The following is a 99,403-nucleotide window of genomic DNA, read 5'->3' on the forward strand; positions in this document are numbered from 1 at the left end:
CGAAGCGCAGCGCGACGCCGCGAAGAAGGAAGCCGAAGCCGAAGCCGCGCGCGGTGGCGCGGAGGCGGCCGAGGAGCGCCAGAAGGCCAACCAGTAATACTGGCCGTCAACGATGGGCCCGGTCCGTGCAAACGGCCGGGCCCATCGCCGTTCCACAAGGCCGAGGTGGGGCGCGGCCCGAGTTTGCATAGTTTTCAGCTGGACGGGTATCCGTGCCTAGCGCTGTATGACATCTCCGAAGAGGTGCCTACGGACCCGGGGGGGAAGCCGGGACGTCATGAGGTTTGGAGATGTCGTTGCACGTGGTGGTACTCACCGATGAGGATGACTTCGAATCGGCCCTTCCGGATTTGGCCACTGTCGCGCGGCCGGTGCGCCACGTCACCCTGACGGCCGACACCGACGGGCACTGCGCCACGGCCGACATCGCGATCATTGATGCGCGCAGCGACATGGCGTCGGCTCAGAGCGTCGGCCATCGACTCAAGGTCGACAACCCCGGTACCGCCGTGGTGGCCCTGGTAACACCGGCGGACGGGGTGACGGTCGACGGGGACGGCAGTTTTGATGACGTCATGGTGCCCGGCACCGGCGCGGAAGAGTTGCAGGCGCGGCTGCGCCTCGCGATCAGCCGACGTCGTAGCGCGGTCGACGGCACGCTGAAGTTCGGCGACCTGCTACTGCATCCGCCCAGTTTCACCGCAACGCTGGACGGCCACGACCTGAGCCTGACACACACCGAGTTCAGATTGCTGAATTTCCTTGTGCAGCATGCCGGTCAGGCATTCACCCGCACCCGGCTGATGCAAGAGGCGTGGGGCTATGACGCGACCGGCAAGGTGCGTACCGTCGACGTTCACATCCGGCGACTGCGCGCCAAGCTCGGCACCCGGCACCAATTCATGGTCGACACCGTCCGGGGAGTCGGCTACCGGGCCGCGACACCGCCACAGCCGGAATGGGTCGTCACCGGCTCGACGCTGACCCCGATCTGGACGTCGCCCACGACGTCGGGCCCGGGCCAGCAGAATGCGGAGACGTCGGAATCCTAACACCTTCAGGCACAACGCTTTTGGCGGGCGGTCAGCCGAAGAGAGGGAAAGCGCGTTTGCGCGCCAGCGCATTCATCCCATCCTGGATGGCATGTTGCACCTCGTGATATTTGCGGTCCACGTATTGGTCGTCGTCGGCCCGTGCGGGATCGTTGTCGAGCTCCACCGGAGGCATGAACCGGGTTCTGATCTTGGCCGGCAGGGGCAGCTGCGGAAGCGCCGCCGGCGCGATACCCCACGGCAACGAGACGGCCAGCGGGAACACCTTGAGCCGCAAGACCCGGTCCAGGCGCAGAGCTTTCGACAGGCGGTCGCCGCGGATCAGCACCGGCATCGCGTCCGCACCGCCGACCGTGGCGATGGGCACGATCGGCACACCGGCGCGAATCGCCATCTTGACGAAGCCGGTCCGTCCGGCCAGGTTGGCCCGATCGCGCTCGGTCCACGGGCGCAGCGAGTCCACTTCCCCACCGGGCCACAGCGCCACGTCGCGCCCTTCCGCCAATGCGGTGGCGATCGCGTCGGGGGCGGCCGGCAGCACCCCCATCGACCGGAAGTAGCGCCCGAACACGGGAATTGCCATCAACGCATCATGCGCCGTGCCGTGCAAGGTGCGATCCTGGCCGAACCGTCGCCACCATTGCAGACCGACGGTCCACGCATCCCAGACGAACGGCGCGCCGGAGTGAATCCCGATCAACAGCGCCGGCGGTGATTCCGGGATGTTCTCCCAGCCGTCGATTTCCATGCGAAACCAATAGTCCACCAGCACATTCCACAGATACTTCTGACGCTGCAGCGCGCTCTCGTCCTGACCCGAGAGATCCCATCTCGCCGCGCGTTCGGCCACCCAGCCGCTCAGCCCGCCACTTTGACGATTGCGTCGTTCTTCCATCGCCTCGCGGGCTTCTTCGGCCTGCCGCTGCGCCTGCGCGCGCACCGGTGCCGGCCTGTGATCCGGGTTACTCATGCTCTGTGGCATACCCGCTTCGGACGCGCACGATTCCCCCTGACGCAATTCTCCCCGCGCCACCGAGCGTGGCGCGGGGAGAATTCGACAACTCCGATCAGGCGTGCGTCGCCGGCGCACCTGGCGCCGGGCTGTTCGGCGCAGGCGGAGCACCCGGCGCCGGGCTGTTCGGCGCGCCAGGCGCCGAGCCCTCCGGCACGTTGGACGTCCACATCAGGACGTCTTGCATTCCGTCGTTGTAGACGACGCCGTTCGGCGGCGCGCCTGTCACGTCGAAGTAGAGCGTGCCCGTCGACTCGTTGCCTTGAGCGATGGGAGCCGGGTTGAGCCCGTTGGGCACCCCGACTTTGTCGATCACCCGGTAGTTCTGGCCGTTCGGGCCGCGGGCGATGAAGTCATTCACCATCGGAGTGACGAGCCCGCCGTCCGACCTGGCGGTTACGTCCGCCTGGTAGAGCGTTCCCTTGGGCGTGTAGCCGGGGATGGCGACGTTGCTGGGCTGCAGGTTGCTGACGGTGTAATCGGTGACGAGCGCCCCGTCCACGAGCTTTTCGCTGGTACCGAACCCCTGGATGTTGGGCGCGGCCAGAGCAGGCGTCGCCGCGAAAACGCTGGCCGCCGCTATACCCCCGGCAGCGGCAGCTGTCGCAGCAATCTTGGTGACCTTCACTGTTCATTTCCTTTCGTGTACAACATTTGCCCCCCGAAAGGGCATGCGCATATGTGCAGCAAATAGCCACACCTCGACCCCTTTAAACATTTACGCGCGCGAAACACCCGTACCGGGCGTTACTCGCCGGAATAGGGTTCCATTCTTGGGCAGCATCTTTCGCATCAGTGGATAACACCTGCACCACCTCTCACACCCGACTCCCGGTTAGTCCGGGTGGTGACGGGTAATCGGTGCCCTAAGCAACTGACGATGAATCGGTAAAGGAAATCGCATGGGCTTTGTGGCGCAACAACAGTCGGTTCCCGGTGTACAGGCGCGGATGGAACCGATTCCTGACTGTGGCGAAAACAGTTACCAGGGCTCGGGCAAACTGCTGGGCAAAAAGGCGATCATCACCGGCGGCGACAGCGGCATCGGGCGCGCCGTCGCGATAGCGTTCGCCCGCGAGGGCGCCGACGTGCTGATCGCGTACCTCAACGAGGACGACGACGCGCGTGAAGTCGCCCGCTACGTCACCAATGCCGGCCGTAAGTGCGTGCTGGTGCCCGGCGATCTCTCCGACGCTGCGCATTGCCGTGCCGTCGTGGATCGGGCAGTGCAGGAATTGGGCGGGGTGGACATCCTGGTCAACAACTCCGCCTATCAGATGATGCGCAAGAGCCTCGACGAGATCAGCGACGAGGAGTGGGAGTACACGTTCCGGCTCAACATCGGTGCTTATTTCTACCTGGCAAAGGCGGCCGTGCCGCACATGAGCCCCGGCTCGTCGATCATCGGCAGCTCGTCGGTCAACTCCGATACACCCAATCCCACGCTGGCGCCCTACGCGGCGACCAAGGCGGCTATCGCGAATTTCTCGGCCAGCCTGGCCCAGCTGTTGGGCGACAAAGGAATTCGAGTCAACAGCGTGGCGCCCGGGCCGATATGGACACCGCTGATCCCGTCGACGATGCCACCGGACAGCGTGGAATCGTTCGGCGACAACGTACCGCTGGGCCGCGCCGGCCAGCCCGTCGAACTCGCCCCGATCTACGTGCTGCTGGCCTCCGACGACGCCAGTTACATCTCCGGGGCACGGGTGGCAGTGACCGGCGGTCGGCCCATCCTCTAACGAAACCCCCTACACCGCAGCGGGTTCCTTTCAAACTCGCTCATGAGCCGCGGTTGTCGCCCAGCTCGTCCACGAGCGGGTTCTGGGCGGGCATGTCCTTCACGCTCTCGGCCCGGCCCGGCTGGGTGTGGGTGCGCCGCGCCGCGGCCCTGTCCCTGTCGGGAACGTCGCGGTCATCGGCGATGGTGACCGACGCGGCCACCTGACCGACGTTGGCATAGGTTTCCGGCGGCATGGCGCGCAGGGCGCGGATCGTCTCGCCGTTGCAACGATTGCGCTCGGCGGCGGTGAGCAGGTCCTCTTTGTTCGCCGGAAAGTCCACATCGCTGAGGCACACTGGCGAAGTTGGCTGGGAGTGGTAGACGCGACCATGGCAGTCGGGGTGCCCGGTAGCCCGGCGCCTAAACCGCTCCGGACGCCGAAATGTGCACGAGCCGACAAGCCGAAAGTTTGTTCAGTCTCGGCGATTTCGCGGCGGTGTGCACGCTCTCTCAGCGGCCCCGGACCCGGCGGTTGTGCTTCTTGATCGCGTCGACCAACTCCGACTTGTTCATGGTGGACCGGCCGGCGATGTCGAGCCGGCGGGCCACATCGAGCAGGTGCTTTTTGCTGGCGTTGGCGTCGACGCCCTCGGCCGATTCCCCGACTGGCCGCAGGCCACCGCGCTCGGCCCGCTCATCGGATGGGCCCTTCTCGTCCTTGGGCTCCCAGTGGTCGCCGACCTTTTCGAAGCTGTGCTTGACAGCGGCGTACGCGACGCGGTGGGCGCGCTCCTCGCTGCCGTACTCGTCGGCGGCCGCGTCATGGGTTTTCGCGAACGTGCGCTGGGCCTTGGCGTTGGACCGCCGCAAAGTGCTGGGCAATTCGCCCTTTTTGGCCGCGCCGCCTTTCGTCGTCTTCGGCATCGAACCTCCCTCGGGTGCCAAAACCGCTGCGATTAACGGTCGGTTACCCCGTTGCGGCACGGACAATCACGGTCTGAACAATGTGCGCATCGGGTCGGTAGAAATATGTCAATATCGTTGACATGAATCAGGCCGACGATGCTCCGCTGGGTTACCTGCTCTACCGGGTGGGAGCCGTCCTGCGACCCGAGGTTTCCGCCGTGTTGAGTCCGCTCGGCTTGACCCTGCCCGAATTCGTTTGCCTGCGCATACTTTCGATGTTTCCGGGAATGTCGAGCGCCGAGTTGTCCCGCCACACCAATGTCACCCCACAGGCAATGAACACGGTACTGCGCAAGCTGGAAGAAGTCGGGGCGGTGGCGCGCCCGTCATCGGTGTCCTCGGGGCGCGCGCTCCCGGCCACCCTGACCGGCCAGGGCCGCGCCCTGCTCAAGCGCGCCGAAGGCGCGGTCCGCGGCGCCGACGCCCGCATCCTGGCCAAGCTCACCGACACTCAGCAGCGCGAGTTCAAGCGGATGCTCGAAAAGCTGGGAGCCGACTAGTTGTGATCGCGAGGACGGCCGCGGCGATCGCGAGGGCGGCGCAGCCGGGCGAAGCGGGTCGCCGCCATCAGCCCAGCCGGGCGAAGCGGGTCGCCGCCATCACTCAAATCACGCGGGGGCGTGGATGCGCGCCCAGGGCCGCGCTTCTTCGAGCTCATAGGCCAGCTCGAGCAGCAGCGCTTCCTGTCCCATGTCGGCCGACAGCATCATGCCCACCGGCATGCCGTGCGCGGACTGGGCCAGCGGCAGCGAGATCGCGGGTTCGCCGGTCACGTTGTGCAGCGGCGTGAACGAGACCCAGTCGATCAGCCGGCTGATCACCTGCTGGTAATCGGTCGGCGCCAGGAATCCGATGCGCGGCGTCTCGTCGGCAAGGGTCGGCGTGAGCACCGCGTCGTAAGTACGGAAAAACCGCGCGGTGCGCCGGCGGGCCCGGCGCAGGCGCACGATCGCCGTCGGGAGGCGGTGCAGGTTTCGGCTGGTGTGCCGGAGAAGACCCAGCGTCAGGCTGTCCAGCTTGCTGCGATCGAACGTCGCACCGAACATGTGCCGCCCACCGCGCACCTGGGCCAGCGCCAAAAACCCCCAATACAGGACGAAGTCGTCGACGAAACTGGCCGCGACCGGAGGCTCGTCGACGTGCTCGACGCGGTGTCCCAACTCCTCGAGCAGGCCGGCGGACTTCAGCGTGAGCTCCCGTACCTGGGGGCTGCACTCGCGCTGCACCGAGCGGGTCAGCACCGCGATCCGCAGTCGCTGCCGGCCGGGCGCGCTGACGTCCCCGATGGGCGCCAGCTTGGGGTTGCGCCAGATCCGCTCGGCCTCGCGGTAGAAGGCCGCGGTGTCGCGCACCGAGCGGGTCACCACGCCGTTGACGACGACGCCGACCGGCATCCGGCGCAGCGTCGCGTCCAGGGGCAACCGCCCACGCGACGGTTTGAGTCCGACCAACCCGTTGCACGCGGCCGGAATCCGGATAGAACCGCCGCCGTCGTTGGCGTGCGCCATCGGCACCACACCGGCCGCGACGAACGCGCCCGAACCCGACGACGACGCGCCGGCGCTGTATTCGGTGTCCCACGGGTTGCGGACCGGGCCCAGCCGCGGGTGTTCGGCCGACGCGCTGAACCCGAATTCCGACAACTGCGTCTTCCCCACCGAGGTCAGCCCGGTGGCCAGGAACAGCTCGGTGAACACGCTGTCGGCGTCGGCGTCCCAGCTCGTCCACGCGTCGGTGCCGTGCATGCTGGGCTGCCCGGCGACGTCGATGTTGTCCTTGATGAACGTCGGGACGCCGCCGAAGTAGCCGCCCGCCGGAGCTTCCGCGGCCTTGCCGGCGGCCGTCCGCGCCTGCTGAAAAGCCGCGTACGCCAACCCGTTCAGCAGCGGATCGACGGCCTCGGTGCGGGCGATGGCGGCCTCGACCACCTCGGCCCTGCCGACCCGGCCGGATCGAAGGGCGTCGGCGAGGCCGACCGCGTCCAGATCGCCCAGGGCATCGTCGCCGAAAGCATGCACGTGTCGCATGGCACTGACGCTAGCCCGCGCACCCGTGCAGTCGGGAGGTTTCCCGGCTTGTCCGCGGTCCGGATCGGGTCGGCGTGGGGCCGGTCAGGCCTGACCCACCTCGAAGCGGACGAACCGCGTCACCGTGACACCGGCCTCGTCGAGCAGCGCCTTGACGGTCTTCTTGCTGTCGGACACCGACGGCTGCTCGAGCAGAACCGCGTCCTTGAAGAAGCCGTTCAGCCGGCCCTCGACGATCTTGGGCAAGGCCTGCTCCGGCTTGCCCTCCGCCTTGGCGGTTTCCTCGGCGATGCGGCGCTCGCTGGCCACCACGTCCTCGGGCACGTCGTCGCGGGACAGGAAGCGGGCCTTGAGCGCGGCGATCTGCAGCGCGACGGCGTGCGCGGCCTCGGTGTCCGAGCCGCTGTACTCCACCAGCACACCGACGGCCGGCGGCAGGTCGGCCGCGCGCTTGTGCAGGTAGGTCTCGACGGTGCCGTCGAAGAACGCGACGCGGCGCAACTCGAGCTTCTCGCCGATCTTGGCCGACAGGTCGGCGATGGCCTGCTCGACCGTCTTGCCGCCGGCCTGCGCGGCCTTGAGCGCGTCGACGTCGGCGGCCTTGGATTGGGCCGCCGCCGCCACGATCTCGTCGGCCAGCGCCTGGAACTCCGCGTTCTTGGCGACGAAGTCGGTCTCGCTGTTCAGTTCGATCAGCGCGCCGCCCTGGGCGGCGACCAGACCTTCGGCCGTGGCGCGCTCGGCGCGCTTGCCGACGTCCTTGGCGCCCTTGATGCGCAGCGCCTCGACGGCCTTGTCGAAGTCGCCGTCGTTTTCGGACAGCGCGTTCTTGCAGTCGAGCATTCCGGCGCCGGTGAGTTCCCGAAGCTTCTTGACGTCGGCAGCGGTGAAGTTCGCCATATCGGCCTTCCTATGAGGGGTCAGCGGTTGGTTCGGGGGTGCCCGCAGCGGCGTCGGTGGGGGCGGTGGTGGTGGCGGAGGCCAGCAGCTCCTGCTCCCATTCGGCGAGCGGCTCGGCGGCCTCGGCTTCGGGCTTGCCGTCGCCGCGGCCGACGCCGGCGCGGGCCTGTAGGCCCTCGGCGACGGCGGAGGCGATCACCTTGGTCAGCAGCGCGGCGGAACGGATCGCGTCGTCGTTGCCCGGAATCGGGTAGTCGACCTCGTCCGGGTCGCAGTTGGTGTCCAGGATCGCGATGACCGGGATACCGAGCTTGCGGGCCTCGCCGACGGCGATGTGCTCCTTGTTGGTGTCGACGACCCAGATGGCCGACGGCACCTTGGCCATGTCGCGGATACCGCCGAGGCTGCGGTCCAGCTTGTTCTTCTCGCGGGTCAGCATCAAGATTTCCTTCTTGGTGCGGCCCTCGAAGCCACCGGTCTGCTCCATCGCCTCGAGCTCCTTGAGGCGCTGCAGCCGCTTGTGCACGGTTTGGAAGTTGGTCAGCATGCCGCCCAGCCAGCGCTGGTTCACGTACGGCATGCCGACGCGGGTCGCCTCGGCCGCGACCGATTCCTGCGCCTGCTTCTTGGTGCCGACGAACAGCACGCTGCCGCCGTGGGCAACGGTCTCCTTGACGAACTCGTACGCCTGGTCGATGAAGGTCAGCGTCTGCTGCAGGTCGATGATGTAGATGCCGTTACGGTCGGTGAAGATGAACCGCTTCATCTTGGGGTTCCAGCGACGGGTCTGGTGCCCGAAGTGGGTGCCGCTGTCCAGCAGCTGTTTCATGGTTACGACGGCCATGGTTGTGCCTTACTTGTGTCGGTTGTCGCCTGGCATCGGGTGAGGCCGGGCCCTGGCGGCTGCTGCGATGCCGGACCCGTTGTTGGACGGGACCGCCCGGCATGCGATGCGAACTCCTCGTGGTACCAGAGCCGCGATGCAGACGCGCGAAGTCAGCCCGCGAACGAGCTGCGACCAGCAGTTTACACCGACTCAGCAGGTGCTTTTGCCACGCTTCCCCAGCCGGGCCGCACGTCCACAACACCGGCCAGGACCGGGTGGCCCGTCCGGCGGCGAGGCGCTGAACTGCCTGGATGCGGTTTACAGCGCTGCTGTTGAGTGCGGGCCTGGTCAGCGCCGCGCCGGCGGTCGCCGCCGAGGCTCGCCTGCAGTGGCCGTTGCGCCCGCCGCCGGCCGTCACCCGGGCGTTCGACGCCCCGGCCCCGGACTGGCATCCCGGTCACCGCGGCGTGGACCTGGCCGGCGCTGCCGGTCAGCCGGTGTACGCCGCGGGCGCCGGAACCGTGGTGTTCGCCGGTCTGCTGGCCGGACGGCCGGTGGTGTCGCTGGCCCATCCCGGTGGGCTGCGCACCAGCTACGAGCCGGTCCGGGCGACGGTGCGGGTCGGTCAGCCGGTGACGGCCGCGACCGTGATCGGCGAGCTGGCGGCCGGGCACGCCGGCTGCCCCGTGGCGGCCTGCTTGCACTGGGGCGCGATGTGGGGTGCGGCGTCGGGCGCCGCCTATGTCGATCCGCTGGGTCTGCTGCAGTCCACGCCGATCCGGCTCAAACCGCTGAACCCGTGAGCCGCCTCAGGCCCGCGGGTGGGCCTGATCGTGCACCGCACGCAGCCGGGACACCGCCACGTGCGTGTAGAGCTGGGTGGTCGCCAGGCTCGAATGGCCGAGCAGCTCCTGGACAACACGCAGGTCGGCGCCGCCCTCGAGCAGGTGGGTGGCCGCGCTGTGCCGCAGGCCGTGCGGCCCCATATCCGGCGCGCCGTCCACCGCGGCGACGGTCTGATGCACCACCGTGCGGGCCTGGCGCACGTCGAGCCGGCGGCCCCGCGCGCCCAGCAGCAGCGCCGGGCCCGACTCCGCGCTGGCCAGGGCGGGACGCCCGTCGGCCAGCCACGCGTCGAGCGCCTCGCCGGCGGGCCGGCCGAACGGCACGCTGCGCTGCTTGTTGCCCTTGCCGAGGACACGCAGCAGCCGATAGGTGGCGTCGACGTCGTCGACGTCCAGGCCGCACAGCTCGCTGACCCGGATCCCGGTGGCGTACAACATCTCGACGATCAGCCGGTCCCGCAGCGCCAGCGGATCCCCTTGCTGCGCACCAGATTTGGCGGCGGCCATGGCGGCGGCGGCCTGATCCTGACGCAGCACGGCGGGCAGGGTGCGGTGCGCCTTGGGCACCTGCAGCCGCGCCGCCGGATCCCCGGCCATCAGGCCGCGCCGCACCGCCCACGCCGTGAAGGCCTTGACCGCCGAGGTGCGCCGGGCCAGCGTCGTGCGGGCGACGCCGGCCGCGGCCGCGGCGGACAGCCAAGAGCGGAGCAGGGGCAGGCTCAACGCGTCCAGACCGGCGCCGCGCTCCTCGATGAAGGCGAACAGCGAGCGCAGGTCGCCGAGGTAGGCGCGGCGGGTGTGGGCTGAACGCCCGCATTGCAGCGCCAGGTATTCGTCGAACTCTTCGAGAATCGGTTCGCTGTCCGGCACTCTCCCACGCTGGCAGAGGGGGGCGGGGTCGGTCAGTCGACGCGCCGGAGCGTGTCCGGGGTGAGATCTTTGCGCGCGGGATAGCCGTCGACGGCCATGATGAGGTCCGTCTCGGCGAGGATCGAGCGCAGCACGTGCACGATGCCGTCGACGCCGCCCAGCGCCAGGCCGTAGGCGTAGGGCCGGCCGATCCCGACGGCCGTCGCGCCCAGCGCGAGCGCCTTGACGACGTCGGCGCCGCTGCGGATCCCCGAATCGAACAGGACGGGCAACCCGTCCGCCGCCTCGATGACGCCGGGCAGGCAGGCGAGGGCGGGGAGGCCACCGTTGGCCTGGCGGCCGCCGTGGGTGGAGCAGTAGATGCCGTCGACGCCGGCGTCCCTGGCGCGCCGCGCGTCGTCGGGGTGACAGATGCCCTTGATGATCAGCGGCAGGTCGGTCAGCGACCGCAACCAGCCGAGGTCATCCCAGGTCAGAGGGTTTCCGAAGGTCGATACCCACTGCAGCACGGCGCCTTGCGGGTCCTCCTCGGGCGGGCGCTGCAGGCCGGCGCGGAAGACCGGATCGCTGGTGTAGTTGCTCAAGCACAGCCCGCGCAGCTGGGGAAAGTTGGCCGTGCTGAGGTCGCGCGGGCGCCACCCGGGAATCCACGTGTCGAGCGTGACGATGATGCCCTTGTAACCGGCCGCCTCGGCCCGTTGCACGAGGCTGGCGGCCAGCTCCCGATCCTTGGGTGTGTACAGCTGGAAGAAGCCGGGGGTGTCGCCGAATTCGGCGGCGACGTCCTCCATCGGGTCGGTGGTCAGGGTGGACACCACCATCGGGACGCCGGTGGCCGCCGCCGCGCGGGCGGTGGCCAGGTCGCCGTGGCCGTCCTGGGCGCAGATGCCGATGACGCCGATAGGCGCCATGAACACCGGCGACGGCAGGGTCAGGCCGAACATCTCCACCGACAGGTCGCGATTGGCGGCACCGACGAACATGCGCGGGATCAGGCCCCAGCGGTCGAACGCCTCCCGGTTGGCCCGCTGCGTGCGTTCGTCGCCGGCGCCACCGGCGACGTAGGACCACACCGACGGCGGCATGGCCCGCTCGGCGCGGGCCTCCAACTCCGCGAAGGCCATCGGCAGCGCGGGCGCCACCCCGCCCAGGCCCTTGAAGTAGATCTCGTTCTGGTAGTCGCCGAATGCCATGCGATAGACAATGCCAGGCTGCCGTCAGGCTGACGAGTTCGCCGACTCCGCCTGCGCCAGTTCCTTCTTCCACTGCCGGAAGGTCTCCTCGGTGCGGCCGCGCCGCCAGTACCCCGAGATCGACGACGCCCATTTGGCGTCCACGCCACGCTCTTTGCGGATGTAGGGGCGCAGATTGTGCATGACGGCCTGGGCCTCGCCGTGGATGAAGACGTGCACCTGTCCCGGCAGCCAGGGGGCGCTGGTGACGGCCTCGATCAGCGGCGCGTGATCGCCGGCACGGTCCTCGGGAACCAGGTCGGCGCGCCCGCCGCGGTAGACCCAATGCACCTCGACGCCTTCGGGGGCGGTCAGAGGGATTTCGTCCTCTGGGCCCGCGACTTCGATGAACGCCTTGCCGACGGCGCTGGGCGGCAAGGCTTCCAGCGCGGCGGCGATGGCCGGCAGCGCCGATTCGTCGCCGGCCAGCAGGTGCCAGTCGGCCGCCGGGTCGGGTGTGTAGGCGCCGCCAGGACCCATCAGGTAGATGGGCTGGCCGGGCCGGGCGGCGGACGCCCACTGGCCCGCCAGGCCGTGCTCGCCGTGCACGACGATGTCCAGCGTGATGCGGCGCTTCGCGATGTCGACGTGGCGGACGGTGAGGGTCCGCACCGACGGCTTCTTCTCCGGGGGCAGGTCGGCGAAGCTGTCCAGGGTCAGCGGCTCGGGCAGGCCGGCCACGTCCACGTCGTCGGCGACGAACACCAGCTTGACGTAGGAGTCGGTGAACTTGCTGGGCACGAAAGCGTCAAAATCCTTGCTTCCGAGCACTATCCGCACCATGTGCGGTGTGAGTTGTTCGGTACCGACAACTTCGAAGCATTGCAGTGGTCGACCAACCACTCCTCCTCCTGTCCAAACCCCAACCCCCGGTCGACTATACGAGTCGCGTCGTTTCCGCAGCTCGGCCCGCGCGGACCCGGACAATCCGCCACCGGCCGTCCTGGCGTTGCACCAACCCGGCCAGCTCGAGCATCGCCAGCGGCCCGAGCGCCAGCTCGGGCACCATTCCCGAGGCGACCGCGATCTCGTCGACCGTCGCGGCGCCGCGGCCCGGCAGCGCCTCATAGACCCGGCGTTCGGCGTCGCTGAGGCCGTCGAGTGGCGTCGCCGGGTGCGGCTCGTCCGAGGCCAGTTCGCCGATGTGGCCGACGAGCTCGACGACATGGTCGGCGCGGGTGACCAGCTCAGCACCGTTGCGCAGCAGCGCATGGCAGCCGGCCGACGCCGACGACGTGACGGGGCCGGGCACCGCGGCCACCACCCGGCCCAACGCCCGCGCCCAGGCCGCGGTGCTGGCAGCGCCGCTGCGCAGCCCCGCCTCCACCACCACGGCCGCCCCCACCACGGCGGCCACCAGACGATTGCGGGTCAGGAACCGGTAGCGGGCCGGGCGGATACCGGGCGCGTATTCGGTGAACAGCAGCCCGCGCTGGCCGATGCGGTGCAGCAGCGCGGTGTGACCGCTCGGGTAGGGAACGTCGAGCCCGCCGGCCAGGACCGCCACCGTGATGCCGTCGCAGTCCAGCACCGCGCGGTGCGCCGCGCCGTCGATGCCGTAGGCGCCGCCCGAGACGACCGCGACGTCACGCTGCGCCAACCCGGCCGCCAAATCGCCGGCGACCTGCTCGCCGTACGCGGTCGAGGCGCGCGTCCCGACCACGGCGGCCGCCCGGTGCGCGACCTCATCGAGCCGCACGGGCCCCTGGGCCCACAACACCAGCGGCGGAACCATCGGCGCACCGGCGCCGGGTCGCGGTGCGGCCCCACGGAATGCGGCGAACGCCAGCCGCGGCCACTCGTCGTCATCCGGGGTGATCAGGCGTCCGCCCCGCCGGGCCAGTGTCTCGAGATCAGCCGCGCAGCAATCGTTTTCGCGCCGCGCCTGGGTGCGCCGGGCCAGGTCGTCGTCGACGAGCCCCCGCCGCACCCGCTCGGCCGCCTCCACCGGGCCGACGCGCTGCACCAAGGCGGCGAGCTCGGCGCAGGGCGGCTCGGCCACCCGGGACAGATAGGCCCACGCGCGCTGCGCGGAATCGTCGGGCGTCATCGCCGCTCCCCCGGCCCCAAGGATCCGCCAAGGATCCATGCAGCCCCGCGCGCGAACGTGGTGTGGTCAGCCGCCCGCCGCACGCCGGCCCGCAACGAACGGAACGACCCATGATCCTCGACCTGCCGATGGTGTACCGCGTGTCCGAACGTCCGAAGAACCCCTGGGCCGTCGCGGCGTTCGCGCTCAGCCTGGTCAGCTGGGTCGGGTTTCCCATCCCGCTGATCAGCATCGGTCTCGCCTGCATCGGGTTGCGCGAGATGGAACAGCGCGGTGAGAGCGGCCGCGCGATGGCCCAATTCGCCCGCGCGTTCGCGATCCTGGTGACCGTCGCGATCGCGGTGCGGGGTGGGCACACCGATTGGCTGGCCATGGCGCGCTGGTAGCGCGGCCGGCCGGTGGGTCGCGGCGCTCATCGCTGCGTCCCGGGCTGGCGGAAGCTGAGTGCGGCGGCGACTTCGTCGATCCCGGGTGATGTGCGGCCGGCCAGATCGGTCAGGCTCCACGCGACCCGCAACGTGCGGTCGAGGCCACGGATGCTGAGCACTCCGCGGTCCAGCGCCTTTTGCAGCGGCTCCATTGCCGCGTTGCTGGGACGGAACTTCCGGCGCAGCAGTGTCCCGCTGACCTCGCCGTTGGTGCGGAATCCGTGCGGTAGCCAGCGCTGGGCGGCGGCCGCGCGGGCTTGCGCCACCCGGTGGCGGACCTGCGCCGTCGATTCACCGTCCCGGCCCGCGAACGCCCCGGCCTTGACCTGGTGCATCTGCACCCGCAAGTCCACGCGATCCAGCAGCGGACCGGACAGCTTGCCCAGGTATCGGCGTTTGGCCGCGGCCGCGCAGATGCAGTCCTGCGGATCGGCCGGCGCGCACGGGCACAGGTTGGCGGCCAGCACCAGCTGGAACCGGGCGGGATAGCACGCCACCCCGTCGCGGCGGGCCAGCCGAATTTCGCCGTCCTCCAACGGTGTTCGCAAGGCTTCCAACGCGCTGACCCGGATCTCGGCGCACTCGTCGAGGAAGAGCACCCCGCGATGCGCCCGGCTGACCGCGCCCGGGCGCGCCATCCCCGACCCGCCGCCGACCAGCGCGGCGACGCTCGAGCTGTGATGCGGCGCGACGAACGGCGGCCTGGTGATCAACGGTGTGTCGCCGGACAACAACCCGGCCACCGAGTGAATCGCGGTGACTTCCAGGGACTCGGCATCCGTCAATGCCGGAAGCAACCCCGGAAGGCGTTGGGCGAGCATCGTTTTGCCGACCCCCGGCGGGCCGGTGAGCATGAGGTGGTGCGCCCCGGCGGCGGCCACCTCCACCGCGAACCGCGCCTGCGTCTGCCCGACCACGTCGACCAGGTCCGCCGCCGGCTCCCCGCCCGTGGGTTGCGCGTCGATCCTGTTATCCAGGGCCCCGGTGCCGCCGAGCCACTTCTGTAGCTGCCTTAGGGTGCGCACGCCCCACACGTCGATGCCGTCGACCAGGCTGGCCTCGGCGAGGTTGTCCACCGGAACGACCACGGCCGGCCAGCCGTCGCGTTTGGCGGCCAGCACGGCGGGCAGCACCCCGCGTACCGGGCGCACCCGCCCGTCCAGCGACAGCTCGCCCAGCAGCACCGTTTTCTCCAGCCGGTCCCAAGGATTCTTGCGCTGCGCCGACAGCACCGCGGCCGCCAGGGCGATGTCGTAGACGGATCCCATTTTGGGCAGCGTCGCCGGCGACAGGGCAAGCGTGAGCCGCGCCATCGGCCAGGCGTTGCCGCAATTGGTGACCGCCGCCCGGACCCGGTCGCGTGACTCCTGCAGGGCGGCGTCGGGCAGACCCACCAGATGCACGCCCGGTAGGCCGGAGGTGATGTCGGCTTCGATCTCCACGATCTGTCCGTCGACGCCGCGCACCGCGACGGAGAACGCGCGTCCCAGCGCCATCAGCCGATCCCTTGCAGGTGGGTGATCTCGGGGGTGCGACGGCGCCCGACGCGCACGCCGATCACGTCGATGCGGATCGCCGCCGAATGCCGGTCCTGGCCGGCCAGCCACAGCCCGGCAAGCCTGCGCAACCGCCGGACCTTGCGCGGCGTGACGGCGTGGGCCAGTCCCCCGTAACCGTCGCCGGTGCGGGTCTTCACCTCGACGAACACCACCGTCGACGTGGTGTCGTCGCGGGCGATGATGTCGAGTTCGCCGTAGCGGCAGCGCCAGTTGCGCGCCACGATCCGCAATCCCATTCGCGTCAGATGATCCACGGCGAGCGCCTCACCCATCGCCCCCAGCTGGATCCGGGTCATCGTCGTTTCGGTCGTCATGGGGGTCACGGTGCCCGGGGCCTCCGACGGGACGGGCCGCCACCGCCGTCCGTGGCCGCCCGCGACGGCCGGTTATCCCCAGTGCGGCGCCCATCCACAGCCGGCCCGGCGCCAGCGGCCTGCCACCGTCGATCAGGTGATCCGGTCCGCCCTGGTGTAGATGTTCATCGAGTCCTCCCGCAAGAACGCCACCAGCGTGATGCCCGACTCCTCGGCCAGCGAGACCGCCAGCGACGACGGCGCCGACACCGCCGCCAGCATCGGAATGCCGGCCATCACGGCCTTCTGCGTCAGCTCGAACGACGCGCGCCCGCTGACCAGCAACACCGAGGCCTGCAGCGGTATCCGCTCATGTTCCAGCGCCCAGCCGATCACCTTGTCGACGGCGTTGTGCCTGCCGACGTCCTCGCGCACCACCAGCATGGTGCCGTCCGCCCCGAACAGCGCGGCGGCGTGCAGACCGCCGGTGCTGTCGAAAACCTTTTGCGCGGAACGCAATTGGTCGGGCATCGCCTTGAGCGTGGCCGACGCGACGGTCGCGGGATCCGCACCCGGGGAAAACCGGCCGCTCAGCCGCACCGCGTCCAGCGACGCCTTGCCGCAGACCCCGCACGACGAGGTGGTGTAGAAGTTGCGGGTGACATCGAGAGTGGGCGCCGCGACGCCGGCGGCCAACGTCACGTCCAGGACGTTATAGGTGTTCTCCCCGTCGACGGCACCGCCGCAATACCGGATGGTCAGCACGTCGTCGCGGCCGGCGATGACGCCCTCGGTGAGCAGAAAGCCTTGCGCCAGTTCGAAATCCGATCCCGGCGTGCGCATCGTCACGGTGATCGCCGCGCCGTTCACCCGGATCTCCAGCGGCTCCTCGACGACCAGCGTCTCGGGCCGGGTGATCGCCTTCCCGGCGGTCAGATGCGTCACCCGCCGACGCGATGTCACGTGCCGCACTAGGCGATTTCACCGCCGGCGGCGTCGCGCGAAGGGGCGGAACGCTGGGACCTCACGAAGCCAAACTACCTTGGTCGCCTGCCGGTCGCCGGGGCGTCATGCCCCCGAGGCCAGCGCTTCCAACGTTTCGGCCGACGAATACAGCGGGCGCCAGCCCAGCTGGGTCTTGGCCTTGGTGGTGTCCATGACCATCGACGTCCGGGCCGTGTGCAGCCATTCCAGCATCGACGGCACCAGCGGCACCCGCGAGATGGCCGCCGAGGCCGCCGAGGCGGCCACGGCGGGAACCCTTACCGGGCGACCGCCCAGCGCCCTCGCGACGTCGCCCACCGTCACGACGCCGTCGCCGGCGATGTTGTAAACCCCCGGCGGCGCCGGAGCGGTGGCAGCCAGCGCGATCGCCGCCGCGACGTCGTCGTGGTGAACCAGTTGCAGCGGGATACCCGGGTCTGGTACCACCGGCTTGAGGATCGGAACGGCCTTCACCACCGCGCGCATCGGACCGGGCAGCTGATTCCACGGCATCGCGTCGGCCAGCGCGGTGGCGTTGGGGCCGGCGACCACGCAGGGCCGCAGCACGAAAACCTCGAGCGCCGAGTCCGTGGTGATTTCGGCGAGCAACTCCTCGCAGGCCGCCTTCTGCTCGGAGTAGTAGTGCTCGGCGGAGCCCCGGGCGGGCACGTCCTCGGTCAGCGGGACGGGATTGTCGGAGTGGTAGCCGTAGGCCGCCACCGACGACGTGTAGACCAGGCGGCGGGGCCGCTCGGCGGCCACCGTTGCCTCGAACACGTTGCGGGTGCCCTCCAGATTCACCCGGGCGCTCTCGTCGCGCGAACCCATGATGATGAAAGCCAGGTGGATGACCACGTCGGCCTGCGCCACCAGGGCGTCGACGGCCTCGCGGTCCAGGATGTCGCCCTGCTGATACGTGGTCTTCTGCCAACCGTGTGACGACGGGTCAAACGGCCGGCGGGCCATCCCGATGATGGCGTCGACGGCGGGTTCGCGTTCCAGCGCCGTCACCGCGGAGATGCCGATCTCCCCGGTTGGACCGGTCACCGCGACGGTCACTCCCATTCACAACGTCCTTCCCTCCCGCAGCCAGCCGAAACCCCGCGTGGGAAACGTCACCGAGCCCATCGGCGCACGCGGTCGGCGCATGATAGAACCATCTTTCCAACATCTGGCGACTCGCGAGCGGTTGGACGTGCGGGCACTCCGCATCGTAAGTGGGGACCTGGCGGATCGACGGTGACCCGCAAGATGCCCACTGATTGGCCCCAACCAGAGGGAACCGCGTGTAAGTCTGGTCGCGGCGAGGAGATAATTTACGGCGATCGGACGCGGTCACACCGTCGGCACCGCAGGAACGAAGGGCTCAGTATGGGGGACGAACTGGAGACCGGCGCGGAGGCATCCGTGACGGGCGGGGAGAAGGCCGACCCCGGCACGGTTTTCGCCGCCCTCGCCGAGATCATCTATCAGGGCTCGGACGTCAACCAGATGTATGCCGCCATCTGCATCGCCGCGACCCTGGTCGTCCGCGGCTGTGACCACGCCAGCCTGTTGGTGCGCGACGGGGACCGCTACGTCACCGTGGGCGCGAGTGACCGCCTGGCCCAGGCCATCGACGAGCTGGAACGGCGTTCCGGCGACGGCCCCTGCATCGACGCGATCGAGGAGGAGACGCCCCAGATCGACCCGGACCTGACCACGCCGTCGCTGTGGCCCAAGCTGGCGGAGGTTCTGGTCGCCGAGACGCCGGTGCGGGGCGCGATGGGGTTCCGGCTCCTGGTGGACAAACGCAAGGGGGCCGCGCTCAACCTGTTCAGCGACACCCCGAACATGTTCGACGCCGAGTCCGCCGGGCGGGCGGCGGTGCTGGCCGCGTTTGCCAGCGTCGCCATCAACGCCGTGAACAAGGGCGAAGATGCCGCGAGCCTGCGGCGCGGACTGCTCAGCAACCGCGAGATCGGCAAGGCCGTCGGCATGTTGATGATGCTGCACGACATGGGCGAGGACGAGGCTTTCGACCTGTTGCGCCGCCACTCCCAGGCGCTGAACATCAAGCTGGCCGACGTCGCGCGGGAGGTCATCAATCAGCGCGGCCAGCTGCCCGCGTCCGACGACAACCAGCTTCCGCCGAATACCTAGGCCGGGTTATTCGGGAAGCCGCAGCTCGGGCTTCTCGACCTCTTCGATGTTGACGTCCTTGAAGGTGACCACCCGCACCTGCTTGACGAACCGCGCGGGCCGGTACATGTCCCATACCCAGGCATCGGACAGCCGCAGCTCGAAGTAGACCTCGCCGTCGGCGTTGCGGGGCGTCATCTCCACGCTGTTGGCCAGGTAAAACCGGCGTTCGGTCTCCACGACGTAGCTGAACTGGCCGACGATGTCCTTGTATTCGCGGTACAGCGAGAGCTCCATCTCGGTTTCATACTTTTCGAGATCTTCTGCACTCATCTGCTCAGACGTCCTTCTCCCAGACAGTTTTCCCCGGGCATCCCGGCGCCAGCTGCCGTCCGCCGGGGTGGGAATCCTGGTCCCATCTTTCCTCACCGATATCCGTCGTGCTGCAGCGGTGGGTCCGGTTGGCAGTCGGCCACCACCCGGCCACCCGAGCCGTCGGCCACGCGCCGCACGTTGATGAACGAGTAACGATGCTCGGGACACGGGCCCAGCCGGGTCAGCGCCGTGCTGTGCGCCGGCGTGCTGTAGCCCTTGTGCAGGGCGAAGCCGTAACCGGGGTGGTCGGCCTCCATGGCGACCATCAACCGGTCCCGGCTGACCTTCGCCAGCACGCTGGCCGCGGCGATGCACGCCGCGACCGCGTCGCCACCGATGACCGGCAACGACGGGACGGCCAGCCCGGGCACCCGGAAGCCGTCGCTCAGCACGTAGCCGGGACGCACGGACAGCCCGGCGACCGCACGACGCATGCCTTCGATGTTGGCGACGTGCACGCCGCGGCGGTCCACCTCGGCCGGCGGGATGAACACCACGTGGTAGGCCAGCGCATAACGGCGGATCAGCGGGAACAGCTTCTCCCGGGCGGCCTCGGTCAACTTCTTGGAATCATCAAGCGCGGCAAGGCTTTCCATTCGGCCCGGCCCGAGCACGCAGGCCGCGACCACCAGCGGTCCGGCGCAGGCGCCGCGGCCGACCTCGTCGACGCCGGCCACCGGCCCCAACCCGCTGCGGTACAGCGCCGACTCCAGGGTGCGCAACCCCGACGATTTGCGGATGACCGCCCGCGGCGGCCACGTCGTGGCCACGGCTACCGATTCTGTTGCGGGTTCACCGATTCCACGCCGCCCCATCGAGACGGCGGCCACACGATGAACCTGGCTTTTCCGATCACGTTGGACACCGGCACCGTTCCCGACGTCGGGTCGCCGGTGCACAGCACACCCCTGAGGGCTTCGGCCGGCACGCTGGTGCAGTGGGCCCGCGAATCCGCCGAGTGCGTCCGGTTGTCGCCCATCACCCACAGCCGTCCCGGCGGGACGGCGACCGGGCCGAACTCACTGCCCAGGCACGGATACACCGACGGGTCGGCGGCCATGGTGTTGCGATCCAGGTACGGCTCCTTCAGCGGCTTGCCGTCGACCGTCAATCCGGTGTCGGCCCGGCACTGCACCGTCTGCCCGCCGACCGCGATGACCCGCTTGACCAGGTCGTTCTCGTCCGGCGGCACGAAGCCGACGAAGGACAGCGCGTCTTGCACCCAGCGCAGCACGGTGTTGTTGGACCGGATCGACTTGTAGCCGAGGTTCCAGGGCGGCGGCCCCTTGAAGACGATGACGTCACCGGGGTGCGGCGCGCTGAACCGGTAGGTGACCTTGTCGACCATGATCCGGTCGCCGACACAGCCCGTGCACCCGTGCAGCGTGGGCTCCATGGATTCCGACGGGATCAGGTAGGGCCGCGCCACGAAGGTCAGCATCACGTAGTAGAGGACGACGGCGATCACCGCCAGGATCGCGAATTCGCGCAGCGTCGAACGCTTGGGCTCCTCCGGTTCGCCGCCGTCGTGCGTCTCGGCCACCGGGCCCGGCTCGGGAATCGATCCGGCCGTCGTCGCGGCTTCGTCGGGGCGCGTCTCCGGATTGCGGGTAGAGACCTTCGGATCTGACTCGCCGGGGTGGGACTCGGGCTTCGATGAATCCGCGGTATCGGTCACGAGATCAGCGTAGCCAGCGCACGTTGTGGCCCGGTAAACCGGCGCACCGCAGAAACGATGGGACGAATCAGCAGCGCCGCCAAGGCGTCCCGGCTCAGCGCTTCTCCTTGATCTTGGCCTTCTTGCCGCGCAGTTCACGCAGGTAGTACAGCTTCGCGCGGCGGACGTCACCGCGGGTCACCACCTGGATGTGGTCGATGTTGGGCGAGTGCACCGGGAAGGTCCGCTCGACGCCGACGCCATAGCTTTCCTTGCGCACGGTGAACGTCTCACGGATGCCACCGCCCTGACGACGGATCACCACGCCCTTGAACACCTGGATACGCTCCTTGGCGCCCTCGATGACCTTGACGTGCACGTTGACGGTGTCGCCCGGGCCGAACACCGGGATATCGTCGCGCAGCGACGCCTGATCGACGAAGTCCAGCCGGTTCATGCGAGACACTTCCTTGCGGTCGCGGCCGACGGCAGCTACCCACACGCGGGTGTGAGGCGGTCGCCAAGCCGATGGTTTCGGGCTTTCTGGCGTATCTCGCAGCAGGCGGGAAAAGGGCCAACCGGCCTGCAACCGCTGGAGACAACTGGTCAATTGTGCCAGACGGGGCGCGTACCGCGAAAATCACAGCGAGTCGGCGGTTCACAGCGCGCCAAACGCGCTGGTAAATGGTACATATGACTGGGGTCAGAACGCGCTACCCGCACTTCGAGCGTTATGGCCGGTGCAGGTGGCGCGACGGACCCGCCCATGCACTGTGTCGGAGTCACGCCGGAGGAGACGAATGCGGGTACGTCCGCTGACGCTGCTCACCGCCACCGCGGCGGTGACGTTGGTGGTTGCCGCGGGCTCCGAGGCTCTGGTCCAGGCAAAGGTCTACAGCCTCCCGGTCACCGCGCCCGTTCGGGTCATGTCCGCGCCGCCCACCTCGGCTCCCCCGCAGTCGGCCGCGCTGATGCTCGAGGCGGCCACGCCGCCGCAGCCGTCCCAGGCGCTGCCGAACTCGGGATTCGGCCTGCTGCAGGCCCGCGTCCAACAGGCCGCCGAAGAGGCCGCCGGCAGCGGCGCCGCGCTGTCGGTGGCCATCCTCGATCGCAGCACCCATCAGCTGATCGCCAACGGGAACAGCCAGGTCATCGGCACGGCGTCGGTCGCGAAGCTGTTCATCGCCGACGATCTGCTGCTGCACGAATCCGAGGGCAAGGCGCCGCTGAACGCCGACGACCGTCAGGCCCTGGACATCATGTTGCAGTCATCCGACGACGGCGCGGCCGAGAAGTTCTGGGGTCAGGGCGGCGGCGCCGCCATCATCACCGAGGTCGCGGCCCGCTACGGCCTGACCTCCACCACCCCGCCCAGCGACGGGCGCTGGTGGAACACCATGAGCTCGGTGACCGACCTGATCCGCTACTACGAGATGCTGCTGGACGGCTCGGGCGGCCTGCCGGCCGATGACGCCAAGATCATCGTGAACGACCTGTCCCAGTCCACCCCCAACGGCCTCGACGGCTACCCGCAGCGATTCGGCATCCCGGACGGTCTGTACGCCGAGCCGGTCGCGGTCAAGCAGGGCTGGATGTGCTGCATCGGCAGCGACTGGATGCATTTGTCGACCGGGGTGATCGGGGCCGACCGCCGCTACATCATGGTGGTCCAGTCGTTGCAGACCGCCGATGACGCCACCGCCCGCGACACCATCACCCGGGCGGTCAGGACGATTTTTCCCGAGGGCCGCATCGAGGCGTCCGGGCGCGGGCTCTAATCCCGCGGGTCGAGCAGTTCGGGGCGGCGTTCGCGGGTGCGCTGCAGCGAGATCTCGCGGCGCCACGCCGCGACGCGCGCGTGGTCGCCGGACAACAGCACCTCGGGGACGTCGAGCCCGCGCCAGCTCGGCGGCCGGGTGTAGCTGGGCCCCTCCAGCAGCCGGTCCAGGGCCGCAGAGTGCGAATCGTGTTGGTGCGACGCCGGATTGCCGAGCACCCCATCGAGCAGGCGCACCACGGCCTCGATCATCACCACGGCGGCCGACTCGCCGCCCGGCAGCACGTAGTCGCCGATCGAGACTTCTTCGACCCGCATCCGCCGCCCGGCATCGTCGATGACCCGCTGGTCGATGCCCTCGTAGCGACCACAGGCGAACACCAGGTGGGTTTGGCCGCTCCAGCGGGCGGCCGTCTCCTGCGTGAACAACCGACCGGCCGGCGTGGGAACAACCAAAAGCGTTTCCTCCGAAGCGATTTCATCTAGCGCCTCGCCCCATACCGGCGCCTTCATCACCATCCCCGGGCCACCGCCGTAGGGGGAATCGTCGACCGAGCGGTGCACGTCGCGCGTCCAGCGCCGCAAGTCATGGACCCGCAGATCGACCAGGCCGGACTGGATCGCCCTACCCGGCAACGATTGCCGGAGCGGGTCCAGATAGGCCGGGAAGATGGTGACGACGTCGATTCTCATATCGGAGATCCCCGCTACAGATCCAACAGGCCTTCGGGCGGATCGATCTCGACGACGCCGTCCTCCAGCGACACCGAGGTGACGATCGCGGTCACGAACGGCACCAACACTTCCCGGCTCGCGTCACCGGCGACCGCCTCACGCCGCACCGCCAGCAATTCACCGGCCGCGGTGTGCAACACCTCGGCGACGACGCCGACCTGCTCGCCCGCGACGGTGCGGACGCGCAAGCCCTCGAGCTGATGGTCGTAATAGGTGTCCGCCTCGTCGATGGCGGGCAAGTCCTCGGAGTCCACGACGAACAGGGTGCCGCGCAGCGCGTCGGCGCCGTCACGGTCGCTGACGCCTTCCAGCCGCACCAGCAGCCGCCCGCCGTGCTCGCGCACACTCTCGATCACGACGCCGCGCTCCGCACCGCCACGAGAGGGCTTGGCGCGCAACGTGTTACCGGGCGAGAACCGGGCGGCGGGATCGTCGGTGCGAATCTCCACCACCAGCTCGCCGCTGATGCCGTGGGCTTTCACCACGCGCCCGACGGTCAACTCCAAGGGAGTTCCATCAGCGACTACTGGTCGGTGTCCACCACGTCGACGCGGATGCCGCGACCGCCGATACCGGCGACCAGCGTGCGCAACGCGGTCGCGGTGCGACCCCCGCGGCCGATCACCTTGCCCAGGTCGTCGGGGTGGACGTGGACCTCGACCGTCCGCCCCCGGCGGCTGGTCACCATGTCCACCCGGACATCGTCGGGGTTGTCGACAATCCCGCGGACCAGATGCTCAACAGCGTCAACGACAACCGTACTCATCGCCGCGGTCAGCTTTCGGTCGTCGGCTCGGCCTGCTGGCCGGCCTCGGCGGGCGCCTCGGCCTCAGCGGCGGCTTCCGCGGGCGTCTCAGCGGCGGGCTCCGCGGGCGCCTCGGCGGCGGCCTCGGGCTCGTCGGCCTTCGCGGCCTTCTTGGCCGGGGCCTTCTTCTTCGGCTTCGCGGCCTCGGTGCTCGGTCCGCCGTCGGCCTCCGCCAGCGCGGCGTTGAACAGCTCCAGCTTGCTGGGCTTGGCCGGGGCGACCTTCAGGCGGCCTTCGGCGCCGGGCAGGCCCTTGAACTTCTGCCAGTCACCGGTGATCTTCAGCAGCTTGAGGACGGGCTCGGTGGGCTGGGCACCCACGGACAGCCAGTACTGCGCGCGCTCGGAGTTGATCTCGATGAGGCTCGGGTCTTCCTTCGGGTGGTAGCGGCCGATGACCTCGATGGAGCGTCCGTCGCGCCGGGTCCGCGCGTCGGCGACGGCGATGCGGTACTGGGGATTGCGGATCTTGCCAAGCCGGGTGAGCTTGATCTTCACAGCCATGGTTAAGCGATTTCTCCTGTGTGTGTCACGCTGCGATTCAGCGATCGGGGCGGGATGCCCGGATCCGGTTTCGCCTCGCGTGTATGACCGGTCGGCGATGCGTAATCGCTCGGCGGACAGCCGCCCATTGTGCCAGACCAGGGGTGGCGATCAGAAATCGCGCGCGGGCATCGCGGGGAGCCGGGGATCGCGCGGGGAGCGCGGGGTCGCCGCCACCCGGGCGCTCACATCACTTTCTGGAAGACCTTGGTCTCCGCCCGCCGGGTCATGCGCCAGCCGTCGGGCGTGCGGGCGAACTCGTCGTCGTACCAGAGTCCGCAGAACAGCACCTGGTCCTTGTCGCCACCCAGCACCATCGGGTTGAAGCAGATCACCCGCGACGTGGCCTTGTCCCCGTCTATCTGGACCGAGAAGTTGCCCAGCATGTGCGCGTACACCGGGAAGTTGGGCAGCACCTCGGCCAGCCACTTCTTCACCTCCGGGTATCGCCCCTCGATGCCGCCGAGCGCCGTGTAGTCGATGTAGGCGTCGGGGGTGAACACCTTGTCCAGGTCGTCGAATCGCCGCTGGTCAATGGCAGTGGAGTAGTCGACCAGAAGCTGCTGGATCTCGAGGCGGTCGGAGATTTCGGCCAGGCTCAACATGCATCGGACAGTACTGAAGATCGACGCCGAACAGGCCCGGAAGTTAGACTTTCGGCCCATGCGCAAGGTCATTGCCGCAGCCGCGGCCCTGCTCACGGTAGGTGCGTGCGGTGTCACCGTCCCCACGTCCTGGGCCGACAGCATGCAGCCGGTGGGCTCGGTGCCGATCCCCGACGGCCCGGCCCAGACCTGGATCGTCGCCGACCTCGACAGCGGACAGGTGCTGGCCGGCCGCGACCAGAACGTGCCCCATCCGCCGGCGAGCACCATCAAGACACTGCTCGCCCAGGTGGTCCTTGACTCGGTGAGCCTGGACTCGACCGTCGTCGCCGACGTCGCCGACACCCAGGTGGAGTGCAACTGCGTCGGCATCAAACCGGGCCGCACCTACACCGCGCGCCAGCTCCTCGACGGCCTGCTGCTGGTCTCGGGGAACGACGCCGCCAACACCCTGGCGCACATGCTCGGCGGCCCGGACGTGACCGTCGCCAAGATGAACGCCAAGGCGGCCTCGCTCGGGGCGACCAACACGCACGCGGCGACGCCGTCCGGGCTGGACGGCCCCGGCGGGTCGGGTGCCTCGACCGCGCACGACCTGGCGGTCATCTTCCGCGCGGCGATGGCCAACCCGGTATTCGCGCAGATCACCGCCGAGCCCTCGGCGATGTTCCCCGGCGACAACGGGGATCACCCGATCACCAACCAGGACGAACTGTTGCAGCGCTACCCCGGCGCGATCGGCGGCAAGACCGGCTTCACCAACGCCGCGCGCAAGACCTTCGTCGGGGCCGCCGCGCGCGGTGGCCGCCGGCTGGTGATCGCGATGATGTACGGGCTGATCAAAGAAGGCGGGCCGACGTACTGGGATCAGGCGGCGACGCTGTTCGACTGGGGATTCGCGCAGAGCCCGCAGTCGGGCATCGGCTCGCTCTAGAAGGCGGGATCCTCCAGAGCCGCTCTCAGCAGCGCCGTCAGCACCGGAATCCGCTGTTCGTCGAGTTCCGGCTGCGGGATGATGCTTTGCACCAGAGCGGCGCCGTCGAAGACGTTTGTCAGTAGTCCGACGATCACCGGGAATTTCTCCTCTGGGAATCGCTCTGCCCCCGGCAGCGCCCGCGCAGCATCGATGATCTTCTCGGCATACTGCCCGAGTTCCTGCTGCAGGGTGGCCTTGAGCTTCTCGTCGGTACGCGCGGCGACCAGCAGTTCGTAGAGCACCGCATTCCCCGGACTGTGGGTGATGTCCCGCAGAATCGTCAGGCCCGCCTCCAGCGGCGGCTCCTCGGGAGGTATCGCGGCAACCTGCTTGATGCCCCCCTCCATGAGGCGGCGCAACACCTCCGAGGCGGTGGCCGCCATGAAGTCGCCCATGGTGTCGAAGTGCCGGAACAGCGCACCGACCGACACCCCGGCCCGCTTGGTGATGACCGCGGCCGACGCCCGGGCGTAGCCGACCTCGATGATGGTGGAGATGCAGGCGTCGATGAGCCGCCCGACGGTTTCCTCGCGGCGCTGCTGCTGGGTTCTGGCCATGTCAGGCGGTAACGCTCAGCGCGCTGCGTTCCCGGCGGGTGCGCTCCCCCGCCCGCAGGTAGCGGCCCGACCGCACGGATTGCCCGTAGCCGTCCCGGAATTCGCCTTTCGACTGGCTCCCGCCGAAGACGACCACACCGCCCACACCGGTGGCGACGACGGCGTCGTCGTTGCGGTTGACCATGCGCCGCAGGCCGCCGTAGAACGGCACCGCTTCTTCGTGGTAGCCGTCGACGGATTCGTTGAGGCCGGCCGGGTCGATCACCACGAAGTCCGCACGGTCGCCCTGGCGCAGGGTGCCGGCGTCGATGCCGAACCACTCTCCCAGTTCACCGGTGAGCCGGTGCACCGCCTGCTCGATGGACATGAAGGGCGAACCGGCGCGGTAGGCGTCGCGGGCGCGCTTGAGCATTCGCAATCCGAAGTTGTAGAAAGCCATGTTGCGCAGGTGCGCGCCGGCATCCGAGAAGCCCATGTGCACGCTGCTCTCGTTGGCGAGCGCGTCCAGCAGCTTGGGGCGATGGTTGGCGACGACGGTCGTCCACCGGACGTTGCGTTCACCGTTCTCAACGAGCACGTCCAGGAACGCGTCGAGCGGGTGCAGCTTGCGCTCGTCGGCGATCGTGCCGAAGCTCTTGCCCACCAACGACTTATCCGGGCATTCGACGATGACTGCGTCGTGGAAGTCGCGGTGCCACAGCGATGGCCCGAGCTTGATGCGGTCGAACTCGCGCCGGAACTGCCGTCGGTATTCCTTGTCCGCCAGTAACTCGTTGCGCTGCAACTGGTCCCGTAGGTGCAGGGCGGCGGTTCCGGCGCCGAATTCCTCGAAGACCGGCAGATCGATTCCGTCGGAGTACAACTCGAACGGCACCGGCAGATGCTGGAATCGCACGGCGGCGCCCAGCAGCTTGTTCAGCAGGCGTGTCCCCGGGCCGAAGACGTACACCGAGAGCGGCATGGATTTGGCGTCGGCGGATACGAGCATGCTCATCCGAACGCCCTTGCCCCAGTTGAGTATCCGGCTGCTGGCCAAAAAGAACAGCATGCCGGTGGACGGCTTGGCCACGTTGGGGGCGCTCTGCAGCAGGCGGCCGCGCTTGCGCAGCACCTTGATCAGCCGGCGCCGTTCCCGCCACGTCGCGAAGGTCGACGGCAGGGCGCGCGAGCGGAACCGTTCGCCGTCGAGTTTGTCGATGGGCGCGTCCATCCCGGACATGCCGAGCACCCCGGCGTCGAGGGCCTCGTCCAGCAGGCCGGCCATCTTCTCCAGCTCGTCGGTGGTGGGCCGCACCGTGGCGTCGGTGGCCCGGTCCAGTCCGAGCACCGCGGTCCGCAGGTCCGAATGACCAAGCAGCGAGCCGATATTGGGCCCCAGCGGCAGGGCGTCGATCGCCTCGATGTATTCCGCGGCCGTCGACCAGGTCCGGTTGGAGCTCAACGCGCCGAAGACGTATTCGCGCGGCACCGCCTCCACCCGGCTGAACAGGTCGGCGGCGTCCTCGGAGTCGGCGTAGACCGTCGACAACGAGCAGTTGCCCAGCAACACCGTGGTGACACCGTGGCGAACCGACTCGCGCAGTCCGGGATCCAGCAGCACCTCGGCGTCGTAATGGGTGTGCACGTCCAGGAAGCCGGGCACCACCCACTTGCCGGCCGCGTCGATCACCTCCGGACAACCGGTCTCGTCCAGCGGCTCCGCGGACACGGCGGCCACGACGCCGTCGCGGATACCGAGCGTGCGCGTCAGCGGCGCGCTGCCGGTGCCGTCGAACCACAATCCGTCGCGAATGATCACGTCGTAGGCCATGGTTTCCTCCATGTCGTCGATTGCCGGAACGCTAACATAGATAGCAAGCACTCGCAATCTTTTTTCGGGAGACACGCCGACCCGTAATGCTGCTGGTTCGGGTCAGCGATCAGTTCTGAGGCCGAAACGGCGCCGCCGTGGGCGCGGCGCTGGGCGCGTGCCGCTCCGGGCTCTGCGGGCCCGAGCCGGGTTCCGGCACGACCACGGCCGGCGGCACCTCACCCGTGCGGCTCGCCACCGTGGGCACCCTGATCACGGCCGACCGCTGGCCGCATTCATCCGTTCGCACGGTGACGACCTCCTCGCCGATGAACTCGCCGTTGGGCTGCGGCCGCAGCGCGACCACCATGGTCGTGCCCTGCGTGGACTGCGATCCGTCCGGCCCCACGCACGGGAAATTGAGATCCACCGGCGCGGACTGCCACTCGCCGTCCGTGAATTTCATGAAGAGGGATCCCCCGCCGGGTGACATGCCCTGCATGTGGTCATTGTCGTCAAGCTGCATCGCGGCGGCGGAGCAGCCCTCCGGCTTGCACGACGACCGGAACGCCCACCACGTTCTGACATCGGGCGGCTGCGGATCGGCGACGTCGTTATATGTCTGCTTTGTGCGCTCGGCCTCGATGCGGTAGCTGCCGTCGAGTGGGGCAGGCGGGGATGCCGGGTTGGTCGGTGTCGGAGCGGCGACCTGCTTAGGTGTTGTGGTGGCGGTGTGGCGCCCGATGGCGATGCCCGCAACCAGCGCCCCGGCGACGAGTGCCACCGCCGCTGCCCCCAACAAGACCTTCCGCAGCCTGCGCTTCGGGGGCACGCCCGCTTCGTCCGGCGTCGTCGCCGCGACGTCCTCCGGCGGCGCCGCCGCCGTGTCCTTTTCGTCGTCGGCGTCCGGCTCGAGATCGGGTTCGGGTTCAGGGCGTTCACCCGTCGACAGGCCCCCCGGTTCACTTGCCGCCTGGGCGAAGTCGTGACAGGTTTCGAATCGGTCCTCGGGTCGTTCGGCGAGCGCCTTGGCGAAGACGCTGTCCAGGTGCGCCAGCTCGGGACGCTGATCGCTGAGCCGCGGCAACTTGCCGTCGCGGTGCCGGCGCAGCGCGGCCACGGGGTCGGCATCCGCAACCGGCGGCGTGCCGGTCAGCAGGTGAAATGCGGTGGCCGCCAACGCGTACTGGTCGGCGCGCCCGTCGACGTCGTCGCCACTCAACAGTTCCGGCGCCGCGTAAGCAACGGTTACCTGGGTCGCGTCGCCCGCTGCCTGCGCGAGTGGCCGGGCTATGCCGAAGTCGGTCAACAGGATTCGTTGTTTTCCGCTGGCACGGTCGGTCAGCAGGATGTTGGCCGGTTTCACATCGCGATGCGTCAGCCCGCGCAGGTGGGCGTAGTCGAGGGCGCCGGCGATGGCGGTGACCATGGCCAGCACCTCGACGGCCGGCGAAACGGCCGGGAACCGGTCGGTCATGAGCTGGGCGGCGCTGGTGCCTTCGATGTATTCCATCGCGATGTAGAGCCGGCCGTCGAACTGGCCGCGCTCGTACACCTCGACGATGTGGGGGTAGTGCAGGTTGGCGACGACCGGGGTTTCCTCCCGGAACCGCGCCGCGAAGTCGGCGTCCGCCGACAGTTCGCGGGACAGCACCTTCAACGCCTGCCGGCGGGTCGACTGGGGATCCTGGACGAGGTAGACCTCACCCGTCACTCCTGAGCCCAGCACTCGCGACACGATGTAGCCGGCAAAGCTCGCGCCGCTGGGCAACGACATTCGGCGATCCTATCCGCCCGCGCACCGCGACGCGCGGCTAAGCGGCCGGGCGAAACGTCTTGCCGCGCAGGATCACCAGGTCGGGGCTCCTCAACACGGCGGCGCCCGTACGCGGGTCGTCCGAGTAACACAGCAGGTCCGCCGAGGCGCCATGATCCAGCCCCGGCCGGCCCAGCCAGCGGCGCGCGTCCCAGCACGCCGCACCCAGCGCCTCGGTCGGGCTCATCCCGACGCCCTTGAGCGCCTCGACCTCGTCGGCGATGCGCCCGGGCGCCACCATGGTGCCGGCGTCGCTGCCGGCGTAGATCGGTACACCCGCCTCGCGGGCCGCGGCGATCCGCGACAGGCCGCGGGCGTGCAGGTCGCGCATGTGCGCGGCGTACGCCGGATACTTCGCGGCGGCGTCGGCGATGCCGGGGAAGTTCTCGACGATGTTGACCAGCGTCGGGACCAGGACGGTGCCGTGCTCGACCATCAGCTCGATCGTGTCGTCGTCCAGGCCGGTGCCGTGCTCGATGCAGTCGATGCCGGCGTTGATCAGCCCGGGCAGCGCGTCCTCACTGAAGACGTGCGCGGTGACCCGGGCGCCGTGGGCGTGGGCGGTTTCGATGGCGGCCTTGAGCACGTCGTCGGACCACAGCGGGGCCAGATCGCCGACGCCGCGGTCGATCCAGTCCCCGACCAGCTTGATCCAGCCGTCGCCGCGCCTGGCCTCCTCGGCCACCGCGGCCGGCAGCTGCCACTCGTCTTCCAGCTCACGCGCGAAGCCCGCCGCGTACCGCTTGGGTCTGGCCAGGTGCTTGCCCGCCCGGATGATGCGGGGCAGATCGTCGCGGTCGTCCAGGCTGCGGGTGTCGGTGGGCGAGCCGCAGTCCCGCAACAGCAGCGCGCCGACATCGCGTTCGATCTCGGCCTGGGCGATCGCGTCGTCGAGCGGGATCTCGCCGTGATCACCCAGCCCGACGTGGCAGTGGGCGTCGACCAGACCGGGCACGATCCAACCACCGTCGAAAACGGTGTCGGCGCCGGCGACCGGTTCGGCGCTGATGCGGCCGTCGACGATCCACAGTTCGATCTCGTTCTCGTCGGGCAGGCCCACGCCCCGCACGTGCATGCGCACCGGGCGGCTACTTTCTTCCCGTCCGATGGTGACGACCCGCTTCGCCCGGCTCCGCCGCGCTCGCGATCGTTCCCGTCCGATGGTGACGACCCGCTTCGCCCGGCTCCGCCGCGCTCGCGATCGTCACGGCTTGCCCGGGAACTTCAGCTTGGACAGGTCGAAGTCGGCCAGACCGGGTGGCAACTCGTTGAGACCCTCGGGCATCTGCGACAGGTCGGGGAAGGCGGCCGGCATGCCCGGCATGCCCTGCATGAGCGGGTTCCTGGCCTTCGGCGGCGTCGGGCCGCGTCCGCCCTTCTTACCCTTCTTGCCCTTCGCTCCCTTGGACTTTCGCGTGGCCGACTTGCGGCCCAGGCCGGGGATGCCCATGCCGCCGAGCATCGACGACATCATCTTGCGGGCCTCGAAGAAGCGGTCGACCAGCTGGTTGACCTCGGACACCGTGACGCCCGAACCGTTGGCGATGCGCAGCCGCCGCGACGCGTTGATGATCTTCGGATCGGCGCGCTCCGCGGGGGTCATGCCGCGGATGATGGCCTGCAGGCGGTCGAGCTGGCGGTCGTCGACCTGGGCCAGCGCGTCCTTCATCTGCCCGGCGCCGGGCAGCATGCCCAGCAGGTTGCCGATCGGGCCCATCTTGCGGATGGCCAGCATCTGCTCCAGGAAGTCCTCGAGCGTGAGCTCGCCGCTGCCGATCTTGACCGCCGCGGCCTCGGCCTGTTCGGCGTCGAAGACCTGCTCGGCCTGCTCGATCAGGCTCAGCACGTCGCCCATGCCCAGGATGCGGCTGGACATCCGGTCGGGGTGGAAGACGTCGAAGTCCTCCAGCTTCTCGCCGGTGGAGGCGAAAAGGATTGGGACGCCGGTCACCTCGCGCACCGACAAGGCGGCGCCACCGCGGGCGTCGCCGTCGAGCTTGGTCAGCACCACCCCGGTGAACCCGACACCCTCGCGGAACGCCTCGGCCGTGGTGACGGCGTCCTGGCCGATCATCGCGTCCAGCACGAACAGCACTTCATCGGGATTGACGGCGTCGCGGATTGCCGCCGCCTGGGCCATCAGCTCGTCGTCGATGCCCAGCCGGCCGGCGGTGTCGACGATGACGACGTCGAAATGCTTGGCCTGCGCCTCGGCGAGCCCCGCGGCCGCCACCGCGACCGGGTCGCCGGGCCCGGACTCGGGGGATGCGCCGGGATGCGGCGCGAACACCGGTACCCCGGCGCGCTCACCGACGACTTGCAGCTGGTTCACCGCGGCCGGGCGCTGCAGGTCGCAAGCCACCAGCAGCGGAGTGTGGCCCTGACCGCGCAGCCATGCGGCCAGCTTCCCGGCCAACGACGTCTTACCGGATCCCTGCAGACCGGCGAGCATCACCACGGTCGGCGGGGTTTTGGCGAACACCAGCTGGCGGGTCTGACCGCCCAGGATGCCGATCAGTTCTTCGTTGACGATCTTGACGACCTGCTGCGCCGGGTTGAGGGCCCCGGAGACCTCAGCGCCCTTGGCGCGGTCCTTGATCCGGGTGACAAAGGCGCGCACCACGGGCAACGACACATCGGCTTCCAACAGCGCCAGCCGGATCTCGCGGGTAGTGGCCTCGATATCGGCGTCGGTCAGTCGACCCTTGCCGCGTAATCCCTGAAGGGCACCGGTCAACCGGTCGGACAGCGATTCAAACACCCCGCCAGCCTAGTGGTAGTGCCGTCGCGGCGAGCCCGGGCCGCCCTCCGACCGCGACACTGCAACCACGCACACGACACGCCGACAAAGGTGTGCGTAATTTCAGTCTCGGCGCGACCGCGACCGGGCTTGAATGATCGAGCGAACACAAAACGCCGCCGAACGAGGTGAAGCTCATGCTCGAGGTGATCGACAAAGGGTCCTGCAGCCCAGCGCATCCGGTGCCGCTGCTCTTCGTGCACGGCGGCTGGCACGGCGCGTGGTGCTGGGAGCACTTTCTGGACTTCTTCGCCGACGCCGGCTACCGGGCAGTGGCGGTGAGCCTGCGCGGGCACGGCGCCAGCCCCACGTCCAAGCCGCTGCCGAAGGTATCCATCGCCGACTACATCGACGACGTCCGTACGGTGGCCGACGACCTGGGCGGCGCGCCGATCCTGATCGGCCATTCCCTGGGCGGGTTCGTGATCCAGCGCTACCTCGAACATCGGACCGCGCCGGCCGCGGTGCTGGTGGGCTCCGTGCCACCGCAGGGCGTGCTCACACTCGCGTTGCGGGTGTGGCGCCGCCGACCGTCGATGACGATGGAATCGTGGAGCGACCCCACGCTGCTGAAATTCCTCGCCACCCCGGCACTGGCCCGCGAATACCTGTTCTGCGCCGACACGCCCGAGGCCGTCGTCGAATCCTGCCGGCAACGCGCCGGAGCCGAGAGCGTTCGCGCCGCCATGACCGATCCGATCGTCCGCCGCGTCAGAACCAAGCGGGTGACCACGCCGATCCTGGTCCTGGGCGCCGAGTACGACGGCTTCGTCAGCGTCCGCGAGGTGCGCAACACCGCGCGGGCCTACCGAACCGAACCGGAATTCTTCTCCATGGGCCACAACATGATGCTCGAACCGGGCTGGGCCGAGGTTGCCGGACGCATCCATGAATGGCTGCAGACCCGCGAGACGGCGCGCCCGACACGATAGCCGATCGAGTCGTTACTGCGCCGAAAAGCGTTGGCGTGCTAGATTTCACAGCCGCGACTCAATCGAGTTAGACGCGTCGACGAGCAACGAACGGGGGGCCTGTGTCGGTGCCGCTCAGCAGCATCCAGGCGCAGGCCGACAGCGAGTCCAGCGACGCCAGCACCGGCGTGCTGCGCGGCTGGCAGCGCCGGGCGCTGGTCAAGTATCTCGCCGCCCAGCCGCGCGATTTCCTGGCGGTGGCCACCCCGGGCTCGGGGAAGACGACCTTCGCCCTGCGGGTGGCGGCCGAACTGCTCGGCCAGCGGGCCGTCGATCAGGTCACCGTCGTGGTGCCCACCGAGCACCTGAAGGTGCAGTGGGCGCAGGCCGCGCAGCGCTACGGCCTGGCCCTGGACCCGAGGTTCTCCAACAGCAACGCACGGATCGCGCCGGAGTATCACGGCGTGATGGTCACCTACGCCCAGGTCGCCGCGCATCCGACGTTGCACCGGGTGCGCACCGAGCAGCGCAAGACCCTGGTCGTCTTCGATGAGATACATCACGGCGGCGACGCCAAGACGTGGGGCGACGCCATCCGCGAAGCCTTCGGCGACGCCACCCGCCGGCTCGCCCTGACGGGCACGCCCTTTCGTAGCGACGACAGCCCCATCCCGTTCGTGACCTATGAGGCCGGTCCCGACGGGATACGGCGTTCGCAGGCCGACCACACCTACGGCTACACCGACGCCCTCGCCGACGGCGTGGTCCGGCCGGTGGTGTTCCTCGCCTACTCCGGGGAGGCACGCTGGCGCGACAGCGCCGGGGAGGAGCACGCGGCCCGCCTCGGCGAGCCGCTGTCGGCCGAGCAGACCGCGCGCGCATGGCGCACAGCGCTGGACCCCGCCGGTGAATGGATGCCCGCGGTGATAAGCGCCGCGGATCTGCGGCTGCGCCAGTTGCGCACGCACATACCCGACGCCGGCGGCATGATCATCGCCTCGGATCAGACCGCGGCCCGCGCGTATGCCGTCCTGTTGGCCAGGCTGACCGGCGAGGCGCCGACGCTGGTGCTCTCCGATGATCCCGGATCGTCGGCGCGGATCAGCGAATTCGCCGCGAGCACCAGCCGCTGGCTGGTCGCGGTCCGGATGGTCTCCGAAGGCGTCGACGTGCCGCGGCTGTCGGTGGGGATCTACGCCACCAGCGCGTCGACGCCGCTGTTCTTCGCCCAGGCCATCGGCCGGTTCGTGCGGTCGCGCCGCCAGGGTGAAATCGCGAGCATCTTCGTGCCGTCGGTGCCGAACCTGCTGCAGCTGGCCAGCGAGCTGGAGGCCCAGCGCAACCACGTGCTGGGCGAGCCGCACCGGGTCTCCGAGGGCGATCCCCTCGACGGCGATCCCGCCACCAAGACGCAGGATGAGAAGGGCGACCTCGACAAAGGGTTCACCTCGTTGGGCGCCGACGCGGAACTCGATCAGCTGATCTTCGACGGATCATCGTTCGGCACCGCCGCCGCGGCCGGCAGCGAGGAGGAGGCGGACTACCTCGGCATCCCTGGGCTGCTCGATGCGGATCAGATGCGCGCGCTGCTGCACCAGCGTCAGGAAGAGCAGCTGCAGAAGCGGGCCCAGCTGCAGAAGGAGGGTGGGCCGCTGACGGCCGCCGAAGCCCCGTCCGCCACGGTGCATGGCCAGCTTCGGGAGCTGCGCCGCGAGCTGAACACCCTGGTCTCGATCGCCCATCACCGCACCGGCAAGCCGCACGGCTGGATCCACAACGAGCTGCGGCGGCGCTGCGGCGGTCCCCCGATAGCCGCGGCCAGCCGCGAACAGCTGCGGGCGCGCATCGACGCGGTGCGCCGACTCAACGCCGAACACTCCTGACGGGCCGCTGTCAGGCCTCGCGGGGATCGCGAGCGCGGCGAAGCCGGGCGAAGCGGGTCGCCACCGTCGACCTAGTCGCCGACGGGTTCCTCGAGCACCTCGACCGCGGGGCCGCCCAACACCGCCAGCAGGCTCTGCTCGACTCCGTCCCGCGCGCCGTGGTCGGCGCCCTCGGCGGCTTGGCCCGACGCCACGCAGAAGACGTCCGCCGCCGTCGACCCGAAGGTGTTGACCTTCGCCCAGACGATGTCGGTGCCCGCGCGTTCGAGCGCGCTGGTCAGCAGCGCGAGCAACCCGAGTCGATCCATGGCGCGGACTTCGACGATCAACTGGTCGGGTGAGGCCGAGTCGACCCACAGGATGCGCGGCGGCGCGCTCGACCGCGTGACGGGCACCCCGACCTGGATTTCGCCGGCCCGGCCGGTCGCCGCGCTGACGGCGTCGCTGTCGCGCTTCTCCAGCGTGCCCAACACGTCGACGTCGCCGCCCAGCGCGCCGGTGAACTGCTGGCGCAACAGGCCCGCTTCCGGCGGCGAACCGAACAACGGCGACACCACGAATTCGACGATCGCGAATCCATCGTGGGTGCTGGCCGATGCGGAATGGATGCGCAGTGAGTTCAGCGCCAGCACCGCGGCGGCTTTCGACACCAGCCCCCGCTGATCCGGTGCGGCCATCACCACGTCCAGGCGCTCGCCGCCGCTGGGCTTGATGTCCACATGGACGCTGCGGTCAGCCGCCAGTGAAAGATATTGTGGCGCAGCGGGTTCCGCTTCAGGCAGCGGCTCCCCCGCCATCACCAGCCGACAGCGCCGGACCAGGTCCTCGATCAGCGACGCCTTCCATTCGCTCCATACCCCGGGGCCGGTGGCCTTCGAGTCGGCCTCGGTCAAGGCGTGTAGAACGTCGAGCAACAGCGCGTCCCCACTCAGCGCGTTGACCACGCGCTCAATGGTTTTGGGGTCATTCAGGTCGCTGCGGGTGGCCACCATCGGCAGCAGCAGGTGGTGGCGGACCAGCTGGGCGAGCAGCTCGACCTCGACCGGCGCAATGCCCAGCCGGGGCCCGATCTCCAGCGCCAGGCCCGCGCCGAGCACGCTGTGGTCGACGCCGCGGCCCTTGCCGATGTCGTGCAGCAGTGCGCCCAGCGCGAGCAGGTCGGGTCGCGCCACCCGGGTGGACAGCGGCGCGGCGTTGACGGCCGTCTCGATGACGTGGCGGTCCACCGTCCATTTGTGCGCGACGTCGCGCGGCGGCAGGTCGCGGATGGCGTCCCATTCGGGCAGCAGCCGGCCCCACAGCCCGGTGCGGTCGAGCGCCTCGATCGTCGTCACCGTGGTCGGGCCGGCGGACAGCACAACGAGCAAGTCGTCCAACGCCTCTCGCGGCCACGGCACCGGCATCTCCGGCGCGCTGGCGGCCAGGCGGCTCAGCGTGGCGGCGCCGATCGGCAGCCCGGTGTCGGCCGCCGCGGCGGCCACCCGCAACACCAAACCCACGTCGGTGTCCGGACGTGCGTCGCGGGCGAGCACGATCTCGCCGGCATATTCGACGACGCCCTCGTCCAGCGGGCGGCGCTTGGGGCGCCGCACCAGGGCCGTCACGCCGCGACGCGGCAGCGCGTTCTCGGCGGTCCGAATGCCCGTCTCGGCGTGGTAGGCGATGGTGCGCCCGGCGTCGGATAGCTTGCGCGCCAAGTCAAATCGGTCCCCGATGTGCAAGGCGGCGCTGATCTCATCGGCGTATTGGGCCTGCAGCTGGTCACGTCCGCGTCCCGATACCCGGTGCAGCTCGGTGCGCACGTCGAGCAGCGTGAGGTGGGCGTCGTCGAGCGAACCGCCGGGTGATTCGGGGCGGGCCATGCCGTGGCGGTCGATCAGCTGGGCCACGCCCAGCGCATCGAGCAGCTGCACATCGCGAAGCCCGCCGCGACCCGATTTCAGGTCGGGTTCGGCCCGCTGCGCGATGCGGCCGCAACGCTCCCAGCGGGCCTGCGTGATTTCGACGAGCTCGTTCATTCGGGACCGAATTGCGCTGCGCCACTGCCGTCGTGCGCCGGCGATCAGTTCGTCGGACAGCCGGGCATCGCCGGCGATGTGGCGCGCGTCCAGCATGCCCAGCGCCGCGATCATGTCGGTATTGGCCACCCCGAGGGCCCCGGAGACGGTCCGCACGCTGTGGTCGAGCCGAACGTTGGCGTCCCACAACGGATACCACAACTTGTCGGCGACCTTGCCCAGCACGTCGTCGGATTTGTTGTCGTGCAACAGCATGAGATCGAGGTCGGAATACGGCAACAGCTCATGGCGGCCCAATCCGCCGATCCCGACGATCGCGAAGCCACTGTCGTCGGCGATCCCGATCTCGGCCGCCTTGGCCATCAACCACGATTCGTGCAGATCCAGCCAGGCGTGCCGCAGTTCGGCGGCGTGCAGCTTGCTTCCCTCAGACAGCAGTTGGCGCCGCGAGGCAGCCAGATCGACTGCCCCGCAGGCGCTTTCTGTCCCCGCTAGGCGCCCGGGCGAGTCGGGGTCGTTCGGGGTCATACCCTCCCGGCCCGCCCGGGTCGAATCAGCAATTGACAGCGGACGTCATAGCGCATCGGTTCCGCGCTCGCCGGTACGCACCCGCACAATGGTTTCCACGGGGCTCACCCACACTTTGCCGTCACCGATCTTGCCGGTGCGCGCGGCCCGGACGATGCTGTCCACGACCTTGTCGACGATGGAGTCGTCGACGACGACCTCGATGCGCACCTTGGGCACGAAGTCGACCGAGTATTCGGCGCCCCGGTAGACCTCGGTGTGACCCTTCTGCCGTCCGTAGCCCTGGATTTCGCTGACCGTCATCCCCAGGACGCCCGCGTCCTCGAGGCTGGTCTTCACGTCATCGAGCGTGAACGGCTTTACGATCGCGGTGATCAGCTTCATGACTGCTCTGCCTCCACTTTGTCGCCCACTCGCTCCTCCTCCAGGCCGTTGCGGGTATCCGCCACGGCGACCCGGGGCGGGAGAACCGAACCGGTGGCCACGGCGAAGTCGTAGCCACTTTCGGCGTGCTCCGCCTCGTCGATACCCGTGGCCTCCGCCTCTGGGTTGAGGCGAAGCCCGATGGTGTATTTCAGGATCAACGCCAGGATCAGCGTAACCACCCCAGAGTAGATGAGGACACTGAACGCGCCGACCGCCTGCCGCTCGAGCTGAGCCCAGCCGCCGCCGTAGAACAATCCCTTGGACACGCCGGTGACGCCGTTGATGGCCGGGCTCTCCGGTGCGGCGAGCAGCCCCACCAGCAGCGTGCCCGCGAGACCGCCGACCAGGTGCACCCCGACCACGTCGAGCGAGTCGTCGAAGCCCAGCTTGAACTTCAGACCGACCGCGAGCGCGCACACCACGCCGGCCACCAGGCCCACCACCAACGCGCCCAGCACGTTGACCGACGAGCAGGACGGCGTGATGGCCACCAGGCCCGCGACGATCCCGGATGCGGCGCCCAGCGTTGTCGCCTTGCCGTCACGGATGCGCTCGGTGAGCATCCAGCCCAGCATCGCGGTGGCCGTCGCGACCGTGGTGGTCATGAAGGTCGACCCGGCGACACCGTTGGAGCTGGTGGCCGATCCGGCGTTGAAGCCGTACCACCCGAACCACAGCAGGCCGGCACCGAGCATCACGAACGGCAGGTTGTGCGGCCGGAACAGCGTGGTGGGCCAACCGCGGCGTTTGCCCAGCACGATCGCCAGCATCAGGCCCGCCACACCGGAATTGATGTGGACCGCGGTCCCGCCGGCGAAGTCGATCGCGTGCAGCTTGTTGGCGATCCAGCCACCCTTCTCGGAGGCGAACCCGTCGAACGCGAAAACCCAATGGGCGACCGGGAAGTAGACGAACGTCGCCCACAGACCGGCGAACACCAGCCAGGCGCCGAACTTCAGCCGGTCGGACACGGCACCGGAGATCAGGGCGACGGTGATGATCGCGAACATCAGTTGGAACGCCACGAACACGGTGGCCGGCAGGGTTCCCGCTAGCGGGATGTCCGTTGCCGCAGTGCCTTTGCTCGGATCGGCAGCCACCGCGTTGACACCGATGAGGCCCTTGAGGCCCCAGAACGAGGTCGGCTTTCCGACGACGCCGCCGGCGTCGTCGCCAAAGGCGATCGAATAGCCGTAGAGCACCCACAGCACGGTGACGACGCCCATCGCGCTGATGCTCATCATGAGCATGTTCAGAACGCTTCTGGCGCGCACCATTCCGCCGTAGAAAAACGCCAGACCCGGCGTCATCAACAGCACCAGCGCGGAACTGGCCAACATCCAGGCGGTATCGCCGGTATTGGGCTGGCCCAGTATCGGGTATGTCACTCGCAATCTCCTCCGGTCGGCCCACAACTGGCCACCAGGCATGAGTCCGATGACCTGATCCAGAACATTGCGCAATGGTTGTTTCGGCGATGGGGCCGCCGTGTTTCAGCGGGATTAACGTCCCGCTCATCGTGTAAGCGTTTCAGCCGAGCAGCGCGTCGACGAAAGCGGCCGGTTCGAACGGCGCGAGATCGTCGGGGCCTTCCCCGAGACCGACCAGTTTGACCGGCACGCCGAGTTCCTGCTGAACCCGAAAGACGATGCCGCCCTTAGCCGTTCCGTCCAGTTTGGTCAGCACGGCACCGGTGATCTCGACCACCTCGGCGAACACCCGCGCCTGGGCCAGCCCGTTCTGCCCGATGGTCGCGTCGAGCACCAGCAACACCTCGTCGACGGCGGCTCGCCGTGTTACGACCCGCTTAACTTTGTCGAGCTCGTCCATCAGCCCGACCTTGGTGTGCAACCGCCCCGCGGTGTCGATCAGCACCACGTCGGCACCCGCGGCGATGCCCTTGTCGACGGCGTCGAACGCCACGGAGGCCGGGTCGGCGCCCTCGGCCCCGCGCACCACTTCCGCACCCACCCGCGACGCCCAGGTCTGCAGCTGATCAGCCGCGGCGGCGCGGAAGGTGTCGGCGGCGCCCAGGACGACGCGCCGGCCGTCGGCGACGAGCACCCGGGCCAACTTGCCGACGGTGGTGGTCTTTCCGGTGCCGTTGACCCCGACGATCAGCAGCACAGAGGGATGGTCGTCGTGGGGCAGCGCCCGGATCGACCGGTCCATGCCGGGCTGCAACTCCCTGATCAGCACGTCGCGCAGCACGGCCTTGGCGTCGGCTTCGGTGCGCACGTCGCTGCCGGCCAGGCGGCTGCGCAGCTGGGAGATCACCGATTCGGCGACCACCGGGCCCAGGTCGGCGACCAGCAGCGTGTCCTCGACGTCCTGCCAGGCGTCCTCGTCCAGGTCGCCGCCGCCGATCAGGCCCAGCACGCTGCGCCCGAGCGCGTTCTGCGACCTGGCCAGCCTGCCGCGCAGCCGCTCCAGCCGGCCTTCGGTGGGTGCGATCTCCTCGATCGCGGGGACGGCCGGCGTTTCGGGTGCCGGCGCCTCGGGGACGGCCGGGGCCTCAGGGGCGGCGGGGACCTCAGGAGCGGCGGGGACCTCAGGAGCGGCCGGCGCCTCGGGCGCGGCGGGGGCGGCCGGCGCCTGCAGGTCCGACGGCGGCGGGGCGAGGGTCTCGGGTTCGGGGAGTTCGACCTCGGAGATGGCGCGCCGCGGCGCGTCGCGGGGAATGGTCGCGTCGTCGCCTACCGCCGGCAGACCGGTGGTGTCGAGCCGATCGGCCGTGGTGGTCCGGCTGAACGTGATGCCCGAGGACGCGGTGTAGCCGCCGGAACGGTCGATCGCCCCGGGTTCGGGCCGGGTCGAGAAGCTGATGCGGCGCCGGCGGTACCGCAGCAGCCCCAGGACCAGCGCGGTGATGACGACCAGGGCAGCAACGACCGCGATGGCGATCCAAAGACCTTGGGACACGCTGACATTGTTTCAGGGACGGCATGGCCGCCCGGCAGCCACCACCTTCGGGCGCTCGATCGATGGCGCCCACCCGCTTCGCCCGGCTCCACCGCGCTTGCGATCGGCGCTCGATCGATGGCGCCCACCCGCTTCGCCCGGCTCCGCCGCGCTTGCGATCGGCGCTACGACGAACTGGAGACCAGCTGGTCCACCTGCTGGCCACGCATCCGCTGGGAGATGACGGCGGTGATGCCGTCGCCCTGCATGGTCACGCCGTACAACGCGTCCGCGACCTCCATCGTCGGCTTCTGGTGCGTGATGATGATGAGCTGCGAGCGCGCCCGCAGCAGCTCGAACAGGGAGATCAGCCGCCGCAGGTTGGTGTCGTCGAGGGCGGCCTCCACCTCGTCCATGATGTAGAACGGCGACGGGCGGGCCCGGAAGATCGCCACCAGCATGGCCACCGCCGTCAGCGCCTTCTCGCCACCGGACAGCAGCGAGAGCCGGGTGACCTTCTTGCCCGGCGGGCGCGCCTCGACCTCGATGCCGGTGGTGAGCATGTCGTCGGGATTGGTGAGCCGCAGCCTGCCCTCACCGCCGGGGAACAGCACCGTGAAGACGTCGGAGAACTCGCGTTCCACGTCGGTGTAGGCCTCGCTGAATACCTGCAGGATGCGGGCGTCGACCTCGTCGACCACGCCGAGCAGGTCTTTGCGGGCGGCCTTGACGTCCTCGAGCTGGGTGGACAGGAAGTTGTAGCGCTCCTCGAGCGCGGCGAACTCCTCCAGCGCCAGCGGGTTGACCCTGCCGAGTTCGGCCAGCTCGCGCTCGGCCCGCTTGGCCCGGCGCTCCTGGGTGGGCCGGTCGTAGGGAATCGGCGCGGGCGCGAAAACCTGCTCACCGCGCTCCTTGGCCTGCTCGTATTCCGCCATCTCCAGCTCGGAGGGCGGCAGCTGATTCTCCGGGCCGTATTCGGCGACCAGATCGGCCGGCGCCATGCCGAACTGCTCGAGCACCATCTGCTCGAGCTGCTCGATCCGCATCGCCGCCTGAGCGTTGGCCACCTCGTCGCGGTGCAGGGAATCGGTCAGGGCGGCGACCCGGGCGCTCAACGCGTTCACCTCGTCGCGCACCGCGGCCATCGCGGTGGCACGCTGCTGGCGTTCGGCGGCCAGCGCGTCGCGGATCTTGGACGCGGCGTCGACGACCCCGTTCAGGCGCTGCGCCAGCAGCCGCCCGGAGTCGGCCACCGCCGCCGCCACCGCGGCGGCGCGCAGCCGTGCCTCGCGCGCCTGCTGGGCCCGCAAGCGGGCTTCGCGTTCGGCGGCGGCGGCGCGGCGCAACGAATCCGCCCGCCCGCGCACCGCGTTCGCACGCTCTTCGGCGGTACGCACCGCCAGCCGGGCCTCCACTTCGACGCTGCGGGCGGCCTCGGTCGCGGCGGCGATCTGCTGACGGTTCAGCGGCTCTTCGGTCGGCGCGTACTGGGTTTCCTGGGCGTTGCGCAGCCGGGTTTCCAGTTCGGTGACTTCCGCGACGGTCTGGGTCCGACCGGCCTCGAGCTCCTCGCGTTGGCGCAGCAACCCGCTCCACTCGTCTTCGGACGTCCGGGCGTCCTGACCGAGCCGGCCCAGCTGCTCGTACATCCCCGAGATCTCGCTGTCGGATTCGTTGAGCGCGGCCAGCGCCTGCTCGGCCGAGTCCTGACGGGCGGCCTGCTCGGTCAGCGCGCCGGACAGCGCCGCGGTCAGCTGGGCCACTTTGGCCTCGGCGGCGGCCAGTTCGTCGCTGGCCTTGTCGATCTCCGAGGTCACCTCGAGCGTGGACAGCTTGCGGTCCGAGCCGCCGCTTACCCAGCCGGCGCCCACCAGGTCGCCCTCGCGCGTGACCGCCCGCAAGTCGGGGTGCGCGGCCACCAGCGCCAGCGCCCCGTCCAGGTCGTCGACCACCGCGACGCCGGAGAGCATGGCCGTGATCGCGCCCCGCAGCCGTCCGGGCGCGTCGATCAGGTCCAGCGCCCACAGTGCACCCGCCGGGGCGGCCCGCGGCGGGGGCTGATCGGCGGGCCAGTCGCCCAGCACCAGCGCGGCGCGGCCGCCGTCGGCCTCCTTGAGCGCGGCGACGGCCGAACGGGCCGCGCCGAAGCTATCGGCGGCCAGGGCGTCGGCCGCCGATCCCAGCACTGCGGCCAGCGCCGCCTCATAGCCGGAACGCACTTTCACCAGCTTGGCCATGGGCCCTAAAAGCCCTGTGCCGCTGTGGTTTTGGGTGAGCCACGCGGCGCCGTCCTTGCGTTCGAGCCCGATCGCGAGCGCGTCGATGCGGGCCCGCAACGAGGCCACCTGGCGTTCGGCGTCCCGCTCGGCGGACTGCAGTTCGGCCACCCGTTCGTCGGCCAGCCGCAGGGCGGCGACGGTGCGCTCGTGGTGCTCGTCGAGACCCACCTCGCCCTGATCGAGTTCACCGACGCGGCCCTGGACGGTCTCGAATTCGACCTTGGCCTGCTGTGCGCGGGCTGCGGCCTGTTCGATGCGCTCGGACAGGCGCGCCACGCTGTCGTCGATTGATTCGACGCGCGCCCGCATCGTCTCCACCTGACCGGCCAGCCGCGCAAGGCCTTCTCGCCGATCCGCCTCCGCGCGCACCGCCGCCATGTGGGCCCGCTCGGCCTCGGCGGCTTCACGCTCGCGGTCGGCCAGTTCGGCGCGGGCCCCGTCCAGCCGGGTGCGCGCGCCGGCCAGTTCGGCGAGCAGCTGCTGCTCGGCGGCCGCCACCCGCTCGGCCTCGGCATCCAGTGCGTCGGGGTCGGTGTCGCTGGGCGCCGCGGGCTCCACGTCGAGGTGCTGGGCGCGCTCGTTGGCGATGCGGACCGTCGCGGCGACCCGCTCGGCCAGCGCGGACAGCGCAAACCAGGTGTGCTGGACCGACTCGGCCCGGCTCGAGAGTTCGCCGACCGCCGTCTCGTGCGTGGTCAGTTCCTCGGACGCCACGGCCAGCCGCGAGGCGGCCTGGTCGTGGTCGCGGCGCATGGCGGCCTCGGCCTCGAAGATCGCCTCGCGCTCACCCTGCCGGTTGACCAGGTCGTCGGCGGCCAGGCGCAGCCGGGCGTCGCGCAGGTCGGCCTGGATGGTCTGGGCCCGACGGGCGACCTCGGCCTGGCGGCCCAGCGGTTTGAGCTGTCGGCGCAGCTCGGTGGTCAGGTCGGTGAGCCGGGCCAGGTTGGCCGACATCGCATCGAGTTTGCGGAGGGCCTTTTCTTTGCGCTTGCGGTGCTTGAGCACACCGGCGGCTTCCTCGATGAAGGCGCGACGGTCCTCGGGCCGCGATTGCAGGATCTCGTCGAGCTTGCCCTGCCCGACGATGACGTGCATCTCGCGGCCGATGCCGGAGTCGCTCAGCAGCTCTTGAACGTCCATCAAACGGCAACTGCTGCCGTTGATTTCGTATTCACTGGCGCCGTCGCGGAACATCCGCCGGGTGATGGACACCTCGGAGTATTCGATGGGCAGCGCGTTGTCGGAGTTGTCGATGGTCACGGTGACCTCGGCGCGGCCCAGCGGGGCCCGCGACGAAGTCCCGGCGAAGATGACGTCTTCCATCTTCCCGCCGCGCAACGTCTTTGCCCCCTGCTCCCCCATGACCCAGGCCAGCGCGTCGACAACGTTGGATTTGCCGGAGCCGTTGGGCCCGACGACGGCGGTGATGCCCGGTTCGAAGCGCAGAGTCGTCGGCGAGGCGAAGGACTTGAAGCCCTTCAGCGTCAGACTCTTGAGGTACACGGCGAGCCAGACTACCGCTCAAATCGCCCGCGCCAGCCTCATCGCGGGGTGTCGCCAGGGCCGAAATATGCCCACCCGAGCACCCTTCGGCGCACCGGTCACAGTGGCCACATCAGTCACGGCTCGGGAAGCGATGTCGCGTGCGGAAACACGCTAGCGCCGGCGCTATCGCGTTCCGGATTCGACCATCGATGCCCCAGCCGGGGCTGGGGTGACTGATGTGACGCGCCGGGGCCCCGACGCGCCTTGACGCGCCGTCAGCGCTCGACCCTCAGCGCTCGACGAAACCCTCGAACCGTTCCTGCGGCTGCGACCAGTCGGCGACGACGGTGTCCACGTGGCCGGGCCGCGACGGCCACGACTCGCCGCCTTGCAGCAGTTCCAGCAGCTTCTCGCCGGCTTCCCGCGGCCCCTGGGCGACCACCAGAACGCGGCCATCGGCCTGGTTGGCCGCATAACCAGTGAGGCCCAGCTCGAGCGCCCGGCTGCGCGTCCACCAGCGGAAGCCGACGCCCTGGACCTTCCCGTGCACCCAGGCGGTGAGCCTGACGTCACGATCCGACATCGGCCACCTCGAACTTGACCTCCGTGCCGGATTTCAGCGTGCGCCCGACGGTGCAGACCTGATCGATGGCCCGTCCGACGACTACCAGCAGGCGTTCCTTCTCGTCGTCGGACAGGGCCGACAGGTCGAGTTCCAGCGCCTCCTGAAGCAGCGGATAGACCTCGCGTTCGCGGTCGGCAGCGCCGGAGACCCTGATGACCGCCTTGTAGTCGTCGCCCAGCCGGCGGGCCAGCGGCAGATCGCTGGACATCCCGCTGCACGCCGCCAGCGCGATCTTGAGCAGCTCGCCGGGCGTGAACACGCCGTCGGTGTCCTCGGCGCCGATCAGCACCTGTGCGCCACGTGAGCTGTACCCGGTGTAGCGGCGTGTTCCGGTGCGTTCCACCCACAGTTCGGCCATGGCTCATTTCTACCGGGCGCCCGGAGTTTCGAAGCGCGGGCATACTGCATGCATGGCCACCGTGGTCGCATTCCACGCCCACCCCGACGACGAGGTCGTGCTCACCGGCGGCACCCTGGCGCGGGCGGCCGCGGCCGGGCACCGGGTGGTGGTGGTCACCGCAACCGACGGGCGCGTGCACAACGAGGACGATAACTATCGCCTCGACGAATTACGCTCAAGCGCAAAGATTCTCGGAGCCCACCGGGTGGAGTGCCTGGGGTATGCCGACAGCGGCTACGGTCCGCTGTTCTACCCGGATCCACCCGGGCGCACCCGATTCGGGCGTGCGGATCTCGACGAGGCGGCCGGGCGGCTGGCCGGCATCCTGCGCGACGAGGGCGCCGATCTGCTGCTCAGCTACCAGCCCAACGGCGGCTACGGCCACCGCGACCACGTCCAGGTACACCACGTCGGCAAGCGGGCGGCCGAACTCGCCGCCATCCCGCGGGTGCTCGAGGTGACGATGCCGCGCGAATTGCTGCTGCGCGTCAGCGATCTCGCGCACCTGTTGCGGCTGCCGGGACCGTACGAGCGCGACCTCGTCCACGGCGCGTACGCGCCGCGCGCGACAATCACCCACCGGGTCAACGTCTTTCGCTTTGCGCGCCAGAAGCGAGACGCTTTCGCCGCGCACCGCTCTCAGATCGGCGCCTCCGGCCTGGCCGCGCGAGTGTTCGGGCTGCTGCTCCGGCTGCCGCCCCAGGTGTTCGGTGCGCTGTTCAGCCACGAGTGGTTCGTGGATCCGGCGTTGCCCACCGGGGCGCTGCGCCGCGACATCTTCGACTGAGTCAACCGAAAACTTTCACCCCCGCGGTCGCGGTTGACATCTCGGGCAGTAGAACGAGGAGCGGTTCATGAACTTCTCCCGGCGCATCACCGCCCCGCAGCGCCGGCAGGCTTCGCCCTCACGGCCGTAGGCGTCCAGGGACCGGTCGAAGTATCCGGATTCGCCGTTGACGTTGACGTACAGGGAATCAAACGAAGTTCCACCCTTGGCCAGCGCATCGCGCATCACCTCGGCGGCGGCGTCGAGCACGGCGGTCAACTGCTTGCGGCTCAGCGTGTCGGCGATCCGGGCCCCGTTCAGCTTGGCCCGCCACAGCGCCTCGTCGGCGTAGATGTTGCCGATCCCGGACACCACCTGCTGGTCGAGCAGCTGCCGCTTGATCTCGGAATGCTTGCGCCGCAACACTTTTACCACGGCATCCACATCGAACCGGGGGTCCAGCGGGTCACGCGCCAGATGTGCGACGGGCTCCGGCACCACGCTGCCGTCCACCTCGACCAGGTCGGCGAGCATCCACCCACCGAACGTGCGCTGGTCGGCGAAACTCAGCACGGTGCCGTCGTCGAGCAACGCGGAGATCCGGACGTGGTCGGCGCGCGGCACCTCGCCGAGCAGCATCTGTCCGCTCATGCCGAGGTGGACCACCAGCGCCGTATCCGATTCCGGCCCAGCGGGTTCCGTGTCCAGCAGCAGCCACAGATACTTGCCGCGCCGATCGGTCCCGGTGATCCGGGCATTGAGCAACCGGGCGGTCAGGTCCGCGGGCCCGGCCTCATGCCGACGCACGGCGCGTGGATGGTGCACCCGGACGGCGGTGATCGATTTGCCGACGACGTGGGCGTGCAAGCCGCGGCGCACCACCTCGACTTCTGGCAGTTCGGGCATCTAGTGATGATCGCAAGCGCGGCGAAGCCGGGCGCGCCGGGTCATCACCATCGGCCCGAAGAATGATCGCAAGCGCGGCGAAGCCGGGCGCGCCGGGTCATCACCATCAACCTAGACGGACGTCGTCCCCGCGGTGTCCAGCACGTCGAGTGTCTTCCAGGTGGCCGCCGCGGCCTTCTGCTCGGCTTCCTTCTTGGAGCGGCCCATACCCGTGCCGTATTCGGTGTCGGCCACCACGACGACCGCGGTGAATTCCTTGTCGTGATCGGGGCCGGTGGAGGTGACGACGTAGGACGGGGCGCCCATACCGCGCGCCGCGGTCAGTTCCTGCAGGCTGGTCTTCCAGTCCAGCCCGGCCCCCAACGTCGGCGCGGCGTCCAGCAGCGGGCCGAACAGGCGCAGGATCACCTCGCGCGCGACGTCGATGCCGTGATCGAGGTAGATCGCGCCCAGCAGCGATTCCATCCCGTCGGCCAGGATGCTCGATTTGTCGGCGCCGCCGGTATTCGCCTCCCCACGCCCCAGCAGCAGGTGGCCGCCCAGGCCTCCGTCGCACAGCTTGCGCGCGACGGCGGCCAACGCCTGGGTGTTGACCACGCTGGCCCGCAGTTTGGCCAGGTCACCCTCGGTACGGTCGGGATGGCGGTGGTACAGCTCGTCGGTGATCATCAGCCCCAGCACGGCGTCGCCCAGGAATTCCAGACGTTCGTTGGTCGGCAGGCCGCCGTGCTCGTAGGCGTAACTGCGATGCGTCAGCGCCAGGGACAGCAGTTCGTCGGACAGCTCGACCCCGAGGGCGTCGAGCAGGGCTTGCCGCGAACTCACCGCTCCCCCCGTGACTCGTCGGCCTCGGCGCCGAACATGCCCGAAAGCTTGGCCCAGCGCGGATCGATGCGATCGTGCTGATGGCCCGGCTCGGCGGCCAGCGAAACACCGCACTCGGGGCACAGGCCCGGGCAGTCCGGGCTGCACACGGGCGAGAACGGAAGCTCAAGTCCCACCGCGTCGACGATGGACTGCTCGAGGTCGATGATGTCGTCGACGATGTGGCCCACCTCGTCTTCCTCGGTGGTCGCCTCGGTGGTGCTGTCCGGGTAGGCGAACAGCTCGGTCAGCCGCACCTGCACGTGGCCGTCGAGCTTGGTCAGGCAACGCGAGCATTCGCCGGTGGTGGGCGCGTCCACCGTGCCGGTCACCAGGACGCCTTCGGACACCGATTGAATCTGCAGATCCAGCTCGAGCGGGGCGTCCGCCTCGATCGCGATCATGTCCAGCCCGATGCGCGACGGACTGGGCACGCTTTTCCGCAGGGTCACCATCGCCCCGGGACGGCGCCCGAGCCGGGTGATGTCGAACGCCATCGGCGCGGCCAGCCGTGACGCCGCGCCGCGGGCCGATCGTGTGCTGTGCTGCCGCGTCATAAAAGGAAATCCTACGGCGCTGACCGCATATTTCCAGGGCGCGCCCGCCCGGCAAACAGTCCGCGAAGGGCTAGCGGACCGCGTAGTCGTGGGTTCCGGCCGCCGTCCTCAGCTGGTGACGACCGCGCCCCACCGACCGCAAGGTGCCGTTGAGGAATTCCTCGAACTCGGCCAGCTTGTTGTCGACGTAAATGTCGCACTCGCCGCGCAGCCGGTCGGCCTCGGCGTGCGCCGAGTCGATGAGGCGGGTGGCTTCGGCGTTGGCGGCCTCGACCACGCTGTTCTGCGAGACCAGGCGCTGTTGCTCCTTGATGCCCTCTTGCACGGCCTTCTCGTAGGAGATGTTGCCGTTTTCCAGAAGCCGGTCGGCCTCGGCCTGGGCGCGGCCGACGCTGGCTTCGTATTCGCGCTTGGCCGCCGTGGCGATGCGCATCGACTCCTCGCGGGCCTCGCCGACCATCCGCTCGCTGTGCTGGCGGGCCTCGCTCACCATCCGGTCGGCCTGCGCCTTGGCGTCGGACAGCAGGCGGTCGGCCTCCGCGCGGGCGTGGTTGAGCATCGACTCCGACTCGGTGGTCGCCGAGGACACCATGGACTCGGAGTGCGTCTTGGCGTCCTGCAGCATGGAGTCACGCGCATCCAGCACGTCCTGGGCGTCGTCCAGTTCGCCCGGGATGGCGTCCTTGATGTCGTCGATCAGCTCCAGCACGTCGCCGCGGGGCACCACGCAGCCGGCCGTCATCGGAACGCCACGGGCTTCTTCCACGATGGCGCTGAGTTCGTCCAGCGCCTCAAAGACTCGATACACGGCCACACCCTCCTGGCGTTTCCAAAGATCCTGTTGTTACCAGTGTGCCTGGTGTTGTCCCTGTGACAGCGGTGGCGACACCGGTGTGTCGGGTATTTGCCCGCTCGGGCCGCGTCAAACGCCCCGTCGCGCCGCTGCCGGCCTGGCCGTTGGAAGTGAGATTCATCGAAAAGCGCCTGTTCACGCTGTTACCGCGGCCGCGACGGCCGCGTGCGGTGGTTCATCCATATTCGTTGCCGAGCCCCGTCGATGCGGGACGGGCGCAGGCCCGGGGTTTGCGTCGACGCGCCGAGGCCCGGCTATTTGCCCGCGATTCTAGGTGCCCGGCGGCCGGGGCACTATCCGGACCGCCATGTGCGCGGGGGCGCGACGCGTCGAGCGCCTTAACGTAGGTGACGATCTTGCCGAGCGGATGCTTAGGCGCCGCGCAGCCGGATAACCCACGGGTGGCGTCTTGCAGCCACGGCGCGATGGCGTCATATACCCCTGAGGGGTATAGTCCCGGGGATGGGTGCGGGCTCCCTCCGAAGCCAGTGGGTCTACCGCAGGAGGACACAGTGACGGTGCTATCAGCGGTCGGGCACGCGTTGACGCTCGCGGCGTCGATGACGTGGGAAATCCTGTGGGCGCTGATTTTGGGCTTCGCCCTTTCGGCGGTGGTGCAGGCCGTGGTGCGACGCTCAACGATCGTGGCGCTGATGGGTGACGATCGCCCGCGCACCCTGGCGATCTCCGCCGGGCTGGGAGCGGCATCGTCGTCGTGCTCGTACGCCGCGGTGGCGCTGGCGCGATCGCTGTTTCGCAAGGGCGCCAACTTCACCGCCGCGATGGCGTTCGAAATCGGTTCCACCAACCTGGTGGTGGAGCTGGGCATCATCCTGGCCCTGCTGATGGGCTGGCAATTCACCGCCGCCGAATTCGTCGGCGGCCCACTGATGATCGTCGTGCTGGCCGTCTTGTTCCGGCTGTTCGTGCGGTCGCGCCTCGTCGACGCCGCCCGAGAGCAGGCCGAGCGGGGAATCGCCGGCTCGATGGAAGGCCATGCCGCCATGGACATGTCGATCAAAGGCGAAGGCTCGTTTGCACGACGGCTGTTCTCCCCGGACGGTTTCACCTCGGTTTCGCACGTGTTCGTGATGGAGTGGCTGGCGATCCTGCGCGACCTCGTCCTGGGCCTGCTGATCGCGGGTGCCGTCGCGGCCTGGGTTCCCGAAAAGTTCTGGCAGATCTTCTTTTTGGCCGATCACCCGGGCCTCTCGGCGCTGTGGGGACCGATCGTCGGGCCCATCGTGGCGATCGTGTCCTTCGTGTGCTCCATCGGCAACGTCCCGCTGGCCGCGGTGTTGTGGAACGGAGGCATCAGCTTCGGCGGCGTCATCGCGTTCATCTACGCCGACCTGCTGATCCTTCCGATCTTGAACATCTACCGCAAGTACTACGGCACCAAGATGATGCTGACGCTGCTGGGCACCTTCTACGCCGCGATGGTCGCCGCCGGTTATCTGGTCGAATTGATCTTCAGCACAACACATCTCATTCCCACACAGCGTAACGCCACGGTGATCGAGGCGTCGATCTCCTGGAACTACACGACCTGGCTCAACATCGCGTTTATGGCGCTCGCTGCCATCCTGGTCGTCCGGTTCGTCACCTCCGGGGGTTTACCGATGGCGCGCATGATGGGCGGCTCCCCCGAAGCCGGCGACGCCCAGCATCGTCACTGACCTCAGGGCCGCGGCAACCGCACGTCCAGCACCGCGCACCGCCCTTGGTCGGCCTCGCCGAGCGCCCAACCGAGGGCCTCGCTCATCTCCGCCGGCGTGTGCACGGTACGTCCGCTGCCTCCGCAGGCCTTGGCGAGGGCGGCGTAGTCGGTGTCCGGGGTGAGCCGAGTTTCGCAGAAGTCGTTCTCCCGCACCGAGACTCCATCGGGATACAACCCCATCACCGGCAGCTTGGAGGCCAGGTACGACTGGTTGTTCAAGACGACCGTCACGAAGGGCGCGCCGTAGCGGTGGGCCGACCACAGCGCGGCGGTGGGCACCCCGAAGTTGAACGAACCGTCACCGCAGATGGCCACGACGGGCGCCTCCGGCCGCGCGAGCTTCACCCCGAAGGCGCCGCCGAGCGCCCAGCCCAATGCCGGTGCGCCCGTGTCGAAGAGGCGCCCGGGGGACCGCCGCACCTGTCGGGCCATGGCGGCCCGGTTGGTCACGGCCTCCTGGACCACCACCGCGTCGTCGGGCAGGGCGCGGCCCAGCGCACCCAGCATCGCATCGGGGACGTCCGCCGGGAGGTCGGAGGCGGCCCGGCGAGCCGCCTCCTGCCGGCATTGCTCGGCGCCGGCCTCGGCCTCCTGTCGGCGTGCGGCCCACTTCTCCCGTAGCTCGTCGGTGGCCAGCCGCAACAGGGTCTGCTCGAGCAGCAGCAGCGCCACGCGGGTGTCCGCGGTCAACGCGATCTCGACCGGATAGGTCCACAGCGGCATGCTCGGTTTGACCGGATCCCCGTCGATCTGCACCACGCGGGCGTCCGCGGGCGGGGCCAGCTGCGCGGGCACCCAGGGCACTTCGCAGTCCAACAGCAGCACGGTGTCGGCGCTTTCCAGCGGCCCCGCGTCGCCCACCACGTGCAGCGGATGTCCCGGCGGCAGGTTGGCGCGGTCACCCTGATCGATCACCGGCGCACCGAGCAACTCGGCGATGCGGCCCAGCACGGTCGCGGTCCCCGGGTCGGCGGCGGTCCTGGCCGTGACGATGACAACCCGCTTGCCCGCCACCAGGATTCCCGCCAGGCGTCCCAGCGCACCCGGATCCGGGCCGGGCGGCACGGCGGGCGGCAGCCTGCGCGGCAGGGCGCCGACGCCGTGCTCCATCAACGCTTCTCGGGGCAGCATCACGTACGCGGGTCCGGACTGGCAGGATTGGGCGACCTGGAATGCCCGACGGACGATCGGGGCGAGCTCGCGGCCGCGGGGAACCTCCATGTGCCACTTGACATAGTTGCGCACGACACCCGGCTGGTCGAGTTGCTCCTGCTGCCAATGGATGTAGGTATCACGGTGACCGCGCACCTGCGGCGCGGAACTGTAGGGAGTCCGCCCGGCGAACACCACCACCGGAGTTCCGTTGCGCTGCGCGTTGTGCAGCTGGCAGCCCAGATTCAGCGTGCCGGCGTCGACGTGCACCATGACCGCCTGCGGGCGGCCACTGGCCATGTGGTGGCCGATGGCCGCCGCCAGCGCGATGCTCTCGTGCACGCACAACACCGCCTGCGGGCTCGGCGTGCCGGATGCGCGCGCCGCCGCCAGCGCCTCCTGGATCGGTGCGGAATCGGTTCCGGGGTTGATGAAGAAGTGCGCGACCCCTTCGTCGGCGAGCAGCGCGACCAGATCGGCCGCGGCCTCGGGTACGTCGAACAGATTGTCTACCGTCATGGCTGCCGTTCTCCTATCGACGTCGGCGACCTCGCGTACCCCCTCCTCAGGACCAGATCTACAAGATACGTTCCGCGTGGGCGTCTGCGATCTTTTCCGGTTGACTGGGTTCGGCGTGGCGCGCTCCAACCCGTCGACCGCCCTTTGCGAGGGACTCATGGGTAATCGACGGAGAACTCGGACATCATCGGGTACCCGTCACGCGGCCGCTTATTCCAGGCCGCGGTCGGCTTCGTCAATGCGATTGCCGCCCAAGGCTTTCGGGGCGACGATCGACCGCCTCAGGACCGGCCCGAAAGCCGTTCGCGCAAGCGGCGATTGACGGGTTCGGGCAGCAGTTCCGACACGTCGCCACCGAGCATCGCGACCTCTTTGGCCAGCGATGAGGACACGAACGAGTAGCGCGGGGCGGTCGCGACGAAAAACGTGTCCACGCCGGCGACGTGTTTGTTCATCTGCGCCATCTGCAGCTCGTATTCGAAGTCGGTGCCGGTGCGCAGCCCCTTCACGATGGCGGTCACCCCGCGGGACCGGGCGAAGTCGACGACCAGACCTTGCCCGGCTTCCACCCGCAGGTTGGGCAGGTGCGTCGTCGATTCGTTGATCATCGCGATCCGCTCGTCGAGGTCGAACATGCCCTTCTTGGCGGGGTTGGTCAGGATGGCCACCACGACCTCGTCGAACTGAGCCGACGCGCGCTCGAAGACGTCGATGTGGCCCAACGTCACCGGGTCGAACGACCCGGGGCACACCGCGCCCGTCACGCGGGCGATCCAACGACGTGATGCGGAGCGGCGCAACTGCCGCGCGCCGAGACGATGCAGAGCGAAGCGATGCTGAGGAGCGGCGCCATGCCGCGCGCCGAGACGATGCAGAGCGAAGCGATGCTGAGGAGCGGCGCCATGCCGGACGACGTTACACGCCACGTCAAAGCCGCTCGGCCAGCTCCAGACGGGTGTCGCCATAAACCCTGTGCGGCCACACCGACCAACCCGCCGGCCACTTCAGCGGTGCACCGCCGGCCGCCCGCTCCACCACCACGACGCTGCCTTCGCGCACCCAGCCGTGCGCGGGCAGCGCCTCCAGCACCGCCTCGACCTCCGCGGCGTCCACGTCGTAGGGCGGGTCGGCCAGCACCAGATCGAACGCGGTCGCGGTTCCGGCCGCCAGCACGGTCGCCACCGCTCCCCGGCGCAGCGTCGCACCGGGCAGACCCACGGTTTCGATGTTGCGGGCGATCACCGATCCGGTGCGCGGGTCCGACTCCACCAACAGCGCCGCGGCGGCGCCGCGGGAGAGCGCCTCCAATCCCAGCGCGCCCGATCCGGCGTAGAGGTCCAACACCCTGCGCCCGGCCAGCTCCAGGCGGGCGGTCAGGATGTTGAACAGCGACTCGCGCACCCGGTCGGTGGTGGGCCTGGCACCTCGTGGCGGGACCGCGATGCGACGGCCCCCGGCCGCGCCGCCAATGATCCGGGTCACGTGCAGCTACCTACAGCAGCGTCGACCAGTAGTCCCAGAACCGCGCCATGATCATCAAAAACACCGCGGTGAACCAGAGCGCGGCGATCGACCATCGCCACTGGAAAAGCACCGCCGCCACACCGGTTTGCCGGCGCTGCAACACCGGGCGATAAGCGATCGCGGCGACCACCACCAGCAGCGAGATGGTCACCACCCACACCACCATGCAGTACGGGCACAGCGCGCCGATGCGATACAGGCTCTGGAAGATCAGCCAGTGCACGAACGCCGCGCCGACCACCAGCCCGATCGTCAGCCCCACCCAATACCATTGGGGCAGAGCCACTTTCGTCAGCGCCAGCAGCCCGGTGACGACCACCACGGTGAAGGCCATCAACCCCAGTAGCGGATTGGGGAAGCCCAGCAGCGATGCCTGCGGCGTGACCATCACCGAGCCGCAGGACAGGATCGGGTTGAGGTTGCACGACGGCACGTACGCCGGGTTGAGCAGCAGGTCGATCTTCTCGACCGTCAGCGTCATCGACGCGACCAACCCGATCAGGCCGGCGATCAGCACCCACCAGGCGCTGAGCGCAGGCACTCGCGCCGCCGGAAGCGCATCCGGTGTCAGGTCGCCGGTGAGATCGGCGGCTTTTGTCGTCACCGCACTGGTCACATGGAGGCCGGCGCCACCGCGCCGTCGATGCCCGGAATGTTGCCCACGATCGCCTTGATCTTGCTGACCAGCGCATCGGGTGTCGACGGGTCGTAGTCATCGCCGTTGATCTTGATGGTGGGCGTGGCGTTGATGTGCCCGGCCGCCGCTTCGCCGGTGACCTTGGACAGGTACTTGCCGCTGTTGATGCAGTCCGGCACCTTGCCCACCACACCGGCCTCGCGGGCGAGCTCGATCAGCCGCGCGTTGTCCGGGAAACTCTTGCCGGTTTCGCTGGGCTGAATGTCGGTGCTGAACAGCGCGGTGTGGAACCGCCGGAACGCGTCCTGGGACTCGTCGGCGACGCACAGGGCCGCGGCACCCGCGCGCGACGAATAGTTCTGGTTCCGCGAGCTGTCGAGGATCGACACCATGTTGTAGTCGGCCGCGATGGCGCCGAGGTCGATGAGCCTGGACACCGTCGGGCCGAAGGTGCGCTCGAAGTTGCCGCAGGCCGGGCACAGGAAGTCCTCGTAGAACGTCACGACGGCCTTGGGGTTGCTGCTGCCGGGCTGGGTGATCAGTTTGCTCGAGGTCACCCGGACCGTGTCGCCCGCACCGGTGGGGCCGGTCTTCTTGTGGTGCGACGTCACGATGTAGAAGACGAGGGCGACCGCGAAGATCACCACGAAGGCGGTGCCGCCGATCTGGACGAGCCGGCTCGACTTACCGCCGGAGGCCGACTTCATGTCGAATCGCGGGGGACGTTTGGGTTTGTCGGCCACAGGTTCCCTGATCTTTCGGTACGAGTTGTCGGTCTGCCCGGGGCGGACAAAGCGATCGGACAAGGCGCCTCTAGATTACCGGCGCCGACCGCTCACGGATTCAGACCCGGCTCAGGTGTGCGCGCAGGGCCGAAATCAGCTCGCTGGTCGCGACCATGCTGTCGCCACCGAGTTGGAACAGGTTGGCGAAGCCGTGGGTCAGCGAGCCCAGGTACCGCAGGTCGACCGCGACGCCGGCCGCGCGCAGCGCGTCGGCGTAGCTCTCGCCCTCGTCGCGCAGCGGGTCGAAACCCGCGACCGCGACCAGCGCGGGCGCCAGGCCGGTCAGCGATTCGGCCAGCGCCGGCGATATCCGCGGATCGGTGCGGTCGAGGTTCGAACGCCGCAGGTACTGCGATTCGAACCAGTCGATGTCCCGCTTGGTGAGTAGGAAGCCGCGCGAGAACAGGGTCAGCGACCGGTTCTGCGCGGTGAAGTCGGTCCGCGGATAGATCAGCCACTGCAGCACCGGCGCCGGGGCGCCCTCGTCGCGCGCGATCTGGCTGACGACGGCGGCGAGGTTACCGCCGGCGCTGTCCCCGCCGACGGCGACCCGTCCCGGCGTCGCGCCCAGCTCACCGGCGTGCTCGTAGGCCCAGGTGAAGGCCGCGTAGGCGTCCTCGATCGCGGCCGGCGCCGGGTGCTCGGGGGCCAGCCGGTAGTCGATCGACAGCACGTGGATGCCGGCGTCGCGGCAGGTCAGCCTGCACAAGGCGTCGTGGGTGTCCAGGTCGCCGATCGACCAGCCGCCGCCGTGGTAGAAGACCAGCAGCGGTGCCGCCTCGCCGCCGGCCGGACGGTAGTGCCGGGCCGGGATCTCGCCGGCCGGGCCGGGCAGCGACAGCTCGGCCACGTCCACGTGAATCTGCGGGCCGGGGAACCCCACGGTCGACTCGCGCATCTGGGCGCGCGAGGTTTGCGGGTCGTCGTCGACGACCAGCCCGTCGATGCCGACGGCGCGCAGACCCGACAGCATCAGCTGCAAGGTCGGATCCAGCGTGTTGCCGTCGATCATGACCGACCGACCGCGGACCAGTCCCCGCCTGATGGCGGTGGGGATCCACGGGATGACCTTGGCCCCTGCGTTGGTGACGGCGCCCTGGATGCGAGTGGCCAGCCGCACCGAGGCGCGGTCGGCTTCGAATTCCAGCTCCGGCGCGCCAGACATGGGCCTGGTCATGGGTAACCCCCTTAAACAACACGTGCTAACGCTCGCCGGCGAACGGTTATTCGCCCCGGCCGCCCGTCGCCTCGGCGTCGTGCCGGCCGCGCGGCCACCAACAGGCGGTCAAAACCACGGTCTACCGGCGGATCGACGTCGCCGCGCCACGCGGGAGAACGGCCGAGCGGCTGCCGGTTCCGGTGTGCCGCGCGTCTCACTGTACGTGGTGCGTCCCCGGCGCCGACGGCGCGGATGGACACCTGCCCAGGTGTTGATTACGTTGCTTTTACTGGCTCGGTAATATCGTGGTCCCCAAGTCGGTGAGCCTTCATCGGATTGCGAGCAACTTCGACGTGTTCGATATCGAACTGAGCGCTTCGAATTCGGCGCCCATACGGCGCTGATCTTCTCGCTCGATGACGGAGTCCGGCTCGGCGCACAATCTCGAACCTTCAATTTCACAGGCAGGTGAATGCATTGACTGGCGAGTCGGGCTCCGCCGTACCCTCAATCGCTCTCAACGACGAGAACACGATTCCGGCCCTCGGCCTGGGCGTCGCGGAATTGTCGGATGACGAGACCGAACGCGCAGTGTCGGCGGCACTGGAAATCGGCTGCCGGCTGATCGACACCGCCGCCGTCTACGGGAATGAAGCCGCCGTCGGGCGTGCCATCGCCGCCTCCGGCATTCCCCGCGCCGAGCTGTTCGTCACCACCAAGCTGGCCACCGCCGACCAGGGTTTCAAGGGGGCGATGGACGCCTGCGCCGCGAGTCTGGAGCGCCTGGGGCTGGATTACGTCGACCTCTACCTGATTCACTGGCCGGCCGCGTCGCTGGGCACCTATGTGAACTCGTTCGGCGGCCTGATCCAGTCGCGCGGGGATGGTCTTGCCCGCTCGATCGGTGTCTCCAACTTCACCGAGGAGCACCTGACGACGGTCATCGACCTCACCTTCGTCACCCCGGCCGTCAACCAGATCGAGCTGCACCCGCTGCTCAATCAGGAAGCGCTGCGCAAGACCAACGCCGAGCACAACGTCCTCACCCAGTCCTACACACCGCTGGCGCTGGGCAAGCTGAACGACAACCCGACGGTGAACTCGGTGGCCGGCGAATACGGCAAGACCGCCTCGCAGGTGCTGCTGCGATGGAACGTGCAGCTGGGCAACGCGGTCGTCTTCCGGTCGGCCAAGGCCGAGCACATCGCCTCCAACCTGGACGTGTTCGACTTCGAGTTGGCCGAGGAGCACATGGACGCGATCAACGGGCTCAACGACGGCACCCGGCTGCGCCCCGACCCGGAGACCTACACGGGCTCATAACCGGCGGCTAGCCCGTCGGGCAGGTCGCCGCGGCCTGGCGCAACACCCCGGTCGACGCCTGGTCCACCGGCAGCGCGTACCCGCGTAGCACGGCGATGAACTGCATGGCGTACTGACACGCGAACGCCGCGTTCGGCGGCATCCACTGCGCCGGCGCCGAATCGCCCTTGTCCTGGTTTGCCTGCCCGTCGACGGCCAGCAGGTTGGCGGGATCGTTGGCGAAACGCAGCCGCTCGGGGGCGGGCCAGCCGTAGGCACCCATGTCCCAGGCGTAGGCGAGCGGGACGATGTGGTCGATCTGGACGGATTCGCCGACCTTGGGGCCGCGCTGGAACGCGATGGTCTTGTTGGTGTACGGGTCGTGCAGCGTGCCGGTGGCCACGGCGTCCGGACACCGCTTGACCGAGACGTAGGTCTTGTCGACGAGATCGCGGTTGAGGATGTCGTCGCGGGTGTCGCATCCGTTGTGCCCCAGGGGCGCATCGTTGTCGTCGTCCCAGGCGTCGCCGAACGCCGACCGCAGGTAGTCGTAGCGGTGCATGCGCAGGGGTAGGACGGCGATGCCTCCGAGCACATCGGTGCCGGGCTGCACCGTCGGAACATCGGCGCGCGCGGCGTATTCGGCGGAATGCCGGGCGGTCGAGGACCCAACCGTCTGATAGGCCACCAGCAACGCGATCGCGGCCGCCGCGGCCAGCCACAGCAGCACCTTGCGGTTCACGACTTATCCAGGTATTCGATCCGGTCGGTATCGGTGAATCGCGCGGCCAGCACGGCCAATCCGGGGTTGGTGCGGTCGTCGGTGTAGGCCTGGACGCAGAAGTCCCGGGCGGCCTCGATGTACTCCTGATGCTCCGCCAACGACAGCAGCCTCAGCGTGATCGCCTTGCCGGACTGGTTGCGGCCCAACACATCTCCTTCCCGGCGCTCCTTGAGGTCGAGATCGGCCAGGGCGAAGCCGTCCAGCGTCTCGGCCACCGCACAGAGCCGCCGGCCGGCCGGCGAATTCGGCGCGGACCAGCTGGCGAACAGGCACAGGCTCGGATGCCGGCCGCGGCCGATCCGGCCGCGCAGTTGATGCAACTGGCTGATCCCGAACCGGTCGGCGTCCATCACCAGCATCACGGTGGCGTTGGGGACGTCGACGCCCACCTCGATCACGGTGGTGCACACCAGCACGTCGAGGTCGCCGGCCCGAAAGGCCGCCATGGCGGCGTCTTTCTCCTCGGCCGACAGGCGCCCGTGCATCAGGCCCAGCCGCAGGTTCGCCAGCTCGCCGGAGCGCAGCCGGGCGTAGAGGCCCTCGGCGGTTTCGGGCGCCTTGGCGTTCTGCTCCTGCTCACCCGGGTCGTCGCTTTCGTCGATGCGCGGCGCTACCACGTAGGCCTGGCGGCCGGCGGTGACCTCCTCGATGATGCGCTGCCAGGCCCGGCCCAGCCACGCCGGCTTGTCCTTGACGAAGATGACGTTGCTGGTGATCGGCTGGCGCCCGCGCGGAAGTTCGCGCAGCGTCGAGGTTTCCAGGTCCCCGTACACGGTGAGCGCGACGGTGCGCGGAATCGGCGTGGCCGTCATCACCAGCAGGTGCGGTGTCACGCCGGGACGAGCTTTGGCCCGCAACTGATCTCGCTGTTCGACGCCGAAGCGGTGTTGTTCGTCGACCACCACCATGCCCAGGTTGTCGAATTCCACCGCGTCCTGCAGCAGCGCGTGCGTGCCGACGACGATGCCCACCTCACCGCCGGCGATCTCGGCCCGGATCTGCTTCTTCTGCGCGGCGGTCATCGAACCGCTCAGCAGCGCCAGCCGCGTGCCGGTTTCGGCACCACCGAGCTGCCCCGCCATCGCCAAGGGGCCGAGCACGTCGCGAATCGATCGAAGATGTTGTGCGGCAAGCACTTCCGTCGGAGCAAGCAGCGCGCACTGATATCCGGCGTCGACCATCTGCAGCATCGCCAGCACCGAGACGATCGTCTTGCCGGAGCCGACCTCGCCCTGCAGCAGGCGATTCAGCGGTCGGCTCGCCGCCAACCCGTCGGACAGCACGCCGAGGACTTCGCGCTGCCCCGCGGTCAGCTCGAAGGGCAAGCGGCCCAACAGTTCCGCGGCCAGACCGTCCGGGCGCGGCGGCGCCGGCGGCCCCGACTCCGACAGCTCGCCGTGGCGGCGGGCCACCAGCGCCCACTGCAGGCCGACGGCTTCGTCGAAGGTCAGACGTTCCCGGGCCCGCTGCCGCCGCGGCTCGCTCTCGGCGAGGTGGATGTCGCGCAACGCCTGGTCTTCGGAAACCAGGCCGAACCTTTCGCGCAGTTCCTCGGGCAGCGGATCCGGCACCGGGTCGAGCACGTCGAGCACCTGGCGCACCGAGGAGAAGATGGTCCAGCTCTGTAATTTGGCGCTGGCCGGATAAATCGGGAAGAAGTGGCGTTGGTAAGCGTCGGCGATGTCTTCGCCGGAGGTGGCGTGCGAGACGTCAGCGATGCTCTTCAGCGATGCGGTACCGCGATTCTTACCGTCCTGCCGGTCGAGCAGCAGAAACGCCGGGTGGGTCAGCTGCATGACGTTCCTGAAGAACCCGACCTCTCCCGAGAGCATTACCTTGGTGCCTTTTGTCAGGTCCTTTTTCAGGTAGTTCGCGTTGAAGAAGGTGGCGGTCACCTTGCTGCGGCCCGAGCCGAGGGTGATGCGGTGACACACCTTGTTCGGGGTCTTCTTCATCGGAAACGTCTCGGTCTCGGCGATCGTGTCGATGATCGTGACGTGCTCACCGGCCGGCGGCCGTTCGTCGTCGGCGCCCCAGCGGCTGGCCCCCTCGGTGTAGCTGCGCGGGTAGTGCCGCAACAGGTCGTCGACGGTGCGGATGCCGAACACCTCGTCGAGCGGGCCCGCAACTTTGGCGCCCACCACGAAGTCCAGCCGGTCGCTCAGCGACACCATCGCTACTCGACCCCGATCAGCAGGGTGTCGCCGTGGTGGCCGGTGCGGTAGGTGACCAGTTCGGTCCCGGGGTGGTGATCGTGCATGTGTTCTTCCAGGATGTCGCTGACGGCGCCGGCGTCATCGTCGGTGTCGACGCCGGCGCCCAGCAGCACCGTCACCAGATCGCCGCCTGAGGCCAGCAGCAGATCGAGCAGACCGATCGCCGCCCCGACCGCGTCGGCGGCCACGATCAGCACCTCGTCGCCCGCGATGCCCAAGCCGTCGCCGGGGCGGCAGCGACCCGCCCAGGTCAACGCGCTCTCCGTGGCGATGCGCACCGAGCCGTGCCGCGCCGAGCCGGCGGCGCGGGCCATGGTGTAGCCGTCGTCCACCGCCTGCCGGTCGGTTTCGTGCACGGCCAGCGCGGCCAGCCCCTGCACCATCGACCCCGTCGGGATCGGCACCACGTCGATCCCCCAGCCGATGGCGGCGGTGCAGCCGGCCACCAGCTCCTCGGCCGCCACATAACCGTTGGGCAGCAGCATGACCTGGGCGGCGCCGGTGTCGACGACGGCCCGCATCAGCTGGTGCGCGCTGATGCTGGTGGCGCCATCGTGCGCGGCCGCGTCGCGCTTCAGCACGCATGCGCCCTCGCCCGCGAACAGGTCGGCGGCGCCGTCGCCGTCGACCACCGCCAGCACGGCGCGCTCCCGCGTCCAGCCGCCGGCGGGCAGCCCGGGGGTGCCGGAGCTCAACGCCGAGATGACGATCCGGCTGAGCCGCCCGGCCGCCAGCCCGGCCTCCACGGCGGCGCCGGCGTCGTCGGTGTGCACGTGGACCGAGTACGTGTGCCGCGTGGACGACGGCGCGGAGGCGATGCCCACCGAGTCGCCCAGCTCCCCCAGCCGGTCCCGCAGCGCGTCCGCCGCCGGAGGCTCGCAGTCGTCCAGCCGGTACATCACCTCGAACTGGGGCGCCGGACGCTGCGGGGACGCATCCGGCTGGGGCGCCCGCGGCGACAGCTCGTACACCGCGCGGGCCGGCGCGGGCCCGGCGATGGTGGAGCGCAACGCGTCCAGCAGGACCAGCAGGCCGCGTCCGCCGGCGTCCACGGCGCCGGCGTCGGCCAGCACGTCGAGTTGCTCGGGGGTCTTTTCCAGCGCGACCACCGCCGCGTCGCCGGCGGCGATGACGGCCGGCGCCAGCCCGTCCCCGGCCCGGGCGCACTGCGCAACGGCGTTCGCGGCAGCCCGCAGCACCGAGACGATGGTCCCGGGGATCTCCTCACCCCCCATCGAGCTGATGACCAGCTCCACGCCGCGGTGCAGCGCCGCAGCCAGGATGACGGCGTCGATGTGGGGCAGCTCACCGCCCGCGTCGGCGGCCGCGGCCGCGGTGACGTCGGCGACGCCGCGCAGGATCTGGGACAGGATCACCCCGGAATTGCCGCGGGCGCCGTTCAGCGCGCCGGCCGACAGCGCGGCCGCGGCGCGGGCGCAGCAGGGTGAGCCGCCCTCGGCACCGGCGCCCAGATTGGCCTCGGCCAGCGCCGAACGCATCGTGAACAGCATGTTGGCGCCGGTATCGGAGTCGGCGACGGGGAAGACGTTGAGCCGGTTGATCTCGTCGATGTGCGTGATCAGGTCGCTGACGGCGGTGTGCGCCCAGTCGCGCAGGGTGATCGCGTCCAGGAGACGTTCCTGCGACGTATCGGCAATGCCCAGGGTGACCCACCTCCTCCGCACCAGTCCCGCGGTGGGCGCCAGCGTAGCCCGGCGACGGAGCCGCTGTGTTCAGTTGCTCCGCGCCGTTGAGAATGATTGAGCAGCGAGCATCAGATCCACCTGATCGAGGTAGTCCTCGACGCCATTCACCCCCGCAAGAATAAACCGCGGGAGTGCTTAATAGCCCTGCCGGATACCGGGATTGGCCTGCCCCACAAGCATGCGCTGATTGCTGCCGTCGCGGCTCACCCCATAGCGGCTCATCTGGTAGTTGATCGACGCGCAGGCCGCCGCCACCGGATCCCACGCCGAGTTCGACGTCCCGGCCTGGTGAAACGCCGCGAACGTATCCGGCATCATCTGCCATGGGCCCCGCGTCGCGTGCAGCGGGCCGCCGTCGAGCTGGGATGGCCCGTAGGCGTTGCTGTCTGAGAGGTTGATCGCGTCCGAGTGGAACTGGGTCTCGTGATCGGCGATGGTCATCATCCCCTCGATCCAACGGCCACGAGCCGGCGCGTCGGTGATCCCTATCCGCGTCAGCGCCTCCTCGAGGTAGCCGCGGGTCGCCTCCGGTCCATCCGGCCACGCTCCCCGACCATCGAAGGCCACCTCGGGCAGCTGGATCCCGGGTCGCACTGCGGCGGCCGCGGGCACCGCGACGGGAGGACCGCCGGGCTGCCACCACGAGGCCGCAGCACCGGCTTGCCCGGGCCACGACGCCTTCGGGCCCAGCCCGCCCTGACCCGTCGGGCTGTTACCCGAGGTACTGCCTATTGCGACGCCGCCCAGCGCCGCCACCACCAGATAGGCCACCGCGACGCGGCGCACCCGCGAGACCAACCGTCGTATCCCCGCCCGAGCGCCCCGTCGATCGTCGACGCGGGTACACCCGGCGGTGTCTTCGGCGCGCGCATCCACCCCGCGCACTCCCCTCAAGCCTGCCGATGTTGCTCCCAGCCTCATCCGCAGCTCCGCGCAGGCCGGCGCCGCCGGAAAAGGCCTTCAGCCAGCCCGGCGCAGGGTCAAAGTGCCAACGAAGGCAGCGACCGCGCCGAACATCGGCGGCGCCGCCATCCTAACGGCCATGCACGCAGGTAACCCGGGTTCGCGGCGGTACTGTGAGCGACTACATGTTCGTGGCCCAGGGGGTCCTGGCGCACAATCCGCCCCGGCGGGCCCAGGGTCGGCCGTCGACGGTTTTGGTGGTTACCACGACAGTCGGTATTCTGGTCGGGCCCGGGTGAACCTGGGCTGTCCCGGCCAGATTGCCGGACCCCCGAGATTTGAGGAGCTTGAACAATGGCCGCTGTGTGCGACATCTGCGGGAAAGGCCCCGGCTTCGGTAAGTCGGTGTCGCACTCCCACCGCCGCACCAGCCGCCGGTGGGACCCCAACGTCCAGACCGTGCACGTCGTCACCCGCCCGGGCGGCAACAAGCAGCGGCTGAACGTGTGCACGTCCTGCATCAAGGCCGGCAAGGTCGTCCGCGGCTAGGGGCCGCAGCTACATCACGACGTGCCCGGCGTCGACGGGCACCGACACGCCCGTCACATAGCGGGCTTTCGGGCCGGCCAGCCACAGCACCGCCTCCGTAACGTCCTGCGATTCGACCAGCGGCACGTCCGGCAGCAGCATCTGGGAGACGGCAGGATTCGGGTTCTCCAGCATCCGGTTGACGACGAAGTCGTTGAGGATCATCGGCGTCATCACCCCGGCCGGGTGGATCGAGTTGACCCGAATCTTGTGCGGCGCATAGGCATTGGCGGCCGAACGCATCAACCCCACCACGCCGTGCTTGGACGCGGCGTAGGCGAACATCGCGGAACTGCCGTCGCCGCCCCGGCCCGTCAAACCCTGCGACGAGCTGATCATCACGATCGAGCCGCCCCGGCCCTTGCGGATGATCGACGGCACCGTCGCGAGCAGCGTGTGCCAGACCCCCTTCAGATTCGTGTCCACGATCGAGTTGAACACCGGCTCGGAATGGGCGTCGGTGTCACCGATCGCGACCACTCCCGCGTTGGCGATGACGATGTCCACCTCGCCGATGGTGTCGATCGCGCCCTGCACCCCGGCCTCCAGCTGTGCCAGGTCGCGTACGTCGGCGACAACGGGCACGGCCTTGCGGCCCGCGGCTTCGACCAGCCGTACGGTCTCCTCGAGATCGGCCTTGGTCCCCAACGCGTAGGGGATCGCCTCGAGATCGGCGCAGATGTCGACGGCGATGATGTCGGCGCCCCGCTCGGCCAGCGCCACGGCGTGGCTGCGGCCCTGGCCGCGCGCGGCGCCGGTGATGACGGCGACCATGTTCTCGAATTCGCCCATGACTACACCTCCAATTTCGTGCCGGTCTCGTGTTCGGCGAAGGCCACCAGCCGCGCGGCCGTGTCGTAATCGCAGGCGAGCGGCGTGCGGCCGATGAGCACCGGGCCGCCGCGCAGCCCGAACCTGCCGCTGACCCCGACGTAGCTGCCCGGCGGAATCGGCTCGCTGATGCAGTAGAGGGTGGGCGCCGCGCCTTCGTCGATGTCGTTGGCCAACCGGTCGGCCACCGCTTTGACCCCCTTGTGGGCCAGCGACATCAGCGGCGAGTCGCCCAGGTTCGACAGGTTCGAGGCCACCCAGCCGGGGTGGGTGAGCTGCGTGACGATCGGCGATCCGGCCGCGCGCAGTCTGCGGTCCAGCTCCAGCCCCCACAACATGACCGCGAGCTTCGACTGCGCGTAGGCGCCCAACCGGGTCCACTTGTGCCGGCGCAGGTGCAGATCGTCGAGCCGCAGCGTCGCCGACCGGTGCGCGTCGGAGCCGACGTTGATGATCTGCGAGCGCACCTTGGCCAACAGCAGGTTGGTCAGGGCGAACGGCCCGAGCAGGTTGGTGCCCAGCGTCATCTCGAAGCCGTCGACGGTCTCGGTGCGCCGGTCGGTCAGGGCGCCGGCGTTGTTGATCAGGATGTCCACCGGCTCGTCGATCAGGGCCGCGAAGGCGCGCACCGACGACAGGTCGGCGAGGTCGAGCTTGACCACGCTGGTCGAGCCACCCATTTCGGTGGCGCGTTGCTCGCCGAGTTCGGTGTTGCGCACGGCCAGGATCACGTGCGCGCCGGCTTTGGCGAGCGCCCGCGAGGTGCCGAGCCCGACGCCGTTGGTCGCTCCGGTCACGATCACGCGCTTGCCGGTGAGGTTGCCGAGCCGGCTCGGCGTCCACGGTAGGGTCACGGCGATCAAGAGTAATCGTCGGTTCTATGTAAATTGGACCGGTTCTGCCAACATGGCGGAACAGAGCGGAAGACTCCCGAGGCGGTTCGACATGAGTGACAGCGCCACCGAGATCACCAACCTCATCTACACCTATGCGCAGCTGCTCGACGGCGGCGACCTTGACGGGGTGGCCCGGCTCTTCGAGCACGGCCGCATCTGCGGAATGGAGGACGGCCCGCCGGAGACGGTGTTCGCCGGTGCCGCCCGGGTGCGGGCGATGTATGAGATGGCCACGCGGATCTACGACGACGGCACCCCGAAAACCAAACACAACACCACCAACGTGCAGCTCCACATCGACGAGGCGGCGGGGACCGCGCACAGCACGTCGTATTACTGCGTCACGCAGGCCACCGCCGAGCTGCCGCTGCAGGTCATCGTGACCGGGCACTACAAGGACACCTTTCACCGGGTCGACGGCGCCTGGTGCTTCGACAGCCGCACCATGTTCGTCGACCAGGTCGGCGACGTCAGCAAGCATCTGAAGTTCTGAGCGCGTGGCAGCCCCGAGCCCGTTCGACCCGGCCGCCGTCAAGGCCGACGCCCAGCGCAAGGAGGCGCTCACCGATTGGGGCCCCGGCAAATTCGACGCGCCGCTGGGCGTCTTGCTGGACGAATATGCGCGCGCCGATCTCAACGCCATCGGCGTGCACATCCTGCGGTCGGGCATCGTGCACAGCCTGCGGATGCGGCTGCGCGCGCAGGAGTGGATAGCCCGCCATCCGGAGATTCTCGACGAGCGGGTGGCCGCGCCGATCGTCGTCGTCGGGATGATGCGCAGCGGGACCACGCTGCTGCAGCGGCTGCTGGCCGCCGACCCGCGCTTCGTCTGCGCGTACGGCTGGGAGGTCGTCGAGGTCGCGCCGCGGCTCGGCCATCGGTTCGGCGGGGTGGATCCCCGGATCGCGATCAGCCAGGCGCGCGAAGCGAAATCCCGCGAACTGGCACCGGAATTGTTCTCGATCCACCCGATGTACGCCACCGAAGCCGAGGAGGAGATCGTCTTCCTGGCCGACGCGTTCCTGTCGCATGTCCCCGAGTCCGGCGCGCATCTGCCGCGGTACCGGTCCTGGCTCGACGACCAGAACTTCTCCCCCGCCTACCGCTACCTGCACCGCATGCTGCAGTTCCTGCAGTGGCAGAAGCGGCAAAGCCTGCCCGAGTCGGGCAGCCAGCCTCGGCGATGGGTGCTTAAATCGCCTGCGCACCTTGGGTATTTGGATCTCCTGCGGGCCGAGTTTCCCGATCTGCACCTGGTGCACATGCATCGTGACCCGCGCACCACGATCGCGTCGGGCGCCGGCCTGAACGCGACCCTGCATGCGATGTACGCCGACACCGTCGATGCGCACCGCGTCGGTGCGCAATGGCTGGAGCGGATGGGTTGGACCAACGATCGGGCGATGAGGATCCGCGACCGCTGGTCCGATGACGGCGCCCGGGTCACCGACATCGGGTTCGACGAGGCGGTGGCCGACCCGATCGGTCAGGTGGCCCGCGTCTACGACGCCATCGGGATACCGCTGACCGCGCAGGCCGAACAGGCGATGCGGCGCTGGCTGGCGCACCGTCCCCGCGAGGCGGCGCGCCCGCCCTACGGGCTGGCGGATTTCGGCCTGCGGCCCGAGCAGGTCGACGAGCGATTCACGTTGTACAACAAGCGTTTCGGACAGCACATCGGAGGAACAGCGCATGCCTGATGACCCGGTCGCGACGGCGTCCCAGCACGAGCAGGAGCTGGCGGCCCTCGACCTGATCGAACACCCGACCGTCAAGGCCGCCTACCGCACGGTCGCCGAGACGTGGCTCGGTCGCGCCAAGGCATCCGACGCGATGCGGGAGCGGTTCGACGACGCGTTCGCCGAGGTGATGTTCTCGGCGGCGGTGTGGTCGTCCAATCAGGACAAGCTGCGGCCCAAGGTCAGCTGCATCACCCGGCTCGCGCACCCGGTGGACGGCCGCCGGATCCCCGGATCACGTTGGGGCATCGACAATCCCGACAGCGTGTACAGGGTGATCCCGATCTCCGGTGACGAACGGTACGAGATCCACGGCCGGGTCGGCGAGCACCGCATGACCGAGAACTACTTCACGCTGTGGGATGCGAACATGGGCACGGTCGCCGTGCTCAACGGCCGGACCATGCGGGTCGACTCCGACGGCGGCTACACCATCACCGTCGACGCCGACCCGGCCAACGGGCGGCCCAACCACGTGCAAACCTCGCCGGAGGCCCACGAATTCTACATCCGCGACGTGCTGTTGGACTGGGGCCGCGACGACCCCAATTACATTGAGGTGCAACGGCTTGGCGGCCCGCCGGCCACCCCGGCGCGCACGCTCGACGAGCAGGCCGAGGCGACCGCGGCGATGATGGACTACTTCGCCAACTTCACCGGCAAGCTCAGTCACGGCGTGTACAAGATGCCCGCCAACCACTTCAACCTGGCCTGGTCGGCCGATAAGGTCGGCGCGATGCGCAACCAGGTCTACGTGATGGGGCGGTTCGACCTCGCCCCCGACGAGGCGTTCGTCGTCGACCTGAATGACGGTGGCGCCGAATACTTCACGGTGCCGCTGAGCAACATCTGGGGCACGACGCTCGATCTGGTCGACCGCACCGGCAGCCTCAATAAGGCGCAGTCGATGGCCAACGAGGACGGCACCTACACCTACGTGATCTCGCCCGTCGATCCCGGCGTCGCGAACTGGATCGACTCCGACGGCTTGCGGGAGGCCATTTTGACCCTGCGCATGGCGGAATTCGGCGAGGGCGGTCCGCGGGAAGACCTCGGGGCGCACGGCAGGGTGGTCAAGCTGGACCGGCTCGACGCCGAGGTGGCGCACCTGCCGCGGGTCAGCTCACAGCAGCGCGCGACCGAGCTGGCCGAGCGGCGCACGGCCTATCTGCGCCGCCTGCCGGAAGGGACGATCTGACGATGTCGCGCTGGCTGATCACGGGCTGCTCCACGGGTTTTGGCCGCGAGATCGCGCGCGCCGCACTGGAAGCCGGCCACAGCGTGGTGGTGACCGCGCGGCGGGCCGAGGCGGTCACCGATATCGCCGACGAATTCGGGGATCGGGCCCTGCCCGTCGCCCTCGACGTGACCGACGCCGCGCAGATCGCGGCGGCGGTGGCCGCGGCCGACGAGGCATTCGGCGGCATCGACGTCCTGGTGAACAACGCCGGTCATGGTTACCTGTCCTCGGTCGAAGAGGGCGAGGACGCCGAGGTGCGAAAGTTGTTCGACGTCAACTATTTCGGTGCGGTCGACATGATCAAGGCGGTGCTGCCGGCCATGCGCGCCCGCGGGTCGGGGCACATCATCAACATTTCGTCGATGACCGGTCTGGTGGCCAACCCGCCCAACGCCTATTACTCGTCGACCAAGTTCGCGCTGGAGGCGGTGACCGAAGCGCTGGCCGCCGAAGTGCGCCCGCTGGGCATCAAGGTGACCGCGATCGAGCCGGGCGCCTTCCGCACCGATTGGGCGACGCGGTCGATGAAGGAATCCGGCAGCCCGATCGCCGATTACGCTGACGTGGCGGCGCGCAAGGACCTGATCAAGCAGTTCGCCGACCACCTGCCCGGGGACCCGCGCAAGGTCGCCGAAGCGGTGCTCATGGTGACCACGCTCGACGAACCGCCACTGCGACTGCTGCTGGGTCGGGACGTGCTGAAGGCCATGCGGGACAAGATCGCTGCGATGTCGGCCTCGATCGAAGAGTGGAAGGCCGTCACGAAGGACGTCAATTTCCCGGAGTCGTGACGGCGGTTGCCGCGACACGTAACCGACGCACACGACACGCCGCGGGGCATGTGCCAGGTTTACGTCTCGAGGGCGGTAAGCCCGTCACTCCCGCACGATGAGGACCGTCTTGCCGGCGCGCCTGCCGCTGTCCCGGCTTTCGAATGCTTCCCGACCCTCGTCGAGCGCGAACGTCTGGGCGATCGCGACGTGCAATCGGTCGCTGTCGACCAGCGCGGCAAGTTCGTCAAGCTGTTCCCGGTTCGGCGTGACGATGAAGAAGGTTGCGCTGACGCCGAACTCGTCGGCCCTGCCGGCGGGAGGCGGTTCCGACAGGGTGACAAGGCGGCCGCCGCGGCGCAGCACGCCGTAGGACCGTTCCAACGTCTGGCCGCCGACCGTGTCGATGACGACGTCGTAGCCGGCACCCGTTTCGTCGAACGCTTCGGCGCGCACGTCGATCACCCGCTGCGCGCCGCACCCGCGAAGAAGGTTGGCGGTGTCGCTGCGCACGGTGGCGGTCACGTGGGCGCCCAGCAGCGCAGCCAGCTGAACCGTCAACAGGCCCACACCCCCGGCACCCCCATGCACCAGCACGGTCTCACCCGGTTGCACGGCGGCGTGGTCGACCAGGGCCTGCAGGGCGGTCAGACCGGCCAGCGGCAGCGCGGCGGCGGCGGCGTGCGAAACGGTCGCGGGTTTGGTCGCCAGGTCGGCCGCCGGTACCGCCACGAAATCGGCCGCCGCGCCGTCGCGGTCGAACCCGATCAACCCGTACACCTCGGCGCCGGGCGCGAAATCCATGACGTCGCCGGCAACCGCTGTGACCACACCCGATACCTCGTGTGACGGAATCACCGGGACGCGGCTCGCACCGTCGCGGGTCCAGGTCTCCTCCCACGTCAGCTCGTCGAAGGTAATCCCGGCCGCGTGCACGGCCACCAAGACCTCACCCGCGGCCGGCACCGGCCGCGGCGCCCGTTCGAGCACCAGCTGCTCCGGGCCGCCCCGCCGGTGCGCCCGCAACGCGGTCATCATCTCGGTCACGGCAGGCGCCAATCGATCCCGTCGGCCCCCATTCCGGCCAGCAGGTCGTTGGCGCGGCTGAACGGGCGCGAACCGAAGAATCCGCGCGACGCCGACAGCGGCGACGGGTGCGGCGACTCGATGGCGACGCAATTCCCTTGGGCAAGAATCGGTTTGAGTGTCGATGCGTCACGGCCCCACAGGATCGCCACCAGGGGGCGCGACCGCTGTGTCAACGCCCGGATCGCGCACTCGGTCACCGCCTCCCAGCCCTTGCCGCGATGCGAGGCGGGATTACTCGGGCGCACCGTGAGCACCCTGTTCAGCAACAGCACGCCGCGCTGCGCCCACGGCGTCAGGTCACCGCACGAGGGCTGGGGATGGCCCAGGTCGGCGGCGTATTCCTGAAAAATGTTGGCCAGGCTGCGCGGCAGCGGCTGGACCTCGGGCGCCACCGAAAAACTCAGGCCCACAGCGTGTCCGGGCGTCGGGTATGGGTCTTGCCCGACGATCAGCACCCTGACGTCGTCGAAGGGATAGGTGAAGGCGCGCAACACGTTCGGCCCCGCCGGCAAATACCGGCGCCCGGCCGCGATCTCCTCGCGCAGGAACTGCCCCATGTCTGCCACCTGGCCGGCCACCGGCTGCAGCGCACCCGCCCAACCCGGCTCGACCAGTTCACCCAACGGACGCGCGGTCATCATCGGCTCTTCGCGATCGCGTAAACGGTCACCGCGTCACCCTAATACGACTGCCAGCCCGCGTAGCCGTTCCACTCCCGATCGTCGACGAGCACCCGGGCGGGCCCGTCGAGAACCCGCCCGATGATGCGCCATCCGGGCGGCGCGGGACCGGCGAAACACGCCACCAGGGCGTGGTCCTCCCCACCGCCCAGCACCCACGGCCAGGGATCGGCGCCCACGGCCGCCGCGGCCGCGGCAAGCGCATCGCGGTCCGCGCCCAGCGCGGCCGTGGACAGATCCATGCCCACCCCGGACGCCTCGGCGACATGGCGCAGGTCGGCGATCAGGCCGTCGGAGACGTCGATCATCGCCTGCGCGCCCCCGGCCGCCGCGACAGCACCCTGACCATAGGGCGGCTCCGGCACCACATGCCGGCGGCGCAGCTCATCGAAGCCGGCAATCCCGTTGCGCCACAGCGAAAAACCGGCCGCCGAGCGACCCAGCTGCCCCGCGACGGCGATCAGCCCGCCGGGCTTCGCGCCCGATCGCCGCACCGGTGCGCGCCCGTCCAGGTCGCCCAGCACCGTCACCGAGATGACCCACTGGGGGCAGTGGACCAGGTCACCGCCGGCGATGCCGGCGCCGACCCGGTGCGCCTCGTCCCACATTCCGTCGACCAGCGCGTCCACCGCCGGCGCCGGCGTATCCCCGGGCGCACCAAAGGCAACCACGAATGCCGTCGGCCGCCCGCCCATCGCCTCGACATCCGCGGCGTTCTGGGCGATCGCCTTGCGGCCGACGTCGTGCGGCGTCGACCAGTCCAGCCGGAAGTGCCGATCCTGCACGAGCATGTCGGTCGACACCAGGGCGCGGCCGTCGCCGGCCGACACCAGAGCCGCGTCGTCGCCCGGGCCGACCACGACGGCGGAAGGCTGCTCGCGACCCCGCACCAGGCGATCGATCACGGCGAACTCACCGAGTTGCCGTAGCGACGGCGTCTCACCCGATTCGTCTTGCACGCCACCTCCTTCGGCGCGCCGTGGACCGGTGTGGGCCACGGGCCGGCGCGGTACGCCCCCGGCAGCCCACGATAGGTTCACGCCCGCGCAACGGACCGCGTCAGTGTAGAACCCTGCGGCGGTGCGAGCCCTTTTCGGCCCGCGAAAAAAATTGGCACCCGGGTAAAGGAGGGCGATAGTAATTAGCGGAGAAGGGAGGTGCGCGGCAGTGGCTACCGAATCGGACGTTGACGGCGGGCCGCCGCGTGTACTGATCATCGTCGCGATCGCGCTGGCCGTCGCGACGATCGGCGCGATCCTGGTCATCGCGGCAACCCGCGAGGCGCACCCGCACTCGGTCGCGGTGCCCGAGGTGCCGGCGCCGCAGGCCGACGGCGCCGGATGCCGTGCGCTGATGGGCGCGCTGCCGCAGCGGCTCGGGGACTACCAGCGCGCGCCCCTCGAGCAGCCGGCACCGCACGGCGCCGCCGCCTGGCGGACCGGGCCGGACAGTGACCCGGTGGTACTGCGCTGCGGGCTGGACCGCCCGGCCGAGTTCGTCCTCGGCTCGCCGATCCAGGTCGTCGATCGGGTGCAGTGGTTCCAGGTGCGTTCCGAACAGCAATCCGCCGGTGACGCGGGCAGATCCACCTGGTACACGGTCGACCGCCCGGTGTACGTCGCGCTCACCCTGCCGACCGGGTCGGGCCCGACGCCGATTCAGCAGCTCTCCGAAGCGATCGACCACAGCATCCCGGCCGCACCCGTCGACCCCGGCCGGCCCCGTTAGCGGCCCGGCGACCCGCTGCGCCCGGCTACGCCGCGCTTGCGATCGCCACCAGTTCCCATGGCGGCGACCCGCTGCGCCCGGCTACGCCGCGCTTGCGATCGCCACTAACGCAGGCCCACGCCGCGGGCCATCGCGGTCTCGACCATCGTCGCCAGCAAGGTCGCGTAATCCACGCCGCTGGCCGCCCACATCCGCGGATACATCGAGATCGTGGTGAACCCCGGCATCGTGTTGATCTCGTTGAGCACCGGCCCGGCCTCGGTGAGGAAGAAGTCCACCCGGGCCAGCCCTTGGCAGTCAATGGCCTTGAAGGCCCGGACCGCCAATTCGCGTACCGCATCGGCGATTTCGTCGTCCACCTTGGCCGGCACATCCAACTCGGCTGCGTCATCGAGGTATTTGGTGGAAAAGTCGTAGAACGAGTCCTCACGCCCGCGCACCCCGGCCACCCGAATCTCACCCACCGTGCTGGCTTTCACTGTGCCGTCTGGCATTTCGAGCACGCCGCACTCCAGCTCACGGCCGACGATCGCCGCCTCGACAATGACTTTCGGGTCATGGCGGCGCGCGGTGGCGACGGCGGCGTCCAGCTCGTCCCAGCTCGACACCCGGCTCACGCCGATCGAGGAGCCGCCCCGCGCGGGTTTGACGAACACCGGCAGTCCCAGCCGCTCGCACTCCTGCGGCCGCAGCCTCGAGCGCGACGGGCGCAGCACCGCGTAGTCACCGACCGGCAGGCCTTCGGCCGCGAACAGTTTCTTGGTGAACTCCTTGTCCATTCCCGCCGCGCTGGCCAGCACACCCGCCCCCACATAGGGCACACCGGCGAGTTCCAGCAGACCCTGGATCGTGCCGTCCTCCCCATAGGGTCCGTGCAGCACCGGAAACACCACGTCGACCGACGCCAGGACCTCGCTGGCCCCGGGCGCGAGCGACACCAACTGGCCGCTGCGCCGCGGGTCGGCCGGCAGCGCCAGTTCGGTTCCCGAGTCGGCGGTCACCTCGGGCAGCCGCCGGTCGGTGATCGCCAGCGCGGCCGGGTCGCCGTCGGTGAGCACCCACGAACCCTCCGGAGTGATGCCGATCGACACCACCTCGAAGCGCGCCGCGTCCAGGTTGCGCAGGATGCTGCCCGCCGACACGCACGAGATGGCGTGCTCGTTGCTGCGCCCGCCGAAAACGACGGCGACGCGCACCCGATCGCCGCCCCGTGAGCTGGGGCCCGGCGCCGACGGTTTGCTGGCGTTCACAATCTCAAGAGGCTACCGGGTGGCACCCGGTCCGGTCGGGTGGCGGGCCTTCGCCTGGCCTTTTCACGTGTAGGCGCGAGTCACTCGGGCTTGGTGCTGCGGCCCAGGAGCAGGGCTATCGCCTCGTCGACCGACAGCCCCTTGTGGCAGACCCGGTGCACGGCGTCGGTGAGGGGCATTTCGACGTCGTAGCTGGCGGCCAGCGCCAGCACCGACTCGCAGGACGTCACGCCCTCGACCACGTGCCCGTCGCCGCCGTCGGGCGTGCCGGCCAGCACCGCCTGGATGGTCGCTCCCCGGCCCAGCCGTTCGCCCAGGGACCGGTTGCGCGAATGCGGCGAGCTGCAGGTCGCCACCAGGTCGCCCACCCCGGCCAGCCCGGCCAGCGTCGCACCCTTGGCGCCGAGCGCGATGCCCAGCCGCATGATCTCGGCCAGGCCGCGGGTGATGATCGCCGCCGTGGTGTTCTCGCCCAGCCCGACACCGACCGCCATCCCGCAGGCCAGGGCGATGACGTTCTTGCAGGCCCCGCCGATCTCGGTGCCGACCACGTCGCTGTTGGTGTAGGGCCGGAAGTATCCGCTGTTCAGCATGCGCTGCAGGGCGACGGCCCGGCCCGAGTCGCTGCACGCGACCACGGTGGCGGCGGGCTGGCATGCGGCGATCTCGCTGGCCAGGTTCGGCCCCGAGATCACCGCGACCTGAGACGAGTCGACGCCGGTGACCGAGACGATGACCTGACTCATCCGCATCAACGTGCCGAGCTCGATGCCCTTGGCCAGGCTGACCAGGGTCGCGCCCGCACGAAGCAGCGGCGCCCAGCGCTCGAGGTTGCCGCGCATCGTCTGCGCCGGCACGCCCAGCAGCACCGTTGACGCGTCGCGCAGGGCGTCGGCGGCGTCGGCGGTGGCGCGGATGCCCGGCGGCAGCAGCGTGCCGGGCAGGTAGTCGGGGTTGTATCGGGTGGAGTTGATGCGCTCGGCGAGCTCGGGCCTGCGGGCCCACAGCGTGACGGCCGTGTCCGGCCCGCCCGCGTCGACCAGCACCTTGGCCAGCGCCGTGCCCCACGCGCCGGCACCCATGACCGTGACGGCACCCGATGACGTGCTGGTCATGTGCCACCCCCTCCGTGGTCGGTGTTGTTCACGCGGCGCGTGCAGCCGCTACACCCTAGATCAGCGACGGACCGGGCGTCACGCGAGCCAGCGTGTGCGGCGCGCACGGCGCGATCGCCCCTGGCTCGCGCGCGATCGGCACAGCCTCGCTGGCAGGATGACATTGCATGAGCGGCATTCGAGCCGAGGGCGCGGCCGACGGCGGAGGCGATGTGGCGCTGATCATCGCCGTCAAGAGGTTGGCCGCGGCCAAGACCAGGCTGGCCCCGGTCTTCTCGGCGCGCACCCGGGAAAGCGTGGTGCTGGCGATGTTGATGGACACCCTGACCGCCGCCGGACGTGTCCGGTCGCTGGGTTCGATCACCGTGATCACGCCCGACGACGCCGCGGCCGCCGCGGCCGCCGAGCTGGGCGCCGACGTGCTGACCGACCCGACGCCCGAGGGCCACCCCGATCCGCTGAACAACGCCATCGCCTCAGCGGAACGCGCGGTGGGTGGTTCCTTCACCAATGTCGTTGCGCTGCAAGGTGATTTGCCCGCGCTGCAGACTCAGGAGCTGAACGAGGCGATCACCGCCGCACGCCAGCACCGGCGCAGCTTCGTCGCCGACCGGCTGGCGACGGGCACCGCGGCGCTGTTCGCGTTCGGGAGCCCGCTCGACCCGCGATTCGGATCCGATTCCTCGGCGCGGCACCGCAGTTCGGGCGCGATCGAGCTGACCGGCGCCTGGCCCGGCCTGCGGTGCGATGTCGACACTCCGACCGACCTCGCCGCCGCCCGTCGCCTCGGGGTTGGGCCGGCAACCGCCCGGGCCATCGCGATTCACTGATTTCGACCACCGCGGGCAAGCTGTCCGGTGGGTTAACGTCATCCCAACGGCGAATGGATGTCCCCCGAGCGCTAGCAGCACCAGCGCGTGATGAGCAATGATCGCAAGGTGACCGAAATCGAAGCTGAGGCGCGACCCGACGAGAATTTGTGGCATTCAGGCGACTCGGCCGTGGCAGCACCACCGGCTGCGACCCAGGCCGCGCTGACCGATCTGCCGGAGGACCGTTACCTCAACCGGGAACTGAGCTGGCTGGACTTCAACGCCCGCGTGCTGGCGCTGGCCGACGACAGCTCGCTGCCGCTGCTGGAACGCGCCAAGTTCCTGGCGATCTTCGCCTCCAATCTCGACGAGTTCTATATGGTGCGGGTCGCCGGCCTCAAACGCCGTGACGAGATGGGATTGTCGGTCCGCTCCGCCGACGGTTTGACGCCGCGCAAGCAACTTGCCCTCATCGGGGAACAGACTCAGCGGATCGCCACCCGGCACGCGCGGGTGTTCCTCGATTCGGTGCGGCCGGCGCTCGCCGAAGAAGGCATCCACATCGTCACGTGGGCCGATCTCGATCAGGCCGAGCGCGACGAATTGTCGAGCTATTTCACCGAGCAGGTCTTCCCCGTCCTGACGCCACTGGCCGTCGATCCCGCGCACCCGTTCCCGTTCGTCAGCGGGCTGAGCCTGAACCTGGCGGTCATGGTGCGTCAGACCGAGGACGGCGGCCAGCACTTCGCTCGAGTCAAGGTGCCCAACAACGTCGATCGCTTCGTCGAACTCGCCGCCATCAACAGCGCCGACGGCTCCGGGCGGACCATCGTGCGCTACCTGCCGATGGAAGAACTGATCGCGGCCTTCCTTCCTCTTCTCTTCCCGGGCATGGAAATCGTGGAGCATCACGCTTTCCGCATCACCCGCAACGCCGACATGGAAGTCGAAGAAGACCGCGACGAGGATCTGCTGCAGGCGCTGGAACGGGAATTGGCGCGCCGGCGGTTCGGCCCGCCGGTTCGGCTCGAGATCGCCGACGACATGACCGAGGGCATGCTGGAACTGTTGCTGCGCGAACTCGACGTGCATCCCGGTGACGTCATCGAAGTCCCCGGCCTGCTCGACCTTTCGTCGCTGTGGCAGGTCTACGACCTGGATCGACCGGCGCTCAAGGACGCGGCGTTCGTCCCGGATACCCACCCCGCGTTCGCCGACCGCGAGTCCCCCAAGAGCATCTTCGCCACGCTGCGCGAGGGCGACGTTTTGGTGCACCACCCCTACGACTCGTTCTCCACCAGCGTGCAGCGCTTCATTCAGCAGGCCGCGGCGGACCCCAACGTGCTGGCGATCAAACAAACGCTGTACCGCACCTCCGGTGATTCGCCGATCGTTCGGGCTTTGATCGAAGCGGCGGAGGCCGGAAAGCAGGCCGTGGCACTCGTAGAGATCAAGGCGCGCTTCGACGAACAGGCCAACATCCGTTGGGCGCGCGCACTCGAGCAAGCGGGCGTGCATGTCGTCTACGGGCTGGTCGGCCTCAAGACGCACTGCAAGACCTGCTTGGTGGTGCGTCGCGAAGGTTCTGCGATCCGGCGGTACTGCCACATCGGAACCGGCAACTACAACAGCAAGACCGCCCGGCTCTATGAGGACGTCGGCCTGCTGACGGCGAATCCCGATATCGGGGCGGACCTCACGGATTTGTTCAATTCGCTTACCGGCTATTCGCGTAAGGTCTCCTACCGCAATCTGCTGGTGGCGCCGCACGGAATTCGCGCCGGCATCATCGAACGCGTCGAACGCGAGATCGCCGCGCACCACGAACGCGGCAACGGGCGAATCCGCCTCAAGATGAATGCGCTCGTGGACGAGCAGGTGATCGATGCCCTCTACCGGGCGTCACAGGCGGGGGTGCGGGTCGAGGTCGTGGTGCGCGGCATCTGCGCGCTGCGCCCGGGCGCCGAGGGCTACTCCGAAAACATCGTCGTCCGCTCGATTCTCGGCCGCTTCCTGGAGCACTCGCGGATCATCCATTTCCGCAACATCAACGAATTCTGGATCGGCAGCGCGGACATGATGCACCGCAACCTAGATCGGCGGGTGGAGGTGCTGGCTCAGGTCAAGGACCCCAAGCTCACCGCGCAACTGGACGAGTTGTTCGAATCCGCTCTGGATCCGTCCACCCGCTGCTGGGAATTGGGGCCCGACGGGCAGTGGACCCCGTCGCCCCAGGAGGGACATACCGTGCGCGACCACCAAGTATCGTTGATGGAGCGCCATCGCAGTCCCTAGCTCTGTGCGGTGAATTCCGGTTGTCTCGCCGGGCCGCATCCTGATTGAGCGTGCGACCCTGACCGAATTGACCTGCAGGAGTTGAGGTGCCGACCCAGAACTCGTCCACCGCTAGGCGCTCCGGAAGCCGAGTCGTCTACGCCGCCGGCGCGGTGTTGTGGCGACACGGCCAGGGTGACGCAGACGACGATGACGTCGAGATCGCCGTCATTCACCGCCCCCGCTACGACGATTGGTCACTGCCCAAAGGCAAGGTGGACCCCGGCGAGACGGCTCCGGTGGCCGCCGTGCGCGAGGTGTACGAGGAGACGGGTCAGCACGCCATCCTTGGCAGGCGCCTGGACTTGGTGAGCTATCCGATCGACCAGGGCGTCAAAAAGGTCTATTACTGGGCGGCGCGCGCCACCGGGGGCGAATTCGTGCCCGGCAGCGAGGTGGACAGGTTGCTGTGGCTGCCGATCGCCGAGGCGATGCAGAAGCTCGACTATACACAAGACCGAAAAGTGTTGCGCCACTTCAACAAAAAGCCCGCCGATACCCACACCCTGTTGGTGGTCCGGCACGGCACCGCCGGCCGCAAATCGCGTTTCTCCGGCGACGACGCCAAGCGGCCGCTGGACAAACGTGGACGTGCACAGGCCGAGGCCCTGGTTCCCCAGCTACTCGCCTTCGGTGCGTCACAGGTGTATGCGGCCGACCGCGTGCGCTGCCATCAGACCGTGGAACCCCTTGCCGAGGACTTGGGCGTGGCCGTACACAACGAGCCCACCCTCACCGAGGAGGCCTACGCCAAGAATGCGAAACGCGGACGCCACCGAATGCTGGATATCGCCGAGCAGGACGGCACGCCGGTTGTCTGCACTCAGGGCAAGGTGATTCCGGATTTGATCGCCTGGTGGTGTGAGCGCGATGACGTGCGACCCGACAAGTCGCGCAACCACAAGGGCAGCACCTGGGTGCTGTCCTTATTCGACGGGCGGTTGGTGGCCGCCGACCACATCGGCGGCGCGCTGGCCGCCAACGTCCGGGCCTAGCCTGATCGGGGCGGCCCGCCCACCCGCTGCGCCCGGCTCGACGTGTAGTGGCCACCCGCCGCACGCGGCTCCGCCGCGCTTGCGACCGCCCTAACGTGATGGGGGCGGCCCGCCGCACGCGGCTCCGCCGCGCTTGCGACCGCCCTAACGTGATGGGGGCGGCCCGCCGCACGCGGCTCCGCCGCGCTTGCGACCGCCCCTAGAGCGCACGAATACCCTTCGGGGGCACCAACGCCGCCCGAAGGGTACTCGTGTCTAGAACTTGACTCCGCTTACTTGCGACCGCGACGCGCGGTCGTCTTCTTGGCCGGAGCCTTGCGGGCCGGAGACTTGCTCGCGGCCTTCTTGGCCGGGGCCTTGGTCGCCGCCTTCTTGGCCGGGGCCTTGGTGACGGCTTTCTTGGCCGGAGCCTTGGTCGCCGCCTTGCGAACCGGAGCCTTGGTCGCGGCCTTCTTGGCCGGAGCCTTGGTCGCCGCCTTGCGAACCGGAGCCTTCTTAGCCGCGGCCTTCTTGGCCGGAGCCTTCTTGGCTGCGGCCTTCTTGGCCGGTGCCTTCTTGGCGGCGGTCTTCTTGGCCGCACCACCACCCGATACCACACCGCGCTTGACGGCCGGGCCGTCCGACGGGAGGCGCTGTGCGCCAGACACAACCGCTTTGAACTGTGCACCGGGGCGGAACGCCGGGACGGACGTCGGCTTCACCTTCACCGTCTCACCGGTCCGCGGGTTGCGGGCCACCCGCGCTGCGCGGCGCCGCTGCTCGAACACGCCGAACCCGGTGATGGTGACGCTGTCGCCCTTGTGTACCGCACGCACAATGGTGTCGACAACATTCTCGACCGCTGCGGTCGCCTGTCGACGGTCCGTGTTCAATTTAGTTGTGAGCACATCAATGAGCTCTGCCTTGTTCATCAATCCCTCCGACACTAGTGGTCCTCGATTTGAACCGACTAGTGGACACGGTAAACCCTCACCCAGCAAATTTCCAAGAGCCACGCGCAATTTCACCGCAAGGCGTACGGCATTTTCGCAATCCGGTTGCCGCCCTTGACCGGTGGAGGGCCTAAAAATCGGCTCGGTTTAGTTAGCCGATCAAGCAGAAAATCGGCTTCGGTCGGCCGTTCAAGAGGTGGGCAACGTACGCGGTTTCCAGTCCGGATACCCCGTCTCGAATGACTCGATCTTGTCGAGTTTCCGCAGCGTAAGGGCGATATCGTCGAGTCCTTCGAGTAGTCGCCACGCGGTGTGGTCGTCAATCTTGAACGGCAGCACCGTCGTTCCCGCGGTGATATTTCGATCTTGAAGATTGACAGTGATTTCCAAACCCGGGCTCTGCTCGATGAGCTTCCAGAGCAGCTCCACACCGTCCTGAGAAACTTCGGCCGCCAGCAGCCCCGCCTTGCCGGCGTTGCCCCGGAAAATGTCACCGAATCGAGACGAGATGACCACCCGGAACCCGTAGTCCATCAGTGCCCACACCGCATGCTCACGCGACGACCCCGTCCCAAAATCGGGTCCCGCGACTAGCACTGACCCCCGGTCAAAGGGGCTGAGGTTGAGCACGAATGACGGATCCGACCGCCAGCTGGCGAACAAGCCGTCCTCGAAACCGGTTCGGGTGACACGCTTCAAATACACCGCGGGAATGATCTGATCGGTGTCGACATTGGAGCGCCGCAGCGGCACACCGATGCCGGTGTGGGTGTGAAATGCTTCCATGCTCATCCCTTCAACAGTCGAATACGTCAGCTCAAATCGGCGGGAGCAGACAATGTGCCGCGAACCGCTGTCGCCGCGGCAACCGCCGGAGACACCAAATGCGTGCGACCGCCTTTACCCTGGCGCCCTTCGAAGTTGCGGTTGGACGTCGCTGCGCACCGCTCCCCCGGCGCAAGCTGGTCAGGATTCATCCCCAGGCACATTGAACAGCCCGCCTGTCGCCACTCGGCACCGGCAGCGGTGAAAACTTCGCCCAGTCCTTCGGCTTCGGCCTGCGCGCGCACCCGCATCGAACCCGGCACGACGAGCATCCGCACCCCGGGTGCGACCTTGCGGTCACGCAGCACGTCGGCGACGACCCGCAGATCTTCGATACGACCGTTGGTACAAGAGCCCACGAATACCGTGTCGACGGCGACGTCGCGCATCGGCGTGCCCGGCCGAAGGTCCATATACGCCAACGCTTTCTCCGCCGCCTGCCGCTGCGCGTCGTCGGTCATCAGCTCGGGATCGGGCACCGCGCCGGCCAACGGCACACCCTGGCCGGGATTGGTGCCCCACGTCACGAACGGGCTCAGCGACGCTGCGTCGAGGTGGACCTCGGTGTCGAATTCGGCGCCGGGGTCGGTGTGCAGCTGCTGCCAATAACGCATCGCCGCATCCCATTGCGCCCCTTGGGGGGCGTGCGGGCGCCCACGCAAGAACTCAAACGTGGTTTCGTCCGGAGCCACCATTCCCGCCCGGGCACCGGCTTCGATGCTCATATTGCAGACGGTCATCCGGCCTTCCATCGATAGCGATTCGATGGCGCTGCCGCGATATTCGATGACATGCCCCTGCCCGCCGCCGGTACCGATCTTGGCGATCAGGGCGAGAATGATGTCCTTGGCCGTCACCCCGGCGGGCAGCTCGCCATCGACATTGACCGCCATCGTCTTGAACGGCCGCAGCGGCAAGGTCTGGGTGGCCAGCACGTGCTCGACCTCGGAGGTGCCAATTCCCATGGCCAGCGCGCCGAATGCGCCGTGCGTCGAGGTGTGACTATCCCCACAGACCACCGTCATTCCGGGCTGCGTGAGGCCCAACTGGGGCCCGACCACGTGCACGATGCCCTGCTCGACGTCGCCCATTGGATATAGCCGCACACCGAATTCGGCACAATTTCGCCGCAATGTCTCGACCTGCGTCCGCGACACCGGGTCGGCGATCGGCTTGTCGATATCGATGGTCGGGACGTTGTGATCCTCAGTGGCCAGCGTCAAATCGGGGCGGCGCACCGGCCGGCCGGCCAGGCGTAGGCCGTCGAAAGCCTGCGGGCTGGTGACTTCGTGCACCAGGTGCAAATCGATGTAGATCAGGTCGGGCTCGCTGGCGCCGCCAGATACCACAACGTGGTCTTCCCAAACTTTTTCGGCCAGAGTGCGCGGTTTGGTGGCGGCCCCCGCCGCCCCTTGGTCGATTCCCATCTCGAACTCGCCTCAATTCACCTCGTCAGCGACTCGTCGATCATTCGGGCTGTGATCTCATAATGCGAGACGCTAGTATCTCCTTGTGAGACAGCATAGCGGTATCGGCGTCCTGGACAAAGCCGTGGGCATCCTGCAGACGATTGCCCAATCACCCTGTGGATTAGCCGAACTGTGTGAGCGGACGTCGCTACCCCGCGCCACGGCATACCGGCTGGCCGCCGCCCTGGAAGTCCATCGACTGCTGGCGCGCGACGACGAAGGACGATGGCTGCTTGGTCCCGCCGTCACCGAACTCGCGGCCCATGTCAACGATCCGCTGCTGGCCGCAAGTAGCGCGGTGCTCCCGCTGCTGCGCGAAAGCACAGGCGAAAGCGTGCAGCTGTACCGACGTGAGGGCACCGACCGGGTCTGCGTGGCCGCGCTGGAACCCGCTGCGGGCCTTCGCGATACGGTTCCGATCGGCGCGCGCCTGCCGATGACGGCCGGGTCCGGCGCCAAAGTGCTACTGGCCCATAGCGACGCTGCCACCCAGAAAGCGGTGCTCGCATCGGCGAAGTTCACCGAACGAACGCTCGCCGAAGTGCGGAAGCGGGGCTGGGCCCAAAGCGTCGCCGAGCGCGAGCCGGGCGTGGCGAGTGTCTCGGCGCCGGTGCGCGACAGCCGCGGTGCCGTCATCGCGGCAATCTCGGTGTCGGGCCCCATCGACCGCATCGGCCGGCGGCCGGGGGCACGTTGGGCCGCCGACCTGTTGTCCGCCGCCGACGCACTCACCCGTCGCCTGTAGAAAGCCACCGGCGCACACCGCATCGCGCCTGGCCTGACAGACTGACCGGCATGGGAACCAATCAGCGCGCGAGCATCGTCATGTCCGAAGACGAGATCGCCGATTTCGTCGTGAAAAGCCGCACCGGCACGCTGGCCACCATCGGCGCCGACGGCCAGCCGCACTTGACCGCCATGTGGTACGCCGTCGTCGACGGCGAGGTCTGGCTGGAGACCAAGGCCAAGTCGCAGAAGGCCGTCAACCTCAAGCGCAATCCGCGGGTGAGCTTCCTGATCGAGGACGGCGACACTTACGACACGCTGCGCGGGGTGTCCTTCGAGGGCGTCGCCGAGATCGTCGACGATCCCGACGTCTCACATCGGGTGGGGGTCAGCGTCTGGGAGCGCTACACCGGTCCCTACACCGACGACATGAAGCCGTTCGTTGAGCAGATGATGAACAAGCGGGTCTGCGTTCGCATCGTGGCCCGGCGGGCCCGCTCGTGGGATCACCGCAAACTCGGTCTACCGACGATGCCGGTGGGTGGATCGACAGCACCCGCGGTCCTGGGGACCGACCAGTAAGTGCGTTATTTGTAGCCCCGATGGGATTCGAACCCACGCTACCGCCGTGAGAGGGCGGCGTCCTAGGCCGCTAGACGACGGGGCCAGAAACGATCCAGAGACGATCCGGAGAGTCAGCATAGCTCAACCCGCTAAGCCCACCTAATCGCTTGAGCGGAGAGAGTTTTGCTGGGGTACCAGGACTCGAACCTAGAATGGCTGAACCAGAATCAGCTGTGTTGCCAATTACACCATACCCCATTGGCTGCCTAAAACCGCTGGTCAGCGTCGATTGCGGGCTTTCCTAAGCTCTTTGGAGTCCGCCGCCGCCAGCCGTTGTCGGCCTTTGTAAACCGCAGTGCAGACTACCAAAGTCTCGGCGGACACTCCGCACGCGTGGTGCCGGGTCGCTCAGGCGGGGTCCCGCCCGGCCGTCTGCCGCGCCGCGCGCAGCCGCTGCAGGCTGCGGTCGCGGCCCAGGAGCTCCAGTGACTCGAACAACGGCGGGCTGACCGTCGTCCCGGTGGCCCCCACCCGGATCGGACCGAACGCCTTGCGCGGTTTGAGGCCCATCTCGTCGATGAGCGCGGCCTTGAGCGCCGCTTCGAGGGCCGGCGCCGTCCAGTCCGCCACGTCGTCCAGCGCGGCCAGCGCCGCGTTCAGAACCGCGGCGCCGTCCGGCCCCAGCTCCTTGGCGGCGGCCTTCGGGTCGATGGCGTACTCGTCGTCGTTGAGGAACTTCAGCAGCTCCCAGGCGTCGCCGAGCACCACGATCCGGGTCTGCACCAAGTCGGCGGCGACGGCGAAGCTGGCGTCGTCGAGTTCGAGGCGATGACCGTGGACGTTGAGGTAGTCGCGCAGCCTGGCGGTGAAGTCCTCGACCGTGAGCATCCGGATGTGCTCGGCGTTGAGCGCGTCGGCCTTCTTCTGGTCGAATCGCGCGGGATTGGAGTTGACGTTGACCACATCGAACGCGGCCACCATCTCCTCGAGGCTGAACACGTCGTGGTCGTCGGCGATGGCCCAGCCGAGCAACGCGAGATAGTTGAGCAGACCTTCGGGGATGAAGCCCCGGTCGCGGTGGGCGAACAGGTTGGACTGCGGGTCGCGCTTGGAGAGCTTCTTGGTTCCCTCCCCCAATACCGTTGGAAGGTGCGCGAACTGCGGAGTGCGCTCGGCGACGCCGATCCGGATCAGCGCCTGATACAGCGCGAGCTGGCGCGGGGTCGACGGCAGCAGGTCCTCGCCGCGCAGCACATGGGTGATCTTCATCAACGCGTCGTCGCACGGGTTGACCAAGGTGTACAACGGATCTCCGTTGGCGCGGGTCAACGCGAAATCGGGCACCGACCCGGCCGCGAAGCTGGTGGTGCCGCGAACCAGGTCGTCCCACGCGAGGTCTTCGTCGGGCATCCGCAGCCGCACCACGGGTTTGCGGCCCTCGGCCAGAAACGCCGCGCGCTGGGAATCGGTCAGCTGCCGGTCGAAATTGTCGTAGCCCAGCTTGGGATTACGGCCCGCGGCGACATGGCGCGCCTCGACCTCCTCCGGGGTCGAAAACGCGTAATAGGCCTCCCCCGCTTCGAGCAGCTTGGCCACCACATCGTGATAGATCTCACTGCGCTCTGACTGACGGTAGGGGCCATAGGGTCCGCCGACCTCGGGACCCTCGTCCCAATCCAGGCCGAGCCAGCGCAGCGCGTCCAGCAGCGCCAGATAGCTTTCCTCGCTGTCGCGCTGCGCATCGGTGTCCTCGATGCGAAAGACGAAGGTGCCCCCGGTGTGTCGGGCGTAGGCCCAGTTGAACAGCGCCGTACGGACCATTCCGACGTGCGGGGTGCCGGTGGGCGACGGACAGAACCGGACACGGACCAGGTGTGCTTGCGCGGGTGCGGTCACGATTTTCCTTTACGGACTACGGGATTGGTGAGGGTGCCGATGCCCTCGATGGTGATGGAGACGGTGTCGCCATCTTCGATGGGGCCGACGCCCGCCGGCGTTCCGGTCAGGATGATATCGCCGGGCAACAACGTCATCACGGCCGAAATCCACTCGACGATGGAACCGATGTCATGGATCAGCAGCGAGGTACGGCTGTGCTGCTTGACGTCGCCGTTGACCTCGGTGCGCAATTCCAGATCGCCCGGGTCCAGCGGTGTGAGGTCGGTGACGATCCACGGCCCGACCGGACAGAAGGTGTCATGGCCCTTGGCCCTGGTCCACTGGCCATCGGACTTTTGTTGATCGCGCGCCGACACGTCGTTGCCGATGGTGTAGCCAAGGATGTTCTCCGCCGCCTGGGCGGCCGAGACATCCTTGCATGGCCGGCCGATGACCACCGCCAGCTCACCCTCGAAGTGCACCGGTGATGCGTTGGCCGGCAACCGAATCGGTACGTTCGGCCCGATGATCGCGGTGTTGGGCTTGAGGAAAATCACCGGGTCCACCGGCGCGGGACCGGTCATCTCCTTCATCTCGGCGATGTGGTCGGCGTAGTTCTTTCCGACACACACCACCTTGCTGGCCAGGATCGGGGCGAGCAGCCGGACGTCGGCCAACGGCCACGACCGGCCGGTGAAGTTCGGCGTGCCGAACGGATGTTCGGCGATCTCGCGCGCGATCATCTCGGCTGGGTTGTCGAGTTCGCCTTCGATACTGACGAAGGCGACACCGTCCGGGCTGGCGATTCGACCAAGGCGCATTCGGTTGAGCCTAGTGACGGTCGCGAGCGCGGCGCAGCCGGGCGTGGCGGGCCGTCACGATTCAGCACAGTGACGGTCGCGAGCGCGGCGCAGCCGGGCGTGGCGGGCCGTCACCTAACGGACCCGTGAACAAGTCCTAACCATAAATTTCGCGCCGATATGCAAGCATGGGGAATGCAGAGCGACCACGCCACGACGCCCGAAATCGGCGCGGGCGCGCGCTGGTCGATCATGGTCGTTTCGCTGCTGGCAACGGCAAGTTCGTTCCTCTTCATCAACGGCGTCGCCTTCCTCATCCCGGCGCTGCAAAGCGCGCGCGGAATCCGGCTCGACGAGGCCGGTCTGCTCGCGTCGATGCCCAGCTGGGGCATGGTGGTCACGCTTGTGCTGTGGGGGTACGTGCTGGACCGCGTCGGCGAGCGGGTGGTGATGACCACGGGCTCGGCGCTTACCGCAGCGGCGGCCTATGCGGCGGCGTCGGCGCATTCGATGGTGCTGATCGCCGTGTATCTGTTTCTCGGCGGTATGGCCGCCGCCAGTTGCAACACGGCCGGCGGGCGGCTGGTATCCGCCTGGTTCCCGCCGCATCAGCGCGGACTGGCCATGGGCATCCGTCAAACCGCGCAACCCTTGGGAATCGCGTTGGGCGCGTTGATAATTCCCGAACTCGCCGAGCACGGACCGCAGGCCGGGCTCAGGTTCGCCGCGCTGGCGTGCACGCTCGGGGCGATAGTCAGCGCGGTCGGAATCGTCGACCCGCCGCGCAAACCCCGCGCCAGTGCCAGCGAACAGGAACTCGCCAGCCCGTATCGAGGGTCGTTGACGCTATGGCGAATTCACGCGGTGGCGGGCCTGATGATGATGCCGCAAACGGTGACCGTGACGTTCATGCTGGTGTGGCTGATCAGGAACCTGCACTGGTCGGTCGCGGCGGCCGGCGGGTTGGTCACTCTTTCGCAGGTGCTCGGCGCGCTCGGCCGGGTGGCCGTGGGCCGCTGGTCGGATCGACTCGGCTCACGCATGCGGCCCGTGCGCTACATCGCCGCCGCCGCCGTGCTGGTTCTGCTGTTGCTGGCGTGGGCCGACTACATGAATTCCCGGTGGCAGGCGGGGCTGATGGTCGTCATCGCGGTGGTCGCGGTGCTCGACAACGGGCTGGAGGCCACCGCCATCACCGAATTCGCCGGGCCGTTCTGGAGCGGACGCGCCCTGGGCATTCAGAACACCACCCAGCGGATGATGGCGGCCGCCGGGCCCCCACTGTTCGGTGCCTTGATCTCGGCCGCGAAATATCCACCGGCGTGGATGTTGTGCGCGCTGTTCCCACTGGCGGCGGTGCCGCTGGTTCCGGCGCGGTTGCTCCCACCCGGCCTGGAACCTAGAGCGCGGCAGCAATCCGTTCGCCGACTTCGGCGGTGGCGCGCCGTTCGTTCCCACGCGTTGCCAGATACTGCTCGACGGCCCGATCCACCCGGGTAGCGGCGGCGTCCTCGCCGAGATGTGCGAGCAGCAGCGCCACCGACATGATGGCGGCGGTCGGATCGGCGATGCCCTGCCCGGCGATGTCCGGCGCGCTGCCGTGGACGGGCTCGAACATCGAGGGATTGGTCCGGGTGCCGTCGATATTTCCGCTGGCGGCCAAGCCAATTCCGCCGCACACCGCCGCCGACAGGTCGGTGATGATGTCGCCGAACAAGTTGTCGGTGACGATCACGTCGAAGCGACCGGGGTCGGTGACCATGAAGATGGTCGCGGCGTCGATGTGTTGATACGCCACCTCGACGTCGGGGTAGTCCCGGCCGACCTCGGCCACGATGCGCGACCACAGCCTGCCGGCGAACGTCAGCACGTTCGTTTTGTGCACCAGTGTCAAGTGCTTTCGGCGTCGCTGAGCCCGCTCGAACGCGTCGACCACCACTCGACGCACTCCGAACGCGGTGTTCTGACTCACCTCGGTGGCGACCTCGTTGGGTGTTCCGACGCGGATGGCACCGCCGGTGCCGGTGTAGGGACCTTCCGTTCCCTCGCGCACCACCACGAAGTCGATCTCGGGGTTGCCGGCCAGCGGGCTGTTCACCCCCGGATACAGCCGGCCCGGCCGCAAGTTGATGTGATGATCCAGCTCAAAACGCAAGCGCAGCAACAAGCCTCGCTCCAGCACGCCGCTGGGCACCGACGGGTCACCGATCGCCCCGAGCAGGATGGCGTCATGCGCGCGCAGCTCGTCGATGACCGAGTCCGGCAGTAGCTCACCGGTGGCGTGGTATCGCCGCGCGCCCAGGTCGTAGCTGGTCTTGTCCACCCCGGGCAGCACCACGTCCAGTACTTTGATGGCCTCGGAAACGACTTCGGGCCCGATGCCGTCGCCCTCGATCACCGCCAGCTTCATCGGTGCGGCTCCCCATCGCTTCGGTGTGCATCGTCGGCGATCACGAGAGATCAACCACCTCAAGCTTGTTGGCGCCGACGGCCGCGCCGATTTCGGCCCGCACGTCGCCCGGCACGTCCCGGTCCAGGCGCAGCAGAATCGTCGCACCCGGGCCCTCGGCGTCCTCGGAGAGTTGCGCGGCTTCGATGTTCACCCCGGCCGAACCCAGCAGGGTGCCGATCTTGCCCAGCGCGCCGGGCTGGTCGACATAGTTGATCACCAGGTTGGTGCCGCGGGCGCGCAGATCGAAGTTACGGCCGTTGATCTGGACGATCTTCTCCACCAGCTGCGGCCCGGACAGCGTGCCGGCGACATTGACGGCGGTGCCGTCGTGGGACACCGCGCGCACGTCGACCACGCTGCGGTGGTTCGGGCTTTCCGATGCGGTGCTGATTTCGGCGGTGATGCCGCGTTCTTCGGCCAGCGCCGGGGCGTTGACGAACGTCACCGGCCCCTCGACGACGGCCGAGAACAATCCGCGCAGGGCCGAAAGTTTAAGCACCTCAACATCTTCGGAGGCGATCTCGCCGCGCACCTGCACCGACAACGACACCGGAGGCCCGTCGGACAGCGTGGCGGTCAGCACCCCGAGCTTGCGCACCAGGTCCAGCCAGGGCGCCACCTCCTCGTTGACCACCCCGCCGCCGACGTTGACCGCGTCGGGAACGAATTCCCCGGCCAGAGCGAGTTTCACGCTTGCCGCGACATCGGTGCCCGCGCGGTCCTGCGCCTCTTCGGTCGACGCGCCCAGATGCGGTGTGACCACCACCTGCGGCAGCTCGAACAGCGGGCTGTCGGTGCAGGGCTCTTTGGAGAAGACGTCAAGACCGGCAGCGCGCACGTGCCCGCTGCGCACGGCGTCGGCCAGCGCCGCCTCGTCCACCAGGCCGCCGCGGGCGGCGTTGACGATGATGACGCCCGGCTTGGTCTTCGCCAGCGCGTCCTTGTCGATCAGGCCCGCGGTTTCGGGCGTCTTGGGCAGGTGCACCGAGATGAAGTCGGCGCGGGCCAGCAGGTCGTCCAGCGTCAGCAGTTCGATGCCCAACTGGGCGGCGCGCGCCGGCGACACGTAGGGGTCGTAGGCGATGATGTGGGTGCCGAAGGCGCTGAGCCGCTGGGCGACCAGCTGACCGATCCGGCCCAGGCCCACCACGCCGACCGTCTTGCCGAAGATCTCGGTGCCCGAGAAGGACGACCGCTTCCACGCGTGCTCGCGCAGCGAGGCGTCGGCGGCGGGGACCTGGCGGGCCGCCGACAGCAGCAGCGCCAGCGCGTGCTCGGCGGCACTGTGAATGTTCGACGTCGGCGCGTTGACCACCAGCACACCGCGTTCGGTGGCCGCATCGACATCCACGTTGTCCAGGCCCACCCCGGCGCGGGCGACGATCTTCAGCTTGGGCGCCGCCGCCAGCACCTCGGCGTCGACGGTGGTGGCCGAACGCACCAGCAGTGCATCGGCCTCCGGCACGGCGGCCAGCAGCTTCTCCCGATCGGGGCCGTCTACCCAACGCACCTCGACCTGGTCGCCCAGGGCGGCGACGGTGGATTCGGCGAGCTTGTCGGCAATGAGTACAACAGGCAGATTCACCCGGCCAGCCTATCGGCTGTAATTGACGCGTGGACGTCACCATCGTCGGCAGCGGACCCAACGGGCTGACCGCTGCCGTAATCTGCGCCCGAGCCGGCCTGAAAGTGCAGGTCGTGGAAGCTCAGCCGACCTTCGGCGGGGGTGCGCGCACCGCACCCGACCCAGATTCCGCGGGAGTTTTGCACGACATCTGCTCGGCGGTGCACCCGTTGGCACTGGCGTCGCCGTTCTTCAAGGAGTTCGACCTGCCCGCGCGCGGCGTGCGGTTGGCGGTGCCCGAGATTTCGTACGCCAACCCGCTGCCCGGGCGCCCGGCGGCCATCGCCTACCGCGATCTGGACCGCACCTGTGCCGAACTGGAGCACGGCACGTCGTTCAGACGACTGCTCGGCCCGCTGGTCGAGCGTTCCGACGACGTGGTGGCCCTGCTGCTGGGCGACAAACGGTCGGTGCCGAACTCGCTGCCGTCGGCGGTGCGGCTGGGGCTACGGATGCTGGCCCAAGGCACCCCGGCGTGGGGGTCGCTGGCCGGCGAGGACGCCCGCGCACTATTCACCGGCGTTGCCGCCCACATCATTTCGCGGATGCCGTCGCTGACCGCGGCGGGCGCGGGGATGATGCTGGCCACCCTCGCGCATTCGGTCGGCTGGCCGATTCCGGTGGGCGGCAGTCAGGCGATCACCGACGCCCTGATCGCCGACCTACGCGCCCACGGTGGCGAGCTCACGGCGGGCGCCGAGGTCACCGCACCACCGGGCGGAGTCGTCGCCTTCGACGCCGCGCCGACCGCGCTGCTGCGGATCTACGGCGAGGCCCTTCCGTCCCGATACGCTAAAGCATTGCGGCGCTACACGTTTGGACCCGGAGTCGCCAAGGTCGACTTCGTGCTCAACGACGAGATTCCGTGGTCGGACCCCCGGCTGCGGCAGGCCCCGACCCTGCATCTCGGCGGCACCCGGGCGCAGATGGCTCGCGCCGAGGCCGACATCGCCGCGGGCCGTCACGCGCAATGGCCCATGGTGCTGGCCGCGTCCCCGCACGTCGCCGACCCGGGCCGCGTCGCCGCCGGACACCGTCCCTTCTGGACCTATGCCCACGTGCCGTCGGGTTCCACCGTCGACGCGACCGAGGCGGTGACCGCGGTGGTCGAGCGGTTCGCCCCCGGCTTCCGCGACGTCGTGGTCGCGGCGCGCGCGGTGCCGGCCGCGCGGCTGTGCGACCACAACGCCAACTACGTGGGCGGTGACATCGGGATGGGCGGCAATTCCGCGTGGCGGGCCATCGCCGGCCCAACACCGCGGTTAAACCCTTGGCGCACACCCATTCCCAAGGTGTATCTGTGTTCTGCGGCCACCCCGCCCGGGGGCGGTGTGCACGGCATGGCCGGCTACTACGCCGCACGCACGTTGCTGCGCCGGGAATTCGGCATCGACACGCTTCCGGATCTGCGGCCTAGGATGACGCCGTGACGAAACTTGCGATCATCTACTACTCGGCCACCGGCCATAACACCACGATGGCGCGGCGCGTTGCCGCCGCGGCCGAGGCGGCGGGGGCCGACGTCCGGCTGCGGCACGTCGCCGAAACACAGGATCCCGAATCGTTCGCCCACAACCCGGCCTGGACGGCGAACTATGAGGCCACCAAAGACCTTCCGGCGGCCACCGGCGACGACATCGTCTGGGCCGATGCGGTGATCTTCGGTTCACCGACCCGATTCGGCTCTCCCGCAGCGCAGTTGCGCGCATTCCTCGACTCGCTGGGCGGGCTGTGGGCACAGGGCAAGCTTGCGGACAAGGTCTACGCCGGCTTCACCTCGTCCAACACCCTGCACGGCGGTCAGGAATCCACCCTGCTCTCGCTGTACATCACGCTGATGCATTTCGGCGGCATCATCGTGCCGCCGGGATACACCGATCCGTGCAAGTTCGTCGACGGCAATCCGTACGGGGTGAGCCTGGTCTCCACGCACGACAACATCGCCGAGTTCGACGAAGCCACCCAGAACGCGCTGGACCACCTGGCCCGACGGGTGGTCGAGACGGCCGGCCGGCTCCGCGACACTTAAACCACGCACACGACACGCCGTAAACGGTCGCCATGGTTTAAGTGTCGCGGCAGAAGGCCCTAAGCGGTCTCGGTGATCGGCCGGTCGACCCAGCTCATCAGGTCACGCAACCTCTTGCCGACGACCTCGATGGGATGCTCGGCGTTCTCCTTGCGCAGCTGCTCGAGTTGCTTGTTACCGCCCTCGACGTTGGCGACCAGCTTCTTGGTGAACTCGCCGCTCTGAATGTCGCGCAAGATCTCGCGCATCCGCTCCTTGGTGCCGGCGTCGATCACCCGCGGGCCCGACAGGTAGCCGCCGAACTCCGCGGTGTCGGACACCGAGTAGTTCATCCGCGCGATGCCGCCCTCGTACATCAGGTCGACGATCAGCTTGAGCTCGTGCAGCACCTCGAAGTAGGCCATCTCCGGCGGATAACCCGCCTCGACCATCACATCGAAACCGGTCTTGACCAATTCCTCTGTGCCACCGCACAACACGGCCTGCTCACCGAACAGGTCGGTTTCGGTCTCGTCCTTGAAGGTGGTCTTGATGACACCGGCGCGGGTGCCGCCGATCGCCTTGGCGTAGGACAGGGCCAGCGCCTCGCCCTCGCCGGTGGGGTCCTGGTCCACCGCGATGAGGCAGGGCACGCCCTTGCCGTCGACGAACTGCCGACGCACCAGGTGCCCCGGGCCCTTCGGCGCCACCATGGCGACGGTGACGTTGGCGGGCGGCTTGATCAGGTCGAAGTGGATGTTGAGCCCGTGACCGAAGAACAACGCGTCCCCATCCTTCAGGTTGGGTTCGATGTCGTTCTTGAAGATGTCGGCCTGCGCGGTGTCGGGCGCCAGCAGCATGATGACGTCGGCCCACTTGGCCACCTCGGCCGGGGTGTCGACCTCAAGGCCCTGCTCTTCGACCTTGGCCCGGGACTTCGACCCCTCCTTCAAGCCGACCTTCACCTGCACGCCGGAGTCACGCAGGCTCAGCGAATGCGCGTGTCCTTGGCTGCCGTATCCGATGACACCGACCTTGCGACCCTGGATGATCGTCAGGTCCGCATCGTCGTCGTAGAACATCGGCAATGTCTCCCCAGACGGGTTAGCCACTTCACTATCTCCTTTTTGTTTGCGCTGAAAACTTACTTGGCCGTGCCGATTCCGCGTGGACCGCGAGCCAACGACACCACTCCGGATTGGACGATTTCACGGATCCCGAAGGGCTCCAGGACCCGCAGCAGCGCCTCGATCTTGCCGCGGTCACCCGTCGCCTCAATCGTCAGCGACTCGGGCGACACGTCAATCACCTTGGCGCGGAACAGGTTCACCGCCTCGATCACCTGACTGCGGATACCGGCGTCGGCGCGCACCTTGATCAGCGCGAGTTCGCGCGACACCGAGTTGTCGTCGTCGAGCTCGACGATCTTGATGACGTTGATCAGCTTGTTGAGCTGTTTGGTGATCTGTTCGAGCGGGGTCTCCTCGGCGGAGACCACAATGGTCATCCGCGACATGTCCTTTTGCTCGGTGGCGCCGACGGCCAGCGATTCGATGTTGAAACCGCGCCGGGAGAACAGCGCCGCCACGCGGGCGAGCACGCCGGGTGTGTCCTCGACCAACACCGACAGGGTGTGCGTGTGCATCAGGCGTGTCCTTCGGTTTCGTCGTCGAACAGCGGGCGGATTCCGCGGGCCGCCTGGATCTCGTCATTGCTGGTGCCGGCGGCCACCATCGGCCAGACCTGCGCGTCGGCGCCGACGAGGAAGTCGATCACCACCGGGCGGTCGTTGATCGCCCGCGCCTGGTTGATCACGTCGTCGACGTCTTCCTCACGCTCGCAACGCAATCCGACGCAACCCAATGCCTCGGCCAGTTTCACGAAGTCCGGGATTCGATGCGAATGCGTCGCCAGATCCGTCTGCGAGTAGCGCTCCTGGTAAAACAGTGTCTGCCATTGGCGCACCATGCCCAGGTTGCCGTTGTTGATCAGCGCCACCTTGATCGGCACGCCTTCGATCGCGCAGGTCGCCAGCTCCTGGTTGGTCATCTGGAAGCAGCCGTCGCCGTCGATCGCCCACACCTCCGCGTCCGGGCGACCCATCTTGGCGCCCATGGCGGCCGGAATGGCGTACCCCATGGTGCCCAGCCCACCGGAGTTGAGCCAGGTGCGCGGCTTCTCGTACGAGATGAATTGGGCCGCCCACATCTGGTGCTGGCCGACGCCCGCGACGTACAGGGCGTCCGGGCCGGCGATCTGGCCCAGCTTCTCGATGACGTATTCCGGGCCGAGGCTGCCGTCGCTCTGCGGCCCGTAGCTCAGCGGATAGGTGGACTGAACTTGGTTCAGGTAGGCCCACCATTCGGTCATGTCGAGCTTGGCGAGTAGCCCGTCTTGGCGCAGCAACTCGAGCAGCTCGATGATGACGGCCTTGACGTCGCCGACGATCGGCACGTCGGCGTGACGGTTCTTGCCGATCTCGGCCGGGTCGATGTCGGCGTGGATGACCTTGGCTTCCGGGGCGAAGGTGTCCAGCTTGCCGGTCACCCGGTCGTCGAATCGGGTGCCCAGCGCGATCAGCAGGTCGCTACGCTGCAGGGCCGCCACCGCGGCGACGGTGCCATGCATGCCGGGCATGCCCAGGTGCTGCGGATGGCTGTCCGGGAACGCGCCGCGCGCCATCAGCGTGGTCACCAACGGGATGCCGGTCAGCTCGGCCAGCTCGCGCAGCTCGTTCGTCGCTTCACCGCGGATGACCCCGCCGCCCACGTAGAGCACCGGCTTGCGGGCGGCCGCGATCAGCTTGGCGGCTTCGCGGATCTGCCGACTGTGCGGTTTGGTGTTCGGCTTGTATCCGGGCAGGTCGAGGCGCGGCGGCCAGCTGAACGTGCACTGGCCCTGCAGCACGTCTTTGGGGATGTCGACGAGCACCGCGCCGGGGCGGCCCGAGGAGGCGATGTGGAACGCCTCGGCCAGCACCTGCGGGATTTCGTTACCCGAGCGAACCAGGAAGTTGTGCTTGGTGATCGGCATGGTGATGCCCGAGATGTCGGCTTCCTGGAAGGCGTCGGTGCCGATCAGCGAGCGTCCCACCTGCCCGGTGACGGCGACGACCGGTATCGAGTCCATCTGGGCGTCGGCCAGCGGGGTCACCAGGTTGGTGGCGCCGGGGCCCGACGTCGCCATGCACACACCGACCTTGCCGGTGGCGTGCGCGTAGCCACTGGCGGCGTGGCCGGCGCCCTGCTCGTGGCGGACCAGGACGTGGCGCAGCTTTTTCGAGTCGAACAGCGGGTCGTAGACCGGCAGCACCGCACCGCCGGGGATGCCGAAGATGACCTCTACGCCGAGTTCCTCCAGCGAACGGATCACCGACTGGGCACCGGTAAGTTGCTCGGGCCCAATACGTTTCGGCTTGGCTGGCGCAGACTTCGCGGGCTTGGCCGCGTCCGTGGCGATGTCGGCAGCGTCCACTGCCTCGGAGGCGTGCTGCCTGATGGGAGCGCTCACTGTCGTTCAGTCCTTATTCATTCCGGGAATCTCGCTGGGGGCAACAAAAAACCCCCGACAGCTCATTCTGCTGCACGAGGGTTGCGCGCTGGTGCTGGATTGCTTTAAATGCTGAAGGGCAAGTCAGCCACCAACGCGCCGACTAAGTACTACGAGCATCCCGGACTTTCCGGCGGTATCCATAACGTCCGACGGTAGCCTTCGCACAGCTCAGGAGTCAAATCTGTGACCGTCGGCGCCCGGGGCGCCCGGGGCGCCCGGTGGTCCGCGGCGCCGCCGGGCGAGCGCTCCCGCAATCGGTCCAGTGTGCCGGGTGAAATGATGGTGGGGTGGCTACTGGCTCGTCTCCCCAAACACCGTCCGCCGCGCCCGTCGTGATCAAGGTGTCGCCGGTAGCGCATCTGGCCGTAGGGTTCTTGACCTTGGGGTTGCTGATACCGGTGATGTTGTGGCCACCGTCGCTGCCGCTGCTGATCCTTCCGGTGCTGCTGTCGGCCATGATCATCCGGTTGCGCACCGTCGCCGACGACCAGGGCGTGACCGTGCGGACGCTGCTGGGCAGCCGGCACGTGCCCTGGGACGACATCGACGGACTGCGTTTCCACCGCGGGTCGTGGGGACGCGCGCAGCTCAAGAGCGGCGGCGAGCTGCGGTTGCCCGCGGTCACGTTCTCCACCCTTCCGGAGCTGACCGAGGCCAGCGCGGGGCGGGTGCCCAACCCCTACCAGTGAATCGAGCCGGTCAGCCGATCGGATTCACGCCGTTGAGGGCCACCCACACCCCGACGCCGGCCGCGATGCCGGCCAGCAGGGCGACAAAGGAGCCGATGAAGGGTCGGTGCGCCCAACCGCGGCGCGCGTCCAGGCCGTACCGGCCGGGTCCGCACAGGACGACCGCGGCGGCCATCACGATCAGGGTGATCTGGTATTCGTGGCCGTCGGGCAGGAAGAACGAGAAGTTGTGCGTGTGCGGCCGGGTAGAGATGCTGGCCAGCAGGCCGTTGATCAGGAAGGCAAGCGCACCGGCCGCGGCCACCGGGGTGAACAGGCCCAGTATCAGCAGCACACCAGCGACGACCTCGCCGCCGGCGCTCACGTAGGCCAGGATGTCGGCGTGCTGGTAACCGACGTCGGACAGCGAGTTCTTGAACCCGGTGACCCCCGAGCCGCCCCACCAGCCGAACAGCTTCTGCAGCCCGTGGGCGCCGAGCACCACACCGAGCCCGACGCGCAGCAGCAGCAAACCGAGATGCTGCGTCCCGCGCCGGCCCACGTCGTGCAACCGGTCGTGGTGTTCGTCGTCGTCGTCGACCTCGGTGGACTCGGGTGCCGCGTGCCGGGCCGCCGCATGCGGCTGGACGTAGGGCAGCGGTTCCTGCTGTTCGAGCAGGTGGTAACCCCCGGCCCCGGAGCCGGCG

Annotated in this window: 95 protein-coding genes, 2 tRNA genes and 4 pseudogenes (1 of these 101 running past the window's edge); 29 read left to right on the plus strand and 72 right to left on the minus strand. The window is 68.8% G+C overall.

The genetic code is table 11. The features are described from left to right. Together mbp1 and A5688_RS01530 are read left to right on the plus strand one after the other, a co-directional pair. On the plus strand, positions 1-97 hold the 3' end of the coding sequence (gene mbp1 / locus A5688_RS01525; RefSeq protein ID WP_067835338.1) for a microaggregate-binding protein 1. Its footprint begins 143 nt before the window's first position; the window shows 97 of its 240 coding nt (coding positions 144-240); the start codon falls outside the window, past its left edge; it ends in the stop codon at positions 95-97. Positions 98-290: 193 nt separating this feature from the next. Further along, positions 291-1,052, plus strand: a complete 762-nt coding sequence (locus A5688_RS01530; protein ID WP_082951242.1) for a winged helix family transcriptional regulator — start codon at positions 291-293, stop codon at positions 1,050-1,052. A 31-nt stretch (positions 1,053-1,083) separates the two neighbouring features. Here the strand turns inward: A5688_RS01530 and A5688_RS01535 are convergent, their stop codons facing one another. Further along, positions 1,084-2,022: a lysophospholipid acyltransferase family protein gene (locus A5688_RS01535; protein ID WP_067912822.1), complete on the minus strand. Its 939-nt coding sequence runs from the start codon at positions 2,020-2,022 to the stop codon at positions 1,084-1,086. 97 nt (positions 2,023-2,119) lie between these two features. Beyond that, positions 2,120-2,692, minus strand: coding sequence for an MPT63 family protein (locus tag A5688_RS01540; protein ID WP_067835342.1), 573 nt, complete (start codon positions 2,690-2,692; stop codon positions 2,120-2,122). Between the two features lie 274 nt (positions 2,693-2,966). On the opposite strand from A5688_RS01540, the gene A5688_RS01545 reads away from it, so the two are divergent. Next, the gene (locus A5688_RS01545; protein WP_067912819.1) at positions 2,967-3,806 is read left to right on the plus strand and encodes an SDR family oxidoreductase; all 840 of its coding nucleotides are present in this window, start codon (positions 2,967-2,969) and stop codon (positions 3,804-3,806) included. A gap of 40 nt (positions 3,807-3,846) precedes the next feature. On the opposite strand, the gene A5688_RS01550 is transcribed toward A5688_RS01545, so the two are convergent. Both A5688_RS01550 and A5688_RS01555 read right to left on the minus strand, forming a co-directional pair. After that, positions 3,847-4,128: a DUF2795 domain-containing protein gene (locus A5688_RS01550; RefSeq protein WP_165609551.1), complete on the minus strand. Its 282-nt coding sequence runs from the start codon at positions 4,126-4,128 to the stop codon at positions 3,847-3,849. Between the two features lie 169 nt (positions 4,129-4,297). After that, complete coding sequence (locus tag A5688_RS01555; RefSeq protein WP_067912813.1) at positions 4,298-4,711, minus strand: ChaB family protein; 414 nt, start codon at positions 4,709-4,711, stop codon at positions 4,298-4,300. A gap of 122 nt (positions 4,712-4,833) precedes the next feature. On the opposite strand from A5688_RS01555, the gene A5688_RS01560 reads away from it, so the two are divergent. Continuing rightward, positions 4,834-5,253, plus strand: a complete 420-nt coding sequence (locus tag A5688_RS01560; protein WP_067835349.1) for a MarR family winged helix-turn-helix transcriptional regulator — start codon at positions 4,834-4,836, stop codon at positions 5,251-5,253. 108 nt (positions 5,254-5,361) lie between these two features. Here A5688_RS01560 and A5688_RS01565 read toward each other — a convergent pair whose 3' ends face one another. From A5688_RS01565 to rpsB, 3 genes are all read right to left on the minus strand, one after another. After that, the gene (locus A5688_RS01565) at positions 5,362-6,780 is read right to left on the minus strand and encodes an amidase (protein WP_067835351.1); all 1,419 of its coding nucleotides are present in this window, start codon (positions 6,778-6,780) and stop codon (positions 5,362-5,364) included. Positions 6,781-6,864: 84 nt separating this feature from the next. Then, entirely contained in the window at positions 6,865-7,680 is an 816-nt protein-coding gene (tsf, locus tag A5688_RS01570) for a translation elongation factor Ts (RefSeq protein ID WP_067835353.1), read from the minus strand. Between the two features lie 10 nt (positions 7,681-7,690). Further along, positions 7,691-8,524, minus strand: coding sequence for a 30S ribosomal protein S2 (gene rpsB, locus A5688_RS01575; RefSeq protein WP_067835355.1), 834 nt, complete (start codon positions 8,522-8,524; stop codon positions 7,691-7,693). A gap of 326 nt (positions 8,525-8,850) precedes the next feature. On the opposite strand from rpsB, the pseudogene A5688_RS01580 reads away from it, so the two are divergent. Next, positions 8,851-9,303, plus strand: a pseudogene (locus tag A5688_RS01580) (M23 family metallopeptidase); the annotation flags it as partial. 12 nt (positions 9,304-9,315) lie between these two features. On the opposite strand, the gene A5688_RS01585 reads toward A5688_RS01580, so the two are convergent. Genes A5688_RS01585 through dprA form a run of 4 tightly spaced genes read right to left on the minus strand, consistent with a single transcriptional unit; the run spans position 9,316 to position 13,503 of the window. Next, positions 9,316-10,221, minus strand: a complete 906-nt coding sequence (locus A5688_RS01585; protein ID WP_067912807.1) for a tyrosine recombinase XerC — start codon at positions 10,219-10,221, stop codon at positions 9,316-9,318. Positions 10,222-10,253: 32 nt separating this feature from the next. After that, a complete protein-coding gene (locus A5688_RS01590; protein WP_067912805.1) occupies positions 10,254-11,414 on the minus strand; it encodes a lactate 2-monooxygenase in 1,161 nt (386 codons plus the stop codon). 24 nt (positions 11,415-11,438) lie between these two features. Further along, positions 11,439-12,296, minus strand: a complete 858-nt coding sequence (locus A5688_RS01595) for a siderophore-interacting protein (RefSeq protein ID WP_067912801.1) — start codon at positions 12,294-12,296, stop codon at positions 11,439-11,441. Between the two features lie 34 nt (positions 12,297-12,330). Next, on the minus strand, positions 12,331-13,503 hold the full coding sequence (dprA, locus tag A5688_RS01600; protein WP_067912798.1) for a DNA-processing protein DprA: 1,173 nt from the start codon (positions 13,501-13,503) through the stop codon (positions 12,331-12,333). Positions 13,504-13,613: 110 nt separating this feature from the next. Between dprA and A5688_RS01605 the strand changes: the two genes are divergently transcribed. Next, entirely contained in the window at positions 13,614-13,889 is a 276-nt protein-coding gene (locus A5688_RS01605; RefSeq protein ID WP_067912796.1) for a DUF4190 domain-containing protein, read from the plus strand. Positions 13,890-13,915: 26 nt separating this feature from the next. On the opposite strand, the gene A5688_RS01610 is transcribed toward A5688_RS01605, so the two are convergent. The 4 genes from A5688_RS01610 to A5688_RS01625 all read right to left on the minus strand — a co-directional run bounded on the left by A5688_RS01610 (position 13,916) and on the right by A5688_RS01625 (position 17,832). Next, the gene (locus A5688_RS01610; RefSeq protein ID WP_067912794.1) at positions 13,916-15,427 is read right to left on the minus strand and encodes a YifB family Mg chelatase-like AAA ATPase; all 1,512 of its coding nucleotides are present in this window, start codon (positions 15,425-15,427) and stop codon (positions 13,916-13,918) included. Further along, positions 15,427-15,804 carry a YraN family protein gene (locus A5688_RS01615; protein ID WP_067835371.1) on the minus strand — a complete coding sequence of 126 codons (378 nt, stop codon included), beginning with the start codon at positions 15,802-15,804 and terminating at the stop codon, positions 15,427-15,429. Before A5688_RS01615 ends, A5688_RS01610 begins: the two co-directional genes overlap by 1 nt. Before the next feature lie 132 nt (positions 15,805-15,936). Next, positions 15,937-16,755 (minus strand): formate dehydrogenase accessory sulfurtransferase FdhD, encoded by an 819-nt coding sequence (gene fdhD / locus A5688_RS01620; protein WP_067835373.1) that lies wholly within the window; start codon positions 16,753-16,755, stop codon positions 15,937-15,939. Between the two features lie 96 nt (positions 16,756-16,851). Next, complete coding sequence (locus A5688_RS01625; RefSeq protein WP_067835375.1) at positions 16,852-17,832, minus strand: SDR family oxidoreductase; 981 nt, start codon at positions 17,830-17,832, stop codon at positions 16,852-16,854. Between the two features lie 306 nt (positions 17,833-18,138). On the opposite strand from A5688_RS01625, the gene A5688_RS01630 reads away from it, so the two are divergent. After that, positions 18,139-18,909 (plus strand): GAF and ANTAR domain-containing protein, encoded by a 771-nt coding sequence (locus tag A5688_RS01630; RefSeq protein ID WP_067835377.1) that lies wholly within the window; start codon positions 18,139-18,141, stop codon positions 18,907-18,909. A 6-nt stretch (positions 18,910-18,915) separates the two neighbouring features. On the opposite strand, the gene A5688_RS01635 is transcribed toward A5688_RS01630, so the two are convergent. The 4 genes and pseudogenes from A5688_RS01635 to rplS form a co-directional block, all read right to left on the minus strand. Beyond that, positions 18,916-19,221 (minus strand): DUF2469 domain-containing protein, encoded by a 306-nt coding sequence (locus A5688_RS01635; RefSeq protein WP_003875077.1) that lies wholly within the window; start codon positions 19,219-19,221, stop codon positions 18,916-18,918. Between the two features lie 4 nt (positions 19,222-19,225). Further along, positions 19,226-20,033 (minus strand): annotated as a pseudogene (locus A5688_RS01640) (ribonuclease HII). Between the two features lie 2 nt (positions 20,034-20,035). Further along, positions 20,036-20,941 carry a signal peptidase I gene (gene lepB, locus A5688_RS01645; protein ID WP_067835381.1) on the minus strand — a complete coding sequence of 302 codons (906 nt, stop codon included), beginning with the start codon at positions 20,939-20,941 and terminating at the stop codon, positions 20,036-20,038. 94 nt (positions 20,942-21,035) lie between these two features. Beyond that, positions 21,036-21,377 carry a 50S ribosomal protein L19 gene (rplS, locus tag A5688_RS01650; RefSeq protein WP_067130769.1) on the minus strand — a complete coding sequence of 114 codons (342 nt, stop codon included), beginning with the start codon at positions 21,375-21,377 and terminating at the stop codon, positions 21,036-21,038. Positions 21,378-21,720: 343 nt separating this feature from the next. Here rplS and A5688_RS01655 point away from each other — a divergent pair, with 343 nt between their 5' ends. After that, entirely contained in the window at positions 21,721-22,698 is a 978-nt protein-coding gene (locus A5688_RS01655) for a hypothetical protein (RefSeq protein ID WP_067912791.1), read from the plus strand. Here A5688_RS01655 and trmD read toward each other — a convergent pair. The 5 genes from trmD to A5688_RS01680 form a co-directional block, all read right to left on the minus strand. Beyond that, entirely contained in the window at positions 22,695-23,390 is a 696-nt protein-coding gene (gene trmD / locus A5688_RS01660) for a tRNA (guanosine(37)-N1)-methyltransferase TrmD (protein WP_067835385.1), read from the minus strand. The two genes, A5688_RS01655 and trmD, sit on opposite strands and share 4 nt — an antisense overlap. Positions 23,391-23,404: 14 nt before the next feature. Continuing rightward, positions 23,405-23,938: a ribosome maturation factor RimM gene (gene rimM / locus A5688_RS01665; protein ID WP_067835388.1), complete on the minus strand. Its 534-nt coding sequence runs from the start codon at positions 23,936-23,938 to the stop codon at positions 23,405-23,407. Positions 23,939-23,955: 17 nt separating this feature from the next. Further along, positions 23,956-24,198 (minus strand): RNA-binding protein, encoded by a 243-nt coding sequence (locus A5688_RS01670; protein ID WP_003878715.1) that lies wholly within the window; start codon positions 24,196-24,198, stop codon positions 23,956-23,958. A gap of 8 nt (positions 24,199-24,206) precedes the next feature. Next, on the minus strand, positions 24,207-24,740 hold the full coding sequence (gene rpsP / locus A5688_RS01675; protein WP_068268032.1) for a 30S ribosomal protein S16: 534 nt from the start codon (positions 24,738-24,740) through the stop codon (positions 24,207-24,209). Positions 24,741-24,964: 224 nt separating this feature from the next. After that, complete coding sequence (locus A5688_RS01680; RefSeq protein WP_067835392.1) at positions 24,965-25,384, minus strand: nuclear transport factor 2 family protein; 420 nt, start codon at positions 25,382-25,384, stop codon at positions 24,965-24,967. A gap of 58 nt (positions 25,385-25,442) precedes the next feature. On the opposite strand from A5688_RS01680, the gene A5688_RS01685 reads away from it, so the two are divergent. After that, positions 25,443-26,318 carry a D-alanyl-D-alanine carboxypeptidase family protein gene (locus tag A5688_RS01685; RefSeq protein WP_067835394.1) on the plus strand — a complete coding sequence of 292 codons (876 nt, stop codon included), beginning with the start codon at positions 25,443-25,445 and terminating at the stop codon, positions 26,316-26,318. Here A5688_RS01685 and A5688_RS01690 read toward each other — a convergent pair. From A5688_RS01690 to ffh, 6 genes and pseudogenes are all read right to left on the minus strand, one after another. Next, the gene (locus A5688_RS01690) at positions 26,315-26,917 is read right to left on the minus strand and encodes a TetR/AcrR family transcriptional regulator (RefSeq protein WP_067835396.1); all 603 of its coding nucleotides are present in this window, start codon (positions 26,915-26,917) and stop codon (positions 26,315-26,317) included. The genes A5688_RS01685 and A5688_RS01690 overlap by 4 nt on opposite strands. 1 nt (position 26,918) lies before the next feature. Then, positions 26,919-28,765, minus strand: a pseudogene (locus A5688_RS01695) (N-acyl-D-amino-acid deacylase family protein). Positions 28,766-28,836: 71 nt separating this feature from the next. Next, positions 28,837-30,483, minus strand: coding sequence for a serine/threonine-protein kinase (locus tag A5688_RS01700; RefSeq protein WP_067912785.1), 1,647 nt, complete (start codon positions 30,481-30,483; stop codon positions 28,837-28,839). A gap of 37 nt (positions 30,484-30,520) precedes the next feature. Beyond that, positions 30,521-31,597 carry a metal-dependent hydrolase family protein gene (locus A5688_RS01705; RefSeq protein ID WP_120312442.1) on the minus strand — a complete coding sequence of 359 codons (1,077 nt, stop codon included), beginning with the start codon at positions 31,595-31,597 and terminating at the stop codon, positions 30,521-30,523. A gap of 34 nt (positions 31,598-31,631) precedes the next feature. Beyond that, positions 31,632-31,733 (minus strand): annotated as a pseudogene (locus A5688_RS28485) (hypothetical protein); the annotation flags it as partial. Then, entirely contained in the window at positions 31,727-33,283 is a 1,557-nt protein-coding gene (ffh, locus tag A5688_RS01710; RefSeq protein ID WP_067912780.1) for a signal recognition particle protein, read from the minus strand. The pseudogene A5688_RS28485 and the gene ffh, both read right to left, overlap by 7 nt. Before the next feature lie 176 nt (positions 33,284-33,459). Here ffh and A5688_RS01715 point away from each other — a divergent pair, with 176 nt between their 5' ends. Together A5688_RS01715 and A5688_RS01720 are read left to right on the plus strand one after the other, a co-directional pair. After that, on the plus strand, positions 33,460-34,254 hold the full coding sequence (locus tag A5688_RS01715; protein ID WP_067835407.1) for an alpha/beta hydrolase: 795 nt from the start codon (positions 33,460-33,462) through the stop codon (positions 34,252-34,254). Between the two features lie 101 nt (positions 34,255-34,355). Further along, positions 34,356-36,116 (plus strand): DEAD/DEAH box helicase, encoded by a 1,761-nt coding sequence (locus tag A5688_RS01720; protein WP_067912777.1) that lies wholly within the window; start codon positions 34,356-34,358, stop codon positions 36,114-36,116. 71 nt (positions 36,117-36,187) lie between these two features. On the opposite strand, the gene A5688_RS01725 is transcribed toward A5688_RS01720, so the two are convergent. The 7 genes from A5688_RS01725 to A5688_RS01755 form a co-directional block, all read right to left on the minus strand. Next, positions 36,188-38,662 (minus strand): [protein-PII] uridylyltransferase, encoded by a 2,475-nt coding sequence (locus A5688_RS01725; protein ID WP_082955156.1) that lies wholly within the window; start codon positions 38,660-38,662, stop codon positions 36,188-36,190. Between the two features lie 45 nt (positions 38,663-38,707). Continuing rightward, on the minus strand, positions 38,708-39,046 hold the full coding sequence (gene glnB / locus A5688_RS01730; RefSeq protein WP_003878721.1) for a nitrogen regulatory protein P-II: 339 nt from the start codon (positions 39,044-39,046) through the stop codon (positions 38,708-38,710). Next, entirely contained in the window at positions 39,043-40,518 is a 1,476-nt protein-coding gene (locus A5688_RS01735; RefSeq protein WP_067835505.1) for an ammonium transporter, read from the minus strand. The genes glnB and A5688_RS01735 overlap by 4 nt, the downstream gene beginning before the upstream one ends. 100 nt (positions 40,519-40,618) lie before the next feature. Further along, positions 40,619-42,010, minus strand: coding sequence for a signal recognition particle-docking protein FtsY (ftsY, locus tag A5688_RS01740; RefSeq protein WP_067912774.1), 1,392 nt, complete (start codon positions 42,008-42,010; stop codon positions 40,619-40,621). Between the two features lie 164 nt (positions 42,011-42,174). Next, positions 42,175-45,771 carry a chromosome segregation protein SMC gene (gene smc / locus A5688_RS01745; RefSeq protein ID WP_068268033.1) on the minus strand — a complete coding sequence of 1,199 codons (3,597 nt, stop codon included), beginning with the start codon at positions 45,769-45,771 and terminating at the stop codon, positions 42,175-42,177. 271 nt (positions 45,772-46,042) lie between these two features. After that, positions 46,043-46,336 (minus strand): acylphosphatase, encoded by a 294-nt coding sequence (locus A5688_RS01750; protein ID WP_067835415.1) that lies wholly within the window; start codon positions 46,334-46,336, stop codon positions 46,043-46,045. Continuing rightward, positions 46,323-46,736 (minus strand): OsmC family protein, encoded by a 414-nt coding sequence (locus A5688_RS01755; RefSeq protein WP_067835417.1) that lies wholly within the window; start codon positions 46,734-46,736, stop codon positions 46,323-46,325. The genes A5688_RS01750 and A5688_RS01755 overlap by 14 nt, the downstream gene beginning before the upstream one ends. Positions 46,737-46,788: 52 nt before the next feature. Here A5688_RS01755 and A5688_RS01760 point away from each other — a divergent pair, with 52 nt between their 5' ends. Further along, the gene (locus tag A5688_RS01760; RefSeq protein ID WP_067835419.1) at positions 46,789-47,565 is read left to right on the plus strand and encodes a PIG-L deacetylase family protein; all 777 of its coding nucleotides are present in this window, start codon (positions 46,789-46,791) and stop codon (positions 47,563-47,565) included. 15 nt (positions 47,566-47,580) lie between these two features. Here A5688_RS01760 and mutM read toward each other — a convergent pair whose 3' ends face one another. The 4 genes from mutM to sepIVA all read right to left on the minus strand — a co-directional run bounded on the left by mutM (position 47,581) and on the right by sepIVA (position 50,679). Then, the gene (gene mutM, locus A5688_RS01765) at positions 47,581-48,450 is read right to left on the minus strand and encodes a DNA-formamidopyrimidine glycosylase (protein WP_067835421.1); all 870 of its coding nucleotides are present in this window, start codon (positions 48,448-48,450) and stop codon (positions 47,581-47,583) included. A 111-nt stretch (positions 48,451-48,561) separates the two neighbouring features. Then, positions 48,562-49,275 carry a ribonuclease III gene (rnc, locus tag A5688_RS01770; protein ID WP_067835423.1) on the minus strand — a complete coding sequence of 238 codons (714 nt, stop codon included), beginning with the start codon at positions 49,273-49,275 and terminating at the stop codon, positions 48,562-48,564. After that, a complete protein-coding gene (locus A5688_RS01775; RefSeq protein WP_207546577.1) occupies positions 49,272-49,871 on the minus strand; it encodes a YceD family protein in 600 nt (199 codons plus the stop codon). The genes rnc and A5688_RS01775 overlap by 4 nt, the downstream gene beginning before the upstream one ends. A 70-nt stretch (positions 49,872-49,941) precedes the next feature. After that, a complete protein-coding gene (gene sepIVA, locus A5688_RS01780) occupies positions 49,942-50,679 on the minus strand; it encodes a cell division protein SepIVA (protein WP_067835510.1) in 738 nt (245 codons plus the stop codon). A 533-nt stretch (positions 50,680-51,212) separates the two neighbouring features. Here sepIVA and A5688_RS01785 point away from each other — a divergent pair. Beyond that, positions 51,213-52,403, plus strand: a complete 1,191-nt coding sequence (locus A5688_RS01785) for a permease (protein WP_120312440.1) — start codon at positions 51,213-51,215, stop codon at positions 52,401-52,403. Between the two features lie 2 nt (positions 52,404-52,405). Here the strand turns inward: A5688_RS01785 and A5688_RS01790 are convergent, their stop codons facing one another. The 7 genes from A5688_RS01790 to A5688_RS01815 all read right to left on the minus strand — a co-directional run bounded on the left by A5688_RS01790 (position 52,406) and on the right by A5688_RS01815 (position 58,226). Next, the gene (locus A5688_RS01790; RefSeq protein WP_067911990.1) at positions 52,406-54,115 is read right to left on the minus strand and encodes a thiamine pyrophosphate-requiring protein; all 1,710 of its coding nucleotides are present in this window, start codon (positions 54,113-54,115) and stop codon (positions 52,406-52,408) included. 281 nt (positions 54,116-54,396) lie between these two features. Next, a complete protein-coding gene (gene coaD, locus A5688_RS01795; protein WP_067911993.1) occupies positions 54,397-54,879 on the minus strand; it encodes a pantetheine-phosphate adenylyltransferase in 483 nt (160 codons plus the stop codon). Beyond that, positions 54,876-55,019, minus strand: a complete 144-nt coding sequence (locus A5688_RS27620; protein WP_165607443.1) for a hypothetical protein — start codon at positions 55,017-55,019, stop codon at positions 54,876-54,878. The genes coaD and A5688_RS27620 overlap by 4 nt, the downstream gene beginning before the upstream one ends. A 23-nt stretch (positions 55,020-55,042) precedes the next feature. After that, the gene (gene rsmD, locus A5688_RS01800; protein ID WP_067835429.1) at positions 55,043-55,597 is read right to left on the minus strand and encodes a 16S rRNA (guanine(966)-N(2))-methyltransferase RsmD; all 555 of its coding nucleotides are present in this window, start codon (positions 55,595-55,597) and stop codon (positions 55,043-55,045) included. A gap of 10 nt (positions 55,598-55,607) precedes the next feature. Continuing rightward, a complete protein-coding gene (locus A5688_RS01805) occupies positions 55,608-56,255 on the minus strand; it encodes a vitamin K epoxide reductase family protein (protein WP_067835431.1) in 648 nt (215 codons plus the stop codon). Further along, the gene (locus A5688_RS01810) at positions 56,252-57,019 is read right to left on the minus strand and encodes a DsbA family protein (RefSeq protein ID WP_067835433.1); all 768 of its coding nucleotides are present in this window, start codon (positions 57,017-57,019) and stop codon (positions 56,252-56,254) included. The genes A5688_RS01805 and A5688_RS01810 overlap by 4 nt, the downstream gene beginning before the upstream one ends. Positions 57,020-57,119: 100 nt before the next feature. Further along, positions 57,120-58,226: an alpha/beta hydrolase gene (locus A5688_RS01815; protein WP_431602669.1), complete on the minus strand. Its 1,107-nt coding sequence runs from the start codon at positions 58,224-58,226 to the stop codon at positions 57,120-57,122. Between the two features lie 471 nt (positions 58,227-58,697). Here A5688_RS01815 and A5688_RS01820 point away from each other — a divergent pair, with 471 nt between their 5' ends. Further along, the gene (locus tag A5688_RS01820; protein ID WP_067912150.1) at positions 58,698-59,543 is read left to right on the plus strand and encodes an aldo/keto reductase; all 846 of its coding nucleotides are present in this window, start codon (positions 58,698-58,700) and stop codon (positions 59,541-59,543) included. 7 nt (positions 59,544-59,550) lie between these two features. On the opposite strand, the gene A5688_RS01825 is transcribed toward A5688_RS01820, so the two are convergent. The 4 genes from A5688_RS01825 to A5688_RS01840 all read right to left on the minus strand — a co-directional run bounded on the left by A5688_RS01825 (position 59,551) and on the right by A5688_RS01840 (position 65,026). Beyond that, a complete protein-coding gene (locus A5688_RS01825; protein WP_067835437.1) occupies positions 59,551-60,264 on the minus strand; it encodes an HNH endonuclease family protein in 714 nt (237 codons plus the stop codon). Continuing rightward, on the minus strand, positions 60,261-62,480 hold the full coding sequence (recG, locus tag A5688_RS01830; RefSeq protein ID WP_067911998.1) for an ATP-dependent DNA helicase RecG: 2,220 nt from the start codon (positions 62,478-62,480) through the stop codon (positions 60,261-60,263). The genes A5688_RS01825 and recG overlap by 4 nt, the downstream gene beginning before the upstream one ends. 2 nt (positions 62,481-62,482) lie before the next feature. Beyond that, positions 62,483-64,153, minus strand: coding sequence for a DAK2 domain-containing protein (locus A5688_RS01835; RefSeq protein ID WP_207546580.1), 1,671 nt, complete (start codon positions 64,151-64,153; stop codon positions 62,483-62,485). A gap of 210 nt (positions 64,154-64,363) precedes the next feature. Next, positions 64,364-65,026 carry a hypothetical protein gene (locus tag A5688_RS01840; protein ID WP_347559118.1) on the minus strand — a complete coding sequence of 221 codons (663 nt, stop codon included), beginning with the start codon at positions 65,024-65,026 and terminating at the stop codon, positions 64,364-64,366. Positions 65,027-65,485: 459 nt separating this feature from the next. Here A5688_RS01840 and rpmB point away from each other — a divergent pair, with 459 nt between their 5' ends. After that, positions 65,486-65,680 carry a 50S ribosomal protein L28 gene (gene rpmB, locus A5688_RS01845; protein ID WP_046185726.1) on the plus strand — a complete coding sequence of 65 codons (195 nt, stop codon included), beginning with the start codon at positions 65,486-65,488 and terminating at the stop codon, positions 65,678-65,680. A gap of 9 nt (positions 65,681-65,689) precedes the next feature. Here rpmB and A5688_RS01850 read toward each other — a convergent pair whose 3' ends face one another. Both A5688_RS01850 and A5688_RS01855 read right to left on the minus strand, forming a co-directional pair. After that, entirely contained in the window at positions 65,690-66,511 is an 822-nt protein-coding gene (locus tag A5688_RS01850; RefSeq protein ID WP_067912001.1) for a mycofactocin-coupled SDR family oxidoreductase, read from the minus strand. 2 nt (positions 66,512-66,513) lie between these two features. After that, the gene (locus A5688_RS01855; protein WP_067912157.1) at positions 66,514-67,404 is read right to left on the minus strand and encodes an SDR family NAD(P)-dependent oxidoreductase; all 891 of its coding nucleotides are present in this window, start codon (positions 67,402-67,404) and stop codon (positions 66,514-66,516) included. A gap of 91 nt (positions 67,405-67,495) precedes the next feature. Between A5688_RS01855 and A5688_RS01860 the strand changes: the two genes are divergently transcribed. Genes A5688_RS01860 through A5688_RS01875 form a run of 4 tightly spaced genes read left to right on the plus strand, consistent with a single transcriptional unit; the run spans position 67,496 to position 71,216 of the window. Then, on the plus strand, positions 67,496-67,939 hold the full coding sequence (locus tag A5688_RS01860) for a nuclear transport factor 2 family protein (protein ID WP_067835443.1): 444 nt from the start codon (positions 67,496-67,498) through the stop codon (positions 67,937-67,939). Positions 67,940-67,943: 4 nt separating this feature from the next. Continuing rightward, positions 67,944-69,146, plus strand: coding sequence for a sulfotransferase family protein (locus tag A5688_RS01865; protein WP_067912004.1), 1,203 nt, complete (start codon positions 67,944-67,946; stop codon positions 69,144-69,146). Beyond that, the gene (locus A5688_RS01870; RefSeq protein WP_067835448.1) at positions 69,139-70,383 is read left to right on the plus strand and encodes a hypothetical protein; all 1,245 of its coding nucleotides are present in this window, start codon (positions 69,139-69,141) and stop codon (positions 70,381-70,383) included. Before A5688_RS01865 ends, A5688_RS01870 begins: the two co-directional genes overlap by 8 nt. 2 nt (positions 70,384-70,385) lie before the next feature. After that, positions 70,386-71,216, plus strand: coding sequence for an oxidoreductase (locus tag A5688_RS01875; RefSeq protein WP_067835450.1), 831 nt, complete (start codon positions 70,386-70,388; stop codon positions 71,214-71,216). 84 nt (positions 71,217-71,300) lie between these two features. Here the strand turns inward: A5688_RS01875 and A5688_RS01880 are convergent, their stop codons facing one another. Genes A5688_RS01880 through A5688_RS01890 form a run of 3 tightly spaced genes read right to left on the minus strand, consistent with a single transcriptional unit; the run spans position 71,301 to position 73,923 of the window. Continuing rightward, entirely contained in the window at positions 71,301-72,230 is a 930-nt protein-coding gene (locus A5688_RS01880) for an NADP-dependent oxidoreductase (protein ID WP_067912164.1), read from the minus strand. 8 nt (positions 72,231-72,238) lie between these two features. Beyond that, positions 72,239-72,922, minus strand: a complete 684-nt coding sequence (locus A5688_RS01885; RefSeq protein ID WP_067912160.1) for a uracil-DNA glycosylase — start codon at positions 72,920-72,922, stop codon at positions 72,239-72,241. Positions 72,923-72,963: 41 nt separating this feature from the next. Continuing rightward, a complete protein-coding gene (locus A5688_RS01890; protein ID WP_067912167.1) occupies positions 72,964-73,923 on the minus strand; it encodes a thiamine-phosphate kinase in 960 nt (319 codons plus the stop codon). 208 nt (positions 73,924-74,131) lie between these two features. Between A5688_RS01890 and A5688_RS01895 the strand changes: the two genes are divergently transcribed. Beyond that, positions 74,132-74,692 (plus strand): DUF3515 domain-containing protein, encoded by a 561-nt coding sequence (locus A5688_RS01895; RefSeq protein ID WP_067912007.1) that lies wholly within the window; start codon positions 74,132-74,134, stop codon positions 74,690-74,692. 104 nt (positions 74,693-74,796) lie between these two features. Here the strand turns inward: A5688_RS01895 and A5688_RS01900 are convergent, their stop codons facing one another. Both A5688_RS01900 and A5688_RS01905 read right to left on the minus strand, forming a co-directional pair. Continuing rightward, positions 74,797-75,942 (minus strand): D-alanine--D-alanine ligase family protein, encoded by a 1,146-nt coding sequence (locus tag A5688_RS01900; protein ID WP_067912010.1) that lies wholly within the window; start codon positions 75,940-75,942, stop codon positions 74,797-74,799. A gap of 80 nt (positions 75,943-76,022) precedes the next feature. After that, complete coding sequence (locus tag A5688_RS01905; RefSeq protein WP_067835459.1) at positions 76,023-77,057, minus strand: NAD(P)H-dependent glycerol-3-phosphate dehydrogenase; 1,035 nt, start codon at positions 77,055-77,057, stop codon at positions 76,023-76,025. Positions 77,058-77,224: 167 nt separating this feature from the next. Between A5688_RS01905 and cofC the strand changes: the two genes are divergently transcribed. The 3 genes from cofC (at position 77,225) to A5688_RS01920 (ending at position 81,198) form a co-directional block, all read left to right on the plus strand. Next, positions 77,225-77,887 carry a 2-phospho-L-lactate guanylyltransferase gene (cofC, locus tag A5688_RS01910; protein ID WP_067835460.1) on the plus strand — a complete coding sequence of 221 codons (663 nt, stop codon included), beginning with the start codon at positions 77,225-77,227 and terminating at the stop codon, positions 77,885-77,887. Positions 77,888-77,974: 87 nt separating this feature from the next. Next, on the plus strand, positions 77,975-80,164 hold the full coding sequence (locus A5688_RS01915) for an RNA degradosome polyphosphate kinase (protein WP_067835462.1): 2,190 nt from the start codon (positions 77,975-77,977) through the stop codon (positions 80,162-80,164). A gap of 86 nt (positions 80,165-80,250) precedes the next feature. Then, on the plus strand, positions 80,251-81,198 hold the full coding sequence (locus tag A5688_RS01920; protein WP_067912014.1) for an NUDIX hydrolase: 948 nt from the start codon (positions 80,251-80,253) through the stop codon (positions 81,196-81,198). A gap of 272 nt (positions 81,199-81,470) precedes the next feature. Here A5688_RS01920 and A5688_RS01925 read toward each other — a convergent pair whose 3' ends face one another. The 3 genes from A5688_RS01925 to leuC all read right to left on the minus strand — a co-directional run bounded on the left by A5688_RS01925 (position 81,471) and on the right by leuC (position 84,382). Continuing rightward, positions 81,471-82,109, minus strand: a complete 639-nt coding sequence (locus tag A5688_RS01925) for an HU family DNA-binding protein (RefSeq protein WP_067835467.1) — start codon at positions 82,107-82,109, stop codon at positions 81,471-81,473. 210 nt (positions 82,110-82,319) lie between these two features. After that, positions 82,320-82,916 carry a 3-isopropylmalate dehydratase small subunit gene (gene leuD, locus A5688_RS01930; RefSeq protein ID WP_067835469.1) on the minus strand — a complete coding sequence of 199 codons (597 nt, stop codon included), beginning with the start codon at positions 82,914-82,916 and terminating at the stop codon, positions 82,320-82,322. 26 nt (positions 82,917-82,942) lie between these two features. Further along, on the minus strand, positions 82,943-84,382 hold the full coding sequence (gene leuC, locus A5688_RS01935) for a 3-isopropylmalate dehydratase large subunit (RefSeq protein WP_067835471.1): 1,440 nt from the start codon (positions 84,380-84,382) through the stop codon (positions 82,943-82,945). An 85-nt stretch (positions 84,383-84,467) separates the two neighbouring features. Between leuC and A5688_RS01940 the strand changes: the two genes are divergently transcribed. Together A5688_RS01940 and A5688_RS01945 are read left to right on the plus strand one after the other, a co-directional pair. Further along, positions 84,468-85,169: an IclR family transcriptional regulator gene (locus A5688_RS01940; protein ID WP_067912017.1), complete on the plus strand. Its 702-nt coding sequence runs from the start codon at positions 84,468-84,470 to the stop codon at positions 85,167-85,169. Positions 85,170-85,219: 50 nt separating this feature from the next. Beyond that, positions 85,220-85,732 carry a pyridoxamine 5'-phosphate oxidase family protein gene (locus A5688_RS01945; RefSeq protein WP_067912021.1) on the plus strand — a complete coding sequence of 171 codons (513 nt, stop codon included), beginning with the start codon at positions 85,220-85,222 and terminating at the stop codon, positions 85,730-85,732. Between the two features lie 12 nt (positions 85,733-85,744). On the opposite strand, the gene A5688_RS01950 is transcribed toward A5688_RS01945, so the two are convergent. The 4 genes from A5688_RS01950 to A5688_RS01965 all read right to left on the minus strand — a co-directional run bounded on the left by A5688_RS01950 (position 85,745) and on the right by A5688_RS01965 (position 88,413). After that, positions 85,745-85,817: transfer RNA gene (locus A5688_RS01950), tRNA-Glu, on the minus strand. An 83-nt stretch (positions 85,818-85,900) separates the two neighbouring features. Beyond that, positions 85,901-85,972: transfer RNA gene (locus A5688_RS01955), tRNA-Gln, on the minus strand. 150 nt (positions 85,973-86,122) lie between these two features. Further along, entirely contained in the window at positions 86,123-87,610 is a 1,488-nt protein-coding gene (gene gltX, locus A5688_RS01960; RefSeq protein ID WP_207546578.1) for a glutamate--tRNA ligase, read from the minus strand. Continuing rightward, a complete protein-coding gene (locus tag A5688_RS01965) occupies positions 87,607-88,413 on the minus strand; it encodes a fumarylacetoacetate hydrolase family protein (protein ID WP_067835479.1) in 807 nt (268 codons plus the stop codon). The genes gltX and A5688_RS01965 overlap by 4 nt, the downstream gene beginning before the upstream one ends. A 174-nt stretch (positions 88,414-88,587) precedes the next feature. Between A5688_RS01965 and A5688_RS01970 the strand changes: the two genes are divergently transcribed. Next, positions 88,588-89,892 carry an MFS transporter gene (locus A5688_RS01970; protein WP_067835481.1) on the plus strand — a complete coding sequence of 435 codons (1,305 nt, stop codon included), beginning with the start codon at positions 88,588-88,590 and terminating at the stop codon, positions 89,890-89,892. Here A5688_RS01970 and A5688_RS01975 read toward each other — a convergent pair. Together A5688_RS01975 and serA are read right to left on the minus strand one after the other, a co-directional pair. Next, entirely contained in the window at positions 89,792-90,802 is a 1,011-nt protein-coding gene (locus A5688_RS01975) for a 3-isopropylmalate dehydrogenase (RefSeq protein WP_067912024.1), read from the minus strand. The genes A5688_RS01970 and A5688_RS01975 overlap by 101 nt on opposite strands. A 40-nt stretch (positions 90,803-90,842) precedes the next feature. Continuing rightward, positions 90,843-92,429 carry a phosphoglycerate dehydrogenase gene (gene serA / locus A5688_RS01980; protein WP_067912026.1) on the minus strand — a complete coding sequence of 529 codons (1,587 nt, stop codon included), beginning with the start codon at positions 92,427-92,429 and terminating at the stop codon, positions 90,843-90,845. A 29-nt stretch (positions 92,430-92,458) separates the two neighbouring features. Here serA and A5688_RS01985 point away from each other — a divergent pair, with 29 nt between their 5' ends. Both A5688_RS01985 and wrbA read left to right on the plus strand, forming a co-directional pair. Continuing rightward, positions 92,459-93,898 (plus strand): phytoene desaturase family protein, encoded by a 1,440-nt coding sequence (locus A5688_RS01985; RefSeq protein ID WP_067912030.1) that lies wholly within the window; start codon positions 92,459-92,461, stop codon positions 93,896-93,898. Further along, positions 93,895-94,497 carry an NAD(P)H:quinone oxidoreductase gene (gene wrbA, locus A5688_RS01990; protein ID WP_067835489.1) on the plus strand — a complete coding sequence of 201 codons (603 nt, stop codon included), beginning with the start codon at positions 93,895-93,897 and terminating at the stop codon, positions 94,495-94,497. The genes A5688_RS01985 and wrbA overlap by 4 nt, the downstream gene beginning before the upstream one ends. Positions 94,498-94,556: 59 nt before the next feature. Here wrbA and ilvC read toward each other — a convergent pair whose 3' ends face one another. The 3 genes from ilvC to A5688_RS02005 form a co-directional block, all read right to left on the minus strand. Continuing rightward, positions 94,557-95,558: a ketol-acid reductoisomerase gene (gene ilvC / locus A5688_RS01995; RefSeq protein WP_067912032.1), complete on the minus strand. Its 1,002-nt coding sequence runs from the start codon at positions 95,556-95,558 to the stop codon at positions 94,557-94,559. A 62-nt stretch (positions 95,559-95,620) separates the two neighbouring features. Next, positions 95,621-96,121, minus strand: a complete 501-nt coding sequence (gene ilvN, locus A5688_RS02000) for an acetolactate synthase small subunit (RefSeq protein WP_067835493.1) — start codon at positions 96,119-96,121, stop codon at positions 95,621-95,623. Next, a complete protein-coding gene (locus A5688_RS02005; RefSeq protein ID WP_067835495.1) occupies positions 96,121-97,986 on the minus strand; it encodes an acetolactate synthase large subunit in 1,866 nt (621 codons plus the stop codon). Before A5688_RS02005 ends, ilvN begins: the two co-directional genes overlap by 1 nt. A gap of 374 nt (positions 97,987-98,360) precedes the next feature. Between A5688_RS02005 and A5688_RS02010 the strand changes: the two genes are divergently transcribed. Next, positions 98,361-98,717, plus strand: coding sequence for a PH domain-containing protein (locus A5688_RS02010; RefSeq protein WP_067835497.1), 357 nt, complete (start codon positions 98,361-98,363; stop codon positions 98,715-98,717). Positions 98,718-98,727: 10 nt separating this feature from the next. Here the strand turns inward: A5688_RS02010 and A5688_RS02015 are convergent. Then, on the minus strand, positions 98,728-99,403 hold a 676-nt coding region (locus A5688_RS02015; RefSeq protein WP_068268035.1), incomplete at its 5' end, for a DoxX family protein.

The organism is Mycobacterium mantenii, from assembly GCF_001667865.1.
Taxonomy (GTDB): Bacteria; Actinomycetota; Actinomycetes; order Mycobacteriales; family Mycobacteriaceae; genus Mycobacterium; species Mycobacterium mantenii_A.

Coding starts and splice junctions, on each gene's coding strand:
- A5688_RS01530 (WP_082951242.1), top strand. CDS start 291: ATGTCGTTGCACGTGGTGGTACTCACCGATGAGGATGACTTCGAATCG.
- A5688_RS01535 (WP_067912822.1), bottom strand. CDS start 2,022: ATGAGTAACCCGGATCACAGGCCGGCACCGGTGCGCGCGCAGGCGCAG.
- A5688_RS01545 (WP_067912819.1), top strand. CDS start 2,967: ATGGGCTTTGTGGCGCAACAACAGTCGGTTCCCGGTGTACAGGCGCGG.
- A5688_RS01555 (WP_067912813.1), bottom strand. CDS start 4,711: ATGCCGAAGACGACGAAAGGCGGCGCGGCCAAAAAGGGCGAATTGCCC.
- A5688_RS01560 (WP_067835349.1), top strand. CDS start 4,834: ATGAATCAGGCCGACGATGCTCCGCTGGGTTACCTGCTCTACCGGGTG.
- A5688_RS01565 (WP_067835351.1), bottom strand. CDS start 6,780: ATGCGACACGTGCATGCTTTCGGCGACGATGCCCTGGGCGATCTGGAC.
- tsf (WP_067835353.1), bottom strand. CDS start 7,680: ATGGCGAACTTCACCGCTGCCGACGTCAAGAAGCTTCGGGAACTCACC.
- rpsB (WP_067835355.1), bottom strand. CDS start 8,524: ATGGCCGTCGTAACCATGAAACAGCTGCTGGACAGCGGCACCCACTTC.
- A5688_RS01590 (WP_067912805.1), bottom strand. CDS start 11,414: ATGGCATTCGGCGACTACCAGAACGAGATCTACTTCAAGGGCCTGGGC.
- dprA (WP_067912798.1), bottom strand. CDS start 13,503: ATGACGCCCGACGATTCCGCGCAGCGCGCGTGGGCCTATCTGTCCCGG.
- A5688_RS01605 (WP_067912796.1), top strand. CDS start 13,614: ATGATCCTCGACCTGCCGATGGTGTACCGCGTGTCCGAACGTCCGAAG.
- A5688_RS01610 (WP_067912794.1), bottom strand. CDS start 15,427: ATGGCGCTGGGACGCGCGTTCTCCGTCGCGGTGCGCGGCGTCGACGGA.
- A5688_RS01615 (WP_067835371.1), bottom strand. CDS start 15,804: ATGACGACCGAAACGACGATGACCCGGATCCAGCTGGGGGCGATGGGT.
- A5688_RS01625 (WP_067835375.1), bottom strand. CDS start 17,832: ATGGGAGTGACCGTCGCGGTGACCGGTCCAACCGGGGAGATCGGCATC.
- A5688_RS01630 (WP_067835377.1), top strand. CDS start 18,139: ATGGGGGACGAACTGGAGACCGGCGCGGAGGCATCCGTGACGGGCGGG.
- A5688_RS01635 (WP_003875077.1), bottom strand. CDS start 19,221: ATGAGTGCAGAAGATCTCGAAAAGTATGAAACCGAGATGGAGCTCTCG.
- rplS (WP_067130769.1), bottom strand. CDS start 21,377: ATGAACCGGCTGGACTTCGTCGATCAGGCGTCGCTGCGCGACGATATC.
- A5688_RS01655 (WP_067912791.1), top strand. CDS start 21,721: ATGCGGGTACGTCCGCTGACGCTGCTCACCGCCACCGCGGCGGTGACG.
- trmD (WP_067835385.1), bottom strand. CDS start 23,390: ATGAGAATCGACGTCGTCACCATCTTCCCGGCCTATCTGGACCCGCTC.
- A5688_RS01670 (WP_003878715.1), bottom strand. CDS start 24,198: ATGAGTACGGTTGTCGTTGACGCTGTTGAGCATCTGGTCCGCGGGATT.
- rpsP (WP_068268032.1), bottom strand. CDS start 24,740: ATGGCTGTGAAGATCAAGCTCACCCGGCTTGGCAAGATCCGCAATCCC.
- A5688_RS01680 (WP_067835392.1), bottom strand. CDS start 25,384: ATGTTGAGCCTGGCCGAAATCTCCGACCGCCTCGAGATCCAGCAGCTT.
- A5688_RS01685 (WP_067835394.1), top strand. CDS start 25,443: ATGCGCAAGGTCATTGCCGCAGCCGCGGCCCTGCTCACGGTAGGTGCG.
- A5688_RS01690 (WP_067835396.1), bottom strand. CDS start 26,917: ATGGCCAGAACCCAGCAGCAGCGCCGCGAGGAAACCGTCGGGCGGCTC.
- A5688_RS01700 (WP_067912785.1), bottom strand. CDS start 30,483: ATGTCGTTGCCCAGCGGCGCGAGCTTTGCCGGCTACATCGTGTCGCGA.
- A5688_RS01705 (WP_120312442.1), bottom strand. CDS start 31,597: ATGCACGTGCGGGGCGTGGGCCTGCCCGACGAGAACGAGATCGAACTG.
- A5688_RS01715 (WP_067835407.1), top strand. CDS start 33,460: ATGCTCGAGGTGATCGACAAAGGGTCCTGCAGCCCAGCGCATCCGGTG.
- A5688_RS01725 (WP_082955156.1), bottom strand. CDS start 38,662: ATGACCCCGAACGACCCCGACTCGCCCGGGCGCCTAGCGGGGACAGAA.
- glnB (WP_003878721.1), bottom strand. CDS start 39,046: ATGAAGCTGATCACCGCGATCGTAAAGCCGTTCACGCTCGATGACGTG.
- A5688_RS01735 (WP_067835505.1), bottom strand. CDS start 40,518: ATGCCTGGTGGCCAGTTGTGGGCCGACCGGAGGAGATTGCGAGTGACA.
- A5688_RS01750 (WP_067835415.1), bottom strand. CDS start 46,336: ATGTCGGATCGTGACGTCAGGCTCACCGCCTGGGTGCACGGGAAGGTC.
- A5688_RS01755 (WP_067835417.1), bottom strand. CDS start 46,736: ATGGCCGAACTGTGGGTGGAACGCACCGGAACACGCCGCTACACCGGG.
- A5688_RS01760 (WP_067835419.1), top strand. CDS start 46,789: ATGGCCACCGTGGTCGCATTCCACGCCCACCCCGACGACGAGGTCGTG.
- mutM (WP_067835421.1), bottom strand. CDS start 48,450: ATGCCCGAACTGCCAGAAGTCGAGGTGGTGCGCCGCGGCTTGCACGCC.
- A5688_RS01775 (WP_207546577.1), bottom strand. CDS start 49,871: ATGACGCGGCAGCACAGCACACGATCGGCCCGCGGCGCGGCGTCACGG.
- A5688_RS01790 (WP_067911990.1), bottom strand. CDS start 54,115: ATGACGGTAGACAATCTGTTCGACGTACCCGAGGCCGCGGCCGATCTG.
- A5688_RS27620 (WP_165607443.1), bottom strand. CDS start 55,019: ATGGCGCCGCTCCTCAGCATCGCTTCGCTCTGCATCGTCTCGGCGCGC.
- A5688_RS01815 (WP_431602669.1), bottom strand. CDS start 58,226: ATGTCTGGCGCGCCGGAGCTGGAATTCGAAGCCGACCGCGCCTCGGTG.
- recG (WP_067911998.1), bottom strand. CDS start 62,480: ATGGTGTCGCTGAGCGACCGGCTGGACTTCGTGGTGGGCGCCAAAGTT.
- rpmB (WP_046185726.1), top strand. CDS start 65,486: ATGGCCGCTGTGTGCGACATCTGCGGGAAAGGCCCCGGCTTCGGTAAG.
- A5688_RS01850 (WP_067912001.1), bottom strand. CDS start 66,511: ATGGGCGAATTCGAGAACATGGTCGCCGTCATCACCGGCGCCGCGCGC.
- A5688_RS01860 (WP_067835443.1), top strand. CDS start 67,496: ATGAGTGACAGCGCCACCGAGATCACCAACCTCATCTACACCTATGCG.
- A5688_RS01870 (WP_067835448.1), top strand. CDS start 69,139: ATGCCTGATGACCCGGTCGCGACGGCGTCCCAGCACGAGCAGGAGCTG.
- A5688_RS01875 (WP_067835450.1), top strand. CDS start 70,386: ATGTCGCGCTGGCTGATCACGGGCTGCTCCACGGGTTTTGGCCGCGAG.
- A5688_RS01880 (WP_067912164.1), bottom strand. CDS start 72,230: ATGACCGCGTTGCGGGCGCACCGGCGGGGCGGCCCGGAGCAGCTGGTG.
- A5688_RS01885 (WP_067912160.1), bottom strand. CDS start 72,922: ATGACCGCGCGTCCGTTGGGTGAACTGGTCGAGCCGGGTTGGGCGGGT.
- A5688_RS01905 (WP_067835459.1), bottom strand. CDS start 77,057: ATGACCAGCACGTCATCGGGTGCCGTCACGGTCATGGGTGCCGGCGCG.
- cofC (WP_067835460.1), top strand. CDS start 77,225: ATGAGCGGCATTCGAGCCGAGGGCGCGGCCGACGGCGGAGGCGATGTG.
- A5688_RS01925 (WP_067835467.1), bottom strand. CDS start 82,109: ATGAACAAGGCAGAGCTCATTGATGTGCTCACAACTAAATTGAACACG.
- leuD (WP_067835469.1), bottom strand. CDS start 82,916: ATGGAAGCATTTCACACCCACACCGGCATCGGTGTGCCGCTGCGGCGC.
- leuC (WP_067835471.1), bottom strand. CDS start 84,382: ATGGGAATCGACCAAGGGGCGGCGGGGGCCGCCACCAAACCGCGCACT.
- A5688_RS01945 (WP_067912021.1), top strand. CDS start 85,220: ATGGGAACCAATCAGCGCGCGAGCATCGTCATGTCCGAAGACGAGATC.
- A5688_RS01965 (WP_067835479.1), bottom strand. CDS start 88,413: ATGCGCCTTGGTCGAATCGCCAGCCCGGACGGTGTCGCCTTCGTCAGT.
- A5688_RS01970 (WP_067835481.1), top strand. CDS start 88,588: ATGCAGAGCGACCACGCCACGACGCCCGAAATCGGCGCGGGCGCGCGC.
- A5688_RS01975 (WP_067912024.1), bottom strand. CDS start 90,802: ATGAAGCTGGCGGTGATCGAGGGCGACGGCATCGGGCCCGAAGTCGTT.
- ilvC (WP_067912032.1), bottom strand. CDS start 95,558: ATGTTCTACGACGACGATGCGGACCTGACGATCATCCAGGGTCGCAAG.
- ilvN (WP_067835493.1), bottom strand. CDS start 96,121: ATGCACACGCACACCCTGTCGGTGTTGGTCGAGGACACACCCGGCGTG.